At 66.1% G+C, this 113,183-nt stretch carries 107 protein-coding genes and 1 pseudogene (1 of these 108 running past the window's edge); 38 read left to right on the top strand and 70 right to left on the bottom strand.

Features of this window, described 5'->3' with window-relative positions:
- Together IE100_RS14475 and IE100_RS14470 are read left to right on the top strand one after the other, a co-directional pair.
- A protein-coding gene (locus tag IE100_RS14475) for an RNA methyltransferase (protein WP_189375063.1) crosses the window boundary here: on the top strand, positions 1–487 show its final stretch. 578 nt of this gene lie to the left of the window's left edge; only the last 487 of its 1,065 coding nucleotides appear in the window; the start codon falls outside the window, past its left edge; it ends in the stop codon at positions 485–487.
- A 68-nt stretch (positions 488–555) separates the two neighbouring features.
- The gene (locus IE100_RS14470; RefSeq protein WP_189375062.1) at positions 556–1,446 is read left to right on the top strand and encodes a transporter substrate-binding domain-containing protein; all 891 of its coding nucleotides are present in this window, start codon (positions 556–558) and stop codon (positions 1,444–1,446) included.
- A 74-nt stretch (positions 1,447–1,520) separates the two neighbouring features.
- On the opposite strand, the gene IE100_RS14465 is transcribed toward IE100_RS14470, so the two are convergent.
- The 3 genes from IE100_RS14465 to IE100_RS14455 form a co-directional block, all read right to left on the bottom strand.
- Positions 1,521–4,943, bottom strand: a complete 3,423-nt coding sequence (locus tag IE100_RS14465) for an AAA family ATPase (protein WP_189375061.1) — start codon at positions 4,941–4,943, stop codon at positions 1,521–1,523.
- Complete coding sequence (gene sbcD / locus IE100_RS14460; RefSeq protein ID WP_189375060.1) at positions 4,940–6,160, bottom strand: exonuclease subunit SbcD; 1,221 nt, start codon at positions 6,158–6,160, stop codon at positions 4,940–4,942. The genes IE100_RS14465 and sbcD overlap by 4 nt, the downstream gene beginning before the upstream one ends.
- 115 nt (positions 6,161–6,275) lie before the next feature.
- The gene (locus tag IE100_RS14455; protein WP_189375059.1) at positions 6,276–7,172 is read right to left on the bottom strand and encodes a DMT family transporter; all 897 of its coding nucleotides are present in this window, start codon (positions 7,170–7,172) and stop codon (positions 6,276–6,278) included.
- A gap of 128 nt (positions 7,173–7,300) precedes the next feature.
- Here IE100_RS14455 and IE100_RS14450 point away from each other — a divergent pair, with 128 nt between their 5' ends.
- Positions 7,301–7,741: an Lrp/AsnC family transcriptional regulator gene (locus tag IE100_RS14450; protein ID WP_189375058.1), complete on the top strand. Its 441-nt coding sequence runs from the start codon at positions 7,301–7,303 to the stop codon at positions 7,739–7,741.
- A 42-nt stretch (positions 7,742–7,783) separates the two neighbouring features.
- On the opposite strand, the gene IE100_RS14445 is transcribed toward IE100_RS14450, so the two are convergent.
- Complete coding sequence (locus IE100_RS14445) at positions 7,784–8,236, bottom strand: RrF2 family transcriptional regulator (RefSeq protein WP_189375057.1); 453 nt, start codon at positions 8,234–8,236, stop codon at positions 7,784–7,786.
- 263 nt (positions 8,237–8,499) lie between these two features.
- On the opposite strand from IE100_RS14445, the gene norV reads away from it, so the two are divergent.
- The 3 genes from norV (at position 8,500) to IE100_RS14430 (ending at position 11,998) form a co-directional block, all read left to right on the top strand.
- Positions 8,500–9,891 (top strand): anaerobic nitric oxide reductase flavorubredoxin, encoded by a 1,392-nt coding sequence (norV, locus tag IE100_RS14440; protein WP_189375056.1) that lies wholly within the window; start codon positions 8,500–8,502, stop codon positions 9,889–9,891.
- 23 nt (positions 9,892–9,914) lie between these two features.
- Entirely contained in the window at positions 9,915–11,030 is a 1,116-nt protein-coding gene (locus IE100_RS14435) for an FAD-dependent oxidoreductase (RefSeq protein ID WP_189375055.1), read from the top strand.
- A gap of 191 nt (positions 11,031–11,221) precedes the next feature.
- Positions 11,222–11,998 carry a DUF5602 domain-containing protein gene (locus IE100_RS14430; RefSeq protein ID WP_189375054.1) on the top strand — a complete coding sequence of 259 codons (777 nt, stop codon included), beginning with the start codon at positions 11,222–11,224 and terminating at the stop codon, positions 11,996–11,998.
- 105 nt (positions 11,999–12,103) lie between these two features.
- Here IE100_RS14430 and IE100_RS14425 read toward each other — a convergent pair whose 3' ends face one another.
- Entirely contained in the window at positions 12,104–12,664 is a 561-nt protein-coding gene (locus tag IE100_RS14425; RefSeq protein WP_229800398.1) for a hypothetical protein, read from the bottom strand.
- Between the two features lie 304 nt (positions 12,665–12,968).
- Here IE100_RS14425 and IE100_RS14420 point away from each other — a divergent pair, with 304 nt between their 5' ends.
- Positions 12,969–13,313 (top strand): TFIIB-type zinc ribbon-containing protein, encoded by a 345-nt coding sequence (locus tag IE100_RS14420; protein ID WP_189375053.1) that lies wholly within the window; start codon positions 12,969–12,971, stop codon positions 13,311–13,313.
- Between the two features lie 67 nt (positions 13,314–13,380).
- Here IE100_RS14420 and IE100_RS14415 read toward each other — a convergent pair whose 3' ends face one another.
- The 6 genes from IE100_RS14415 to kdpA all read right to left on the bottom strand — a co-directional run bounded on the left by IE100_RS14415 (position 13,381) and on the right by kdpA (position 22,474).
- A complete protein-coding gene (locus IE100_RS14415) occupies positions 13,381–14,493 on the bottom strand; it encodes a PQQ-dependent sugar dehydrogenase (protein WP_189375052.1) in 1,113 nt (370 codons plus the stop codon).
- A gap of 39 nt (positions 14,494–14,532) precedes the next feature.
- Positions 14,533–15,216 (bottom strand): two-component system response regulator KdpE, encoded by a 684-nt coding sequence (gene kdpE, locus IE100_RS14410; protein ID WP_189375051.1) that lies wholly within the window; start codon positions 15,214–15,216, stop codon positions 14,533–14,535.
- Positions 15,216–17,861: a DUF4118 domain-containing protein gene (locus IE100_RS14405; RefSeq protein ID WP_189375050.1), complete on the bottom strand. Its 2,646-nt coding sequence runs from the start codon at positions 17,859–17,861 to the stop codon at positions 15,216–15,218. The genes kdpE and IE100_RS14405 overlap by 1 nt, the downstream gene beginning before the upstream one ends.
- A 94-nt stretch (positions 17,862–17,955) precedes the next feature.
- Positions 17,956–18,582 carry a potassium-transporting ATPase subunit KdpC gene (kdpC, locus tag IE100_RS14400; RefSeq protein ID WP_229800397.1) on the bottom strand — a complete coding sequence of 209 codons (627 nt, stop codon included), beginning with the start codon at positions 18,580–18,582 and terminating at the stop codon, positions 17,956–17,958.
- 61 nt (positions 18,583–18,643) lie between these two features.
- Positions 18,644–20,773: a potassium-transporting ATPase subunit KdpB gene (kdpB, locus tag IE100_RS14395; protein ID WP_229800396.1), complete on the bottom strand. Its 2,130-nt coding sequence runs from the start codon at positions 20,771–20,773 to the stop codon at positions 18,644–18,646.
- A gap of 9 nt (positions 20,774–20,782) precedes the next feature.
- Positions 20,783–22,474: a potassium-transporting ATPase subunit KdpA gene (kdpA, locus tag IE100_RS14390; RefSeq protein WP_229800395.1), complete on the bottom strand. Its 1,692-nt coding sequence runs from the start codon at positions 22,472–22,474 to the stop codon at positions 20,783–20,785.
- Between the two features lie 462 nt (positions 22,475–22,936).
- On the opposite strand from kdpA, the gene IE100_RS14385 reads away from it, so the two are divergent.
- Positions 22,937–23,257: a cupin domain-containing protein gene (locus tag IE100_RS14385; RefSeq protein WP_189375049.1), complete on the top strand. Its 321-nt coding sequence runs from the start codon at positions 22,937–22,939 to the stop codon at positions 23,255–23,257.
- A gap of 116 nt (positions 23,258–23,373) precedes the next feature.
- On the opposite strand, the gene IE100_RS14380 is transcribed toward IE100_RS14385, so the two are convergent.
- The 4 genes from IE100_RS14380 to IE100_RS14365 all read right to left on the bottom strand — a co-directional run bounded on the left by IE100_RS14380 (position 23,374) and on the right by IE100_RS14365 (position 27,806).
- Positions 23,374–23,745 (bottom strand): group III truncated hemoglobin, encoded by a 372-nt coding sequence (locus tag IE100_RS14380; protein ID WP_189375048.1) that lies wholly within the window; start codon positions 23,743–23,745, stop codon positions 23,374–23,376.
- Positions 23,742–24,500, bottom strand: coding sequence for a ferredoxin--NADP reductase (locus tag IE100_RS14375; RefSeq protein WP_189375047.1), 759 nt, complete (start codon positions 24,498–24,500; stop codon positions 23,742–23,744). The genes IE100_RS14380 and IE100_RS14375 overlap by 4 nt, the downstream gene beginning before the upstream one ends.
- 144 nt (positions 24,501–24,644) lie before the next feature.
- On the bottom strand, positions 24,645–26,651 hold the full coding sequence (locus IE100_RS14370) for a site-specific recombinase (RefSeq protein WP_189375046.1): 2,007 nt from the start codon (positions 26,649–26,651) through the stop codon (positions 24,645–24,647).
- 237 nt (positions 26,652–26,888) lie between these two features.
- Positions 26,889–27,806 carry a LysR family transcriptional regulator gene (locus tag IE100_RS14365; RefSeq protein ID WP_189375045.1) on the bottom strand — a complete coding sequence of 306 codons (918 nt, stop codon included), beginning with the start codon at positions 27,804–27,806 and terminating at the stop codon, positions 26,889–26,891.
- A 288-nt stretch (positions 27,807–28,094) separates the two neighbouring features.
- Here IE100_RS14365 and lysA point away from each other — a divergent pair, with 288 nt between their 5' ends.
- Positions 28,095–29,333 (top strand): diaminopimelate decarboxylase, encoded by a 1,239-nt coding sequence (gene lysA, locus IE100_RS14360; RefSeq protein WP_189375044.1) that lies wholly within the window; start codon positions 28,095–28,097, stop codon positions 29,331–29,333.
- Between the two features lie 217 nt (positions 29,334–29,550).
- Here the strand turns inward: lysA and selD are convergent, their stop codons facing one another.
- The gene (gene selD, locus IE100_RS14355; protein ID WP_189375043.1) at positions 29,551–30,591 is read right to left on the bottom strand and encodes a selenide, water dikinase SelD; all 1,041 of its coding nucleotides are present in this window, start codon (positions 30,589–30,591) and stop codon (positions 29,551–29,553) included.
- A 19-nt stretch (positions 30,592–30,610) separates the two neighbouring features.
- Between selD and mnmH the strand changes: the two genes are divergently transcribed.
- The gene (gene mnmH / locus IE100_RS14350) at positions 30,611–31,648 is read left to right on the top strand and encodes a tRNA 2-selenouridine(34) synthase MnmH (protein ID WP_189375042.1); all 1,038 of its coding nucleotides are present in this window, start codon (positions 30,611–30,613) and stop codon (positions 31,646–31,648) included.
- 51 nt (positions 31,649–31,699) lie between these two features.
- On the opposite strand, the gene IE100_RS14345 is transcribed toward mnmH, so the two are convergent.
- Together IE100_RS14345 and IE100_RS14340 are read right to left on the bottom strand one after the other, a co-directional pair.
- A complete protein-coding gene (locus tag IE100_RS14345) occupies positions 31,700–34,261 on the bottom strand; it encodes a PEP/pyruvate-binding domain-containing protein (protein WP_189375041.1) in 2,562 nt (853 codons plus the stop codon).
- On the bottom strand, positions 34,251–34,850 hold the full coding sequence (locus tag IE100_RS14340; protein ID WP_189375040.1) for a TetR/AcrR family transcriptional regulator: 600 nt from the start codon (positions 34,848–34,850) through the stop codon (positions 34,251–34,253). The genes IE100_RS14345 and IE100_RS14340 overlap by 11 nt, the downstream gene beginning before the upstream one ends.
- Between IE100_RS14340 and IE100_RS14335 the strand changes: the two genes are divergently transcribed.
- A complete protein-coding gene (locus tag IE100_RS14335) occupies positions 34,849–35,037 on the top strand; it encodes a hypothetical protein (RefSeq protein WP_189375039.1) in 189 nt (62 codons plus the stop codon). The two genes, IE100_RS14340 and IE100_RS14335, sit on opposite strands and share 2 nt — an antisense overlap.
- 45 nt (positions 35,038–35,082) lie before the next feature.
- On the opposite strand, the gene IE100_RS14330 is transcribed toward IE100_RS14335, so the two are convergent.
- The 6 genes from IE100_RS14330 to IE100_RS14305 form a co-directional block, all read right to left on the bottom strand.
- The gene (locus IE100_RS14330) at positions 35,083–35,568 is read right to left on the bottom strand and encodes a YajQ family cyclic di-GMP-binding protein (RefSeq protein ID WP_189375038.1); all 486 of its coding nucleotides are present in this window, start codon (positions 35,566–35,568) and stop codon (positions 35,083–35,085) included.
- 53 nt (positions 35,569–35,621) lie between these two features.
- The gene (locus IE100_RS14325) at positions 35,622–36,242 is read right to left on the bottom strand and encodes a DUF1294 domain-containing protein (protein ID WP_189375037.1); all 621 of its coding nucleotides are present in this window, start codon (positions 36,240–36,242) and stop codon (positions 35,622–35,624) included.
- Positions 36,239–36,442 carry a DUF2788 domain-containing protein gene (locus tag IE100_RS14320; RefSeq protein WP_120810039.1) on the bottom strand — a complete coding sequence of 68 codons (204 nt, stop codon included), beginning with the start codon at positions 36,440–36,442 and terminating at the stop codon, positions 36,239–36,241. Before IE100_RS14320 ends, IE100_RS14325 begins: the two co-directional genes overlap by 4 nt.
- Before the next feature lie 105 nt (positions 36,443–36,547).
- On the bottom strand, positions 36,548–37,768 hold the full coding sequence (locus tag IE100_RS14315) for an argininosuccinate synthase (protein ID WP_189375036.1): 1,221 nt from the start codon (positions 37,766–37,768) through the stop codon (positions 36,548–36,550).
- Between the two features lie 37 nt (positions 37,769–37,805).
- A complete protein-coding gene (gene argF / locus IE100_RS14310) occupies positions 37,806–38,729 on the bottom strand; it encodes an ornithine carbamoyltransferase (RefSeq protein WP_189375035.1) in 924 nt (307 codons plus the stop codon).
- Positions 38,730–39,032: 303 nt separating this feature from the next.
- Complete coding sequence (locus IE100_RS14305) at positions 39,033–41,000, bottom strand: aminotransferase class I/II-fold pyridoxal phosphate-dependent enzyme (protein WP_189375034.1); 1,968 nt, start codon at positions 40,998–41,000, stop codon at positions 39,033–39,035.
- Between the two features lie 133 nt (positions 41,001–41,133).
- On the opposite strand from IE100_RS14305, the gene dinG reads away from it, so the two are divergent.
- From dinG to IE100_RS14280, 5 genes and pseudogenes are all read left to right on the top strand, one after another.
- Positions 41,134–43,266 (top strand): ATP-dependent DNA helicase DinG, encoded by a 2,133-nt coding sequence (gene dinG / locus IE100_RS14300; protein WP_189375033.1) that lies wholly within the window; start codon positions 41,134–41,136, stop codon positions 43,264–43,266.
- A 178-nt stretch (positions 43,267–43,444) separates the two neighbouring features.
- Positions 43,445–43,732: pseudogene (locus tag IE100_RS14295) on the top strand (DUF3579 domain-containing protein); the annotation flags it as partial.
- Between the two features lie 118 nt (positions 43,733–43,850).
- Positions 43,851–44,648, top strand: coding sequence for a type I methionyl aminopeptidase (gene map / locus IE100_RS14290; RefSeq protein ID WP_189375032.1), 798 nt, complete (start codon positions 43,851–43,853; stop codon positions 44,646–44,648).
- Positions 44,649–44,826: 178 nt separating this feature from the next.
- On the top strand, positions 44,827–46,290 hold the full coding sequence (locus IE100_RS14285) for a cyclic-di-GMP receptor FimW-related protein (protein WP_189375031.1): 1,464 nt from the start codon (positions 44,827–44,829) through the stop codon (positions 46,288–46,290).
- A 113-nt stretch (positions 46,291–46,403) separates the two neighbouring features.
- Positions 46,404–48,071 carry a SulP family inorganic anion transporter gene (locus IE100_RS14280; RefSeq protein ID WP_189375030.1) on the top strand — a complete coding sequence of 556 codons (1,668 nt, stop codon included), beginning with the start codon at positions 46,404–46,406 and terminating at the stop codon, positions 48,069–48,071.
- A 119-nt stretch (positions 48,072–48,190) separates the two neighbouring features.
- Here IE100_RS14280 and nagZ read toward each other — a convergent pair whose 3' ends face one another.
- From nagZ to rpoE, 16 genes are all read right to left on the bottom strand, one after another.
- Entirely contained in the window at positions 48,191–49,279 is a 1,089-nt protein-coding gene (gene nagZ, locus IE100_RS14275; RefSeq protein WP_189375029.1) for a beta-N-acetylhexosaminidase, read from the bottom strand.
- A gap of 13 nt (positions 49,280–49,292) precedes the next feature.
- On the bottom strand, positions 49,293–49,688 hold the full coding sequence (gene acpS / locus IE100_RS14270; RefSeq protein ID WP_189375028.1) for a holo-ACP synthase: 396 nt from the start codon (positions 49,686–49,688) through the stop codon (positions 49,293–49,295).
- Complete coding sequence (pdxJ, locus tag IE100_RS14265) at positions 49,688–50,422, bottom strand: pyridoxine 5'-phosphate synthase (RefSeq protein WP_047966268.1); 735 nt, start codon at positions 50,420–50,422, stop codon at positions 49,688–49,690. The genes acpS and pdxJ overlap by 1 nt, the downstream gene beginning before the upstream one ends.
- A 25-nt stretch (positions 50,423–50,447) precedes the next feature.
- Entirely contained in the window at positions 50,448–51,176 is a 729-nt protein-coding gene (recO, locus tag IE100_RS14260; protein WP_229800394.1) for a DNA repair protein RecO, read from the bottom strand.
- Positions 51,157–51,513: an antibiotic biosynthesis monooxygenase family protein gene (locus IE100_RS16480; RefSeq protein ID WP_229800393.1), complete on the bottom strand. Its 357-nt coding sequence runs from the start codon at positions 51,511–51,513 to the stop codon at positions 51,157–51,159. The genes recO and IE100_RS16480 overlap by 20 nt, the downstream gene beginning before the upstream one ends.
- Positions 51,514–51,535: 22 nt before the next feature.
- Complete coding sequence (gene era / locus IE100_RS14255; protein ID WP_189375026.1) at positions 51,536–52,426, bottom strand: GTPase Era; 891 nt, start codon at positions 52,424–52,426, stop codon at positions 51,536–51,538.
- Positions 52,427–52,429: 3 nt separating this feature from the next.
- The gene (gene rnc, locus IE100_RS14250) at positions 52,430–53,134 is read right to left on the bottom strand and encodes a ribonuclease III (RefSeq protein ID WP_189375025.1); all 705 of its coding nucleotides are present in this window, start codon (positions 53,132–53,134) and stop codon (positions 52,430–52,432) included.
- Positions 53,135–53,139: 5 nt separating this feature from the next.
- Positions 53,140–53,508, bottom strand: coding sequence for a DUF4845 domain-containing protein (locus IE100_RS14245; protein WP_189375024.1), 369 nt, complete (start codon positions 53,506–53,508; stop codon positions 53,140–53,142).
- 20 nt (positions 53,509–53,528) lie between these two features.
- Positions 53,529–54,491, bottom strand: a complete 963-nt coding sequence (gene lepB, locus IE100_RS14240; RefSeq protein ID WP_189375023.1) for a signal peptidase I — start codon at positions 54,489–54,491, stop codon at positions 53,529–53,531.
- Positions 54,492–56,285: a translation elongation factor 4 gene (gene lepA, locus IE100_RS14235; RefSeq protein WP_189375022.1), complete on the bottom strand. Its 1,794-nt coding sequence runs from the start codon at positions 56,283–56,285 to the stop codon at positions 54,492–54,494.
- A gap of 63 nt (positions 56,286–56,348) precedes the next feature.
- A complete protein-coding gene (locus tag IE100_RS14230) occupies positions 56,349–56,603 on the bottom strand; it encodes a glutaredoxin family protein (protein ID WP_047966275.1) in 255 nt (84 codons plus the stop codon).
- Complete coding sequence (locus IE100_RS14225; protein ID WP_189375021.1) at positions 56,600–58,015, bottom strand: DegQ family serine endoprotease; 1,416 nt, start codon at positions 58,013–58,015, stop codon at positions 56,600–56,602. The genes IE100_RS14230 and IE100_RS14225 overlap by 4 nt, the downstream gene beginning before the upstream one ends.
- Positions 57,997–58,470, bottom strand: a complete 474-nt coding sequence (locus IE100_RS14220) for a SoxR reducing system RseC family protein (protein ID WP_189375020.1) — start codon at positions 58,468–58,470, stop codon at positions 57,997–57,999. Before IE100_RS14220 ends, IE100_RS14225 begins: the two co-directional genes overlap by 19 nt.
- A gap of 2 nt (positions 58,471–58,472) precedes the next feature.
- On the bottom strand, positions 58,473–59,420 hold the full coding sequence (locus IE100_RS14215; protein WP_189375019.1) for a MucB/RseB C-terminal domain-containing protein: 948 nt from the start codon (positions 59,418–59,420) through the stop codon (positions 58,473–58,475).
- Positions 59,420–59,917: a sigma-E factor negative regulatory protein gene (locus IE100_RS14210; RefSeq protein ID WP_189375018.1), complete on the bottom strand. Its 498-nt coding sequence runs from the start codon at positions 59,915–59,917 to the stop codon at positions 59,420–59,422. Before IE100_RS14210 ends, IE100_RS14215 begins: the two co-directional genes overlap by 1 nt.
- Positions 59,918–59,924: 7 nt before the next feature.
- A complete protein-coding gene (rpoE, locus tag IE100_RS14205) occupies positions 59,925–60,524 on the bottom strand; it encodes an RNA polymerase sigma factor RpoE (protein ID WP_047966280.1) in 600 nt (199 codons plus the stop codon).
- A 267-nt stretch (positions 60,525–60,791) separates the two neighbouring features.
- On the opposite strand from rpoE, the gene prpB reads away from it, so the two are divergent.
- The 6 genes from prpB to IE100_RS14175 all read left to right on the top strand — a co-directional run bounded on the left by prpB (position 60,792) and on the right by IE100_RS14175 (position 67,898).
- A complete protein-coding gene (prpB, locus tag IE100_RS14200; protein ID WP_189375017.1) occupies positions 60,792–61,664 on the top strand; it encodes a methylisocitrate lyase in 873 nt (290 codons plus the stop codon).
- 32 nt (positions 61,665–61,696) lie between these two features.
- Positions 61,697–62,023, top strand: coding sequence for a cupin domain-containing protein (locus IE100_RS14195; RefSeq protein WP_189375016.1), 327 nt, complete (start codon positions 61,697–61,699; stop codon positions 62,021–62,023).
- A 48-nt stretch (positions 62,024–62,071) separates the two neighbouring features.
- On the top strand, positions 62,072–63,223 hold the full coding sequence (prpC, locus tag IE100_RS14190) for a bifunctional 2-methylcitrate synthase/citrate synthase (RefSeq protein WP_189375015.1): 1,152 nt from the start codon (positions 62,072–62,074) through the stop codon (positions 63,221–63,223).
- Between the two features lie 111 nt (positions 63,224–63,334).
- A complete protein-coding gene (gene acnD / locus IE100_RS14185) occupies positions 63,335–65,935 on the top strand; it encodes a Fe/S-dependent 2-methylisocitrate dehydratase AcnD (RefSeq protein WP_189375014.1) in 2,601 nt (866 codons plus the stop codon).
- A gap of 104 nt (positions 65,936–66,039) precedes the next feature.
- Positions 66,040–67,227, top strand: coding sequence for a 2-methylaconitate cis-trans isomerase PrpF (prpF, locus tag IE100_RS14180; protein WP_189375013.1), 1,188 nt, complete (start codon positions 66,040–66,042; stop codon positions 67,225–67,227).
- Positions 67,228–67,316: 89 nt separating this feature from the next.
- The gene (locus IE100_RS14175) at positions 67,317–67,898 is read left to right on the top strand and encodes an HD domain-containing protein (protein WP_189375012.1); all 582 of its coding nucleotides are present in this window, start codon (positions 67,317–67,319) and stop codon (positions 67,896–67,898) included.
- A gap of 259 nt (positions 67,899–68,157) precedes the next feature.
- On the opposite strand, the gene IE100_RS14170 is transcribed toward IE100_RS14175, so the two are convergent.
- The gene (locus IE100_RS14170; protein WP_189375011.1) at positions 68,158–69,285 is read right to left on the bottom strand and encodes an HD-GYP domain-containing protein; all 1,128 of its coding nucleotides are present in this window, start codon (positions 69,283–69,285) and stop codon (positions 68,158–68,160) included.
- A gap of 219 nt (positions 69,286–69,504) precedes the next feature.
- Positions 69,505–69,855 (bottom strand): hypothetical protein, encoded by a 351-nt coding sequence (locus tag IE100_RS14165; protein ID WP_189375010.1) that lies wholly within the window; start codon positions 69,853–69,855, stop codon positions 69,505–69,507.
- 185 nt (positions 69,856–70,040) lie between these two features.
- Between IE100_RS14165 and IE100_RS14160 the strand changes: the two genes are divergently transcribed.
- From IE100_RS14160 to IE100_RS14145, 4 genes are all read left to right on the top strand, one after another.
- On the top strand, positions 70,041–71,189 hold the full coding sequence (locus IE100_RS14160) for an imelysin family protein (protein ID WP_189375009.1): 1,149 nt from the start codon (positions 70,041–70,043) through the stop codon (positions 71,187–71,189).
- 73 nt (positions 71,190–71,262) lie between these two features.
- Positions 71,263–72,675, top strand: a complete 1,413-nt coding sequence (locus IE100_RS14155; protein ID WP_189375008.1) for a di-heme oxidoreductase family protein — start codon at positions 71,263–71,265, stop codon at positions 72,673–72,675.
- Positions 72,676–72,721: 46 nt separating this feature from the next.
- Entirely contained in the window at positions 72,722–73,753 is a 1,032-nt protein-coding gene (locus tag IE100_RS14150; protein ID WP_189375007.1) for an imelysin family protein, read from the top strand.
- Positions 73,743–74,813, top strand: coding sequence for a DUF1513 domain-containing protein (locus tag IE100_RS14145; protein ID WP_189375006.1), 1,071 nt, complete (start codon positions 73,743–73,745; stop codon positions 74,811–74,813). Before IE100_RS14150 ends, IE100_RS14145 begins: the two co-directional genes overlap by 11 nt.
- Position 74,814: 1 nt before the next feature.
- Here the strand turns inward: IE100_RS14145 and IE100_RS14140 are convergent, their stop codons facing one another.
- Positions 74,815–75,162 (bottom strand): YkgJ family cysteine cluster protein, encoded by a 348-nt coding sequence (locus tag IE100_RS14140; protein WP_189375005.1) that lies wholly within the window; start codon positions 75,160–75,162, stop codon positions 74,815–74,817.
- 67 nt (positions 75,163–75,229) lie between these two features.
- Here IE100_RS14140 and IE100_RS14135 point away from each other — a divergent pair, with 67 nt between their 5' ends.
- Together IE100_RS14135 and IE100_RS14130 are read left to right on the top strand one after the other, a co-directional pair.
- On the top strand, positions 75,230–76,444 hold the full coding sequence (locus IE100_RS14135) for an alkaline phosphatase family protein (RefSeq protein ID WP_189375004.1): 1,215 nt from the start codon (positions 75,230–75,232) through the stop codon (positions 76,442–76,444).
- Positions 76,437–76,901: a GNAT family N-acetyltransferase gene (locus IE100_RS14130; protein WP_189375003.1), complete on the top strand. Its 465-nt coding sequence runs from the start codon at positions 76,437–76,439 to the stop codon at positions 76,899–76,901. The genes IE100_RS14135 and IE100_RS14130 overlap by 8 nt, the downstream gene beginning before the upstream one ends.
- Before the next feature lie 107 nt (positions 76,902–77,008).
- Here IE100_RS14130 and IE100_RS14125 read toward each other — a convergent pair whose 3' ends face one another.
- From IE100_RS14125 to ald, 10 genes are all read right to left on the bottom strand, one after another.
- Complete coding sequence (locus IE100_RS14125; protein ID WP_189375002.1) at positions 77,009–77,998, bottom strand: hypothetical protein; 990 nt, start codon at positions 77,996–77,998, stop codon at positions 77,009–77,011.
- A 70-nt stretch (positions 77,999–78,068) separates the two neighbouring features.
- Positions 78,069–78,800 (bottom strand): pseudouridine synthase, encoded by a 732-nt coding sequence (locus IE100_RS14120; RefSeq protein ID WP_189375001.1) that lies wholly within the window; start codon positions 78,798–78,800, stop codon positions 78,069–78,071.
- Between the two features lie 97 nt (positions 78,801–78,897).
- Entirely contained in the window at positions 78,898–79,701 is an 804-nt protein-coding gene (locus IE100_RS14115; RefSeq protein WP_189375000.1) for a TrmH family RNA methyltransferase, read from the bottom strand.
- 2 nt (positions 79,702–79,703) lie between these two features.
- Positions 79,704–81,032 (bottom strand): histidine kinase, encoded by a 1,329-nt coding sequence (locus IE100_RS14110; RefSeq protein WP_189374999.1) that lies wholly within the window; start codon positions 81,030–81,032, stop codon positions 79,704–79,706.
- Entirely contained in the window at positions 81,019–81,768 is a 750-nt protein-coding gene (locus tag IE100_RS14105) for a class I SAM-dependent methyltransferase (RefSeq protein WP_189374998.1), read from the bottom strand. Before IE100_RS14105 ends, IE100_RS14110 begins: the two co-directional genes overlap by 14 nt.
- Positions 81,765–82,661, bottom strand: coding sequence for a flagellar motor protein MotB (gene motB / locus IE100_RS14100; protein ID WP_189374997.1), 897 nt, complete (start codon positions 82,659–82,661; stop codon positions 81,765–81,767). The genes IE100_RS14105 and motB overlap by 4 nt, the downstream gene beginning before the upstream one ends.
- Positions 82,662–82,876: 215 nt before the next feature.
- Positions 82,877–84,256: an aspartate aminotransferase family protein gene (locus tag IE100_RS14095; protein ID WP_189374996.1), complete on the bottom strand. Its 1,380-nt coding sequence runs from the start codon at positions 84,254–84,256 to the stop codon at positions 82,877–82,879.
- A 55-nt stretch (positions 84,257–84,311) separates the two neighbouring features.
- Entirely contained in the window at positions 84,312–85,646 is a 1,335-nt protein-coding gene (locus IE100_RS14090) for a glutamine synthetase family protein (RefSeq protein WP_189374995.1), read from the bottom strand.
- Positions 85,647–85,697: 51 nt separating this feature from the next.
- Positions 85,698–86,450 (bottom strand): gamma-glutamyl-gamma-aminobutyrate hydrolase family protein, encoded by a 753-nt coding sequence (locus IE100_RS14085; RefSeq protein WP_189374994.1) that lies wholly within the window; start codon positions 86,448–86,450, stop codon positions 85,698–85,700.
- Positions 86,451–86,467: 17 nt separating this feature from the next.
- Positions 86,468–87,592, bottom strand: coding sequence for an alanine dehydrogenase (gene ald / locus IE100_RS14080; RefSeq protein WP_189374993.1), 1,125 nt, complete (start codon positions 87,590–87,592; stop codon positions 86,468–86,470).
- 211 nt (positions 87,593–87,803) lie between these two features.
- On the opposite strand from ald, the gene IE100_RS14075 reads away from it, so the two are divergent.
- Together IE100_RS14075 and IE100_RS14070 are read left to right on the top strand one after the other, a co-directional pair.
- Positions 87,804–88,349, top strand: a complete 546-nt coding sequence (locus tag IE100_RS14075) for a cupin domain-containing protein (RefSeq protein WP_189352294.1) — start codon at positions 87,804–87,806, stop codon at positions 88,347–88,349.
- A gap of 48 nt (positions 88,350–88,397) precedes the next feature.
- Positions 88,398–89,885, top strand: a complete 1,488-nt coding sequence (locus IE100_RS14070) for an aldehyde dehydrogenase (protein WP_189374992.1) — start codon at positions 88,398–88,400, stop codon at positions 89,883–89,885.
- 155 nt (positions 89,886–90,040) lie between these two features.
- Here the strand turns inward: IE100_RS14070 and IE100_RS14065 are convergent, their stop codons facing one another.
- The 3 genes from IE100_RS14065 to IE100_RS14055 are packed head-to-tail and all read right to left on the bottom strand — an operon-like array spanning position 90,041 to position 91,991.
- Positions 90,041–90,853: a crotonase/enoyl-CoA hydratase family protein gene (locus IE100_RS14065; RefSeq protein ID WP_189374991.1), complete on the bottom strand. Its 813-nt coding sequence runs from the start codon at positions 90,851–90,853 to the stop codon at positions 90,041–90,043.
- A gap of 10 nt (positions 90,854–90,863) precedes the next feature.
- Positions 90,864–91,361, bottom strand: a complete 498-nt coding sequence (locus tag IE100_RS14060; protein WP_189374990.1) for a DUF4442 domain-containing protein — start codon at positions 91,359–91,361, stop codon at positions 90,864–90,866.
- Between the two features lie 51 nt (positions 91,362–91,412).
- On the bottom strand, positions 91,413–91,991 hold the full coding sequence (locus tag IE100_RS14055; RefSeq protein ID WP_189374989.1) for a TetR/AcrR family transcriptional regulator: 579 nt from the start codon (positions 91,989–91,991) through the stop codon (positions 91,413–91,415).
- 122 nt (positions 91,992–92,113) lie between these two features.
- Between IE100_RS14055 and dapF the strand changes: the two genes are divergently transcribed.
- The 3 genes from dapF to IE100_RS14040 are packed head-to-tail and all read left to right on the top strand — an operon-like array spanning position 92,114 to position 94,164.
- A complete protein-coding gene (gene dapF / locus IE100_RS14050) occupies positions 92,114–92,944 on the top strand; it encodes a diaminopimelate epimerase (RefSeq protein WP_189374988.1) in 831 nt (276 codons plus the stop codon).
- Between the two features lie 21 nt (positions 92,945–92,965).
- Entirely contained in the window at positions 92,966–93,604 is a 639-nt protein-coding gene (locus IE100_RS14045; RefSeq protein WP_189374987.1) for a DUF484 family protein, read from the top strand.
- Positions 93,601–94,164 (top strand): hypothetical protein, encoded by a 564-nt coding sequence (locus IE100_RS14040; RefSeq protein ID WP_189374986.1) that lies wholly within the window; start codon positions 93,601–93,603, stop codon positions 94,162–94,164. The genes IE100_RS14045 and IE100_RS14040 overlap by 4 nt, the downstream gene beginning before the upstream one ends.
- Positions 94,165–94,223: 59 nt before the next feature.
- On the opposite strand, the gene IE100_RS14035 is transcribed toward IE100_RS14040, so the two are convergent.
- The 12 genes from IE100_RS14035 to IE100_RS13980 form a co-directional block, all read right to left on the bottom strand.
- Positions 94,224–94,685 (bottom strand): OsmC family protein, encoded by a 462-nt coding sequence (locus IE100_RS14035; RefSeq protein WP_189374985.1) that lies wholly within the window; start codon positions 94,683–94,685, stop codon positions 94,224–94,226.
- A gap of 10 nt (positions 94,686–94,695) precedes the next feature.
- The gene (gene aroF, locus IE100_RS14030; protein WP_189374984.1) at positions 94,696–95,715 is read right to left on the bottom strand and encodes a 3-deoxy-7-phosphoheptulonate synthase; all 1,020 of its coding nucleotides are present in this window, start codon (positions 95,713–95,715) and stop codon (positions 94,696–94,698) included.
- A 49-nt stretch (positions 95,716–95,764) separates the two neighbouring features.
- Entirely contained in the window at positions 95,765–96,352 is a 588-nt protein-coding gene (locus IE100_RS14025; RefSeq protein WP_189374983.1) for an LOG family protein, read from the bottom strand.
- 45 nt (positions 96,353–96,397) lie between these two features.
- The gene (pheA, locus tag IE100_RS14020; RefSeq protein ID WP_189374982.1) at positions 96,398–97,471 is read right to left on the bottom strand and encodes a prephenate dehydratase; all 1,074 of its coding nucleotides are present in this window, start codon (positions 97,469–97,471) and stop codon (positions 96,398–96,400) included.
- A 3-nt stretch (positions 97,472–97,474) separates the two neighbouring features.
- The gene (locus tag IE100_RS14015; protein ID WP_189374981.1) at positions 97,475–98,065 is read right to left on the bottom strand and encodes an O-methyltransferase; all 591 of its coding nucleotides are present in this window, start codon (positions 98,063–98,065) and stop codon (positions 97,475–97,477) included.
- A 120-nt stretch (positions 98,066–98,185) separates the two neighbouring features.
- Positions 98,186–99,403, bottom strand: a complete 1,218-nt coding sequence (locus IE100_RS14010) for an MFS transporter (protein ID WP_229800392.1) — start codon at positions 99,401–99,403, stop codon at positions 98,186–98,188.
- Between the two features lie 141 nt (positions 99,404–99,544).
- Complete coding sequence (serC, locus tag IE100_RS14005; RefSeq protein ID WP_189374980.1) at positions 99,545–100,630, bottom strand: 3-phosphoserine/phosphohydroxythreonine transaminase; 1,086 nt, start codon at positions 100,628–100,630, stop codon at positions 99,545–99,547.
- Between the two features lie 25 nt (positions 100,631–100,655).
- On the bottom strand, positions 100,656–101,102 hold the full coding sequence (locus IE100_RS14000; protein WP_189374979.1) for a PaaI family thioesterase: 447 nt from the start codon (positions 101,100–101,102) through the stop codon (positions 100,656–100,658).
- A complete protein-coding gene (locus IE100_RS13995) occupies positions 101,099–101,569 on the bottom strand; it encodes a PaaI family thioesterase (protein ID WP_189374978.1) in 471 nt (156 codons plus the stop codon). Before IE100_RS13995 ends, IE100_RS14000 begins: the two co-directional genes overlap by 4 nt.
- The gene (gene gyrA / locus IE100_RS13990; protein WP_189374977.1) at positions 101,566–104,223 is read right to left on the bottom strand and encodes a DNA gyrase subunit A; all 2,658 of its coding nucleotides are present in this window, start codon (positions 104,221–104,223) and stop codon (positions 101,566–101,568) included. Before gyrA ends, IE100_RS13995 begins: the two co-directional genes overlap by 4 nt.
- A gap of 117 nt (positions 104,224–104,340) precedes the next feature.
- Positions 104,341–105,084 (bottom strand): amino acid ABC transporter permease, encoded by a 744-nt coding sequence (locus IE100_RS13985; protein ID WP_189374976.1) that lies wholly within the window; start codon positions 105,082–105,084, stop codon positions 104,341–104,343.
- 67 nt (positions 105,085–105,151) lie between these two features.
- On the bottom strand, positions 105,152–105,967 hold the full coding sequence (locus tag IE100_RS13980) for a basic amino acid ABC transporter substrate-binding protein (protein WP_189374975.1): 816 nt from the start codon (positions 105,965–105,967) through the stop codon (positions 105,152–105,154).
- Positions 105,968–106,046: 79 nt separating this feature from the next.
- Between IE100_RS13980 and IE100_RS13975 the strand changes: the two genes are divergently transcribed.
- Positions 106,047–106,871, top strand: a complete 825-nt coding sequence (locus IE100_RS13975; RefSeq protein WP_189374974.1) for a hypothetical protein — start codon at positions 106,047–106,049, stop codon at positions 106,869–106,871.
- A gap of 95 nt (positions 106,872–106,966) precedes the next feature.
- Here the strand turns inward: IE100_RS13975 and IE100_RS13970 are convergent, their stop codons facing one another.
- Entirely contained in the window at positions 106,967–108,325 is a 1,359-nt protein-coding gene (locus IE100_RS13970; RefSeq protein WP_189374973.1) for an aspartate aminotransferase family protein, read from the bottom strand.
- Between the two features lie 56 nt (positions 108,326–108,381).
- Positions 108,382–109,719 carry a glutamine synthetase family protein gene (locus IE100_RS13965; RefSeq protein WP_189374972.1) on the bottom strand — a complete coding sequence of 446 codons (1,338 nt, stop codon included), beginning with the start codon at positions 109,717–109,719 and terminating at the stop codon, positions 108,382–108,384.
- A 289-nt stretch (positions 109,720–110,008) separates the two neighbouring features.
- Between IE100_RS13965 and IE100_RS13960 the strand changes: the two genes are divergently transcribed.
- The 4 genes from IE100_RS13960 (at position 110,009) to IE100_RS13945 (ending at position 113,052) form a co-directional block, all read left to right on the top strand.
- On the top strand, positions 110,009–110,662 hold the full coding sequence (locus tag IE100_RS13960) for a GntR family transcriptional regulator (RefSeq protein ID WP_189374971.1): 654 nt from the start codon (positions 110,009–110,011) through the stop codon (positions 110,660–110,662).
- 148 nt (positions 110,663–110,810) lie between these two features.
- Positions 110,811–111,239 (top strand): Hsp20/alpha crystallin family protein, encoded by a 429-nt coding sequence (locus tag IE100_RS13955; protein ID WP_189374970.1) that lies wholly within the window; start codon positions 110,811–110,813, stop codon positions 111,237–111,239.
- 142 nt (positions 111,240–111,381) lie between these two features.
- Positions 111,382–111,816 (top strand): Imm50 family immunity protein, encoded by a 435-nt coding sequence (locus tag IE100_RS13950; RefSeq protein ID WP_189374969.1) that lies wholly within the window; start codon positions 111,382–111,384, stop codon positions 111,814–111,816.
- Between the two features lie 327 nt (positions 111,817–112,143).
- On the top strand, positions 112,144–113,052 hold the full coding sequence (locus IE100_RS13945; protein ID WP_189374968.1) for an ankyrin repeat domain-containing protein: 909 nt from the start codon (positions 112,144–112,146) through the stop codon (positions 113,050–113,052).
- Positions 113,053–113,183: the final 131 nt, after the last annotated feature.

Here is a 113,183-nt window from a genome sequence, read left to right as displayed (position 1 = left end):
CCTGCCGCAGCAGCAGGTGAAGCCGGCGCTGGCGCTATCGCTGCACAGCACCGACGCCGCGCTGCGCGCGCAACTGCTGCCGCGTGCGCCGCGCTTTGATCCGGTCGAGCTGGTGGCACTGGGCGAGGACTACGCGCGCCGCACCGGCTACCCGATCCAGTACCAGTGGACGCTGCTGGCCGGCATCAACGACACGCAGCAGGAAATGGACGCCGCGGTGCAGCTGCTGCGCGGCAAGTACGGCGTGCTGAATATCATCCCGTACAACAGCGTGGACGGCGACCACTACCAGCGCCCGTCCGCCGCGCGCATCGAGCAATTCAAGCGCTATCTGCACGATAACGGTGTGCTGACCAAGGTGCGCGATTCCGCCGGCCAGGACATCGACGGCGGCTGCGGCCAACTGCGCGCCCGTGCCGCCGGCGTCATCGACCACAGCCGCCTGCTGCGCCGCCAGCGCAGCGGGCCGGAGCAGCAGGCCGGCTGAGCAACCCGCTTGGCGGCATGGTTGCTGTCGCCATATGATGAAGCAGACTCGCAGCGGGATACTTCGTCATGCACAAGCTTGCCCACTGGGCGCTACTGATACTGGCCGCTTGTTGGGCCGCCACCATCCCGGCAGCGGAAACGGTGCGCTTCCCCGACTATCCGGACGTCAACAAGGCCTTCTTCCGCGCCGCGCTGCAACTGGCGCTGGACAAAAGCGGTCACGATTATGTGCTGGCACCCGTGTTGCCGCAGATGCTGCAAGGGCGCTCGATCGCGCGGGCGATGGGGTCTGGCGGCGACATCGACGTGCTGTGGACCATGACCACGCGCCAGCGCGAGACCATGCTGCTGCCGGTGCGTTTCCCCGTGGACAAGGGTTTGCTGGGCTGGCGCATTGCCATCGTGCGGCAGGACAAGGCCGAACAGTTTGCCAGGGTGCAGACGCTGCAGGACTTGCGCTATTTTACCGCCGGCCAGGAGCACGACTGGCCGGACACCCGCATCCTGCGGGAAAGCGGCCTGCCGGTAATGGGTACCGACCACTACGAATCGCTGTTCCGGATGCTGGCGGCCAGGCGTTTCGACTACTTCCCGCGCGGCGTCACCGAGGCCTGGGCCGAGGTGGACGCCCGCCCCGGACTGGGCCTGACCGTCGAGCGTTTTGTCGTGCTGCGCTACCCGGCCGCCGAGTACTTTTTCGTCACGCCGCGCAAACCCTACCTCGCCAGGCACATCTGGCACGGCCTGCTGCGCGCCCAGGCCGACGGCAGTTTCGACCGCCTGTTCCACGCCCACTTCGACCCGATCCTGCAGCGGGCCCGGCTGCAGGATCGGCGCGTGATCGAGCTGCCCAACCCGCTGATCGACGCGACCAAGCTGCTGCCGGCCGATTCGCCGTGGTGGTATCGGCCGCTGCCCGCGCCCGGCCCCGCGCCCGGCAAGCTGCCGCTTAACTAGCCGCACTCGCGGCGGACACTCCCGACAAAAAACCGCCCGCCCTCACCGGCAGGCGGTTTCCCATGCGCGGCGGCTCAGCCGCAAATCTCGATGCGCGACGCGCCCAGCCCGCTGGCCTTGCGGATGGCGATCTGCACCGCGATGCGCTGCTGCATGCCGGCCACGTGGCTGATCACGCCGATGGACTTGCCGCTGGCGTTGATGCTGTCCAGCGCGTCCAGCGCCACTTCCAGCGTGTCACCGTCCAGCGTGCCGAAGCCTTCGTCGAGGAACAGCGAGTCGATGGAGGTCTTGTGGCTCACCAGGTCGGACAGCGCCAGGGCCAGCGCCAGGCTGACCAGGAAGCTCTCGCCGCCGGACAGGGTGCGGGTATCGCGCGCCACGTCGCCCTGCCAGGTGTCGACGATCGCCAGCTCCAGCTCGCCGCCGGCCTTGCGCTGCAGCAGGTAGCGGCCATGCAGCCGCGCCAGGTGGCGGTTGGCCAGGTGCATCAGGTGGTCCAGCGTCAGCCCCTGCGCGAACTTGCGGTACTTGTCGCCCTCTTTCGAGCCGATCAGGCTGTTGAGCCGCTGCCAGATGTCGGCATCGGCGCCCTGCTGTTCGATCTGCAAGAACAGCGCCTGCTGCTTGTCGCGGCGCTGCGCGTCGTCGTGCAGCAGTGCCTGCAAGGCGCCCTGCTGGCCGGACAGCGCCTGGCGCTGCGCGTCCAGCGCCGCCAGCGCCGCGTCCAGCTCGGCCAGCGACAGCGGGCTGAGGGCTTGCTGCTGCAGCGCCTGCCGTGCCGCCGCCGCGGTCTGCCGCACCGCCTGGTTGCGTTGCAGCGCCTGCTCCAGCTGTTGCTGCTGCGCCTGCAGCTGCTGGCGTTCCTCCGTCGGCAACAGCGCCTGCTGGAAGGCGGCCAGATCGGCAAACGGGCTGGTGGCCAGTGCGGCCAACCATGCCTGCTCCGCAGCCGCATGCTGCTGCTGTTGTGCCTGCAGATCGGCCGCCAGCTGCACCTGCTGCCCTTGCAGGCTGGCAAGCTGCTGCGCCAGCGCTTCCACCTGCGCGGCGCAATGCGCCAGCGCTTGCGCATTGATCGCCACGTCTTCGTCCGCCGGCTCGTGCGCAACCGCCAGCGCCTGCCAGCGCGCTTGCCACAGCTGCGCGGTACTGGCGGCCTGTTCGCTGCGCGCCTGCTGTTGCAGCAGCCGGGTCTGTTGCTGCTGCAGTGCCTGCTGTTGCGCCTGCCAGTGCTGCCAGTCTTGCTGACGGGCAGCCAGCCAGTGCGCCATTTCACCGGCAACAGCGAAGCTGGCACTGGCGATAGCGGCCGCCAGCGCCTGTTCGGCCTGGGTGACAGCTTGTCCGCTGGCGGTCAGTTGGCGTTGCAGCTCGGCGCCAGCCTGTTGCAGATGCGCCTGTTCCTGCTGCAACAGCGCGCCCTGCTGACTGACCTGCTGCAGCTGTGCCGCCTGCGCGGCTTCCTGCTTCTGCGCAGCGGCCAACGTTTGCTCGGCGGCTTCGGCCTGCTGCAGGGTCTGTTTCAGGCTGGCTTCCTGATCCTCGGCCGCGGCCAGCTGCTGTTGCAGCACAGCCGGCTGCTGCCAGTCGTTGCCGTCCAGCGGCAGGCCGTGCGCCAGCTGCTGCCAGTCGGCCACGGCTTGCTGGCATGCCTCGCGCAGCGTGTGCAGCGTCTGCTGCTGTTGTTCGCGCGTGGCCGTCAGCGCCGCCAGCCGGTTCTTGGCCAGATTGCCGTTGTCCTCCAGCTGTTGCAGCGCGGCTTCCTTCTGCTGCAAGGCCAGCGCGGTGGCAGAGACATCCAGCGCCTGATACGCCTGTATCGCCGGGTGCTGCAGCGAGCCGCACAGCGGGCAGGCTTCGCCCGGCTGCAGCGCGGCGCGGTGCGCGTCCAGGCTCTGGATACGCTGCTCCTGTGCCAGCAGCATGCGCTTGTCGGCCACCTGCTCTTTCAGCTGCTTGTAGTCGTGGCGTAGCGTAGCCAAGGCGGCGTGTTGTGCGGCCAACTGGGTGTCGCTGTCGGCCAGCGCCTGTTCCAGCTGCGTTTGCTGTGCCGATTGCTGCCGCAGCTGCGCGGCGTGCTGCTGCAGCTGTCGCCAGCGCTGCAGCGCTTCCTGGCATTGCAGCCATGCCGTCCGCAGTGCCGGCAGCGATTGGCCTTGCAACAGCGCCGTCAGCGCGGCGGCGGCTTCTGTGCTGGCGGCCACGGCCTGTTGCTGCCCGTCCTGAGCCTGCTGCAGCTGCTGCTGTTGCTGCGCCAGCCGGCTGGCAAGCACGGCCAACGCCTCGGTGTGGCTGGCGACCTGCGCCTGCTGCTGCCGCTGCGTAGCCTGCAGCTGGCAGATCTGCTGGTAGCCGGCGTGCCAGCCGCTGAGCTGCTCGCCCAGCCCGGCAAAGTGCTGGTGCTGCGCCAGCCAGAGTTGCAACTGCTGCTGCGCCGTCTGCAGCTGCTGCCACTGCTGTTGCTCGCCGGCGGCCAGGCCGGTGGCAATGCGCTGGGCCTGCCAGTGCGCGGCGATGGATTGCTGGTGAGCAAGCTGCCACTGCTGCTCGACCTGCGCGGTGGTATGGCGGGTGTGCTGCAACCGCTCAGCCGCCTGCTGCCACGCCTGCTGCAGCGGGCGCAGCGCCTCGGCCGGCGCGCTGTGCTGCAGGCGCTGCAAGTCTGGCTGCGCCTGCTCGATAGCCTGCTGCGCTGCCTGCTCGCTGGCCGCGGCGGTCTGTTCCGCCTGCTCGGCCTGGGTCAGCTCATGGCGCCACTGCCGCAGCTGCTGGCTGTGCGCCCGCTCGGCCTGCAGCGCCGCCAGCTGGTGCTCGAAGTCCGCCAGCTGCGCTTGCATCGTCTGCCGCTGCTCTTCCGGCAGCAGCTCCACACCGTCGGCACGGGCCTTGAGTTGGTCCAGCGCCTGTTTGGCGTCGCGTGCGCGCTCGAACACGCGCTGCGAAATCTGGCCATAGATATCGCTACCGGTCAGTTCTTCCAGCAGTTCGGCGCGCTCGTTGGCGCTGGCATTGAGGAAGGCGGCAAAACCGCCCTGTGCCAGCAGCATCGACTTGGTAAAGCGCGCGAAATCCAGCCCGGTAATGGCTTCGATGCGTTTGAGCTTGTCGTTGATGTGAGTGGTGAGGATGGTGCCGGTCGCATCGGCCAGTTCCACCTTGGGCGCCTGCAACTGGCCGTCGGCCTTGTCGCGCGCGCGGCGCTGGCTCCAGAACGCACGGTACAGCTGCCCTTTCACCTCGAACTCCACCTCGGCCAGACAATCGGCAGTGTGGCGGCTCATGATCTCGTTGCTGCTGGCGGAGATGGTCTTCAGCCGCGGCGTTTCGTGGTACAGCGCCAGACAGATGGCGTCCAGCAACGTGGATTTGCCGGCGCCGGTGGGGCCGGTGATGGCAAACAGGCCATTGTCGCGAAACGGCGGCTGGGTGAAGTCGATCTTCCACTCGCCTTGCAGCGAGTTGAGGTTCTTCAGGCGCAGGGTCAGGATCTTCATGCCTCGTCCTCCTGCAGGCTGGCGACGATGTCGCGGTAGCGCGCCTGCAGCTGTGCGGCCAACGTTTCGTCCAGCGTTTCCTGCTGCAGTCGCTTGTTGAACACGTCGAACGGCGTCAGCTCGTCCAGCGTCTCGCGCGCCGCAGCCTGCAGCGTGGCGGCGGCATTGCCGCGCTCGCGGCGGATGCGCAGCACCTCTACCGGCAGCTCGGCGGTGATGCCCTGGATACGCGCCTGCAGATCGGACAGGTAGTCGTCGCCCTGCACCAGCACCTCCAGCCACACCGGCTGCTCGGCCGTGCCCAGCGTGGCGGCCTCGCTAATGGCTGCGGCCAACGTAGCCAGATCCCCCTTCACCGACACCAGCTGCTGGAAGCGCGGCACCGGCAGCGGCGTCACCCCCAGCAGGCCGATGGCGTCGACGTCAACCTGCAGCACCTGCTTCTGCTGGCCGGCCTCGTCGAAGCTGAGCGGAATCGGCGAGCCGCTGTAACGGATGTGTTCCAGCCCGCCCACCTGCTGCGGGCGGTGGATGTGACCCAGCGCGATGTAGTCGGCCGGCGGAAAGGCGCTGGTCGGAAACGCCTCCAGCGCGCCGACGTAGATTTCGCGCACCGACTCGCTGGCGCTGGCGCCGACGGTGGTGAGGTGGCCGGTAGCGATGATGGGCAGCGGCAGGTGCAGCGCGTCGCGTTTGGCGCAGGCCAGCCGGTACAGCGCCTGGTAGTGCCGGTGGATGGCCTCCTGCAACGTCAGCTGCTTTTCCTCGGCGCTCTGCCCGGCCTGGCTTTGCATCACGTCGCGCGGGCGGATGAACGGGATCGCGCAGACGATGGCGCCGGGCGTGCCGTCGCGCTGCGGCAACACCAGCACCTGCTGTTCGAGATCGGCCTCCACCGCAGGGATGACGGTGGTACCCAGGCAGGACAGCAGCGGCCGGCTCTCGCCCAGCGTGGCCACCGAGTCGTGGTTGCCCCCCAGCAGCACGAGCGCGGTGCCGCTGCCGTGCAGGTCCACCACCAGCCGGTTGTACAGCTCGCGCGCGTAACTGGGCGGCGCGCCGGTATCGAACAGGTCGCCGGCGACGATGACGGCGTCGACGGCGTGCTCGCGCACTTGCTGCAGCAGCCAGTCGATGAAGGCCTGGTGCTCTGCCTGGCGGGTCTTGCCCATGAAGTGCTGGCCGAGATGCCAGTCGGAGGTATGAAGAATGCGCATGGGGGATACGGGGGCGTTGGCAATGGGGCCGATTGTAGCAAGCCCGCCGTGCCGGCAGCATGGCGGCGGACGGATTGCCCGCCTGCCGCCACACTGTGACGTGATTAGCCCGCGCTCAGGCACCGGCCTTTGCCGCTTGCGGGGCGGCCACCGCCGGCACCCGCTGCAGCCCCCAAACGTTGGCCGCAACAATCAGCAGCACGCCCACTAGCTGCCAGCCATCCAGCAGCCGGCCGTAGGCCAGGTAATCCACCAGCAGCGCCACCACCGGGTAGCTGAAACCCAGCAGCCCGATCCAGTGGGTGGGCAGCTGGCGGAAGGCGGCGTACATGATGATGTACATCAGCGTGGTGTGCACCAGCCCCAGCGTGGCCAGATACCCCCAGTGGCTGCCCGCCACCCACAGGCTGGCGTGGTCCAGCAGCGGCCACAGCAGCAGCACGCCGGTCAGCGTCTGCACGCTGGCGATGTGGCTGGGCGCCAGCGTCTTGGGCAGCTGCTTGCTGATCAGCGTCACCACCGCGTACAGCATGGCGGCGCCCAGCGCCAGCAGGATGCCCAGCAACTCGTCGCCGGCGCCCTGCCCCGGCTGCACGATCAGCAGCATGCCGGCAAATGCCACCGCCACCGCGGCCAACTTGCGCGCGGTCAGCGCCTCGCCCAGCAGCAGCCGGCCCAGCAACAGCAGCCAGAACGGCTGGGTGTGGTACACCACGGTGGCGACGCCGATCGAGCTGTAGTGATAGGCGTTGAACAGCAGCAGCCAGTTGCCCACCAGCGCCACGCCGCCGGCGATGCACCACAGCAGGCTGGCACGGGTAAACGGCCACGTCTGCCACAGCCCGCGCCACCAGGCGTACAGGCCCAGCCCCAGCGCGCCCAGCACGCAGCGCACGAAGACCACGTTCCATACCGGCTGCCCCGATTGCAGCACGAACCAGCCGATGGTGCCGGACAGCGCCATCGCGGCCAGCATCTGCAGCACGCCGGTGCGTAAATTCTGTTGTGTCATGATCAAGCTCTCCTTGCAGGCTAGTGTGCAACAGCATACGCAGCTCGCGCAGCCGGTTGAATGGACTTTGCAAGGCAGAATCGGCTTGCTACCTTGTAAATATCGCCAAATCGACAGGATTGCCTGCAATGAAAGACTGGATCGACGTGCAGCTGGTGGGGCTGCTGCAACAGGACGCGCGGCAGAGCATCGCCGAGCTGGCGCGGCAGCTGAAGATGTCCGGCCCCAGCGTGTCGGAGCGGCTGAAGCGGCTGGAGGAGCAAGGGGCCATTCGCGGCTACACCCCGGAGCTGGACTGGCAACAGTGGGGCTACACCCTGCAGGCCATCGTGCGGCTGCGCCCGCTGCCGGGGCAGCTCAAGGCGCTGGAGGCGCGCATCGTTGCCACGCCGCAGTTCACCGAGTGTGACAAGGTCACCGGCGAAGACTGCTACATCGCGCGCCTGCTGCTGCGCGACATCGGCCAGCTGGACGAGATCCTGGACGGCTTTGCCGAGCTGGCCACCACCGCCACCAGCATCGTCAAGGCCAGCCCGGTACTGCGCCGGCTGCCGCCGCTATTGCCGTAACAGGAAAAGCGGCCGGGCTAGGTTGGCCGCAGGCCGTGCCGCTCAGCCGGAGACGGGATGGATCTCGATGCCGAGCGCGCGCCCAAGGCCCGCCGGCTGGACCAGCAGGTCGGCCAGGGTGTGCTGTGACAGCTCGCCGTAGAAGGCCTCCTGCGCCGCATGCAGCACGCGGTACAGGCGGCAGCACGCGGCGATGCGGCAGTGCGAGTGCTGCGCGTCGAAACACTCGACCAGCACGTTGTCGGCCTCCGCCGCCCGCACCAGCTGGCCGAGGTTGACCTGCTGCGGCGCGTGCGTCAGCCGCATACCACCACCCTTGCCGCGCACCGTCGTGAGATAGCCCTGCTGTCCCAGAAAGTGCACCACCTTGGTCAGGTGGCTGGCGGAGATGTCGTAGGCGTGGGCGATCTCGCCGATGGTCACCAGGCGCTCGCCCGCTAGCGCGCTGTACATCATTACCCGCAGGCAGTAGTCGGTAAAGGCGGTCAATCGCACGGTCGGGACCATTCCATAATGTTGTTCAATCCGGCGGCTTATGCACCCGGACTCGGGCCGCCATTCTACCCTGCCGGCCGGTGCCCGGTTGCGGCGGTTTGCGTCGCGCCGGGCTGCCGTTGCGGCAAAAGCCGGCCGGAAACGCGCATTCTTGATGCGCCTCAAGCGAATGCGCTTTGCTCGATAACATTCATTTTCCATGAATGTTATCGGGTATAAGATTCATCTCAGACGAATCTTATACCCCCGCAAGGAGCACCACCATGGCTTTCACCGTCAAGAACAATATCCACTGGGTCGGCAAACAGGACTGGGAGCTGCGCGAGTTTCACGGCAGCGAGTACAGCACCCACCGCGGCTCCAGCTACAACAGCTACCTGATCAAGGAAGAAAAGATCGCGCTGATCGACACCGTCTGGGCGCCGTACGCCGAAGAGTTCGTCGCCAACCTGGCGAAAGAAGTCGACCTCGGTGCCATCGACTACATCATCGCCAACCACGGCGAGATCGACCACAGCGGCGCCCTGCCGGCGCTGATGGCGCGCATCCCGGACACCCCGATCTACTGCACCGCCAACGGCGCCAAGTCGCTGCGCGGCCACTACCACCAGGACTGGAACTTCAAGATCGTCAAGACCGGCGACAGCCTCGACCTCGGCAACGGCAAGCAGCTGGTATTCGTCGAGATGCCGATGCTGCACTGGCCGGACAGCATGGCCACCTACATGACCGGCGACGCCGTGCTGTTCAGCAACGACGCCTTCGGCCAGCACTACGCCAGCGCGCAGATGTTCAACGACCAGTGCGACCCGGTCGAGCTGCACGAGGAGTGCATCAAGTATTACGCCAACATCCTGACCCCGTTCAGCCCGCTGGTAACCCAGAAGATCCACGAAGTGCTGGCGCTGAACCTGCCGATCGACATGATCGCCACCAGCCACGGCATCATCTGGCGCGACAAGCCGACCCAGATCGTCGAGCAGTACCTGAAATGGGCGGACGACTACCAGGAAAACCAGATCACCCTGGTCTACGACACCATGTGGAACGGCACCCGCATGATGGCGGAGGCGATTGCCGAGGGCATCCGCAAGGCAGACCAGGAGGTCGTGATCAAGCTGTTCAACCTGTCCAACAGCGACAAGAACGACGTGCTCACCCACGTGTTCAAGTCCAGGGCCATCCTGGTCGGCAGCCCGACCGTCAACAACGTGATGCTGCCGCACGTCGCCGCCCTGCTCGAGGAGATGACCGGCCTGCGCTTCAGGAACAAGGCGGCGGCGGCGTTCGGCACCCACGGCTGGAGCGGCGGCGCGGTGGAACGCATCGCCAAGCGCCTGGACGACGCCGGCTTCCGCGTACTCAATCAGGGCATCGCCGCGGAATGGCGGCCGACCGACGACGCGCTGTCCCAGGCGGTGCGCTTTGGCGAAGCCTTCATCGAGCAGCTGGGCCGACGCGAGCCGCTGGCGGCGGGCGATACCGGCAGCTGTGGCAGCGGCAAGATGCGCTGCAAGACCTGCTCGTGGGCCTACGACCCGGAACAGGGCGAGGCCTCGCAAGGCGTGGCCGCCGGCACCGCCTGGCCGGATGTCGCGGAAAGCTTCCTGTGCCCGGTGTGCTTCATGGGCAAGAGCGACTTCGTTCCCGCCTAAACGACCGACCCCGGAGATTCCTGATGAAAAAACCCCTCGTCATCATCGGCAGCGGCCACGCCGGCTACACCCTGGCCCGGGCGTTCCGCCAGCTCGACGCCGCCACCCCCGTCATCATCCTGACCCAGGACGGCGGCGAGCAGTATCCCAAGCCGCAGCTGAGCCACGGCTTCGGCCGGCAAATGGCGGCCGAGCAGCTGGTGCAGCAGCACGCCACCGCCGTCGCCGCCGAGCTGAAAATCATGGTGCGGCCCAACACCCTCGTCACCGCGATCGACTTCGACGCCAGGCTGGTCCACGCCGGCGCGGCGCAGATCCCCTACGGCGACCTGGTGCTGGCGGTGGGGGCCGAGCCCTTCGTGCCGGCCATCCGCGGCGACGCGACGCAGGACATCCTGACCCTGAACAACCTGGAGCAGTACCGCCGCTATGTCGCGCAGCTTGCGCGCAGCGAGCGCGTGCTGGTCATCGGCGGCGGCCTGATCGGCACCGAGATCGCCCACGACATCGCCCGCCACAAGCGGGTGACGCTGGTGGACATCGGCAGTCGGCTGCTGGAACGGCTGGTGCCGGAGGTGGTCAGCCAGCGCCTGCACCGTGCCATGAAACAGGTAACGCTGCGTTTCGGCACTGCGGTGGACCGCGTCGACCGCGCGGCGACGGGCTACCACGTGAAGCTCAGCAATGGCGAAACCCTTAACGTGGACGCCGTGGTCTGCGCGGCGGGGCTGAAGCCGCGGCTGGAGCTGGCCGGCGGGCTGACGACCGGACGCGGCATCAGCGTCGACCGCTACCTGCGCACCTCGCAGCCCAATGTCTACGCGCTGGGCGACTGCGCCGAGATCGAAGGCCAGATCCTGCCCTACCTGCAGCCGATCACGCTGTCGGCGCGGGCGCTGGCCAGCACCCTGGCCGGCAAGCCGGAACCGGTGCGCTTCGGCCCGCTGCCGGTGGCGGTGAAAACACCGCACTACCCGATCCAGCTGGCAGGCGTCACCCACGGGCCGGCGCTGGACTGGCAGATCAGCGAGGGTGACGACGGCCTCACCGCGCTCGCCCATCGCGACAGCAAGCTGGTCGGCTACGTGACCACCGGCAGCCGCAACGGCTTCAGTCTGCTGCCCGGCCTGGCCGGCTGAGCCTCCCCGAGCGGCCGGCAAAGCGCCGGCCCCCTCTCCCGCGGCCAGACGGCAGAAGGTTGGCCGCAACGGCCCCGCACGCGGCGGCCAACCGGCACTGGCAAAAGCAGACCCATTCACTAAGATGCAAGCACACCCGCTTCTGGTGCCACGCTCCGCCTTCCACTCCCCACCCGCAAGAGGCACGCAATATGAAGACACTGCAAGCATCCGCCAGGCCGGCACCGCTGGTCTGGCTGGCCGTCGTGGCGCTGGCCGCCAGCCCGCTGCTGGCCAGCGCCGGCGACCTGTCCGCCACCTATCGCGGCAAACCGGTGCCCTTCGGCCAGGGCCGGGCGCACACCGAGGTGCGCACCGACGCCGCCGGCAAGGCGGTCGCCGTCGGCATCGTGTTCAGCGAGCAGGCGCTCGCCGGGCTGCCGGCCGCCACCATGGCGCCGGCCTACCTGCTGCGCATGCCGGCCACAGGGCCACGCACGGTGGTCGACCACGTGGTCATCAACTGGGAGGCGGCCGGCCACCCGCCGCCCAAGGTCTACGACGTGCCGCACTTCGACTTCCACTTCTATCTGGTGAAACGGGCGGAAACGAAACGGGTGCGCTTCGGCAGCGACGCCGAATCGGGCGAGGCGAGCCAGCAGCCGCCGGCCGAGCTGCTGCCCGCCGGTTACGTGGTGCCGCCGGGCACGGCCGTCCCCATGATGGGTGTGCACGCCATCAACACCCAGGCCGCGGAATTCCAGCAGCAGCCGTTCACCGCCACGCTGATCTACGGCTACTACAACAAGGTGCAGACCTTCATCGAGCCGATGGTATCGCTGTCCTTCCTGCTGTCGAAACCGGCGTTTTCCGCGCCGGTGCCCCGCCCGGCCATCTACAGCAAGGCAGGCAGCTACCCGGCCGGCTACAGCGTGAACTACCGTCCCGCCAGCAAGGACTACGAAGTCATGCTGGAGGCGCTGCAGTGAGCCGCTTGCCTGTCCGCCAGCTGACGGCTTGCCCGGCCTGAAGCGCTGATGGCCGCAGCGCCGACAACGCGGCTGCGGCCATCGTTCACGACACCGCCAGGGCGCCTATTTCACCGGAATCATCAGGTGCTGGTAGGGCGTGCCCGGCCACATCACGTACGGCACGGCGGTGTCCGGCATCGCATCCTTGGGATACATGTCGTAGAAGTCCTGCTCCGCACCGACGATCATCACGTGCGGCCCGGTCTTGAGCCAGTGGTTGCCGGCCTCCGGCTTCGCCGCGTACGGGTCGGTATTGCTGGCGTCGGTGCCGCCCGACAGCATGTACATGAAACCGATCTGGCCGACGACCGGTGTGCTGTGGCCTATCCAGGCCATCGCCCACGCCATCGCCGCCTTGTCCATGCACATCGGGTCCGGCCCCGGGGTGGCCGGGTTGTCCGGCATGCAGGTAAAGCCGTTACTGCCCTGGCGCAGGGTGCGCATCTTGCCGTCGGCCTCCATCGCGACGACGGTCGCCTTGGCGCTGACCTTTTTCGGGGCGGCGCTCATCGCGCTCTTGATCATTTGCGCATCGCTGGCGGCGACGGCCACCGGCAGCTGGCCGATGACGGCGAGCGCCACGGCGATGCTCAGACAGCGGTGTGTCAAGGTCGGTATCGACATGATCACTCCTTCTTGCAATGCAACGGGTGCCGACCCGGCTGCCGCAACGTCTGCGGATGACACCTGGCGGGTGGAAACAACATGGCGTGCCGCCGCCATCACCCGCAGACAGCCGGCGCGGGCAAACACGGGCGCGACAGCACGGCCGGTGTGCCCTAAGTGTAGGAGACGGCCGGGCAAGCGCAACCGCCCCCACCCGCGCTGCGGCCAACGTTGGCCGCAGCGGAACCATGGCCGTCCGGCCGCGGTCTGTGACACACCGGCACCACCGTGGTGGCCGGTGCCATCGACAAGGAGAACCGTCATGCAGTGCCCGGTTTGCAAGGATACGACGCTGGTGATGAGCGAGCGCCAGGGGATAGAGATCGACTACTGTCCGCAGTGCCGCGGGGTGTGGCTGGATCGCGGCGAGCTGGACAAGATCATCCAGCACTCGCTGGGTCACATGGCCGCCGCCGATGCCGCGCCGCAGGCAGCGCAGCCCGGCTACCCGCCGCGCCAGCCGCCGCAACAGCAGCCTTACCCACAGCAGCCTTACCCACAGCAGCCTTACCCACAGCAGCAACAGCCTTATTCGCAGCACGACAAGTACGGCGACAACCGCCACTACAAGCGCAAGAAGAGCTTCTGGGAAGACCTGTTCGATTAAACTACGGATGCGGAAAACGATTGCGGCCAACCTTTGCAGGTTGGCCGCCTTGTTTTGAGTGGCTGACTCAGCCCGGCAGCAGCCGCAGCAGCTGGCCGTCGTCCTCGTCGGTCAGCAGGTAGATGAAGCCGTCCGGGCCCTCGCGCACGTCACGCACGCGCTGGCCCAGGCCGGTGAGCAGCTTTTCCTCGCGCACGACGCGCGTGCCGTCCAGCTCCAGGCGCAGCAGGTGGCGGAACTTCAGCGAGCCGAGCAGCAGGCTGCCCTGCCACGCCTTGCCGTAGCGCGTGCCGCGCACGAAGGCCATGCCGGATGGTGCGATCGACGGCGTCCACTGCCACAGCGGCTGCTCCATCCCCGCCTTGCGGGTGAGGCCGGCGCCGACCGGGCCGCCGCCATAGTTCTCGCCGTAGGTGATCACCGGCCAGCCGTAGTTCCTGCCGGCCTCGGGGCGGTTCAGCTCGTCGCCGCCCTGCGGTCCGTGCTCGTGCGTCCACAGCCGGCCGTCCGGCCCCAGCGCGGCGCCCTGCACATTGCGGTGACCGAGACTCCAGATTTCCGGACGCGCGCCGGCGCGGCCGACGAAGGGGTTGTCCGGCGGGATGCCGCCATCCTTGCGCACGCGCACCACCTTGCCGTGGTGGTTGTCCAGCGTCTGCGCGTCGGCCATGCGCTGGAAGCGGTCGCCCAGCGTCAGGAACAGCGTGCCGTCGGCGGCCTCGACGATGCGGCAGCCGAAGTGGGCGCGGCTGCTGAATTTCGGCTGCTGGCTGAACAGCACCTTCACCTGCTCCAGGCGGCTGGCGTCGTCCGCCAGCCGGGCGCGGGCCAGCGCGGTGGAGTTGCCGTAGCCGCTGGCGGCCGGCTCGGCGTAGCAGAAGTACAGTGTGCGGTTGCGCGCGAAGTCGCGGTCGGTGACCAGGTCCAGCAGGCCGCCCTGCCCGCCGGCGTCGATGCGCGGCAGCCCGGCCAGCGGCTTGCCCAACTGGCCGTTGGCGCTCACCAGCCGCAGGCGGCCGGCGCGCTCGGTGACCAGCATGCGCCCGCCATCGATGAAGGCCACCGCCCACGGGTGTTCCAGTCCGCTCGCGACCACCTCCACCCGCGGCGCGGCCTGCGCCGGGCTGGCGAGCGCCAGCAGCAGAAGCGGCCACGCCGGCCATCGCAGTTGCTTGCCCATGTCTGTCTCCCTTCGTTGAGGCCGCGCCGCGGCGGCCGGTTAGAGCAGGCGGTAGCCGACGCCGGTTTCAGTGCGCAAAAAACGCGGCTGCGCCGGATCGGCCTCCAGCTTTTGCCGCAGGTGGGCCATATAGATCCGCAGATAGTGGCTGTGTTCCACGTAGCCCGGGCCCCACACCTCCTGCAGCAGCTGGCGGTGGGTCAGCACCTTGCCGCGATGCGCGAGCAGCGTGGCCAGCAGCCGGTATTCCAGCTGCGTCAGGTGCACCGGCTCGCCGCCGCGGCTGACGCTGCGGTTGGCCAGGTCCACCGTCACCGCCTCGCCCAGGCGCACCAGGCTGCCGTTGCCCTCGCCGCCGCTGCGCCGCCGCTGCAGCGCGCGCACCCGCGCCAGCAGCTCGCCAACGCCGAACGGCTTGGTCAGGTAGTCGTCGGCGCCGGCGTCCAGCGCCGCGATCTTGTCGACCTCGTCCACGCGCGCCGACAGTACGATCACCGGCACCTTGCTCCAGCTGCGCAGGTCCAGCAGCAGGCTGACGCCGTCGCCATCGGGCAGGCCGAGGTCCAGCACCAGCACATCCGGCTTGCGGGTGCCGGCCTCGATCAGGCCGCGCGCCACGGTGTCGGCCTCGAACACGCGGTAGCCCTCGTCTTCCAGCGCGCTTCTGACGAAGCGGCGGATGGCGGCTTCGTCCTCGATGATCAGTGCCGTCAGGGCGTGCATCAGGGCAGGTTCTCCGGGTCAAAATCCAGTGCCGGCGGCGGTAGCTGCGGCAGGGACAGGGTGAAACAGGCACCGCCGTCGTGGCGGTTGGCCGCGCTCAGGCGCGCGCCGTGGACATCGGCAATGGTACGGCAAATCGCCAGCCCCAGCCCGACGCCGCTGATCGCCGACTCGCGCTCGCCGCGGCTGAAGGCGTCGAACAGCCGTGCAGGATCGCCCGGCGGCAGGCCGGGGCCGCGATCGGCGACGCGCAGCAGGATGCGCCCGTCCTCGGCGGCGGCGCTGACGCAGATGGGGCTGCCGGGCGGGCTGTACTTGGCCGCGTTCTCCAGCAGGTTGACCAGCAGCCGCTCCAGCAGGATGGCGTCGCCGTACAGCATCGGGCAGGCCGGATCGATGTCCAGCTGCAGCGGGTGCGTGTCCAGCACGCCGCCCAGTGCCGCGATGGCACTGCCGATCACCTCGTCCGCCGGCAGCCAGTCCTGGTGCAGGGTGACGCCGCCGGCCTGCAGCCGCGCCATTTCCAGCAGATTGGTCACCAGCCGCGTGATGCGCTGCGACTGCGCGAGCAGCAGCGCCGCCTGCTCCTGCTCGGCGCGCCCCTCGCGCTGCAGGGCCAGGAGCAGGGTCTCGGCGTTGCCGGACAGCGCGGTCAGCGGCGTGCGCAGGTCGTGCGACAGTGCCGCCAACAGCGAGTGGCGCAGCCGTTCCGATTCCATCGACAGCAGCGTCTGCTGCGCCACTTCAATATAGTGCAGCCGCTCCAGCGTCTGCGCCGCCAGCGCCGCCACCGCCTCGCACAGGCGGCGGTTGTCCGGGTCGGCCAGCGCCAGCGCATCCGGCACTGCCACCACCAGCACGCCGCGGGTGCGCATCGGCGCCTGCAGCGGCAGGTACAGCTGTGCCGCATCCGGCAGCGTGTGCGTGCCCTGCCCGGCCGCCTGCTGGTGGTCGAAGCTCCAGCGCACCAGCGCCGCGTCCACCGCCAGCGGCGTGTCCGGCAGCGCCTCCAGCTGTTCCTCGGCGTCCGGCAGCCACAGGCTGATCTGCGCGTTGAGGCTGGCCTGCAGGAAGCGGCCGGTGATCTCGCCGACCTGCTCCGGCATCAGCGCGCTGCCCAGCTCGCGCGCCATCTCGTACAGGTAGCGGGTGTGCGCCTCGCGCCGGCCGGCCTGCGCCGCCGACTGCCGCTGGCTGGCCACCAGCTGGCCGGCGACCAGCCCCACGGTCAGCATCACGGCGAAGGTGATCAGGTACTGGATGTCCGACACCGCGAACGACAGGTGCGGCTCGATAAAGAAGAAATCGAACAGCGCCACCGACAGCACCGCCGCCCACGCTGCCGGCGTGCGCCCGTAGCGCACCGCCGCCAGCAGCACCAGCAGCAGGTAGAGCATCACCAGGTTGGCCGCATCCAGCACGCCGCGCAGCGGCAGCATGGCGGCGGTGAGCGCGAGGCAGGCCAGCGTGCTCTGCCACCAGCCGCCGGCGTCTGGCCAGCGCCAGCCGGCAGCGGCCGCCTTGGCGCGCTCGCCGGCGGCCAGGATCAGGCAGTTCAGCTCCGGCGCGCGTTGCGCCAGCTGCTGCTGCAGGCTGGCGCGCCAGAACCCGCGCGCGCGGTTGCCTCGCTGGCTGAGCGCCAGCAGCGACAGGTTGTGCCGCCGCGCGTAGTCGGCGATCAGGCTGGCCGGCACCGGCCCCGCCAGCACCAGCGTGTGCGCGCCCTGTTCCTCCGCCTGCGCCAGCGCCGCCAGCGCGCGACTGCGCGCCGCCGCGCTGGCGTGGCCGCGATCGACCCACACCGCGTGCCACGGCGCCGACAGCGCGCGCGCCAGCCGCGCCGCCTGGCGCACCGCGCTGTCCTCGTCGCCCTGGCCCAGCACCAGCAGCACGCCCAGCGAGGTCGCCCACACCGGCGCGCGGCTTTGCACCTCGCGCTGCGCGCGCATCTGGCCGTCCACGCGGTCGGCCAGCCGGCGCAGCGCCAGCTCGCGCAGCGCGATCAGGTTGCCCTTGCGGAAAAAATGGCCGGCGGCACGTTCCGCCACCTCCGGCAGGTAGACCTTGCCGGCGGCCAGGCGCAGCAGCAGGTCGTCCGGCGGCAGGTCCACCAGCCGCACTTCGCTGGCGCGGTCGAACACGTGGTCCGGCACCGTCTCGGCCACCGCCACGCCGGTCACGCCGCTGACCACGTCGTTGAGGCTGTCCAGGTGCTGCACGTTCATCGCGCTGTACACGTCGATGCCGGCGGCCAGCAGCTCGTCGACATCCTGCCAGCGCTTGGGGTGGCGGCTGCCCGGCGCGTTGCTGTGCGGCAGCTCGTCCACCACCACCAGCGCCGGCCGCCGCGCCAGCACCGCGTCGAGGTCGAACTCCGGCACCTGCTTGCCGCGCCAGGCGATCTGCTTGCGCGGCAGCACCTCCAGCCCGGCCAGCAGCGCCTCGGTTTCGGCACGGCCGTGGGTATCGACCCAGCCCACCACCACGTCCAGCCCGGCGGCGCGCTTCTCCTGCGCCTCGGCCAGCATCGCGTAGGTCTTGCCCACGCCCGGCGCCGCGCCGAAGAACAGCTTCAGCTTGCCGCGCGGCGCCGGCAGTGCCGCCAGCAGCGCGTCCGGATCGGGCCGCAAATCGTCATCCATCATTCGTTGTCCACCGTGGCACAAGGTTGGCCGCAACGATTGCGGCCAACCTTGTGCCTGTCAATAGGGTGATGGCCGCCGGCTGGCGACCGTGGCATCAGCCCGCCGCCAGCCGGCGCAGCGCCAGATTCAGCTGCAGCACGTTGACGCGCGCCTGCTCTGCGCTGCCGAACCAGCCCTGCTCGCGCTGCGCGGCGATCAGCGCCTCGACCTGCACCAGCGGCCGGCCCAGCTCGCGCGCCACGCGCGGCGCCTGGTACCGCGCGGCGGCCAGGCTGATGTGCGGGTCCAGCCCGCTGGCCGAGGCGGTGACGAGGTCCAGCGGCACCGGGCCGTGCTGGCCGGGGTGGGCGGCGCGCAGCGCGGCGATGCGCGCGGCGACCGCCTGTTGCAGCGCCGGGTTGCTCGGCCCCAGGTTGCTGCCGCCGGAGGCGGCGCCGTTGTAGGCGCTGCCGGCGGTGGCCGACGGCCGGCTCCAGAATTCGCCGCGGCCGTGGAAGGCCTGGCCGATCAGCGCCGAGCCGATCACCTTGCCCTTGCTGTCGCGCAGCAGCGAGCCGTTGGCCTGCGCCGGCAGCAACAGCTGCGCGAGGCCGGTGACCGCCAGCGGGTAGAGCAGCCCCAGCAAGAGGGTGAGAAACAGCAGCAGCGTCAGCGCTGGGCGCAGCACCGCCGCGAGCGGCAGGCTGAGCGCGCTTGCCGGATGATAGGTAGTCATGGCCATGATGGCACTCCTTGTTTGGTGCGCCGGGCGCAGCAGGCACAGCTGGCGCCCGGCGGCGGGGTCAGACCAGTCCCAGCAGGGACAGCAGCAGGTCGATCAGCTTGATGCCGGCAAACGGCAGCAACAGGCCGCCGACGCCGTACAGCAGCAGGTTGCGGCGCAGCAGCTCGGCCGCGCCCAGCGCGCGGTAGCGCACGCCCTTCAGCGCCAGCGGGATCAGCGCGATGATGATCAGCGCGTTGAAGATCACCGCCGACAGCAGCGCCGAGGCCGGGCTGGCCAGTTGCATCACGTTGAGCAGGCCCAGCTGCGGATAGGTGACGGTGAACGCGGCCGGGATGATGGCGAAGTACTTGGCCACGTCGTTGGCCAGGCTGAAGGTGGTCAGCGCGCCGCGCGTCATCAGCATCTGCTTGCCGATCTCCACCACCTCGATCAGCTTGGTGGGGCTGGAGTCGAGGTCCACCATATTGGCCGCCTCGCGCGCCGCCTGGGTGCCGCTGTTCATCGCCACCGCCACGTCGGCCTGCGCCAGCGCCGGCGCGTCGTTGGTGCCGTCGCCGGTCATGGCCACCAGTTGGCCGCGCGCCTGGTAGTCGCGGATCATCGCCAGCTTGTTTTCCGGCGTCGCCTCGGCCAGGAAGTCGTCGACTCCGGCCTCGGCGGCGATGGCGGCGGCGGTCAGGCGGTTGTCGCCGGTGATCATCACCGTCTTGATGCCCATCTGCCGCAGCTGGGCGAAGCGCTCGCGGATGCCGGGCTTGACCACGTCCTTCAGCTCGACCACGCCCAGCACCTGCGCGCCCTCGGCCACCACCAGCGGCGTGCTGCCGCGGCTGGCGATGGTGTCGACCTGCTGCAGCAGGCTGCGCGGCAGGCTGCCGCCCAGCGTTTCGACATGGCGGCGGATGGCGTCGGCGGCGCCCTTGCGGATCTGCCGGCCGTCGAGGTTGATGCCGGACATGCGCGTTTGCGCGGTGAACGGCACGAAGCTGGCGCCGGCCGGGGGCAGCCCGGCGTGCAGGTCGGCCAGCGGCGTGCGGCCAACCTTGGCGTCGTCCGGATGCCCGCCGGCGCCCTCGGTCAGGCGCTGCGCCAGCACCACGATGCTCTTGCCTTCCGGCGTGTCGTCGGCCAGCGAGGCCAGCCACGCCGCCTCGGCAAGCTGCGCCTGGCTCACGCCGCCGACGGGCAGCAGGCTGCTGGCCTGGCGGTTGCCGAAGGTGATGGTGCCGGTCTTGTCCAAGAGCAGCACGTCCACGTCGCCGGCGGCCTCCACCGCGCGGCCGGAGGTGGCGATCACGTTGGCCGCCATCAGCCGGCTCATGCCGGCGACGCCGATGGCCGACAGCAGGCCGCCGATGGTGGTCGGGATCAGACACACCAGGAGCGCGATCAGCACCGGCAGCGACACCACCTCGCCGCTGCCGGCCGCGTTCACGCTGTAGGCGGAAAACGGCAGCAGGGTGACGGTCACCAGCAAAAAGATCAGCGTCAGCGCCAGCAGCAGGATGGTCAGCGCGATCTCGTTCGGCGTCTTGCGGCGCTTGGCGCCCTCCACCATCGCGATCATGCGGTCGATGAAGGTCTCGCCGGGGTTGACGCTGATGCGCACCACGATCCAGTCCGACAGCACGCGGGTGCCGCCGGTGACGGAGCTGAAATCGCCGCCGGATTCGCGGATCACCGGCGCTGATTCGCCGGTGATCGCCGACTCGTCCACGCTGGCGATGCCCTCGATCACCTCGCCGTCGCAGGGGATCACGTCGCCGTGCTGCACCAGCACCACGTCGTCACGGCGCAGGTCGAACGACTCCACCAGCGCGAATTCGGCACCGTAACGCTGCGGCGCGGCCAGTTTCTTCGCCCACGTCGACTTCTGCAGCCCTTTGAGGCTGGCGGCCTGCGCCTTGCTGCGGCCCTCGGCCAGCGCCTCGGCAAAGTTGGCGAACAGCACGGTGAACCACAGCCACACCGCGATGCTGCCGGTCAGCCACGCCGGCGCCTGGCCATGCCCCAGCAGCGCCTGCACCCACAGCACGCTGCACAGCATGCTGCCGAGGTAGACCACGAACATCACCGGGTTTTTCAGCTGCGCGCGCAGCCCGAGCTTGAGAAAGGTGTCGCGCAGCGCCGGGCGCAGCAGCGCGGCGTCCAGCAGCGGCAGGACCATTTTTTTATGATGGGACATATTGTTCTCCTAGTGGGTCGCCCAGATCGCCAGATGCTCGACCACCGGCCCCAGCGCCAGCGCCGGCAGGTAGGTCAGCGCGCCGACCAGCAGCACGCTGCCGATCAACAGGCCGATGAACAGCCCGTCGTGGGTCGGCATCGAGCCCAGCGTCGGCGCCAGCCGTTTTTTCGCCGCCAGCGAGCCGGCCAGCGCCAGCACCGGCACGATCACCGCGAAGCGGCCCAGCCACATCGCGATGCCCAGCATCGCGTTATAGAACGGGGTGTTGGCCGACAGCCCGGCGAAGGCGCTGCCATTGTTGTTGCCCGCCGAGCTGAAGGCGTACAGCACCTCGGAAAAACCGTGTGCGCCCGGATTGGCCATGCCGGCCAGCCCCGGTGCCACCACCACGGCGACGGCGGTACCGCCCAGCACCAGCAGCGGGGTGACCAGGATGGTCAGCGCCACCATCTTCATGTCGAACGGTTCGATCTTCTTGCCCAGGTACTCCGGCGTGCGGCCAACCATCAGCCCGGCGACGAACACCGCCAGCACCGCAAACACCAGCATGCCGTACAGGCCGGAGCCGACCCCGCCGAACACCACCTCGCCCAGCTGCATCAGCAGCATCGGCACCATGCCACCCAGCGCGGTGAACGAGTCGTGCATGGCGTTGACCGCGCCGCAGCTGGCGGCGGTGGTGACGGCGGCAAACAGGCTGCTGCCGGCGATGCCGAAGCGGATCTCCTTGCCTTCCAGATTGCCGCTGCCGCCGTCGGCGCCCAGCGCACTCAGCAGCGGGTTGCCCTGCGCCTCGAACCAGGCGATGGCGCTGGCGGCGACGACGAACAGCACGCTCATCGCGATGTAGATCGCCCAGCCCTGACGGCGGTCACCGACCACGCGGCCGAAGGCGTGGCACAGCCCGGCCGGGATCAAAAAGATGGCCAGCATCTGCAGCAGGTTGGACAGCTCGCTCGGGTTCTCGAACGGGTGCGCGGAGTTGGCGTTGAAGAAGCCGCCCCCGTTGGTGCCCAGCAGCTTGATCGCCTCCTGCGACGCCACCGGCCCCATCGCCAGCGTCTGCCCGTGGCCGGCCAGCGCATCGAAGCTCAGATAGCCGGACAGGTTCTGCAGCACGCCCTGGCTGACCAGCAGCAGCGCCAGCACGACGGACAGCGGCAGCAGCAGGTACAGCGCGATGCGCAGCACGTCGGCCCAGAAGTTGCCGATGTCGCCGCTCTCGCGCCGCGCAAAGCCGCGCATCAGCGCGAACGCCACCGCGATGCCGGTGGCGGCGGATAGGAAGTTCTGCACCGCGAGGCCGGCCATCTGCGTCAGGTAACTCATGGTCGTTTCGCCGGCATAGCCCTGCCAGTTGGTATTGGCGACGAAGCTCACCGCGGTGTTGAACGCCGAGCCGGCCTCCACCGCGCCCAGCGCCGCCGGGTTCAGCGGCAAGTCACCCTGCAGCCGCTGCAACGCGTACAGCAGCACCGCGCCCAGCACGTTGAACGCCAGCAGCGCCAGCGTGTAGTCGCGCCAGCCCATGCCGGCATCGTTCAGTCCCAGCCGGCGCAGCAAGGCGGCGTCGAACGCGCGCCAGCGGCCGGGCAGCGTGCCGCTGGCCAGCGGCGCCAGCCAGGCACCCATCGGCCGCACGCTCAGCGTCAGCAGCAGCATGAACAGCGCCAGCAACCAGAAAAAAGCGGTCATCATCACATCTCCTCCGCGTGCAGCAGCGCGTACAGCAGCCATATCGCCAGCAGCAGCGCCGCCAGCCCACACAAACCGGACAGCACGCTCATCGCGCCACCCCCTGCGACTGGGTCGCATACACGCGCAGCAGGCCGCGCACTGCCAGATACAGTGCGGCCAACCCCGCCAGCCAGATCAGGTCTTGCATCACATTCCCCTTGTCGGTAACAGACACTGTCACTGTAGGTTTTGCGGTGCAAAAAAGCGGTTAAAAGGCCGGGCGGCGGTATAAACGGGATATAAAAATGTGATGCTTCTGGCGTAGAAGGCGTCGTGACGGGGGACGCGGCGGCCAGCGCGAGGCGCGGCCAGAGGCAATTCATCTCGGCCGGATCGGTCCGCATCCTGGCGCAGCCAGCCAGTGGCAAGCGCCATGGCTGCGCAGACAATGGCGGCATTCGTCAGCCAGCACAGGAGAGCACCATGAACACGCAGCACATCCGCCCGACCAGCTTCAAGGCCGAGCGCGCCTGGGGCGCGCGCACCATCGCCAGCATGAACGGCATCAGCACCCGCCTGCACTGGACCGACCAGCCCTACCGCTGGCACGTCAACGACGGCGAGGAAGTGTTCGTGCTGCTGGACGGCACGGTGGACATGCACGTGCGCGACACGGACGGCAGCGTGCGGGTGATCGCGCTGCAGTGCGGCGACATCTTCTACGCCGGCGCCGGCTGCGAGCACGTCGCCCATCCGCACGGCGAGGCGCGCATCCTGGTGATCGAACAGGAAGGCAGTATCTAGACGTGGCGGTGTGGCGGGCGCAGGGTTTGACAGCCTGCCGCCACGCTCACACGGCGAACGGGCTTGCGGCCAAGGTTGGCCGCAAGCCCGTTCAGTCACCGGTTTCAGTCGCCGCTTCAGTCCAAGGGCGTGTTCATCAGCGCGATCGACTGCCCGATCATGCGCGCCTTGCGCAGCCACTCGTCGGCGTCGGGCGAGGCCACATGCTGGCGCACGACGGGTTCGAACAGCGCCAGCCACTCGTCGACCAGCGCCGGGGTGACGCCGATGTCGAGGTGCTTGCGCGCCACGTTGTACTGGTTGTCGAGGTAGGCGTCGCCGCCGAGCACCGTCCACCAGAAGTGGCTGATGTGCGCCTCGTGCCGCGGCCAGTCGTGCACCACGGCGAAGATCGGCGCCAGCCGCGGGTGGACGCGGATCTGCGCGTAAAACTGGCGGCTGACGGTGTCGATCGTCTCGCGGCCCAGGCGCTGGGCGATGCTGCTCATGGCGTCGCCTTTTGCCAGTAATTTTCGAACAGCATGTTGCCGCTCAGGCCGCACCGGCACGGGGTGAAGCCGCGCTCATTGAGCAGCGCGCGCATGTCGGCGGTGAAGTCGGGGTTGCCGCACACCATCACCCGGTCGCGCTGCGGATCGAGCGGCGTCATCGCCAGGTGCTGCTCCAGCGCGCCGCTCTTCAACAGCGTCGGGATGCGCTCGTGCAGGCCGCCGGCCACCTCGCCACGCGTCACCACCGGCACGTAGTGGCAGTGCGCGTGCTGTGCCGCCCAGGCGCGGCACTCGGCGTCGTAGGCCAGATCCGCCGCCTCGCGCACGCTGCACACCAGGTTGATGCGGGCAAAGCGCTGCAGCACGCCCTGCTGACGCAGCATCGACAGATAGGGGCCGATGCCGGTACCGGTGGCCAGCAGCCACAACACCTCGCCGTCGGCCAGGCTGTCGGGCAGGAAGAAGCCCATCGCCGCCTTGGCCATCAGCACCGTGTCGCCCGGCTGCAGCGCGCCCAGATGCGGCGACAGCGCCCCGCCGGGGATGACGGTAAAGAAGTATTCCAGCCACGGCTCGTGCGGCGCCGACACGATGGAATAGGCGCGCCACACCGGCTCGGCCAGTGCCGGCACCGACAGCCGCGCGTAGTGCCCGGCCTGGAAAGTAAAGCCATCCGGCTTGCTGGTCAGCAGGGTGACGCCGCGCGCGGAGCAGTGCTGCACGCGGATCACTTCCGTTTCTACGATGTTCATCTTGTTTTCCCGTCACGGCCGGCTAATTGAAGATGTTTAAAATATACACCTTAGCCATCACAATAAAAACGCTGACACGAGCAGGGGCAAGCCGCCGGCAGCAAAACGCCCCGCGCGGGGCGGGGCGTGACGGTCAGTGGAGGATCAGGCCGGTGGCGTGGCCTCCTCCGGTACTTCCACCCGCTCCCGCGGCGGAATGAAGAACGCCTTCGGCCCGCGCAGGAAGCGCTTGAACACCGCCGGCAGCAGCGGCAAGGCGTCGCTGCCGCGCAGCTTGCGCGAGCGCAGCGCCACCCACAGCGCCAGGCTGAAGCTGACCAGCAGGTTGGTCATGCCGATCAGCGCCACCCCGGCCACCGACCACAGCACCGTCGAGAGCGGCAGCGCGTAGTCGTAGGTGACCGCGGCGTAGGACAGATAGGCCGACGAGAAGGTGATGTGGCGGATGTCCAGCGGCAGGCCCAGCAGAAAGCCGATGGTGCCGGTGACGCCGAGGAATAGACCGAAGTAGAAGTTGCCGGCCAGGCCGCCGAGGTTGTGCTCGACGTAGTGGGCAAAGCGGCGGGTGCGCGCCTCGCCCAGCAGCCGGTTCAGCCACGGCACCGCAGCCAGCCGCTGCGGGATCTGGCGGTAGATCGCCTTGTTGTCGTAGTAGCCAGCGATCAGGCCGGACAGGAACAGGTACACACCGGCGATGGCGGCGTGGAACAGCGCCAGGCTGGTGAGCGGATGCAGGTCGTGCAGCAGGTGCGCCGCCTTGGCCTGGTCGATCACCGGCGTGCCGGCCAGCCACAGCCAGGCCTCGGCAATGGCCCACGCCACCGGGATCGCCAGCAGCACGTTGCCGAGAATGGCCACGAACTGGGTGCGCATCACCTTCACCACCAGCTCGGCCAGCTGCGCCATGTCGGCCTTGCCGCCGGCCTCGTGGATGGCGGCGGCGATGCGCGCCGCCGTCATCGCCGGCTGCTTGGTGGCGATGGTGAAGTGCAGCACGTGCACCAGCATGAAACCCAGCGAGTAGTTGAGGCCGAAGGCCAGCGCCTCCCAGATCAGCGGCAGGTGCAGCGTGGCGATCAGCAGCTTGAACAGCGCCATGAAGCCGACGATGACGCCGGCGCCCATCGCCGCCTTGCCCATCGCCAGCCACTGGCTGCGGTTCTCCGCGATGTAGTGCTCGCCGTGGCGGCCGGCGTGTTCGGTGACCTGCCGCGCCAGCAGCTCGGTATTGCTGGCGAACACGTCGCGCAGGCTGTACTTGCGGTTTTCCGCGCGCACCAGCTCGGCCAGCAGGCGAAACAGCGTGGCGTCGCGCGCCGGGCTGCGCTCCGGGTCCAGCAATGCCAGCAGCGTGCGCAGGCGCTGGATGTGCTGGCGCAGGCGGGTGACGTGGTAGGTCAGGCTTACCGACACGCCACGGTTGGCCGCCGCCTTGCGCAGGCGGGCGATCACGTCCTCGCACTGCTCCAGCAGCACCAGCACCTGGCGGTCGTCCTCGTCGGGGCAGGTCTCGTCCACCATCGCCGCGCGCGCCGATTCGACGTAGCGCTGCGCTTCGGCGGACAGGTGCAGGAACGGCGACTCGAAGCGCTCGATGTCGGGATAGGTCTTCACCAGCTCCGGCTCCAGCCCGATGGCGGTGATGCGCGCGGTCAGCACCTGCACCGCCTCCAAGAGCTGCAGCCGCGTCGGGTTGGCGACCATCTGCCGCTCCTCGTCCCACGCCAGCGACTGCCACAGCTCCTGCCACACTTCCTGCGACAGCGCGGCCACCCAGCGGTAGTCCTCGCGCTGGCAGAAGATCACGCCGAACTGGTCGGACAGATGGCTGGCCGAACGTGCCGGCGGCAGCAGGCGTTCGCCGATGCGACGGCGCAGCGCCTGGGAAAAGGTCTCGTTGGACAGCGTGCCGGTGTCGGTATACAGCTGCACCTGGCGGGTGGCGCCGAGCAGGTCGATCAGCGCCTGGCGCAGGCCGGCGCGGTAACTCGCGTGGCGCGACAGCAGATAGGTCAGCGCGCGCAGATTGCTGGTGGCCTGCACGAAGTCGCCGGCATCGTCGGGGCGCACCTGATCGACCAGACGCGCCAGATACGGCACCGGCGGCGCGTCACTGTGGCGGTTGGCCAGTTGGGAAAGTATTTGATCCATAAGTCATCCGTTGGACAGTTTGCGTCACGTTTGACACGTTGCGATGGGAGCGCGCCGCGGCGGGCAATGGCGGCACGAACAGCAGATATAACAGGGTCTGACCGCGCGTCGCGACAAAAAATTCCGGCAGGATAGCGGACCGGCAAGCAATGGCGCCGAAAGAAAGCCGGGATTTTACTTTTTAATCAAGCACATGGCGCGACGCAATATTTTTTGCGATGCAGCAATGTCGCCGCATCAAGCCAGCGCCTGCGCCAGCGCGGTGGTGGCGTGCGCCAGCTCCGCGACCACCGCGTCGGCAAAGGCGCCGGTCAGCGGCGTAGCCGGGCGGAACTCCGGCAGCACCAGGCTGACGCGGAACGGCACCGACACCGCGAAGCGGCGCAGCTGCACCCCCTGCCCGGCCAGCGACAGGGCGGTCAGCGGATTGACGATGGCCACCCCCAAGCCCGCAGCCACCATCGCGCACACCGCCACCGCGCTGTGCGTCTCCAGCAGCATCTGCCGCACCACGCCGGCATCAGCAAACACGCGATCCAGCTGCACGCGGTAAGGGTCGTCCGGCGACAGGCTGACGAAGGCCTGGCCGGCAAAATCCTGCGGCGCCAGCACCGTGCGCGCCAGCAGCGGGTGCCCGTCCGGCAGCACGCACACCTCGTCGGCCAGCCATTGCGCCTGCAGCCGGGTGCCCGGCGGCGCGGCCTCGTGCTCGGTCAGGCCCAGATCGTAGCGCTGCGCCGACAGCCACTCCTCCAGCAGCGGCGACTCCTGCGGCGTGATGGCGATGCCGACGCCGTGGTGGCCGGCGGCAAAGCGGCGGCATACCGCCGGCAGCAAGGCATGCGCGAACGCCGGCAGGCACAGCAGCGACAGCTGCCCGCGGTCCTGGCGGCCAAGGTTGGCCGCCACGCCGGCGATGCGCTCCAGCCCGATATAGGAACGCTGCACCTCGTCGAACAGCGCCAGCGCCGGCGCCGTCGGCTGCAGCCGGCCACGCTGGCGCTCGAATAGCGCAAAGCCCAGCAGCTGCTCCAGCCGCGCCAGCTCGCGGCTGACCGTCGGCTGCGAGGTATGCAGCAGGCTGGCGGCGCCGGTGACGCTGCCGCTGGTCATCACCGCGCGGAACACTTCGATGTGACGGTGGCTGATGCTCACGGCGCACTCCATATCAAAAATGAATTACCAGACAAAATATTAGCATTTTACTGAATCACCCACCAAGGGCATGATGCCGGCTACGGCGGAGCGCGCAGCGCGGCACAGACCGCAATCGCGCTCCCTTGCGGCCAACCCTGGCGCAAGCGCAACAGGCCGCAAAACGCCGACGAGACAGAAGGCACCCTCAGCCTGGCGGGACGCACCCGCAGTTTGCCACCGCCAGGCACCCGATACCGCCGCCCCGCACCGCACGGGCCGGCTCCCAATTGCCAAGGATCAACAGAGATGCAGACCCCCGACACCGCCCGCCTCGCCGCCCTCGCCCAGCACTACGGCACCCCGCTGTGGGTGTACGACGCCGACACCATCCGCCAGCGCATCGCCGCGCTGCGCCAGTTCGACACCATCCGTTTTGCGCAGAAGGCGTGCAGCAACACCCACATCCTGCGCCTGATGCGCGAACAGGGGGTGAAGGTGGACGCGGTGTCGCGCGGCGAGATCCTGCGCGCGCTGGCCGCCGGCTATGACGCCGCCGGCGAGCCGTCCGGCATCGTGTTCACCGCCGACCTGATCGACCGCGACACGCTGGCGACGGTGACCGAGCACCGCATCCCGGTGAACGCCGGCTCCATCGACATGCTGCACCAGCTGGGCGAGGCCTCGCCCGGCCACCGCGTGTGGCTGCGCATCAACCCCGGCTTCGGCCACGGCCACAGCAACAAGACCAATACCGGCGGCGAGCACAGCAAGCACGGCATCTGGCACAGCGACCTGCCGGCGGCGCTGGACGTGATCCGCCAGCACGGCCTGCAGCTGGTCGGCCTGCACATGCACATCGGCTCCGGCGTCGACTACAGCCACCTGCAGCAGGTGTGCGGCACCATGGTCGAGCTGGTGCAACAGGTGAAAGCCCACGGCCACGACCTGCACGCCATCTCCGCCGGTGGCGGCCTGTCCATCCCCTACCGCGACGGCGACGCCAGCATCGACACCGAGCACTACTTCACGCTGTGGGACCAGGCCCGTCAGGACGCCGCCGCCGTGATCGGCCATCCGCTGGCGCTGGAGATCGAGCCGGGCCGCTACCTGGTGGCCGAATCCGGCAACCTGCTGGCCGAGGTACGCGCCGCCAAGGACGCCGGCAGCAACCACTTCGTGCTGGTCGACGCCGGCTTCAACGAGCTGATGCGCCCGTCGATGTACGGCAGCTACCACCACATCACCGTGGTGCCGCAGGACGGCGTGCAGAAGCCGGAAAAGGACACCGTGGTCGGCGGCCCGCTGTGCGAATCCGGCGACGTGTTCACCCAGGGTGACGGCGGCGTGGTGCTGCCGCGCCGGCTGCCGGCAGCCAGCGTCGGCGACCTGCTGGTGTTCCACGACACCGGCGCCTACGGCGCGTCGATGTCCAGCAACTACAACACCCGCCCGCTGATCGCCGAGGTGCTGGTCGACGGCGAGTCCGACCGCCTGATCCGCCGCCGCCAGACGGTGGAGGAGCTGCTGGCGCTGGAACAGCTGTAAGAACCTGTTCAATGCCTGCTGCGCTTCGGCGATACCGCGTTGAAAACGGCTTCGGAATGCTCATTGACCCCATGTCAACTCCGCTTCCTCAGCCGTTTTCGCCTTGTCTCGCTCTAGCTCGCTAGACCTTGAACAGGTTCTAAATCCCGTATCAGTCAAATGAAAAAGGTTGGCCGCATCGCTGCGGCCAACCTTTTTTCGTTTCGGGAGCGCTCGCTCAGCGCACGTGGATCTTCGCCTCGCCCTGCCGCAGCGTGCCGATGATGCTGGCGTAGCCGAAGCCGGCGGTGTGGAACTGCGCCAGCACGCTGTCGGCCGCCTCCGGCGCCACCGCCACCAGCAGGCCGCCGCTGGTCTGCGCATCGGCCAGCACCCGCAGCTGCCAGTCGGCCACGCTGTCGGTGCAGTGCACGTCCTCGCCGAAGCTGGCCAGATTGCGCTCGATGGCGCCGGGGCCGTAGCCCTTCTCCGCCCACGCCTGCGCCTCGCGGATCACCGGCACCTGCGCCATGTCCAGATGCGCGGCCAGCTGCGAGCCGCGGCAGATTTCCAGCAGGTGGCCGAGCAGGCCGAAGCCGGTGACGTCGGTCAGCGCGTGCACCTGATCCATGGCCGCCAGCTGGCTGCCGACCTTGTTCAGCTGCGTGGTGGAGGCGATCAGCGCCTGATAGCCGGCGTCGTCCAGCTCGCCCTTCTTCATCGCCTGCGCCAGGATGCCGACGCCCAGGCCCTTGCCGAGGATCAGCACGTCGCCGTCGCGTGCGTCGCAGTTGCGCTTGATCTCATCCGGGTGCATCAGCCCCATCACCACCAGGCCGTAGATCGGCTCCGGCGCGTCGATGGAGTGGCCGCCTGCGATGGGGATGCCGGCCTCGCGGCACACCGATTCGCCGCCCTGCAGGATGTCGCGGATGGTTTCCACCGGCAGCGTGTTCACCGGCATGCCGACGATGGCCAGCGCCATGATGGGCGTGGCGCCCATCGCGTAGATGTCGGAGATGGCGTTGGTGGCGGCGATGCGGCCGAAGTCGCGCGCGTCATCGACAATCGGCAGGAAGAAGTCGGTGGTCGCCACCAGCGCCTGGCTGTCGTTGAGGCGGTACACCGCCGCGTCGTCGCTGGTTTCGGCGCCGACCAGCAAGTCCGGGTACGGCAGCTTGTCGCGGGCGCCGGACAGGATCGCCTGCAATACCGACGGTGCAATTTTGCAGCCACATCCGCCACCGTGCGACAATTGCGTCAATCTGATTCCTGTCATGGCCCACGCCTTCCTATCTATGTTTTTCAAGCTCGCGACCGTAGCACAGCGCCACCAATTTGACGAGATCATCGACGTGCGCACCCCGGCGGAATTTGCCGAAGACCACATCCCCGGCGCCATCAACTGCCCGGTGATGAGCGACGAGGAGCGCGTGCGCGTCGGCACCCTGTACAAGCAGGTGTCGCCGTTCGAGGCGCGCAAGGTCGGCGCCGCCATCGTCGCGCGCAATATCGCGCGCCACCTCGACGAGCAGTTCGCGCGCCACCCCAAGTCGTGGCGCCCGCTGGTGTACTGCTGGCGCGGCGGGCAGCGCTCCGGCTCGATGGCGATCATCCTGGCGCAGATCGGCTGGGCGGCGCACCAGCTGGAAGGCGGCTACAAGGCCTATCGCCACCAGGTGCTGGAAGACCTCGCCACCCTGCCGCAGCAGTTCCGCTTCCGCGTGATCAGCGGCCCCACCGGCAGCGGCAAGAGCCGGCTGCTGGCGGCGCTGGCGGCACAGGGTGCGCAGGTGCTGGATCTGGAAGGTCTCGCCGCGCACCGCGGCTCGGTGCTGGGGCGGCTGCCGGACGTGGCGCAGCCGTCGCAAAAGCGCTTCGACAGCCTGCTGGACAGCGCGCTGCAGGGCTTCGACCCGACGCGGCCGGTGTTCGTGGAGGCGGAAAGCAAGAAGATCGGCTTCGTGTCGCTGCCGGACGCGCTGTACAGCCGCATGCACGACAGCGCCTGCCTGCAACTGGAAGTACCGCTGGCGGCGCGGGTGGATTTCCTCAAGCGCGACTACGATTTTTACCTGCGCGAGCCGGAACGGCTGGTAACCCAGCTCGGCTTCCTGCGCAATGTACACGGCAAGGCGCAGCTGGACGCGTGGGCAACGATGGCGCGCGGCGGCGATTTCGATACCCTGGTCGGCGAGCTGCTGACCGGCCACTACGACCCGCTCTACCTGCGCTCGCAGGGCAAGCACTACACGCAGGCGGTGCAGCCGCTGGCGGTGCCGGCCCTGGACGACGCCACGCTGACGACGGTCGCGCGGCAGCTGCTGCAAGGCTGAGCGGTCAGGCCAATGCAAAAACAGCAGCCATGACGGCTGCTGTTTTTATTGCTAGCCGTCGGTACGCTCGCGCTCGACGGATGGCGCGGCCGTTGCCAGCCGCCGTACCTGCCCGCTGCTGCCGCACACTTCCACCTCGTCGCCATCCTGCAGCAAGGCCAGCACGCCGGGCAGGTTCACCACCGCCGGCACGCCGAATTCGCGCGCGACGATGGCGCCGTGCGACAGATAGCCGCCGCTTTCCATGATCAGCCCGCCGGCACGCAAGAACAGCGGGGTCCAGGCCGGGTCGGTGGACGGCGCCAGCAGGATCTCGCCGCGCTGCAGACGAATGCCGTCATCCGGTGTCAACACGCGCCGCACCCGACCCCGTGCCGTGCCGCTGGCGACCGGCAGTCCCTGCAGCACATCCCCGCTGACGGCGGTGGGTATCGGGCTCTCGGTGCGGCTGGCGCCGTAATGCACCACATCCGGCAGCGGACTGGCTTCCCAGGCCGCGCGTTGCCGGCGGCGGTCGGCCACCATGGCGGCGAGGCCTGGTCTGCGCTCGCCGCGCAGCACCTGCATCACTTCGCGCAAGGTCAGATAGAACACGTCGTCAGCGGTGCACAGCATGCCCTCTGCCTGCCAGCGCTGCCCGATGTGCAGCAGTGCCAGACGGCATGGCTCGAGATAGGAAAAGATGCCGCTGCGCGCCAGCTCGCGCTGGCCCAGATCGCGGGCACATTTTTGTACCAGCGAACGCAGCATCGGCCTCCAGTACCATGGCAACAGGCGGCTTGCCGTGGCAAAGGCAGTGGCGGATTGTGCCTGGCGACGGCTGGCAAGCAATGCTTCGTCCACCGCCAGCAGGCCGACGATGGCGTCGAACAGATAGCCGGGCGCTTCGCGCCAGCGTGGCTGGCGGGTGTCGGATTCGTACACGGCGCGGTGGCCGTAGTCTGCCAGGTAGGCGGCAAAGGCCGCACCGAACGGCGTGTGTTGCGGCCAACGTTGCACCCAGTCTTGCGTGTCTCGCGCCGGGTCGGTCAGCCACTGCACGATGCGGCTGTCGCTGCCGGCCAGTCTGGCCAGTGACAGCAGGCGCATGTTCTGGGTGGCGGTGAAGCTGAGCGGATTGTCGGCGAGCAGACCATTGATCAGGCCGTACTCCTGCCCCGGGGCGTAGCGGGCCAGCAGCTGGAGCAGGAAGGACAGGTTGCCGCCCGCCCCCGCTTGCAGGGCTTGCAGCCCTTCTTCACCGTGCAGCAGAGTGGTTTGCCACTGCTGCAACAGGTCCGCCAGGCCGGCCGCGCCCAAGCTTGTCAGATCCAGCTGCCGCCACGCCCCGGCACGCGCCAGTGCTTGCCGGTACAGGGTGTCGGCATTGCGCCGCAGGCTGGCGGTGCGGAGCAACAGCCTGGTGACGCGGCCGATGTGTCGCCACTTTTGCCGCCACCCCGGGGCTGAAACGCGGATTTCCGGCTGAACGCCCCCTGCCAGCTGGTTGAAGATCGCGGTATCCACGCCCAGACTGTCGTGGCACTCCCACTGCATCAGGCTCAAGTGCAGATACAGGCGACCATGGAGCAGCCGGGCGCGCTCGGCGCCGGCTAGCCGCGGGCTGCCGCTGAGATCCAGGTAGCGGGTGAGCATGCTGTCGATCAGCCCGCGGCACAGGCTCCAGTCCATGGGCGACATCACATACGGTGCCACGTCGCGGCTATTGCCGTTCGACCAGAAACCGCCCTGACTGGCCAGGGCGGCGGAAATGACTTCGCCCAGCCGGGTAACCGGCCGCGCCTGCACGATCCAGAATTGCCCGTCCTGCTGCAGCCATTCGATGTCAAAACACGGACGGGTGTCATCCAGCGCCTCGGCCACGTCACGGCACAGGCCGGCCAGCTGCACGAGAGCGGCATCGTTCAGTACCCGCTCAAGGTTGGCCGCATGGCTTTGCTTCAGGCCTCCGCTGGCATTCATCCGGCTGCTGCGCTGTTTATCGCCGATGCGGTAGCCGGCAACACGCATCGCCTGCCACTGCGGCATGTCGAGCAGGGCTTCGTCCGGGTCACACTGGCCGGACACCAGCGTCTCGCCCAAGCCGAAGGTGGCCTGAATCAGCATCTGGTCGCGACGGCCGGTGGCCGGATTGCAGCTAAAGGCCACCCCCGCGCAATCGGCATCCAGCAACGGCATGATGAGCACCGCCATGGCAACGGCGTCGTCTGGAATGTCGAACCTGCCGCGGTAGGCCCGTGCCTGCGGGCTCTCCACGCTGTGATAGACCTGCTCGATGGCCGCCAGCAGCGCCGGTTCACCCACCACCCCCAGCACGCTGCGGTGGATCCCGGCAAACGAGGCCTGCTCGCCGTCTTCGGCCAGTGCCGAGGAGCGCACCGCCAGCGGCCGCGTCAGCCAGTCATCCGGCAGGCTGGCGGCCAACGTTTGCAAGGCAGGCCAGGTGGCCAGCGCGGGTTTGCCTGCATTCAGCCAGGCGCGGTAATGGCAGGCGGGCAGCACGCGCCCGTCCGGCACGGCAAAGCCATACGCCGCCAGCCGCGCCAGGTTGAAGGCCTTGCCGCCGGTGTCGGTCACGCCGCTGTCGCGGGTCTGGGTCCAGTCAAGCAGCATCGCGCACCTCCGCACCATCCAGGAACAGGGTCAGCATCGTGTCGAGCAGCGCGGCCAGATCCAGGCCGTCCAGCGATAGCCAAGCCATCAACACCCCCACGTAGTGCATTTCCAGTGCCAGCACCTGCTGCGGCAGGGGGATGTCGCGGCGGATCTCGCCATCGGCCATGCCCTCGCCCAGCAGCGCGGTCAGGATCTGGCCCATATTGCTGCGCTGGCGGTCGGCCTGAAACACCTGGCCAAAGCGGTATTGCAGATAGGGGCGCAGATAGTCGCGGTATTGCTGGGCAAAGTGCGCCCCGTGACGGAAATACCTCTGCAGGCGGGTGCGGCAATCAGGCAATGTTTGCAGCTGCGCCATCAGCGCGGGCGCAGCGTCGCGCATTTCCGCCAGGATGAAGTGGCTGAGGATGGCCTCCTTGACCGGAAAGCGGCTGTACAGCGTGCCCTTGGCGACGTCGGCCGCGCGGGCGATTTCTTCCATGGTGATGTTGACGTAGCCGCGCTCGGCAAACAATGCCATGGCGATACGGCTGATGTGATCGGCGCTCTCTTGCTGCTTGCGCTCGCGGCGGCTGGGCTCTTGCATGAGACACCCCAAAAAATTTGAACGTCGTTTATTTTTGAACGTCGTTCAATTTTTTGCAATGCTTTGTCATGGCGAATGCCTTTTTCATGACTGGCCGTCGCAAAATGGCCACAGCCGCCAACCGCAGGATGCCACGCTGCCCGCCCGTCCAAGCATTGCGGCCAAGCATGAAGGTTGGCCGCAATGAAAAAGGCTGCCCGCCGGGCAGCCTTTTTGTGACAACGCGAGACAATCAGTCGCGGAAGTTGTTGAATTGCAGTGGGAAATCGGTCACTTCCTTGCGCAGCAGCGCCATCACCGCCTGCAGGTCGTCGCGCTTGGCGCCGGTCACGCGCACCGCCTCGCCCTGGATGCTGGCCTGCACCTTGAGCTTGGCGTCCTTGATCAACTTGACGATCTTCTTCGCCAGCTCGGTCTCGATGCCTTCCTTGACGGTCACGGTCTGGGTGGCCTTGTTGCCGCCGACCTGCTTCACGTCGCCGTACTCCAGGCAGCGCACGTCGATGCCACGCTTGGCCAGCTTGCCCAGCAGGATGTCCAGGATTTGCTGGATCTGGAATTCGGCGTCACCGTGCAGGGTAATCACTTTTTCCTTCAGCTCCAGGCTGGCGCTGGTGCCCTTGAAATCGTAGCGGGTCGCCACTTCCTTGCTGGTCTGGTCGACCGCGTTGCGAACTTCGACGGTATCCACTTCGGAAACGGTATCAAATGACGGCATCACATCTTCCTTATCAAAATTGGCGCATATTCTAGCGCTGCGCCCGGTAATTGTCAGCGTAGCAGCGCCAGCCAGCGCTCGCCCTGATGCAGGCCATAAGCCAGCAGCGTGGCATTGCCCAGCACCGTCGCCCAGAACCAGCGGCGAAAAGCCGGCTTGGTCGATTTGTGGCGGAACCAGTATTGCGCCAGCATCGCGCCCGGCCAGCCGCCCAGCAGCGCCAGCCAGTGCAGCGTGCGCTCCGGCGTGCGCCAACGGTTACGCAGCGCCGCCGTCTTGTCGCGCTGGTAGACCAGTACCGTCAGCACGCTGATCACCGCGTACAGCATCAGCACGTCGCGCGGCAACAAGCCGCGCACGTATAGCGCACACAGCGCGATCACGAACAGCACCGCCAGCCACGGCCGCGGCGTGTTGTCCGGCAGCGCCCGTGCCGTCACCGCCTGCTGCGGCACGGTGGCGAATGCGGCCCAGCTGGCGCGCGGCTTGCCCTTGTCGTCCCGCGCGCGCAGGAAGTACACCGCATCGCCCACCGCCGGTCGGCGCGGCGTGGCGGCAAAGGCACTGACGTGCACAAACAGCGCCGCGCCCTGCTCCGGCTGGATGAAGCCGAAGCCGCGTTCGTCCTGCCAGCGGCTGATGACGCCCTTTTCCTGACGCGCGCCGCCGCTCATTTCATCACCAGGAACTCGACCAGGATGTTCTTGAACACGAAGCCCATCACGCCGAAGCCCAGCACCACGAACAGCGCGATCATGCCGGTCTTGCCGGCGCCGGATTTCTTGCCCAGGTCCCAGATGATGAAGCCCATGAAAATGATCAGGCCGGTGAGCAGGATGCCCATCGACCAGTTGGTGAATTCTTCTTCGCTCATGCTGTCCCCTGCATACGGATCGGTAAGGTTGGCCGCAGATTATAAAAGCGGCAATAAAAAACCGCACCCGATGAGGTGCGGTTTCATGAGCCAGATCAGTCCGGCTTACTTGTTCATGCGGCCGGCAATGCGCATGCGCAGTGCGTTCAGCTTGATGAAGCCGCCGGCGTCGGCCTGGTTGTAGGCACCACCGTCGTCGTCGAAGGTCGCGATGTTCATGTCGAACAGCGAGTTGGTCTTCGAGTCGCGGCTGACCACGATCACGTTGCCCTTGTACAGCTTCAGGCGCACCCAGCCGTTGACACTCTGCTGGGTGTAGTCGATCAGGGTCTGCAGCGCCTTGCGCTCCGGTGCCCACCAGTAGCCGTTGTAGATCATGCTGGCGTAGCGCGGCATCAGGTCGTCCTTCAGGTGCGCCACTTCGCGGTCCAGGGTGATGGACTCGATCGCGCGGTGCGCCTTCAGGATGATGGTACCGCCCGGGGTTTCGTAGCAGCCGCGCGACTTCATGCCGACGTAGCGGTTTTCCACCAGGTCGAGACGGCCGATGCCGTGCTTGCCGCCCAGCTCGTTCAGCTTGGCCAGCACTTCGTGGGCCTTCAGGCGCACGCCGTTCAGTGCCACGATGTCGCCTTTTTCGAACTCGACGTCCAGGTATTCCGGCGCATCCGGTGCCGCTTCCGGCGACACGCTCCAGCGCCACATGGCTTCCTCGGCCTCGGCGGACGGGTTCTCCAGGTGGCGGCCTTCGAAGGAGATGTGCAGCAGGTTGGCGTCCATCGAGTACGGCGCGCCGCCGCCCTTGTGCTTGGCTTCTACCGGGATGCCATTCTTCTCGGCGTAGGCCAAGAGCTTCTCGCGGGACAGCAGGTCCCACTCGCGCCACGGGGCGATCACTTTCACGTCCGGCTTCAGGCCGTAGTAGCCCAGCTCGAAACGCACTTGGTCGTTACCCTTGCCGGTCGCGCCGTGCGATACCGCGTCGGCGCCGGTCAGGTTGGCGATCTCGATCTGGCGCTTGGCGATCAGCGGACGGGCGATGGAGGTACCCAGCAGGTACTCGCCTTCGTACACGGTGTTGGCACGGAACATCGGGAACACGAAGTCGCGCACGAATTCTTCGCGCAGGTCGTCGATAAAGATGTTTTCCGGCTTGATGCCGAACTGCAGCGCCTTCTGGCGTGCCGGTTCCAGTTCTTCGCCCTGGCCCAGGTCGGCGGTGAAGGTCACCACTTCGCACTGGTAGGTGTCTTGCAGCCACTTCAGGATCACCGAAGTATCGAGGCCGCCGGAATAGGCAAGTACGACTTTGTTGATATCAGACATCGTTTTCTCTTTCAGATACGCTTGGGTTGCCGCCGGATCAGTCGTCAATACGACCCAGCATCAAGTATTCAATCAGGGCTTTCTGGGCGTGCATGCGATTCTCAGCCTCGTCCCATACTACGCTTTGCGGGCCGTCAATGACAGCGGCAGCCACTTCTTCGCCGCGGTGCGCCGGCAGGCAGTGCATGAACAACGCGTCAGGGTTGGCCGCAGCCATCAGCTCGCTGGTGACCATGAAACCGTCGAAGGCCTGGCGGCGCGCCTCGGCCTCGCCCTCGTAGCCCATGCTGGTGAACACGTCGGTGGTCACCAGGTCGGCGCCGCGCGCGGCGGTCATCGGGTCGTTCGACGCGGCGAAGCAGTCCGCGCCGTAGTCCTGGCCGTCCAGCACCGTCAGCTCGTAACCGACCGGGGTCGCGATCTGCAACTTGAAGCCCAGCAGCTTGGCCGCCTGCAGCCAGGTGCGGCTCATGTTGTTGCCATCGCCGATCCAGGCCACCGTCTTGCCACGGATGTCACCGCGGTGTTCGATATAGGTCAGGATGTCGGCCAGAATCTGGCACGGATGGTATTCGTTGGTCAGGCCGTTGATCACCGGCACGCGCGAGTTGGCGGCCAGCGTTTCCACCATGTTCTGCTCGAAGGTGCGGATCATGATGATGTCGCTCATGCGCGACAGCACGCGCGCGGTGTCTTCCACCGGCTCGCCGCGGCCGATCTGCGAGCTCTTGCCATCGAGGAACATGGCGTGACCGCCCAGCTGCGACATGCCGGCCTCGAACGACACGCGGGTGCGCGTGGAATTCTTCTCGAAAATCATGGTCATGACCTTGCCCAGCAGCGGACGGTACAGCTCGCCAGAGACATGTCGTCGCTTCAGAACCTGCGCTCGGTGGAAGATGTGCTGGCACTCTTCGGCTGTCAGGTCGCTGAATTGTAAAAAATGTCTGGTTTTGGTCATGTTGAATTCCGGAAAAAATGAATGCCACGGCAGCGTGAAAACGTGGCGTTTTCATGCGCAGTGGCACATTACTACACGCAAACTGGCGTTGCCTGGCTCGGATTGTCGCAACATCCGCTCATGTCTATTTCATGTTTTACAGAATTGCGACATGGTTATATGTATCCGAAATCCAATCCGGTGACAAGTCTGTGTGGCATTTGCGCGCCAGCACCCGCACGCTATTTTTCAAAAAAACCGATATGAATCAGCCGGCTAGCCAATTACCAGTGTTTAGCATAATCAACAGCAGCGCACCGGCGCTCATTCCCGCGCCGCCGCGCCGGCCTGTCCCGGCAAGGCCGCCAGTTCCGCCGCCCTCAGCACCCGCACCCGGTACTCGCCGCCCTCCTCGTCCAGGCCGTGCATCTCGATGCGCTTCTGCGTTTTCAGCAGCCGTGCCAGGTAGGCGATGATGCCGTCGTCGATCACCTGCCCCGGCACCAGTACCGGGATGCCCGGCGGATAGGGCACGATCTGGTCGCAACAGACGCGGCCGCTCAGCTCCGGGTTGGCTCGTCCCTCGTCGTCGAACAGCGGCAGGCGCTCGCCCGTCTCGTAGAAGGCATCGCGCGGCAGGCAGGCCAGGCGGGTGAAGCCGGGGATTTCCGGCATCCGCCCCAGTCGCCGTGGCGGGCGCTGCTCCTTGGCCAGCCGCAGCAGCGCGTCGAACAGCCGCGACACCTTGCTGCGCGTGGTGCCCACCGTCAGCAGCAGGGTGATGGTATTGAAGGTGGATTTCTCGAACTGGATGTTGAAGCGCTCGAACAGCGCGCGCTGCAACTCGTCGGCGCTGTAGCCAGCCTGCGAGATGTCCACCGTCAGCTTGGTCGGATCGAGACGGACGCCGTCGTCGCGCACGCTGTCCGGCAGCAGGTCATCCAGTTCCAGCACGCGAAAGGCGCCAGTGGCGTTGATCTTCTGCCGCAATTCCTGCGCCAGCTTCAGCGCTCGGTCGAGCAGGCGGAAGCCCTCGGTCACCGCCTGCTTGCGCGCCACGTCGAGGCTGGCGATCAGGTTGTACTGCGGGCTGGTCGAGGCGTGCATGTTGAAGTTTTCGCGGAACAGGTGCTCATCGAAGGCCGGGTCGTTCACGTGGATCATGCTCGCCTGCGAGAACGCCGACAGCACCTTGTGCGTGCTTTGCGTGACATAGTCGGCGCCGGACTCCAGCGCCGTTGGCCGCAGCGCGTGGTGAAAGCGGGCGTGACCGTACCAGGCTTCGTCGACCACCACCTTGATGCCGGCAGCGTGGGCGGCGGCGACGATGGGCGGCAGGTCGTAGCGCAGGCCGTCGTAGGTGCAGGAGGTCAGGATCAGCGCCCGTGCATCGGGGTTGGCCGCAATGGCGTCGAAGATCACCGCTTTGGGCACCGGCCCGAAGATGCCGTAGTGGCGGTTGACCGAGGAATCCAGGTACACCGGCAGCGCGCCGGACAGGATCACGCCGTGGTGCACCGACTTGTGGCAGTTGCGGTCCAGCAGCAGCTTGTCGCCCGGCGCCAGCAGCGTCTGGAAGATCACCTTGTTGGAGGTGGAGGTGCCGTTGGTGGCGAAATAGGTCTTGCGCGCGCCGAAGGCCTTTGCGGCCAACGTTTGCGCGTCCGCGATCACCCCGGTCGGGTGCAGCAGCGAGTCCAGCATCGGCACCGACACCGACAGGTCGGCGCGCAGCATTTCCTCGCCGACGAAATCGTAGAAATCGCCCACCCACGGGCTGTTCTTGAACGAGTCGCCGCCGGAGTGGCCGGGGGTATGCCACGAGTCCTTGGCCATGCTGACGTACAGCTTGAGACGGTCGTAGAACGGCGTCGCCGATTTCTCGGCCAGCTCGGCGGCAAGGATGCGGAACCAGCCGTGAAAATCCTGCTCGTCGCGATAGAAATAGCCGTCCACCGCGTGGCTGGCCAGCGTCTCCATCAGCACCTTCTCGTCGTCGTCCTGCAGCAGGATGTACAGCGACAGCTCCGGCCGCAGCGCGGAGAGCTGGTTGGCCAGCTCCACCACCGGCTGCGTCTGCCCCTGCTCCTTCAGACCCTTGTCCAGCAGCACGAACTGCAGCTCGCCGTCGTGCGCCACCTGCGCCAGCGCGTCGCGGCTGCAGGCGACGCTGGCAAAGCACAGACCCAGCGGATTGTGCAGTTTCGCGGCGGCCGCGTTCAGCCCCGCCAGCACGCTGGCCTGCCAGCGTGCGTCGTTGCTGACGATCAAGACCCGGCTTACTGGTGTCATGGTTTCCTCCTGCGGCGCCAGCCGTGCTCCCAGTCTAGCCGCCCCGATGACAGACTGCTAAACGGCGTTGCGAGGCCGCCTTGGCCGGCGACGCGGCAAAGCAGGCGGGCGGCCAATCCGCTACAATGCGCGGATGCTGACCGACGCCGAAAAAGATTCCCTGCGCGAGTACTATCGCGCCATTGCCGACAACCTGCCGGGCTTCCGCCCCCGTGCCGCCCAGCGCCAGATGCTGGCCACCGTCGCCAACGCCTTCGGCAACACCCTGAGCAAAGCCGAGGACAGCGACGACGCGCCGGAGCGCAACGGCGAGAGCATCGCCGTGATCGAAGGCCCGACCGGCGTCGGCAAGAGCCTGGCCTACCTGCTGGCCGGCGGCGTGATGGCCAAATCGCGCGGCAAGAAGCTGGTGGTCACCAGCGCCACCATCGCGCTGCAGGAACAGCTGGTCAACCGCGACCTGCCGTTCGCCATCGAGAAAAGCGGCCTGCCGGCCACCTTCGCACTGGCCAAGGGCCGCGGCCGCTACCTGTGCCCGTACCGCCTGTACCAGCTCACCGCCGACACCGCGCAGGGCGAGCTGATCGCGCAGGACCCGGCGCTGGCGCTGTGGGAGCGCAAGCCGGAACAGGGCGAGATCGAGGCGCTGCGCCAGCTGGCCGACGCCTTCTACTACCGCAAGTGGAACGGCGATCGCGACAGCTGGCCGGAGATGATCAACGACGAGCTGTGGCGCCGCGTCACCAACGACCGCCACGGCTGCCTGAAAGCCGGCTGCCCCAACCGCCCGGAGTGCCCGTTCTACCTGGCGCGCGAAACGCTGGAAACCGTCGACATCGTGGTAGCCAACCACGACCTGATGCTGGCCGACGTGGCGATGGGCGGCGGCGTGATCCTGCCGGCGCCGGAAAACAGCTTCTACTGCATCGACGAGGCGCACCATCTGGCCAAGAAGGCGGTCAACCAGTTCGCCGCCGAACACAGCCTGGCGCAGGCGATGGCGTGGCTGGACAAGATCACGCCGCTGGCCACCCGCGTCGAAAGCCTGATCGACAAGCCGGAGCTGGCCAGCAACGCCTGCGAGGCGGCGGCGGCCTGCATGGAGAGTCTCACCGAATGGCTGTGGCTGCTGCAGACCGAGCCGTCGCTGGAAGCCAGCAGCGACAATCTGGAGCCGTCGTGGCTGATCGAGGACGGCGTGCTGCCGGAGTCGATGAAGATCCCGGCGGCCAACATGGCGCTGTCGGCGCGCATGCTCTACAAGAACCTGACCGGCATGAGCGACGGCCTGGCCCAGTTGCGCAAGGACAAGCAGCAGGAGACGCTGCTGATCGACAAGACCAGCTCCGACGTCGGCTTCATGGTTGGCAAGTGCGAACAGCTGATGGCACTGTGGGACCTGTTCGAGAAGGAGCCGGAAGAAAACGCACCGCCGATCGCCAAGTGGGTGACCCGTCGCGCCGACGGCAAGGGTGACTACCTGTTCTCCGCCTCGCCGGTGAGCGCCGCCGGCAGCCTCGCGGCCACGCTGTGGCGCCGTGCCGCCGGCGCGGTGCTGACCTCGGCCACGCTGCGCTCGCTGGGCACTTTCGACCTGCTACTGTCGCAGACCGGCCTCAAGTGGCTGGAGCAGGTGCAGTCCGTGGCGCTGGATTCGCCGTTCAACTTCAGCGTGCAGGGCGAACTGTACGTGCCACCACTACTCAGCACCCCGAAAGACCCGGCCGGCCACACCCGCGAAATCATCGACTGGCTGCCCAAGCTGATCGACCTCAACGAGGCGGTCGGCACGCTGGTGCTGTTCACCTCGCGCAAGCAGATGCAGGAAGTGGCGGAAGGGCTTGCGGCCAACCTGCGCGAACGGGTGCAGATGCAGGGCGAGCTGCCCAAGGCGGTGCTGCTGCAGAACCACCGCGACGCGCTGCAGGCCGGTCATGCCAGCGTGCTGTTCGGGCTGGACTCGTTCTCCGAGGGGCTGGACCTGCCGGGCGAAGCCTGCGTGCACGTGATCATCGCCAAGCTGCCGTTCGCGATGCCGGACGACCCGGTCGGCCGCACCCTGTCGCGCTGGATCGAGAAACGCGGCGGCAACCCGTTCGTGGAGCTGACGGTGCCGGAGGCGTCGATCAAGTTGATCCAGGCCGTCGGCCGCCTGATCCGCACCGAGCAGGACTATGGCCGCGTCACCATTCTGGACACCCGCATCGTGCGCCAGAACTATGGCAAACGCCTGCTGGCCGCCCTGCCACCATTCCGCCGGATTTGATATTGGGGAAAGCCGCCGTTCGGCGGCCTCCGCGCAGGATGATGCCCACCCGGTTTTACGGTAGAATAGCGGGTAAACCCGAACCGTGACTGACATCGCAGAACAGTTTGCTCTGCCAAATAACAATTCAGCACAGGGCAAGAGACCACACCCACTCAAGAACGCGCCCGGTTAAGCCATGATCTGTAATCCATACGAAATCGTTATCCAAGGCCTGACATCCGAAGGCCGCACGTTCCGCCCCAGCGACTGGGCCGAGCGCCTCGCCGGCATCCTCTCTTCGTTTGGCGACGACCAGAAACTCGCCTATCACCAGTTTGTACGCCCGATGATGCTGGACAACGTCCGCTGCGTCGCGGTGGACAAGAAGCTGGAAAAAAACCAGCCGCAGGTATTCCGCTTCCTGATGGATTTCGCCAAGGACAACGATCTGCGCATCGTGGACTGCCGTACCCTGATCGACGAAATCTACCCGAACCAGTTCCTGGCCTGACATGTTGGCCGCACGCAGGCAGACGGCGCGGGTCGTCCGCTAACGTGATGTTTGCTATCATGACGGCTTGAACCCATCAAGCGATGAACGCATGTCCACACTGATCAAAAGCCAGCAAGATATCGAAAAAATGCGCGTTGCCGGACGGCTCGCCGCGGAAGTGCTCGACTACATCACGCCCTTCGTCAAACCCGGCGTCACCACCAACGAACTGAACCAGCTCTGCCACGACTACATGGTCAACGTGCAGGGCACCATCCCGGCGCCGCTGAACTACGCGCCGGATGGCGGCATTCCGTATCCGAAATCGATCTGCACCTCGATCAACCACGTGATCTGCCACGGCATTCCCGACGACAAGCCGCTGAAAAACGGCGACATCCTGAACATGGACATCACCGTGATCAAGGATGGCTACCACGGCGACAACAGCCGCATGTACTACGTCGGCCAGGTCAGCGACTTCGCGCGCCGCCTGTGCAAGGTCACCTACGAGTGCATGTGGAAGGGCATCGAGAAGGTCAAGCCGGGCGCCCGCCTCGGTGACATCGGCAACGCCATCCAGCGCCACGCCGAGGCTGCCGGCTACAGCGTGGTGCAGGAATTCTGCGGCCACGGCATCGGCACCAAGTTCCACGAAGAGCCGCAAGTGTTGCACTACGGCCAGCCGGGCACCGGCATGGAACTGAAGGCCGGCATGATCTTCACCATCGAGCCGATGATCAACCAGGGCAAGCGCCACCTGCGCCTGCTGGCCGATGGCTGGACCGTGGTCACCAAGGACCGCAGCCTGTCGGCGCAGTGGGAACACACCGTGCTGGTCACCGAAACCGGCTACGAGATCATGACCACCTCCGACGGCACCCCGCCAAAACCGGTGTGGAAATAAGCCGCAGCAACTTCAGCAAGGCCGGACCATGTGTCCGGCCTGTTGCGTGAATATGCACACTCCCGCCAAAAAACGATCACCCCCCCCTTTTCTTCCGCCACTAAGCAGGCACAATGCCCTGTTACCGGCGCGCGCAGAGCACGCCACCCTCCCCACTTTCCGAGCTGGTGCCTTGAATGTGCTGACCCTCGTCATGGCCATCGATCTGGCCGAAGCAGTCGAATTTGCCGACCTGATGCGCGCCAGCGGCGAACACGCCCGCGAACAAGGCGCGCGGCAGACCCTTGCCGCCGCCGAGACCCTGCTGCGCGAGCTGCATGCCGCATTGACCGGCAACCGCACGCCCCTGCAACCGGACCAACGCGCACAGGCCGATAGCCTGCTACCGACCCTGCTGGAGCTGGCCCGACGCCTGGATGCCTCGCAGCCGCAGCAGGCACTATTCGCCATGGTGCTGGCTCAGGCGCTTGCCGCCAGCCTGCTGCACCAGGCAAAGCAGGTGCTGCAGCAGGAAGCCGCCCGCAGCGGTTTTTTCAGCAGCAACAAGAGCAAGATCGACGCCTGTGCCGACTGCCTCGCCTGCGCCATCGAGGTGCTGCGCAGCCATGCACTCGGCTACAGCAACCTGCCGCATGGCTTCTGGCAGGATTGTCACCGCCTGTACCGCTACCTGCTGGATGGCGGCTGGGAAAACAAGATCGCTGCCGGCAAGCATGACACCCTCGGCGCGCTGTACCGCCAGCTGCTGCTGCTCGGCGTCGCCGCCAGTAACCGGCTGGACCCGGTACGCATCGAGTGCCTGGTACAACTGGTGCGCGAAGGCGGCAAGCACGCGCTGCTGCTGCCACTGGCATCGGCCGTGGACGCCAACGGCTTTATCGTCGATCTGGAGCGCGACGCCGCACCGCGCCACAGCAGCATCCGCGGCAAGCCGGGGCCGGAACACGCCCAGCTACTGCTGGGTGTGCACCGCGTGCTGCAGTCCTGGGAAGAGAAAAGCCAGACCACCCCGCAGCTGGATGCCGCGGCGCAGCTGGAACAGCAGCTGATCCTGAAACTGCGCCAGGAGCTGGTCTATCCGCCGCAACGGCGCTACCTGCGCCTGCACAGCAAGAACGAGGAGTTCGTGCAGCTGCACGCCACCCTCGACCATTGCTGGCAGGCACTGCAAGCCGCCAGCGACAACACGCCCCCCGTGGCGCACATGCAGGTGTGCAATATGAGCGCCAGTGGCTACCTGCTGCGCGGCCAACTGCCGACCATGCCGCTGCGCAGCGGCGAGCTGGTGCTGATCCGCCGCCCAGGCCGCGACCCTTTCCTCGGCGTGGTGCGCTGGATCAACCGCCAAAGCCCGTGCGGAGACACCGAGTGCGGCATCGAGATCGTCGGCAAGAACCCGGAGGCAATCCAGGTGAAACCGGTCGTCACCCACGCTACCGAGCCGGCGCAAAACGCGATCCGCCTGGCCGCCAATGCCCGTCTCAACCCGCAGGACGTGCTGGTGATGTACGGCAAACCGTACCAGGCGCTGCGCCAGTTCGAGATCCACCAGCCGCAGGGCGTGCTGCCAGTCAAGGCCACCCGCCTGCTGTTGCAGACCGCCTACTACCAGCTGATCAACGTCCGCGCCGAGCGCCACTGAGCCATTCCGGCGGCAAGGCTTTAGCGCTTTCGGCGCCGCACCTGCATAAAACCCTTGAGCGGCAATGGGGATTTTACTAGTCTGTAGCTCTCCAATTGCCGCCAGAGCGCCCCATGGCCACCGTCCGCTTCCGCCCCGCCCTGCTGCACACCCTGCGCCGCTACGACAAGGCCACCTTGCGCCAGGACCTGATGGCCGGCGTCACCGTCGGCATCGTCGCGCTGCCGCTGGCGATGGCGTTCGCCATTGCCAGCGGCGTGCCGCCACAGGCCGGCATCTTTACCGCCGTCATCGCCGGCTTCCTGACCTCGCTGCTGGGCGGCAGCAAGACCTCGGTCAGCGGCCCGACCGGCGCCTTCATCGTCATCATCTACGGCATCGTGGTCAAATACGGCCTCGCCAACCTGATCATCTGCACCTTCATGGCCGGGGCGATGCTGGTGCTGATGGGGCTGCTGCGCCTGGGGCAGGTGATCAAGTTCTTCCCGATGCCTCTGATTACCGGCTTCACCAACGGCATCGCGGTACTGATCCTGCTCACCCAGCTGAAGGACTTCTTCGGCCTGCCGATCGGCAGCATGCCCAGCGGTTTCTTCGCCGTCGTCGACATCCTGCGCCACACCATCAATCAATTCGACCCGCCGACAGTGGCCGTCTCCGTCGCCTCGCTGCTGCTGATCCTGCTGTGGCCGAAAGCCCTGAACCAGAAGCTGCCGGGGCCGTTCGTGGCGCTGGTGCTGGCCACGCTGACCGTCAGCCTGTTCTCGCTGCCGCTGGCCACCATCGGCAGCAAGTTCGGCGGCATTCCGCAAGGGCTGCCCGAGCTGCACGGCCTGGCCTTCGATCCGGAACACCTGTCCGATCTGCTGGCCCCGGCCTTCACCATCGCGCTGCTCGGCGCCATCGAATCGCTGCTCTGCGCCGTGGTCGCCGACAACCTGACCGGCGACAAGCACGACGCCAACCAGGAGCTGATCGCGCAGGGCATCGCCAACATGGTGGTGCCGTTCTTCGGCGGCATTCCCGCCACCGGCGCCATCGCCCGCACCGCCACCAACATCAACAACGGCGGCAAGACGCCGGTTTCCGGTATCATGCACGCGCTGTTCCTGCTACTGGTAATCCTTATCGCGGCGCCGCTGGCAGCCTACATCCCGTTGGCGGTGCTGGCCGCCATCCTGATCGCGGTCGCCATCAAGATGGGCGACTGGGACATCCGCAAGGCGGCGCAATTCCCGAAGCGCGACACGCTGGTGCTGGTGGTGACCTTCGCGCTAACGGTCATCTTCGACCTCACCATCGCGGTGCAGATCGGGCTGATGATGGCGGCGGTGTTCTTCATCCAGCGCATGGCCGGCAGCACCAGCGTGCAGGAGCTGAAAGCCGAACATCAGCAGCTGTACGAACGCCACTCCATCGCCGGCAAGCACATTCCCGACGGCTGCATCGCCTACCGCATCGAGGGCGCGCTGTTCTTCGGCGCCACAGACCGCATCGAGGCCATCGCCAACGCCCGTCCGGAGGCGCGGGTGATCATCCTGCAACTTCACCGGCTGGTGATGCTGGACACCACCGGCCTGCTGGCGCTGTCGGCGCTGAACCGGCACCTGAAGGCGCAGGGCCGCACCCTGATCCTGTGCGGCGCCGGCACCGAGGTGATGCAGATGCTGAAACAGGCGCGCCTCGCCCGTGAGATGGGCAACCGCAACATCCAGCCCGATCTGACCACCGCGCTGCAGCACGCGGAAGAGATTCTCACCGCCGGCGTGGTGTGGGCATGAGTCTGCAATGTCTCGATGTACCGCGCAGCAATCGGTGTAGCCGCGGAAAATAGACGTGAAAAAGGGCAGCCGTTGGCTGCCCTTTTCGCTTACTGCTGACGGGTTAACCCCGCCCGGACTCAGCAGGCCTCGCCCACCGCCGGCCCGGCCAGCGCATCCTTGGGCATGCTCAGCTGCTGCACCGCCGCGCGCACCTGCGCGAAGCTGTCGGTGGCCAGCAGCGCCTGCCAGTCCGCCTGCGCGCCCCGCCCGGCCATCTTCTGCAGCCGTGCGGCCAACCCTGTAATCTGCGGATCGGTCAGCTCGGCCAGCAACTGGTCGGCCAGGTCCGGACGATTGCACACCAGCGCCATGTCGCAGCCGGCGTCGAAGGCGGCACGGGCACGCTCGACGATATTGCCGACCCCGGCGGCGCCTTCCATGGTCAGGTCGTCGGAGAAGATCACACCGTCGAAGCCCAGCTCGCCGCGCAGGATGTCCTGCAGCCAGCGCCGCGAGAAGCCGGCCGGTTGCGCGTCCACCGCCGGGTACACCACGTGCGCCGGCATCACCGAGGCCATGCCGGCCGCCGCCAGCTGCGCAAACGGCTGCAGATCGTCGGCCTGCAGTTGCGCCAGCGTACGCTCGTCGACCGGGATCACGTGATGGCTATCACCCTCGACGAAACCGTGACCGGGGAAATGCTTGCCGCAGGTGGCCATGCCGCCGGCGGCCAGCCCCTGCTGCAGCGCCAGCGCCAGTGCAGACACTACGGCTGGGGCGCGATGGAAACTGCGGTTGCCGATCACCGCGCACTGCCCCCAGTCCAGATCCAGCACCGGCGTGAAGCTGAGGTCGATGCCGCAGGCGCGCAGCTCGGCGGCCAGCACGTAGCCGACCTGGCGCGTCAGTTCCGCCGCCTTGTCGGCGTCGACATCCCACGCCTCGCCCAGCACCCGCATCGGCGGCAGGCGGGTGAAACCGTCGATGAAGCGCTGCACGCGGCCGCCCTCGTGATCGACGGCGATCAGCAGCTGCGGCTCGCGCAGTGCGCGGATCTCCGCGGTCAGCGCCTGTAGCTGTTCGATGTTCTGGAAATTGCGGCGGAACAGGATCACGCCGCCGACCAGCGGGTGGGACAGGCGCTCGCGCTCGGCAGCGGTCAGGGTAAAGGCCGCGACGTCGATCATCACCGGGCCACGGGGCAGTTGCAGGGGAAGCTTGTTCATGGAGTGGACGCCATCAAGGGTTGGCCGCAAGCGCGCTTTCGCAGACCACGAAAGCGAACGCGTGTTGTTGTTCATCGCTGATCGACAGGTGCACCGCGCAGATGCCGCGCTGGTGCAGGAAGTCCTGCAGCGGATCGGAAAAGGCAAACATCGGCTTGCCCAGCGCATCGTGCACCACGGCAATCGCGGTCAGCAGCACCGGCGCGCGCACGCCGGTACCCAGCGCCTTGCCCAGCGCCTCCTTGGCGGCGAAGCGCTTGGCGAGAAAGCGCGCCGGCTGTTTCGCCTGCGCCAGTTCGGCCAGCTCGGACTCGGCCAGCAAACGTTGGCCGCAACGCAAACCGTGACGAGCCAGCAGCGCGTCGAAGCGCTCGATGCGCGCCATGTCGGTGCCGATGCCGTAAATCATTACAGCCCCTGACGACCTTCGATCATCAGCGCCTTCATCTGGCGCACCGCCTCGGCAAAGCCGACAAACAGCGCGTGGCTGACCAGCGCGTGGCCGATGTTCAGCTCGGCGATCTCCTCGATCGCGGCGATCGGCTTCACGTTGTGGTAGTTGAGGCCGTGGCCGGCGTTGACCACCATGCCGAGATGGCTGCCGAACACCGCAGCCTCGCGGATGCGCGCCAGCTCGGCCTGCTGCTCGTCATGCTTGAAGTCGGCGTGGGCGTAGGCGCCGGTGTGCAGCTCGATCACGCGGGCGCCAGCGTCGAACGCGGCCTGGATCTGCTCGCGATCCGGGTCGATGAAGATCGACACCCGGCTGCCGGCGGCCGTCAGCTGGCGGGTGAAGTCGCGTACCTGGTCAAAATAGCGAATCACGTCGAGGCCGCCTTCGGTAGTGACTTCCTCGCGCTTCTCCGGCACCAGGCACACGTCTTCCGGCTGCACGCGCAGCGCGTTGGCCAGCATCTCGTCGGTCAGCGCCATTTCCAGGTTCATGCGCGTCTTGATCACGCGGCGCATGGTGTCGACATCGTGGTCCTGGATATGGCGGCGATCCTCACGCAGATGCAGCGTGATCAGGTCGGCGCCGCTGGATTCGGCCACCAGCGCCGCTTCGATCGGGCTGGGGAAACGGGTACCGCGCGCCTGGCGCAGGGTCGCCACATGATCGATGTTCACACCTAGCAGTATCATTCTGTATCTCCGGCAAGGCGCGCCGTCAGTCGGACAGCGCGTAGAGGGTAGTCAGGAGTTCGCGCGAAGCCAGCGGCTCCGGGCCCAGCAATTCGTCCAGCAACAGCCGCAACAGCAGGCGCGCTTCGCGCCGGGTCTGCGGCTGCTCGAAATCGGCGGCGGCCAGCGCCAGCAAGGTGGCGCCGCTGACGTTGGCCGCACCGCGCGGCGCCTGTTCGCCGTCGGCCGGCTCCGGCGCGGCACCGAAGCGGCACAGATAGCGCGCCTGCGGCACGATGGCCTGCGCCAGGTGATCCTGCGTCAGCGCCGGCGCGTAGCCCAGCTCTTCAAGCAGCGCCAGCTCGAAGCGGCGCAGCACGATGGCGGTTTGCGCATGGTCGACCAGGCTGCGCACCGCACGATCGTACAGTTTGAACAGCGCCGGCGACGGGTCGTCGCGGGCCGCCAGTCGCAGCACCAGCTCGTTGAGATAGAAACCGGTCACCAACCGCGCACCGGCAAACTGCGGCACGCCGCCGCGCCAGTCGGCGTTGTGCAGGGTACGCAATTCGCCCTTGCCGAACCAGGCCAGTTGCAAGGGCTGGAACGGCAGCAACAGCCCGCGCAAGTCGGAGCGCGGCCGCCGCGCCCCGCGCGCCACCAGCGTGAAACGGCCGTAATCGCGGGTCAGCACCTCCACCAGCAGGCTGGTCTCGCGGTAGGGTTGGGTGTGCAGCACGTAGGCCGGCTGGCGGTCAACCTTGCCCTGCTGCATCCGTGCCCGCCTGCGGCTTGCGCCAGCTGTGCACGCGGCCAACCTGCGCCACGCGCAGCTCGAAGCCGGCGTACCACTGCGCAAAGCCCTCTCGCTGCGCCAGCCGGTGCTCGCTGTTGGCCTTCCACGCCGCGATGGCCGCCTCGCTGTCCCAGTACGACACGGTGATGCCGAAGCCGTCGGCATCGCGCACGCTCTCCACACCGAGAAAACCGGGCTGCTGCGCCGCCAGTTCGACCATGCGCTCGCCCATGTCGGCGTAGCCGTCCTCGACGGCGCTGCGCTGGCTACTGAAAATCACCGCCCAGTACGGCGGCTCGGGAGTGTTTGCAAACATGCGGCCAACCTTTAGCCCAGTCTCAGTTGAGGCCGAAATCGCGCAGGAAGCGCACGTCGTCGGCCCAGCCTGATTTCACCTTCACCCACACCTCGAGGAACACTTTGCAGTCGAACAGCTGCTCCATGTCGAGGCGGGCCTCGGTGGAAATCTTCTTCAGTTTCTCGCCACCACGGCCGATCACGATCGGCTTCTGGCCTTCCTTGTCCACCAGAATGGCGACGTGGATGCGGAACATGTGACCGTCGACCTCGAAGGCCTCGACCTCCACGTTCATCTCGTACGGCAGCTCTTCACCCAGGTAGCGGAACAGCTTCTCGCGCACGATCTCGGCGGCGAGGAAGCGCTGGCTCTTGTCGGTGATCATGTCTTCCGGGTAGAGCGGCATCGAGACCGGCAGATGCGGGCGCACCTTGTCCAGCAGCTCGGCCAGACGCTGGCCGTGCTTGGCGCTGACCACTTCGGCGTCGGCGAATTCGAACTCGCTGCGGACCTGATCGATGAACATGCTCAGCATCAGGCTGTCCTTGGCCTTGTCGACCTTGTTCAACACCAGGATCACCGGCGTATTCTTCGGCAACAGCGCCATCACCTCACGGTCGGCGTTGGACAGCCGCATCGCCTCCAGCACGAACAGCACGCAATCGACGCTGCCCAGGGTGTCCTTCACCGACTGGTTCAGCGTGGCGTTCAGCGCCCCCTTGTGAAAGGTCTGGAAGCCCGGGGTATCGACAAACACGAACTGCGCGTTCGGCTCGGTATGGATGCCGTTGACGCGATGGCGCGTGGTCTGCGCCTTCTTCGAGGTGATGCTGATCTTCTGGCCGATGAGATGGTTCATCAGCGTAGATTTGCCCACATTGGGGCGGCCGACGATGGCGACAAAGCCACAGCGGAAATCGGTATCGGTCATGGCTTATTTCTTGCCTGCGGCAAAGTGTTGTTCAAGCAGCAGCAGCGCAGCATCGGCCGCCTGCTGCTCTGCCCCGCGACGACTGATGCCGTCGCCGGTGGTGATGATGCCCAGCTCGGCCAGATCGCACTGCACGCGGAAGCTCTGCTCGTGCGCTTCGCCGCTCTGCGACAGGATGCTGTAACGCGGCAGCGACAGCCGGCGCGCCTGCAGCGCCTCCTGCAGCCGGGTCTTGGCATCCTTGGCGTGCTTGCTGGGGTCGATGGCGACCACGCGCTCCTGGTACAGGCGGCGCACCACACGCTCCGCCGCCATGAAGTCGGCATCGAAGCTGATGGCGGCAAAGATGGCCTCCACCGCATCTGCCAGGATCGACGGCCGGTTGAAACCGCCGCTCTTCAGCTCGCCTTCGCCCAGATACAGGTAATCGCCCAGCTTCAGCTGCTGCGCGATCTCGGCCAGCGTACTCTGGTTCACCAGGTTGGCGCGCAGACGGGACAGTTCGCCTTCCGACAGCTTCGGAAAGTGATCGAACAGCATCCTGGCGACGGTGTAGTTGAGAATGCTGTCGCCAACAAACTCGAAGCGTTCGTTGTTCGGCGCGCCAAAGCTGCGATGGGTTACCGCCTGACGCAGCAATTCGAAGCGGCTAAAAGAATAATCCAGCGCCGTACACAGGCGCCGGAAACGTTGATCAGACTGATTCACTATGTTTAGGGATTCGATTCCAGGACAGGGGTACCTGCCTCATGTTCAAAAGAAAGGATCAGGCCGAGGTGGTCGACCAAGGGCACTTCGCGACGATAGCGCACGCCGATGCCGATCGCGGTCGGTGTCGTCAGGATCTGCAGGTCCTCCGGCTTGATCGAGACGATGCCGTGCACCGTGGTGCGGTCCCTGAATTCGCGGCGCAACTCGCCATCGGTTTTCCCCGGGGTCACCACCATCTCGTCGATCGTTTTCTTGATCGCGAAATATTCGGTGTACACCGGCAGCAGCTTGAAGAAGCCCAGCAGCACCACCGACAACACGATGGCCAGCGCCAGTACCACCAACAGGGAAAAACCACGTTGCTGCTTCATAGTCTGCTCCTGCACCCGGATTAATGGATGGATTTGCCAATACGCGAGAAGTCACCCAGGTTCAGCCAGATCAGGAACGCCTTGCCCACCAGCAGGCGGTCCTCGACAAAGCCCCAGTAACGGCTGTCTTCGCTGTTGTCGCGGTTGTCACCCATCATGAAATAGCGTCCCTGCGGCACCTTGCAGCTGAAACCGTCGTCACGGTATTCGCAGTTTTCGCGCAGCGCGAAGGAACGCACGCCGGCCGGGTTGTAAACCGGCGCTTCCGGAATGACCAGCGTATCGTAGCTGACCTTGCCCAGGGTTTCGGTATAGCGCTGGTTCTGTACCAACATCAAGCCCTGTTCCAGGTAGCTGTGCTCGCCGGCACTCAGGCGCGGCAGCGGCTTGCCGTTCACCGACAGCTGCTTGTTGCGGTATTCCACCGTGTCACCCGGCAAGCCGATGGCGCGCTTGATGAAGCTGACCTTCTCGTTTTCGGGATAGGTAAACACCACCACGTCGCCATGTTCGACCGTCCCGACTGGCACGAACACCTTGTTCAGCACCGGCACGCGCAGGCCGTAGCCGAACTTGTTGACCAGGATGAAGTCACCCACCACCAGTCCCGGGCGCATCGAGCTGGAAGGAATCTGGAACGGCTCCGCCACGAAGGCGCGCAGCAGGAACACCACCGCGATCACCGGGAAGAAGCCGCGCGGGAAGTCGATATAGTGCGGCACCACCACGCCCGGCTGCCGGCGCTTGGCCAGCACCAGCTTGTCGAACAGCCACACGCCACCGGTCACCACCACCACCAGCAGCATCACTGCGGTGAAGCTCATGTGGTCGGACAGCAGGCCGAAAGCCCCACCCAGAATCGCCAGATATCCCCACTCGATGGATGAAGCGTGAGTACCGTCTTCCCGCTTGCCGCCAAACGCGATCAGCATCACGCCGACCACCAGCAGCACCATCCACACCCAGAACAGGTTTGCCCCCATTTACTTGTCCCCAACTTGCAAGATCGCGAGGAAGGCTTCCTGTGGAATCTCCACGTTGCCAACCTGCTTCATCCGCTTCTTACCGGCCTTCTGCTTTTCCAGCAGCTTTTTCTTGCGGGTGATATCGCCACCGTAGCACTTGGCCAGCACGTTCTTGCGCAGCGCTTTCACCGTCTCGCGGGCGATGATGTGACCGCCGATCGCCGCCTGCACCGCGATGTCGAACATCTGGCGTGGAATCAGCTCACGCATCTTCGACACCAGCTCGCGACCGCGGTACACGCTGGTGGCGCGGTGCACGATCAGGCTCAGCGCATCGACCTTCTCGCTATTGACCAGCACGTCCAGCTTCACGAGGTCCGAAGCCTGGAATTCCTTGAACTCGTAGTCCAGCGACGCATAGCCGCGGCTGGTGGACTTGAGCCGGTCGAAGAAGTCCATCACCACTTCGTTCATCGGCAGGTCGTAGGTCAGCATCACCTGGCGGCCCATATACTGCATATTGCGCTGCACGCCGCGCTTGTTGTTGCACAGCGTCATCACCGAGCCGACGTAGTCCTGCGGCACAAGGATGGTGGCGGTGATGATGGGTTCGCGCAGCTCTTCGTACTTGCCAGCTTCCGGCATCTTCGACGGGTTGGACACCACTTCCACCGTGCCATCCTTCATCACCACTTCGTAGTTCACCGTTGGCGCGGTGGTGATCAGGTCCATGTCGAACTCGCGTTCGAGACGTTCCTGCACGATTTCCAGGTGCAAGAGGCCGAGGAAGCCGCAGCGGAAGCCGAAGCCCAGCGCCTGCGACACTTCCGGCTCGTACTTCAGCGAGGCGTCGTTCAACTGCAGTTTTTCCAGCGCATCGCGCAGCGCCTCGTAGTCGTGGCTTTCCACCGGATACAGGCCGGCGAACACCTGTGACTGCACTTCCTTGAAGCCCGGCAATGGCTCGGCCGCCGGCTTGCTCACCAGGGTGATGGTGTCGCCGACCTTGGCCGATTTCAGCTCCTTGATGCCGGCGATGACAAAGCCCACTTCGCCGGCGTTCAGGCTCTGGCGCTGTACCGACTTCGGCGTGAACACGCCGACCTGTTCGCACAGGTGCTCGGCCTGGGTGGCCATGAACTTGATCTTGTCCTTCGGCTTCAGCTGGCCGTCGATCACGCGCACCAGCATCACCACGCCAACGTAGTTGTCGAACCACGAGTCGATAATCAGCGCCTTCAGCGGGCCGTCCGGGTTGCCTTCCGGCGGCGGGATCTTGCTGACCACGGTTTCCAGGATGTCCTCAATGCCGATGCCAGACTTGGCCGAGGCACGCACCGCGTCCACCGCCTCGATGCCGATGATGTCCTCGATTTCCTGCGCGATGCGGTCAGGATCGGCCGCCGGCAAGTCGATCTTGTTCAGCACCGGCACCACTTCCACGCCCAGCTCGATGGCGGTGTAGCAGTTGGCCACGGTCTGCGCCTCGACGCCCTGCGAGGCATCGACCACCAGCAACGCGCCCTCGCAGGCGGACAGCGAGCGGGACACTTCGTAGGAAAAGTCGACGTGACCCGGGGTGTCGATCAGGTTCAGGTTGTAGACCTGACCGTCGCGGGCCTTGTAGGTCAGCGCGGCGGTCTGCGCCTTGATGGTGATGCCGCGCTCTTTTTCGATGTCCATCGAATCGAGCACCTGCGCGCTCATTTCACGCATTTCCAGGCCACCGCAATACTGGATAAAGCGGTCGGCCAGGGTCGATTTGCCATGGTCAATATGGGCAATGATCGAGAAATTTCGGATATTTTTCATCAGAATCCAGCAAAAATTAAGGGCACTGGTTTGTGCCCTTGATAACTCACACTGGCGCGGATTTTAGCCGATTTCGCCTGGCTGTGCAGCCAATCGTGCAAGCAGCCGTGGCAGGTCGAGATGCCAGTGGCAGATTTCGGTCGCCCCTTCCATCAATACCGGCACCAGCTCGTTGTATTTTTCTTCCAGCAACGGATCCGCGTCGACGTCGACGACGTCCAGCGCAAAGCCGTATTGCTGCTGCAGCGGCTGCAGCTGCGCCAGCATGTCGTGGCACAGGCTGCAGTATTCGCGGAAATAGAGTGTCAGCTGCCTCATTTCGCCTTGCTCTCCGGCACCAGCGCCACGAACAGCGGATTGCCCTGCCGCAACAGCCGCATCGGCAGCGCCTGTCCCGCCGGCGTCGCCGCGATGGCGTCCTGCAGCTGCTTGACACTGCCCAGCTCGGCACCGGCGACGCCGATGATCACGTCGCCGACCACGATGCCGGCCCGCTGTGCCGGCCCCTCGACCTTGCGCACCTGCAGGCCGAACCTGACGCCCAGCTGCTGCGCCAGCTGCGGCGCCAGCAACTGCACCGACAGACCGGTGCGGTTCATCGCGTCACCGTCCTGCTGCTGGTGACCGTGATAGGCACGCTCGGCGGTGCGCGGGTCCTCTTCCTGCAGCGCAACGGTCAACACCGTCACCCGCGACAACGCACGGTTGCGCCACACGCCCAGCTCCACGCGCGAGCCCGGCTTGATCGCGCCAAGCAAGCGTGGCAGGTCGGCCGAGGCCTGCACATTCTCGCGGTTGACGCTCAGCACCACGTCACCGGCACGCAGGCCGGCCAGTTCCGCCGGGCCGCCCTTCTCCACCGAGTTGATCAGCGCGCCCTGTGGCTCTTTCAGGCCGAACGACGCGGCCAGTTCGCGCGTCAGCTCCTGGATGCTAACCCCAAGGCGGCTGCGGTTGACCTTGCCGTCCTTTTTCAGCTGCTCGGCGATATTCAGCGCGACATCGATCGGGATGGCGAAGGAAATCCCCATGAAACCGCCGGAGCGGCTGTAGATCTGCGAATTGATGCCGACCACCTCGCCGTCCAGATTGAACAGCGGGCCGCCGGAGTTGCCCGGATTGATCGCGGCGTCGGTCTGGATGAAGGGCACATAGCTCTCGTCCGGCAGCTGGCGCCCCTTGGCCGAGACGATGCCGGAGGTCACCGTGCTCTCGAAGCCGAATGGCGAGCCGATCGCCAGCACCCACTCGCCGACCTTCAGCCTGTCCGACTTGCCGAGTTTAACCGTCGGCAGGTTGGCCGCATCGACCTTCAGCAGCGCGACATCGGTACGCGCGTCGGAGCCGATCAGGCGCGCCTTCAGCTCGCGCTTGTCACTGAGAGTGACGATCATCTCGTCCGCCTCGGCCACTACGTGGGCATTGGTCAGGATGTAGCCGTCGGCCGACAGGATGAAACCGGAGCCGAGGCCGCCGGTGCGGTACTCACGCAGCTGCGGCGGGGCAAAACGGCGGAAGAACTCGGCAAACGGGTCGTTCTGCATTCCTTCCGGAATCTGGCGCACCATTTCGCGCACCGTCTGCACGGTACGGATGTTCACCACCGCGCGGCCGTGCTGCTCGACCAGCTGGGTGAAGTCGGGCAATACCTGCGGCGCCGCCAGTGCGGGCACCGAGGCGCCCAGTGCGGCCAACATGGCAGAACACAGGATCAGTTTCTTGAACGGCATGTTTCTCTTTTCTCCTGGATGATCAGAGACGGATCGACCCGGCGCACGATGCTGGGCATGAACAAGTGCCGGGAGGCCACGACTGCGGCATAACGTTTGACCCACCACAAGGTCAGGGCAAACAGGGAAAAAGCCAAGAGCACCGACTGCAACTCGCCCAGCGCCCGCCCCAGCACCGCCCCCGCCAGCAGCCCCAGCAGGGGCAGGCCGTACAGCAGGCCGGTCGACACCAGCAGCGCGCGCTCGTGCACGGCGACGATCACCTTGTCGCCGATGCCGGCTGCGGCCGGATTGCGTACTCGGAACAGCGGCTCGCGCAGCACGAACATCCGCGCCAGCGACAGCGAACGGCAGCCGTGCTGCGGATCGCACTGCCCGCACGGCGAGTGCGGCGTTGGCCGCACCATGGCTTCGCCGCCATGGAGGGAGACCACCTGGGCTTCGGTTTCCAGCATGCTTATTTCTTGATCACGCGCACGGTGTTGATCACGTTTTCCAGCCCCTGCTCCGGCAGGTCACCGACCACGGTCAGCACCTGGTTGCCGAGCCGACGCGACGCCAGCCCCAACCCGCCGGGACCGATCACCGCCGGGTGCGAATCCACCTCGCCCTTGCCGGCCTCGACAAACAGCGACAGCTTGGCCAGGCCATCGGTATAGACGAAGTGCGACACCGGGGAGTCATGCCCCGGCAACTGGCGGGTCGCGTAGCGCAACAGGCGGAAGCCGGCCGGCATGCCGCGGATCTCGAACTCGGCCGGCACCACTTCCTGCGGCGCGCTGACCGCAGCGCCCAGCGCCAGGCTGTACTTGAAGCGCGGCCGCAACAGGGCGCGCTCTTTCGGATTGCCCAGCGTCAGGTCGCTGAAGGCAAACTGCTCGATCACTGCGCCCTTGGCGTCGTGGGTCACCGTCTTCAGCGGCAAGGCGCTGGCCGGGTCCACGCACACCTTCAGCCCGTAGCGCAGGTTGGCTTCCTTCGGCGTCAGCAACAGCCACTGGCAGTCGCGGCGCGCGACACGGTCCAGCTTGCCGCGGCTCAGCACGTAGGCCGATTTCAGGTCTTGCGAACGCTCCGGCAGGATCGCCGGAAACAGCTTGATGGCATTGATCTTGGCCGCACTCAGCGCCTTGGTGTCCGGCGCGTAGCAGGTCAGCTCGTTGTCGTCGCGCACCAGTTCGCGCGGCATGCCGTCCATCGACTCGCGCCGCTCGCGCACCACGCCGCCTTCCTGCGCGCGATACAGGCGGAAGGTTTCCAGCTCGTCATCGACGTGATGGGTATAGCTGCCGCTCAGCGCCTGGTGACGGCCCGCCTGCGCGGCTTTTTGCAACAGATCCCAATCCGACTCCGCGGCCGCCAATAATGGAATGCCCAGCAACAGATAACCGGCAAACTTGACCATCAGCGCGCCACCCCCGACACCGGTTCCGCCAGATTGACACGTTCCAGCCCTTCGGCGGCCATCATGTCGCGATGGGCCTGCAAATAGGAATTGCGCGAGGAGTTCTGCTCGGCCGACACCTGCACCGCGCCGCCCTGCGGCGTCGACACCGCCTGCGCCATCAGGCCCGGCACCGGTTCCGGCTGGCTCTGCCACACCGCCCAGCCGACCACCCCTGCCAGCGCGAAGGACGCCGCCATCGCGTAACGCATCAGTCCCGATGCCGAGCCGCGCTTGGGCTTGGGGGCCAGCACCGTCGGCTCCTGCTGCAGCGCCTGCCCGACCTCGGCGCGCACATCGACCGTCAACAACGCAGAGCCGCGAATTGCATCACCAATCAGATGGTATTCATTCCATGCCGCTTTCAACTCCGGATCAGCATCCAGCGCACGAATACACTGAGTGGAAGCCGCATCGTCCAGCTCCCCATCCATCAAGGAAGAAAGGTTTTGTTTCATAATCGGTTCACCATCTTTTGTTTTTTGCCGTATCCAGCAAGGGACGCAACTCTGCCGCGATCGCTTCGCGGGCGCGGAAGATCCGCGACCGCACGGTACCGATTGGACAGTTCATGGCACTGGCAATTTCGTCGTAGCTGAGACCTTCCATCTCACGCAACGAAATGGCTGTGCGCAATTCTTCCGGCAGCCGCTCCACCGCGGCATTGACCGCGGCGAGGATCTGCTGGTTCATCATCTCGGCTTCCGGCGTGTGGTAATCCGGCACCTGCGAGGCCATGTCCAGGCTCTCGCCGTCCTCGTCCTCGAACTCGGCGCTGATTACCGGCCGGCGGCCGGCGGAAGTCAAAAAATTCTTGGCCGTATTGATGCCAATACGATATAGCCAGGTATAAAACGCACTTTCACCGCGAAACGAAGGCAGTGCACGATAGGCCTTTACAAACGCTTCTTGCGTCACGTCCTCGATATCCGCCGAATCGCGGATAAAGCGTGACAACAGGCGGGAAAGCCGTCGCTGGTACTTTGCCACCAACAGATCGAACGCGCGTTTTTCACCACGCTGCGCGCGCTCGACCAATTGCTGATCGATATCACGATCACTCATCGTTACCGTTATCTCCCTGATTCGTCCTGCTTGTTTTTGTTGTGGCCAACGCTGGGCCAACACAGGACAAAAACTGTGACCTGCCTTGCTCTGGATAAGTTCACCGCACAAGCCGTTGCACTTATAACAAAGCCGTCCGCATCCGGCAAAGAAAGCGCGCAGAAATTCGTTTACCAATTTACCAAGCACTTGCTAGAATATGGATAACCACTCCAGAACACAAAACACCAGAACCCAACACCCGAATCCGAAAACAGGAGAAACCCGATGACGACACCCGGCCAACGTTTCCGCGATGCAGTTGCCCAAGAAAAACCCTTGCAGGTCGTCGGCGCGGTCAATGCCTACGCTGCCCGCCTGGCCGAGCATAGCGGCTTCAAGGCGCTATACCTGTCCGGTGGCGGTGTCGCCGCCTGCTCCTGCGGCATTCCCGACCTCGGCATCACCACGCTGGAAGACGTGCTGATCGACGTGCGCCGCATCACCGACGTCACCGAGCTGCCGCTGCTGGTGGACATCGACACCGGCTGGGGTGGTGCCTTCAACATCGCCCGCGCCGTGCGCAGCCTGGAAAAGGCCGGCGCCGCCGCGGTACACATCGAAGACCAGGTGCAGCAGAAGCGCTGCGGCCACCGTCCGAACAAGGCCATCGTCAGCCAGGAAGAAATGGTCGATCGGGTGAAGGCGGCGGTAGACGCCCGCAAGCACGGCATGGTGATCATGGCGCGCACCGACGCGCTGGCGGTCGAGGGCCTGGAAGCGGCGATCGAGCGCGCGGTGGCCTGCGTCGAAGCCGGCGCCGACATGATCTTCCCGGAAGCGATCACCGATCTGGCGATGTACAAGCAGTTCGCCGAGGCGGTGAAGGTGCCGGTGCTGGCCAACATCACCGAGTTCGGTGCCACCCCGCTGTACACCACCGAACAGCTGGGCGCCAACGGAGTCGGCCTGGTGCTTTATCCGCTGTCGGCGTTCCGCGCCATGAGCCAGGCGGCGCTCAACGTCTACGGCGCCATCCGCCGCGACGGCACGCAGCAGAACGTGGTCGACACCATGCAGACGCGCATGGAACTGTACGAACACCTCGATTACCACGCCTACGAGCAGAAGCTGGACGCGCTGTTCAGCCAAGGCAAGTAAGCGGCCAAGCAAGCGGCGCGACGGTGTACACCATGCCCAATCTGTTCGCGGACATCCCGGCCGACCTGCCGCAAGAGCTGTTCCAGACGCTGTTTTCCGGTAGCGCCGGTTTTCGCGTGGAGCGCATCGTGTCGCGCGGGCACGCCTCACCCGAGGACTTCTGGTACGACCAGGACGAACACGAGTGGGTACTGCTACTGAGCGGCGCCGCAGAACTGGCGTACGCCGACCCGCCCCGCCGCCAGCGGCTGGCGCCCGGCGATACGGTGATGATTCCGGCCCATTGCCGGCACCGCGTGGCCTGGACCACGCCGGCACAGGATAGCGTCTGGCTCGCCGTCTTTTTCAGCGAAGAATGATCCGATAACGCACAACCCAGTCCATACCAGCAGCAGGAGAAGGAAGAAATGACCGAATCACTCCAAGTGCTTCCCAAAGCCAAGAAATCCGTAGCCCTGTCCGGCGTCGCCGCCGGCAATACCGAGCTGTGCACCGTTGGCCGCAGCGGCAACGACCTGCACTACCGCGGCTACGACATCCTGGACCTGGCCGCCGAGACCGAATTCGAGGAAGTGGCCTACCTGCTGGTGCACGGCAAGCTGCCGAACCAGGCCGAGCTGACCGGCTACAAGAAGAAGCTGAAATCGCTGCGCGGCCTGCCGGCGTCGGTGAAAGCGGTGCTGGAAGCGCTGCCGGCCGCCTCGCACCCGATGGACGTGATGCGCAGCGGCGTGTCCGCGCTGGGCTGCGCGCTGCCGGAAAAGGACGACCATAACACCCCGGGCGCCCGCGACATCGCCGACCGCCTGATGGCATCGCTGGGCTCCATGCTGCTGTACTGGTACCACTTCAGCCACAACGGCAAGCGCATCGACGTGGAAACCGACGACGACTCCATCGGCGGCCACTTCCTGCACCTGCTGCACGGCCAGAAGCCGTCCGAACAGTGGGTCCGTGCGATGCACACCTCGCTGAACCTGTACGCCGAACACGAGTTCAACGCCTCCACCTTCACCGCCCGCGTCATCGCCGGCACCGGCTCCGACATGTACAGCGCCATCACCGGCGCCATCGGCGCGCTGCGCGGCCCGAAACACGGTGGCGCCAACGAGGTGGCCTTCGAGGTGCAGAAGCGCTACGAGACCCCGGACGAGGCAGAAGCCGACATCAAGGCCCGCGTCGAGCGCAAGGAAGTGGTAATCGGCTTCGGCCACCCGGTGTACACCATCAGCGACCCGCGCAACAAGGTGATCAAGGAAGTGGCGCGCGAGCTGTCGCAGACCGCCGGCGACACCAAGATGTTCGATATCGCCGAGCGTCTGGAAAGCGTGATGTGGGACATCAAGAAGATGTTCCCCAACCTGGACTGGTTCAGCGCGGTGAGTTATCACATGATGGGCGTGCCGACCGCGATGTTCACCCCGCTGTTCGTGATCGCCCGTACCAGCGGCTGGAGCGCGCACGTGATCGAGCAGCGCATCGACGGCAAGATCATCCGCCCGAGCGCCAACTACATCGGCCCGGAAGACCAGCCCTTCGTGCCACTGGCACAGCGCTGATGCGTCACGCCCTGCCGGCCACGCCGGCAGGGTCACAATAAAACAGGAACGGCGCCCTGCGGCCAACGTTGGCCGCAGGATGATCTCCAACCTCACCCTCGTGCCCACGCCATGAATAGCCAATACCGCAAGCCGCTGCCCGGCACCCGCCTTGACTACTTTGATACCCGTGCCGCGGTGGACGCCATCACGCCCGGCGCCTACGCCACCCTGCCCTACGTTTCCCGCGTACTGGCCGAACAGCTGGTGCGCCGCTGCGAGCCGGCGCTGCTCACCGACGCGCTGACACAACTGATCGCACGCCGCCAGGACCTGGATTTCCCGTGGTATCCGGCGCGGGTGGTGTGTCACGACATCCTCGGCCAGACCGCGCTGGTGGATCTGGCAGGCCTGCGCGACGCCATCGCCGACAAGGGCGGCGACCCGTCGCAGGTCAACCCGGTGGTGCCGACGCAGCTGATCGTCGACCACTCGCTGGCGGTGGAATGCGGCGGTTACGACCCCGATGCCTTCGAGAAGAACCGCGCCATCGAAGACCGCCGCAACGAGGATCGCTTCCACTTCATCAACTGGACGCGCACCGCGTTCAAGAACGTGGACGTAATCCCGGCCGGCAACGGCATCATGCACCAGATCAACCTGGAAAAAATGTCGCCGGTGATCCAGGCGCGCGACGGCGTCGCCTTCCCCGACACCTGTGTCGGTACCGACAGCCACACCCCGCACGTGGACGCGCTGGGCGTGATCGCCATCGGCGTCGGTGGTCTGGAAGCCGAAACCGTGATGCTGGGCCACCCGTCGATGATGCGCCTGCCGGACATCGTCGGCGTGAAGCTGACCGGCCAGCGCCAGAGCGGCATCACCGCCACCGACATCGTGCTGGCGCTGACCGAGTTCCTGCGCAAGGAGCGCGTGGTCGGCGCCTGGGTGGAGTTCTTCGGCGAGGGCGCCGACAGCCTGTCGATCGGCGACCGCGCCACCATCTCCAATATGTGCCCGGAGTACGGCGCCACCGCCGCCATGTTCTACATCGACGGCCAGACCATCGACTACCTGAAGCTCACCGGCCGCGAGCCGGAACAGGTGGCGCTGGTGGAAAACTACGCCAGGCTTACCGGCCTGTGGGCCGACGATCTGGCCACCGCCGAGTACCCGCGCGTGCTGGAATTCGACCTGTCCGGCGTGACCCGCAACATGGCCGGCCCGTCCAACCCGCACAAGCGCCTGCCGACCTCGGCGCTGGCCGAGCGCGGCATTGCGGCCAACCTTGACGCCGCCCGCGCCCAGGAAGCGCAAGGCCTGCTGCCGGACGGCGCGGTGATCATCGCCGCCATCACCAGCTGCACCAACACCAGCAACCCGCGCAACGTGGTCGCCGCCGCGCTGCTGGCCAAGAAGGCCAACGCACTGGGGCTGACGCGCAAGCCGTGGGTGAAGACCTCGTTCGCGCCCGGCTCCAAGGTGGCCAAGCTGTACCTGGAAGACGCCGGCCTGCTGCCGGAACTGGAAAAACTGGGCTTCGGCATCGTCGCCTACGCCTGCACCACCTGTAACGGCATGTCCGGCGCACTGGACCCGAAAATCCAGCAGGAAATCATCGACCGCGACCTGTACGCCACCGCCGTGCTATCCGGCAACCGCAACTTCGACGGCCGCATCCATCCCTATGCCAAGCAGGCCTTCCTCGCCTCGCCGCCGCTGGTGGTCGCCTACGCCATTGCCGGCACCATGCGCTTCGACATCGAGCGCGACGTGCTGGGCGTGGTCGACGGCCGCGAAATCCGCCTGAAGGATCTGTGGCCGAGCGACGAGGAGATCGACGCCATCGTCGCCGCCAGCGTGAAGCCAGAGCAGTTCAAGCAGATCTACATCCCGATGTTCGATCTGGGCACCGCCGAGCAGGCCAAGAGTCCGCTGTACGACTGGCGCCCGCAGTCCACCTACATCCGCCGTCCGCCGTACTGGGAAGGCGCGCTGGCCGGCGTGCGCACCTTGCGCGGCATGCGCCCGCTGGCGCTCTTGCCGGACAACATCACCACCGACCACCTGTCGCCGTCCAACGCCATCCTGGCCAACAGCGCCGCCGGCGAATACCTGGCGAAAATGGGCCTGCCGGAGGAGGACTTCAACAGCTACGCCACCCACCGCGGCGACCACCTCACCGCGCAGCGCGCCACCTTCGCCAATCCGCAGCTGGTCAACGAGATGGCGGTGGTGAACGGTGAAGTGAAGAAGGGCTCGCTGGCCCGCGTCGAACCGGACGGCCAGGTGATGCGCATGTGGGAGGCGATCGAGACCTATATGCAGCGCAAGCAGCCGCTGATCATCGTCGCCGGCGCCGACTACGGCCAGGGCAGCTCGCGCGACTGGGCGGCCAAGGGCGTGCGACTGGCCGGGGTCGAGGCGATCGCCGCCGAGGGCTTCGAGCGCATCCACCGCACCAACCTGGTGGGCATGGGCGTGCTGCCGCTGGAGTTCAAGCCCGGCGTCAACCGCAAGACGCTGAACCTCGACGGCAGCGAGACCTACGACGTAGAGGGCGACATCGCGCCGCGCGGCGACCTGACGCTGGTGATCCACCGCAAGAACGGCGAGCGCGTGGCGGTGCCGATGACCTGCCGCCTGGACACCGCCGCCGAGGTGCGCGTCTACCAGGCCGGCGGCGTGCTGCAGCGCTTCGCCCAGGACTTCCTGGAAAGCGCGACCGCCTAAGCCCTGCGGCCAACCTTGTCCCAAGGTTGGCCGCAACTCTTCTTCAAGCGATGGGCGGCGTTACCCGGCGCCCATCCGCTGCAAGCCTTGATCAGGACAAGTTTATGGCCCACCTTCCCCAAATCCGCATTCCGGCCACCTACATCCGCGGCGGCACCAGCAAGGGCGTGTTCTTCCGCCTGCAGGATCTGCCCGCCAGCTGCCAGCAGCCCGGCGCGGCGCGCGATGCGCTGTTCATGCGCGTGATCGGCAGCCCGGACCCCTACTCCGCCCACATCGACGGCATGGGCGGCGCCACCTCCAGCACCAGCAAGTGCGTGATCCTGTCCAAGAGCACGCAACCCGGTCACGACGTGGACTACCTGTACGGCCAGGTCGCCATCGACAAGGCCTTCGTCGACTGGAGCGGCAACTGCGGCAACCTGTCCACCGCCGCCGGCGCCTTCGCCCTCCACGCCGGCCTGGTGGACCCGGCGCGCATTCCGGACAACGGCGTGTGCGTGGTCCGCATCTGGCAGGCCAACATCCAGAAAACCATCATCGCCCACGTGCCGGTGACAAACGGCCAGGTGCAGGAAACCGGGGATTTCGAGCTGGATGGCGTGACCTTCCCGGCGGCCGAGATCGTGCTGGAATTCATGGATCCGTCCGACGATGGCGATGAAGGCGGCAGCATGTTCCCCACCGGCAATCTGGTGGACGAGCTGGACGTTCCCGGCATCGGCACCTTCAAAGCCACCATGATCAGCGCCGGCATCCCCACCGTGTTCGTCAACGCGGCCGACATCGGCTACACCGGCACCGAGCTGCGCGAGGCCATCAACAGCGACCCGGCCGCGCTGGCCCGCTTCGAGGCCATCCGCGTCGCCGGCGCGCTGAAGATGGGCCTGATCAAGAGCGCAGAAGAAGCCGCCACCCGTCAGCACACACCCAAGATCGCCTTCGTGGCGCCACCGGCCGACTACACCGCGTCCAGCAGCAAGCAAATCAAGGCGACCGACATCGACCTCTTGGTACGCGCGCTGTCGATGGGCAAGCTGCATCACGCGATGATGGGCACCTGCGCGGTGGCCATCGGCACCGCCGCCGCCATCCCCGGCACGCTGGTGAACCTGGCAGCCGGTGGCGGTGAGCGCTGCGCCGTGCGCTTCGGCCACCCGTCCGGCACCCTGCGCGTGGGCGCCGAGGCGGTGCAGGAAAACGGTCAGTGGAAGGTCACCAAGGCGATCATGAGCCGCAGCGCGCGCATCCTGATGGAAGGCTGGGTACGCGTGCCCGGCGACATCCTGTAACAGACCGCCTTGCCGTCGACGCACGCCCCGGGGTTCGACCGCAGCGACGCGTGGCGCTAGAATCGCTGGCTGTTCACGAGGAAAGCACCATGCAGCAGATCATCGATTTCATTCTGGAACTGGACAAACTGAAGGGCGTCACCCGCAAGACGCGGCCGCTGGGGCTTGAGCGGCAGGAAAACTCCGCCGAGCACAGCTGGCAGATCGCGATGCTGGCGGCGTCGCTGGCGCCGTACGCGGCGGAGGCGGTCGACATCAGCCACGTGGTGGCGATGCTGCTGGTGCACGACATCGGCGAGATCGACACCGGCGACACCATCGTCTACGCCGAGGACGGCTGGGAAGAGCGCAAGGCGGCGGAGCTGGCGGCGGTGACGCGGATTTTCGGCCTGCTGCCGGCGGCGCAGGCACAGCGTTTCATGGCGCTGTGGCAGGAATTCGAGGACGGCGAGACTGCCGAGGCGCGCTTTGCCCACGCCGCCGACCGCACGATGCCGGTACTGCTGAACCTGGCCAACAACGGCCAGAGCTGGCGCGAGAACGGCATCAGCCACGCACGCGTGGTGCAGCGCATCGGCCCGCCGATCCAGAGCGGGTGCCCGGCGCTGTGGGACTATCTGGTCGAGCAACTGGCGCACGCGCAGCGACAGGGCTGGTTCGGCGCGGACTGAAAACCTGCTCAATGTCTGCCGCGCGCAGGCGTACGGCGTTAAGAACGACTTCGGAATGCTTGTTTAAATCTGGATAAACGCCGCTTCCTCAGCCGTTTTTGCCTTGTCTCGCTCTAGTTCGCGAGACTTTGAACAGGTTCCGGGCACAATCCGAAAACAGACAAGCCCAGCGCAGCTGCGCCGGGCTTGTCTGTCTGTGAGCCGCCTGCTGTCGCCGGCTCGGGTTGCGGCCAACGTTGGCCGCAACAAGCGGATCCACTCAGGCCCAGATGCGGCGCATCGCGGCCTCGACATTGCGGCAGTCGTCGTAGTCGACCCGCCCCTGGATGGCGTAGTCCGGCAGCGCGGTATTGCGCGCGTCCGGCGACGCCATCGGCATGCCCTGGCGGTTGTACAGGCAGAACGCCTGCGGCGCGTTATTGGTGCTGCGCTTCTTCACCACCGCGATTTCGCCGTTTTTCAGCTTGACGATGGTGCCGGGCGGGATCAGTCCCAGCGCCTTGATCAGCTTCTGGATCAGCGCATTGTCCAGCTGCTGGCTCTGTCCGACATACAAATCGCGCATCGCCGCCATCGGGAAGTAAGCCTTGGGCCGGTACGGCCGTGGCCGCGTCATCGCGCAGTAGACATCGGCCACCGCCAGCAGGCTGCCGTGCAGCGAGATGGCACCGTCGGACAGGCACAGCGGGTAGCCGCTGCCGTCCTGGCGCTCGTGGTGCTGCAGCACCGCCTCCAGCCACAGCTCGTCGTCGACGCCGATGTCCTTGAGGATGGCGCAGCTGGTGATCGGGTGCTGGTTGATCTCGCGGCGTTTTTCCTCGGTCAGGCCACCGCTGTGGTTGGCCAGACTGTAGATGCCGATGTCGTGGGTGAGCGCGGCGCAGATCAGAGAATGCTGCTGCGCCTTGTCCAGACGACCGTCGGCCTCGGCCAGCAGCGCGCTGACCACCCCCACCGACAGGTGGTGGCGCAGCGCGTACTCGCCTTCGTGAAACAGGTGGATGGCGGCGATGGCGGCTTCCGGGTCCTGCAGGCAGGCGGCCTGCAGGCGACCGGCCAGCGAGCGGATGCGGGCGATGAACTGGTCGCGGTGGACGTCGGCCTGCTGGTCGACCAGCATCGCGTTCAGCGTCACCGCCGCGTGCTGCACCAGCGCGAACACCGGCTCGCGCAGCTGTTCCGCCCGTGGCGCCGCCGGGGCCGGGGCCACCGGCGCCGCACCGGGCACCACTTCCTTGTGGCCCATGGCCAGCAGTTTCTGCTTGGCGCCGGGGTCGCGCAGCACCGAGCCCTTGTTCAGCAGCAGATGGCCATCCGCGTTGTACACCGCCTGCTCCAGCGGTTTGCCCAGCATCACATCGGCGGGCGAGAGCTGTTTGAGTGCCATGGCAGCCACCTCCTATTGAAACAATCGGCCATTATTAATTCCAAATGGCATGACTCGCTTGATCTGCGTCAAGCACGGGAGGGGGCTGTCGCGATATAGCGACGTCATGGATGCGGCGGGGCAGATGTGCGGCAGGCGTCACCGCTGCGGGTTCGATCTGATTTAAAGGGATAGCGGCTTGCGGCCAACCTTGCGCGACAAGCGGACGGCGAAGCCGGCTCAGCGCTGGCGGCGCTTGCTACTACGTTCGGTCAGCAAAAAGGCAGGATCAAGGTCGAACAGCATGCCGGTGCGCCCGGTCTGCGACTGGCAGGCGATCAGCATCGCCCGGTTGATCGCTTCTTTCTTGCTGACACCCCACCACTCGATCATCTTGTCGAGTGCCTTTTGCGCGTCGCGCGACAGCTCCACCGTCACCGACAGTTCCTGCAGGCGGTTGCGACGCAACTCGCGCGAACGACGCTTGCGCTCGGCAGCCGTCATCGCGCGTTCGCCCAGCGGCTTGCGCCCGGGTTTGGCGCGACTGCCGCCGATCAGGTCCATGGTGTAGTGGTCGCAGGGGTCTCGCATGCCAGGGCAGGGTAATTTGAAAGGGGCGCAAGGATACCACGAAGCCCGCCCGCGGCGCGAACGCCCGCGCAATATGACAAAATGGCACAAAATCAAGAACGATTCTCGATTAGATTGACCACGATAACTGCGAGTGATTATCATGATCCCTTCGCTTTTCATCCATCAATCAGCCGGATTCCATCATGCGCAAAACCCTGCTCGCGGCCGCCCTGCTCGGCGCCCTGCTCTCCCCTGCCCACGCCTCGGCCGCCGAGCTCAGCCGCGAGGCGCGCGAGGCTGTAGTCCAGCAATACAGCCAGATCGTGTTCGCCAGCTACGAAGATTCGCTGCTCACCGCCAAGGCACTGCAGAACGCGATCAACGCCTTTGTCGCCGCCCCGAGCGAAGCCGGCCTGAATCAGGCACGCCAGGCCTGGTTGGCCGCACGCGAGCCGTACGGCCAGACCGAAGCCTTCCGCTTCTACGGCGGCCCGATCGACGACGCCCGTGGCCCGGAAGGCCAGATCAACGCCTGGCCGCTGGACGAGGCCTATATCGATGGCGTCAAAGGCAAGGAAAATGCCGGAATCATCAACAACCGCAAGGTGGTGATCAGCAAGAAGCTGCTCGGCTCGCTGAACGAGCGCGGCGGTGAAGAGAACATTTCCACCGGCTATCACGCCATCGAATTCCTGCTGTGGGGCCAGGACTTCGACAGCAACGGCGCCGGCAAGCGCAGCTACACCGACTTTGTCGACGGCCAGGGCAGCAACGCCGACCGCCGCCGCGAGTATCTGAAGACCGCCGCCGAGCTGCTGGTCGACGACCTGGGCTACCTGGTTGCCGCCTGGCAGCCGAACAGCAACAACTTCCGCGCCAAGTTCGAGAAAAAACCGGACGCGCTGCGCCAGATGCTGGTCGGCATCGGCGTGCTGTCGCGGGCGGAGCTGGCCGGCGAGCGCATCGAAGTGGCGCTGGACAGCCGCAACCAGGAAGACGAGCACTCCTGCTTCTCCGACAACACCCATCGCGACATCGCCACCAACGCCCGCGGCATCCAGAACGTGTGGCTGGGCGAGTACACCCGCGTGGACGGCAGCCAGATCAAGGGCGCCAGCCTGCGCGACCTGGTCGCCGCCAGCAATGCCCGCGCCGCCGAGCGCGTGACCGCCGACATGGCCGCCACCCAGGCCCGTGCCGAGGCGATCAAGGCGCCGTTCGACCAGGAAATCGTCAACAAGGACGGCCGCAGCCGGGTGCAGGCCACCGTCGCCGCACTGAAGAAGCAGGCCGCGAGCCTGGTGGAAGCCGCCAAGGCCATCGGCATCAAGAAGCTGAACGTCAACGGCTAAGCCCCCTGCCGTCGGCCATCGACATCACCCCGCCCGGCTCGCCGGGCGGGTTTTTGCCTATTCGGAACACACCATGACAAAACTTTTTCTGCGCCCGGCTTCGTGGCTGGGCGCCGGCTTGATCCTCGGCGGGCTGGTCGGCTTCACCTCGCTGCCGGAGCTGGCGCCCTATCACGACGGCGATGAAAAGCTGGGTGGCGACACCACCGTGTACGAGACCGGCCGCAACGCGTTCTCGCTGTCGGCCGCCAATATGGCGTCGGAACGGCAGACGCGCTTCTTCGTCGGCAACTCCTTCTTCAAGAAGGCCTGGGTCGAGGCGCCGTCGTCGACCACCGCCCGTGACGGGCTGGGTCCGCACTTCATCGCCCGCTCCTGCGGTGCCTGTCACGCGCTGGACGGCCGCGGCGCGCCGCCGACATTCGAAAACCAGCTGCAGGCCGAGCAACCGATGGCGTTGCTGTTCCGCCTGTCCATCCCCGGCCGTAACGGCCCGCAGCCGGAGCCGAACTACGGCGGCCAGTTCAACAACGACGCCATCCCCGGCGTGAAGCCGGAAGGCAAGGTGCAGATCAGCTACCTGCCGCAAACGGGCAGCTTCCCCGACGGCGAGCCGTTCGAGCTGCTGCAGCCGCAGTACCGCTTTACCGAGCTGGGCTACGGCCCGCTGCACCCGCAAGTGCAGGTGTCGCCGCGCATCGCGCCGCAGATGATAGGCCTCGGTCTGCTGGAGGCGATCCGCGAGCAGGACATCCTCGCCAACGCCCGCGCGCAGGCTGCGGCCAACCTTGGCGTGTCCGGCCGCGCCAACTACGTGCCCGACGCCTACGCCGGCAAGACACTGCTCGGCCGCTTCGGCTGGAAGGCCAACGTCGCCACCATCGCCCACCAGACGGCCGGCGCCTTCAACGGCGACATCGGCATCACCTCGCGCCACTTCCCGCAGGAAGAGTGCCTGCCGGCGCAGCGCGACTGCCGCCAGGCCGCGCGCGGCGGCACGCCGGAAATCCCGCAGGACAAGCTGGACGCGGTGATCTTCTACAGCCGCACGCTGGCGGTGCCGGCGCAGCGCGAAGCCGACAGCGCCGAGGTGCGCCGCGGCAAGTGGCTGTTCAGCCAGGCACAGTGCAGCAGCTGCCACGTGGCCGGCTACACCACCGGCCCGCTGCGCGGCCTGCCGGAAGTGTCCGGCCAGAAGATCAGCCCCTACACCGACCTGCTGCTGCACGACATGGGCCCGGGCCTGGCCGACGGCCGCCCCGACGGGCTGGCCAATGGCCAGGAGTGGAAAACGCCGCCGCTGTGGGGCATCGGGCTGTTTGCCGACGTCAACGGCCACACCCGCTACCTGCACGACGGCCGCGCGCGCAACCTCAGCGAAGCCATCCTGTGGCACGGAGGCGAGGCCGAGGCCGCCAAGCAGCGCTTCATGGCCGTCAACAAGACCGACCGCGCCGCCCTGCTGCGCTTCCTCGAATCCCTTTGAACCTGTCACCGGCGCCATACCCGGCGCCGGCAACAGCGGAGCGACCATGCAACTGAAATCCGTCCTGACCCTGTCGGCCCTGCTGCTCGCCGGTGCAGCCCACGCCGACACCGCCGCACAGCGCGATGCGACGTCGCGCTACGTGCAGTACGTACTCAACGACACCCTGCTGCCGCGCTACCGGCAGCTGGCCGACGCCAACCGCGCGCTGGCCAGCCAGCTGCAGCACAGCTGCGCCCGGCCGGACGACGCGGGCCTCGCGGCGGTACGCCAGCAGTGGCAGCAGGCCTACGGCAGCTGGATGCGCGTCGCGGCGCTGAACTGGGGACCGACGGCGCAGCTGCGCAGCCAGCGCACCATCGCCTTCAAGCCGACGCGCACCGCGCTGGTCGACAGCGCGGTCAGCCGCAGCGCCGCGCTGGAGGCCGACGTCTTCGACACCACCGGCACCGCGGCCAAGGGCTACACCGCCATCGAGTACCTGCTGTACCGCCCCGCCGCCAGCCTGGCCACGCCCGGTGTCTGCGCCTGGTTGCAACGCAACGCCGACGACATCGGCGAGCACAGCGCCGAGCTGCAGCGCCAGTGGCAGCGTTTTGCCGCGCGCATCGCTGCCGGCGAAACGGCCGACGACCTGCCCTCCAGCCAGCAGGCGCTGGAGGAGATCATCAACCTGACCCTGGCCGGCAACAACGAGCTGCACAAGGAACTGTCGCGCCTTTCCAGCCAGAAGCCGGAGCTGGTCAGCGGCCAGCGCAGCCACAGCGGCAAGCGGCTGCTGCAGGCGCAGTTCGACCTGCTGCAACAGCTCTTGATCGGCGGCAAGGACAAGGACTTCGCGCTGGCGCAATTGCTGGCACAGGCCCGGCAGCCGGCGCTGGCGCAGCAGCTGCGCCAGCGGGTGGCGGCGGTGGGCAAGGGGCTGGCGCAGCTGCCGGACGATCTGGCACAGGTTGGCCGCAGCGGCAAGGAAAAGACGGCGGTGCAGGCGCTGGCCGCGCTGCTGACCCTGCTGGAAGGCCCGGTCGCCGACAGCCTGGACATCACCCTCAGCTTCAATGAATCCGATGGCGACTGATCCGCAACGCCGCCGCCTGCTGCAGGGCGTGGCCGCCGGCCTGCTGGCGTGGCCGCTGTGCAGCCTGGCCGGCGAGACACCGCTGCAGCTGCTGTCGGCCTACGACGTTGGCCGCAACGAGCACCGCGTCGGCGCCGCCGGCCTCGGCACGGCCGCCACCCTGCCGCAGCGCGGCCACCACATTGCGCTGCTGCCTGGCCGGCCGCACGAGTGCCTGGTGTTCGCGCGCCGCCCCGGCAGCTTCATCGCGCGCCTCGACTGGCATCGCGGCGAGACGCTGGCCTGGTACGACTACCCCGACGACCGCCACGGCTTCGGCCACGGCATCGTGCTGTCCGACGGCGTGCTGGTCACCACCGACAGCAACATCGACAGCGGCGACGGCCTGCTGACCCTGCGCGACGCGCTGACGCTGGCACCGCTGCGCGAGCTGCCGTCCGGCGGCATCGGCCCGCACCAGCTGCTGCCGCTGCCAGGCGGCCGCATCCTGGTCGCCAACGGCGGCATCCTGACGCTGCCGGAGAGCGGCCGCATCAAGCTCAACGTGCGCAGCATGCAGCCCAGCCTGGACATCGTCGACCTCAAGGTTGGCCGCAGCGTGGCCAGCTTCCGCCTGCAGGACAACAAGCTGTCGCTGCGCCATCTGGCGGCAGTGGCCGACGGTCACTACGCGGTGGCGCTGCAGTACGAGGGCGAAGGCAGCGCGCCGCTGGTCAGCCTGTGGCACGAGCGCAGCGGGCTGCGCAACCTGCCGCTGCCGCCGGAACTGGCGGCAAGCTGTAACGGCTACGCCGCCAGCGTGGCGGCGACGCCGACGCACATCGCCTGCACCGCCACCCGCGGCGACCGGGTGGTGTTCTGGTCAGGCGCCGGCGAATTCCTGGGGGCGGTGGCGCTGGGCAAGCCGGCCGGCATCGCCGCGACACCGGACGGGCACCACTTCATCGTCAGCAACGAGCTGGGCGACATCGTGTGGATAGACAGCCGGGCGTTGCAGATCGTCGCCGCGCGCAGCCAGCGCTTCCCGGTGAAGTGGGACAACCATCTGGTGCTGCTGTGACTCAGTCGTCCACCGGCAGCGGCGGCAGGCCGTGGCGCGCGCGGGCGCGGTTGCAGGCGCGCTCGTAGATGCCAACATCGGCCAGCGCGCCGAATTCGCGGCACGGCGACGGCCGGTCGGCGTAGATGCTGCAGCTGACCGACTCGCCGACGGTGCCCTGCAGCGCGACGCAGCGCAGGGTGTGCTCGTCGGTGCCGCACATGCGCATGGTGTTGCCGACCTCGACCACCGCCATCGCCGGCGGCACACCGCGACGCTCGGGGCCGGCCAGTTCGGAGCGGTGAAACGACACCCGGAACGCGGCGCAACAGGCGCCGCAGCGGGTACAGGAAACAGGATAAGCAGCCATCAGCTATCTGGAATGCGGTGAAAATGGTAAAAGTACAGGTATTACCGCAACCTGGCCATCGCCGCAAGTGACGCAACCGACCCGACCACAGCTGAGTGCCGCCGGCCTGGTGTTCCCGCATCCGGAACACGGCATCGCCAATCTCGCCGCCCGCCTGTACGGCAGCCACAGCCCCTGCCCGCTGCTGCAGCATCCGTCGCTGGCACGGCTGGAGCAGGCGCAAACCATCATCCTGCTGGTCATCGACGGCATGGGCTGCCAGCAACTGGCCGAGCTGTCGCCCGGCGGCTGGTTGCAGCGGCAGCAAACGCTGGCGCTGACCTCGGTCTTCCCCAGCACCACCACCAGCGCCATCACCACTTACCTCACCGGCTTGCCGCCCAGCGTGCACACCCTCACCGGCTGGCACCTGGCCGCGCCGGAGGTCGACGCCGTGGTCACGCCCCTGCCGCTGACGGTGCGCCATCGCGGCCAGCACACGCCGGACGACCCGGCCGCGCTGGCACGCGCGGTGTACCGCACGCCCTCGGCGCTCGGCGGGCCGAGGCGCCAGATCATGCTGCAGCCGAACTACATTCTCAATTCCGCCTACAGCCTGCACCACGGCGGCAGCGCCGCGCGCCAGGGCTGGGCGTCGTACGAGGACCTGTTCCGCCAGCTGGACACGCTGCTGCGCGAGGCGAGCGCACCGCAGTTCGTCTACGCCTACATCCCGGACCTGGATTCGATCATGCACCACAAGGGCACCACGCACCCGCGTTGCCGCCAGCTGTTGCAGCGCATCGAGGCGCACTGCGCCGCCTTCGCCGCCGCGCTGGCCGGCCGCGATGCCGTGCTGTGCATCAGCGCCGACCACGGCCAGATGGACATCCCGCCGCCGCGCCTGCTGCAGCTGCGCGACTTCCCGGAGCTGGCCGACTGCCTGCGCCAGCCGCTGTCCGGCGAGCCGCGGGTGGCGTTCTGCCACGTCAAGCCGGAGCGGCTGGCGGACTTCCCGCTGCTGGCCGCACGCCTGCTCGGCCACGCCGCCTGGTGCCTGCCGGCGGCGCAGCTGCTGGACGAGGCCTGGTTCGGCCCCGGCGCCGACGTGAACGACCCAAGGTTGGCCGCACGCGTCGGCGACTACGCGCTGCTGCTGAAAGAGGACTGGGGGCTGCTGGATACGCCGGCCGATGCCCCGCTGCCCAAGCTGCTGGGCAACCACGGCGGGCTGTCTGCTGCCGAGATGATGGTGCCGCTGATCGTGATTGACGGAAAAGAAGGAGTAGCAAGTGATGAGTGACCCGACGATACGCCGCGCCGGACACAACGACCTGACCGCACTGGCGGTGCTGTTTGACGAGTACCGCCAGTTCTACGGCGAAAGCAGCGACCGCGAGCTGGCGCGGCGTTTCCTGCAGGCGCGCATGACCAAGAACGAATCGGTGATCTTCCTGGCGGAACACAGCGACGGCGAGGTGCTCGGCTTCTGCCAGCTGTACCCGTCGTTCTGCTCGCTGGCGGCGGCGCCGATCTACGTGCTGTACGACCTGTTCACCCGGCCGCAGGACCGCCAGCGCGGCATTGCCAGCGGCCTGCTCGGCCACATCGAACGTTACGCCCGCGACAACGGCTTCGTGCGGCTGGAGCTGTCCACCGCCCGCGACAACCAGGCCGCGCAAAAGCTGTACCACAGCAAGGGCTGGGTGCGCGACGAGGTGTTCCTGCACTACGGCAAGGCCACCCTGCCACAGGAATAAGCGCCGCTAACAAAACCCCCGGTCCTGCGTTGCACCGCCTTGGCCCAGGTACGCTGCGCGGTTTTGTCAGCGCCCCTGAACCGGTCTGACGGCCACCGTTGGCCGCCTCATTGCGGCCAACGTTCTCGCCACTGCTGCAGGTCGCGGCGCGTGACGCTGCCGGGAAACACCACCCGCTCGCGCACGTCGTCCTCGGCCTCGCCCAGCTTCATCAGGCCGAAGTCCAGCTGCGCCCCGCCGAGATCCGGCGGCGTCACCACCCCCATGCGATCCAGCCATGTCGACTCCAGCCCGGCCTTGAAGTACTGCTGCGGCTGGCGCAGCACCTGGCGCAGGTAGTCCAGCTTGCCCGGCAGCGACAGCTGCTTGCCCATCACCGCCAACTCCGCATCCAGCTGCTGCAAGCGACGCGGCAGCTCGTCGTCCTTGACGTCGTCGCGGCCGCGCAGCGCGTCGGCGTTGATCAGCGTCTGGCCGCCGGCCGCCAGCCGCAACAGCACCCGCTGACGCTCGGCCTCCAGCTGCTGGCGACGGGCATCGAACAGCGCCACCCGCCGCGCAAGGTCACGGCACAGGGCGTTGAACGCCTCCATGCCGGCCAGTTGCCGCAGGTTTTTCAGGCTGTCGTAGGCCGCCACCACCCGGTGCTGCTCGAAGCTGATCACCTGCTGCGGCACATCGTTCTGCACCTGGCCATCGGGCAGCAGCTGGCTGCCGAGGCGCTGGCGCGCCTGCGGCTGCATCACCAGCAGCAGGTAGGCGGTGTCGGGATTGGCAGGATGGGAGAAGTACTGCTGCAGCGCCTCGCTGCCCTGCAGCACGCGACACAGGCTTTCCGGCGACGCGAACAGCAGGCCGACGCGGCGGTCGGTGGTGTAGCCGGCGGGGCTGAGATCCAGCGGCGCCGGCAGGTGCTCGATCAGCTCGCTAGCGTAGCGCAGGGTGTCGCGCACGCCGCGCTGCAGCTGCTGCTGGCTGCGCGGCAGCAAGCGCACCCTGGGATCGACCTCGTCGATCAGCCGCTCCACCGCCTGTGCCACGTCCTGCCGCCCCCAGGGGCCGCCGCCGCCCAACCACCGCTGCAAAAAGAAGCTCATCGCCCTGCCCGCTTTATCGTGACCGTGTTCCTGAAATGGCGACCGACAAGGTTGGCCGCATGACCGGCAATCAGGAGAACTGCTCGTCCGCCGCCAGGTAGCGCCACTTGCCGGTCGGCAGGTCGCCCAGCATCACCTTGCCGATGCGGATGCGCTTGAGGCCGACCACGTGCAGGCCGACGGCCTCGCACATGCGGCGGATCTGGCGCTTCTTGCCCTCTTTCAGGATGAAGCGCAGCTGGTCCTCGTTCTGCCACCACACCTTGGCCGGGATCAGCGCCTTGCCGTCCAGCGACAGGCCGTGGTTGAGCAGGCGCAGCCCCTCGTCGGACAGCTCGCCCTCGACGCGCACCAGGTACTCCTTTTCTACGTCGGAGTTTTCGCCGATCAGCTCCTTGGCCACGCGGCCGTCCTGGGTCAGCACCAGCAGGCCGACCGAGTCGATGTCGAGGCGGCCGGCCGGCGCCAGCCCCTTCATGTGGTCGCGCGAGAAGCGCAACCCGGACTTGTCTTCTTCCCAGTGGTTATCCGGCGTGATCAGCGCCGCCGCCGGCAGGTAGCCCATCTCGGCCTGGCCGGAGACGTAGCCCATAGGCTTGTTGATCAGGATGGTGACGCGACGTTCCTGCGCCTGGGTCATTTTCTTGTCGAGCTGGATGTCGTCGCCGGGCACCACCTTCTGCCCCAGCACCGCCACGCTGCCGTTGACCCTGACCCAGCCCTGCTCGATATAGCTGTCGGCCTCGCGGCGAGAACAAAGCCCCATTTCAGCCATGCGTTTTGAAAGTCGTACGGGTTCCATTCTTCACTCCGGAGTAGCGTCAGGCCGTGGGCGGCGCCGCGCGTGTAATAACAGGCCGCGTATTGTAGTGAGCGCCGCCCGATTGGCAAAGCGCTGATTACGCGGCGCCGGGGGCCGCGGCCTCGCCCTGGCGCACACGCTCGAACAGGCAGACGGTGGCCGCCATCGCCACGTTCAGCGATTCGGCGTGGCCGGGCATCGGAATGCGCACGCGGCGGTCGCAGGCGGCCAGCACCGGCGCCGACACGCCCTTGCCCTCGTTGCCGAACACGAAGGCCACCGCGCCGCGCAGGTCTTCGCTGTACAGCGACACGCTGCCTTCCAGATGCGTCGCCAGCCGGAGGCCGGGCCAGCGCGCCAGCTCGGCGGCGAGATCGGCCTGCTCGTGGATCTGCAGCACGAAGTGGGCCCCCATGCCGGCGCGCAGCACCTTGGGCGAATAGACGTCGACGCAGCCCTTGGACAGGTACACCTGGCGCACGTTGGCCGCAGCGGCGCAGCGCAGGATGGTGCCCATATTGCCCGGGTCCTGCACGTCGTCCAGCAGCACCGCCGCCTCCTGCCGCGCGGCGCTGCCCTGTGGCCGCGGGCACAGCACCAGCACCTCTGCCGGCGTCGCCAGCGCGGTGACCTTGGCCAGCACCGCGGTGCTGACCAGGCTGCACGGCACGGCACGGTCGATGCGGCGCTGCAGCGCCAGCCACTCCGGGTGCTGCTGCGCCGTCTCGTTGACGTATACCGCGTGCAGCGGCAACCCTGCATCCAGCGCGGCCTGCAGCAGGTGCAAGCCCTCCAGTACCAGCAGTTGTTGCTTGCGCCGCTCGCGGGCGTTGTCCAGCAGCCGCGCCAGCGATTTCATCTCGTCATTGGCGGCCGAGGTAATGATTTTATGGAATGTCATGCCTAGAAAGTGAGTTGCGACACGCGGAACACCGTTTCCTTGAAGCGGTGGTAGCTGTCGTCGTCGATCGCCTTGTTGCTGCGATAGTTGTCAACAAAGAAGACACCGGCCAGCTTGTGACCGGAGAACACCGACATGCAGGCGAAGTGGCCTTCGCCGAGATGGGTGAAGAATTCGTCCTGGTATTTGCGCGCCAGTTGCGCGCGCGTCGCGGCCGGCGCGTGGAAGCTCTGCGGCCGGCTGGTGAGCAGCGCGAAGAACGAGCCCGGCTCCAGCGCCACGATGTGCTTGCGCAGCGGGTGCTTGTCTTCCAGCCCGATCTGGTAGCGCATCTTCAGCGAATGGCTGGGCTGGTCGTAACGCAGGAACATGATGCGCTCGAACTGGATGTCGTTGGCGAGGTGGCGCAGCGACTCCAGCAGCGCCTTTTCCAGCTGCTGCTCGCCGGTCAGGGTGGCGACCTCGTCCTGCTTGTTGTGCTGCGGAAACGGGCCGGGAATGTACAGGTAGGCCCGCGCCGGGTAGGTGTAGCCCAGCGCGCGCGGGTGGTGCGCCACCTGCAGGATCGCCTGCTGCACCACCTGCTGCGCGTCGTCGACCCGGCAGCCGATCAGCTTGGCCGCGGCCTCGATGCCGATATTCCACTGCGGCCGCCACCAGCCCTGGTCCACCGAATTGGCGGTGGCAATCGCCAGCTTCAGAAGTTGCTTGCGGCGGTTGACCGGCCCGGTGCCGAGGGTATCGAGCAGGCCGGACGGCAGCGGCATGCGCTGGATGAACTGCTCGACGATCTTGGGGTAGTCCAGCGCGAACACGTCCGCCACCTCGTGCAGCAGCGGCCCGCCCGGCAGGCGGTTGCGGTAGATCAGGTACAGGCAGGCAGGCAGGTTGTACACCAGCGCGGCGATGAAGCAGTCCTCGACCTTGTACTCGCCGGTGATTGCCAGCCACTCCTTGATGATGAAGGCGGCGACCCGCGAACGCCCCAGCCAGTCGCCGACCGCGTCGACCACTTCCTGGTCCAGCTTGCCGTGCACCGTGGAGAGCGCCGGAATCTGGCGATAGCGCGCGGTGATCACCTCCAGTCCCAGCATCATCAGCATCTGCTCGACGGTGGGATGCGCTTCGCTGCGCTGCAGTGCGCGTGACGCGCCGACCAGCCGCATCAGGTCCAGCAGCAGGAAGGGATCGGACAGGGTCAGGTTGGCCAGCTCGGAGAACACGATGCGGTCACTGGGTCGCGACAGCATCTGCCGCACCTCGACCGCGGTGGCAGGCAGGATGGGCCAGCGGTTTTCCGACAGGGATGACAACCAGTTAGCGATGTCCATGATTGTGTCGCCAGATGAGGAGTTCTTTTTGTAATGGCCCGTTCAGTGGCAGCCGTTGCTGCGGCGGCACCGCCGCGATCCCGAAGCTGTTGCTCACCAGCTGCGCATGGTTGGCCGCATGCTGCCGGAAGTGCGCCCACACCCGCGCCATCGGCGCCGGCGACAGGAAGGCATGGATCACGTCGAAACGTGACCAGTCCAGATCCCAGAAATTGCCGTAATGCAGCCGCACATTGGCCGGCCGTCCGGCACACAGGTAACGCCAGCGCGACCACAGCCACGGCAGCAGCGCGTTCTCCACGCCGCACAATTGCAGGTCGGCACGCTGCCGCGCCAGCTGCAACACTACCCGGCCGTCGCCGCTACCCAGATCCAGCACCGCCGCCCCCGGCGGCAGCCAGTGCGCCAGCGTGTCTATGCTTTCCTGCGACGACAGGTACAAGGGCACCCGCTCGGTCAGCGCGTTGCGGCTGAGCGCAAACAGCAGCACAAAACCGCACAGGTACAGCCACGGCGCCCATTGCTGCCACAGCGCCAGCACCACCAGCGGCATGAACAGCAGGTGCAGCAGGCGCTGCGGCATGGAGCAACGCAGCACGCTGGCCAGCAGCAGCGCCAGCAGGCACTGCGCCGCGAGCCAGGGCAGCGGCGTGGCCAGCGGCGCCCAGAACACCCAGGCCAGCAGCACCGCCAGCAGCTGGATGCCAGCATGACGCAGCAAGGCGCTCAGCCTCATGGCGCTGCCGGCGTCCCTGCAACCACAGGTGCCGCCGGCACCGCTTCCGCGACCGGTCCCTGGCCACGAATCTGGCTCTCGGTTTCCTCGTTCAGGATCACAATGGCGATACGGCGGTTTTCCGAGCTGAACACGTTCTGCTTGTTCAGCGGGTCTGCCGACGCCAGCCCGACCACGCGCAATACTTTTTCATCCAGCATGCCGCCGCCGATCAGCTCGCGACGCGCGGCGTTGGCCCGGTCGGCCGACAGCTCCCAGTTGGTATAGCCGGTGGCCGCCCCGGCAAAACGGGTGGCGTCGGTATGGCCGGAGATGCTGATCTTGTTGGTCACCTCGTTCAGCTCGCGGCCGATTTCCTGCAGCAGCACCCGCGTGTGCTCCATCGGCACCGCGCCGCCGGACTGGAACATCGGCCGGTTCTGCTCGTCGATCAGCTGGATGCGCAGCCCTTCCGGCGTCATCTCCAGCCTGACCTGATCCTTGAACGACTTCAGCACCGCGCTCTGTTCCATCTTCTGCTGCAGCTTTTGCTGGATGCGCTGCTGCAGCTTGCTCAGCTCCGCCCGCTTCTGCCCGCTGCTCGGGTCCGGGTTGCCGCGTTTGACCTGGCCGGACTGCCGGGTCAGGTCGGTGCCGCCGCCGGGCACCACCGCAGTGGCGTCGCCGGCCCCCTCGCCGCCCTGCAGCGCGAGCTTCAGCGGCATCTGGAAGTACTGGGAAATACCGCTGAGCGCGCCGGCCGAGGTCGAGCCCAGCAGCCACATCAGCAGGAAAAACGCCATCATCGCGGTCACGAAGTCGGCGTAGGCGATCTTCCAGGCGCCGCCGTGGTGGCCGCCGTGGCCTTTCTTGATGCGTTTTACGATGATGGGGCGTTGCGATTCGTCAGCCATTGTCAGCCGTGGCCTCGTTTTGAGTCTGGAGTATCAGGAAAGCAGCATGCCGTATCAGCATAACCAAAGCCGCCGGTGCTTGCCAGCCGCGCAGTCACGTCACTGGCATGGCCAGCGGCGGCGCGCTAGCCGTCCGGCAATGAAAAAAGCGGGTCGATTGTATAATCAAACCCGCTTTGCTGCTCGTAAATGCCGCTTCGTCGCGGCGCTCAGGCTCAGGCCAGGCCGCGTTCCTTCAGCTGCTGCTCGAAGATTTCCATGCACTTGACCGCGGTGGCGATCAGCTCGTCGATCTGGTCCTTGCTGATGATCAGCGGCGGTGCCGACACAATGTGGTCGCCGCAGGCACGCATGATCAGGCCGTGCTTGAAGAAGATGTCGCGGCACATTAGGCCGATCTCGCCCCAGTTGTCGAACAGCGTCTGGCTGGCCTTGTCCTTGACCAGGGTGAACGCCTGGATCAGGCCGACACCGCGCACGTCGTCGACATGCTCGAAGCGGGAGAACGCCTCGCGCCAGCGTTTCTGCATGTACGGGCCGGTGTCCTCGTGCACGGCGGCGACGATGCCCTCGTCGCGCAGCGCCTTGACGTTGGCGTGGGCCACCGCCGCCGCCACCGGGTGACCGGAGTAGGTAAAGCCGTGGTTGAAATCGCCGCCTGCGGCCAACGTTGCCGCCACCTCGTTGTTGACGAACACGGCGCCGATCGGCATGTAGCCGGACGACAGGCCCTTGGCGGTGGTGAAGATGTCTGGGGTGAAGCCGAATTGCTGATGCCCGAACCAGTGGCCGGTACGGCCGAAACCGCAGATCACCTCGTCGGCGACCAGCAGGATGTCGTACTTGCGGCAGATGCGCTCCACTTCCGGCCAGTACGTGGCTGGCGGGATGATCACGCCGCCGGCGCCCTGGATCGGCTCGCCGACGAAGGCGGCCACCTTGTCGGCGCCCACTTCCAGAATCTTGTCCTCGACCCAGCTGGCGGCAAGCTTGCCGAACTCGTCGGCGCTCATGCCCTTGCCGTACTTGTAGTGCCACGGCTGCTGCACGTGCACGATGCCCGGAATCGGCAGGTCGCCTTGCTCGTGCATGTAGCTCATGCCGCCCAGGCTCGCGCCGCCGATGGTGGAGCCGTGGTAGCCGTTCCAGCGCCCGATCAGCGTTTTCTTCTCCGGCTTGCCCTTCACATCCCAGTAGCGGCGCACCATGCGGATCATGGTGTCCACCGACTCGGAGCCGGAGTTGGTGTAGAACACGTGGTCGAATCCCTTGGGCGCCACTTCCGCCAGCAGGTGCGACAGCTCGACCACCGCCGGGTGCGAGGTCTTGAAGAAGGTATTGTAATAAGCCAGCTCTTCCATCTGGCGCTTGGCGACTTCCGGCAGGTCCTTGCGGCCGTAGCCGATGTTCACGCACCACAGGCCGGCCATGCCGTCGAGAATCTTGTTGCCTTCGCTATCCCACAGGTAGATGCCGTCCGCATGGGTGATCATGCGCACACCCTGCTCGTTCAGGGAGGCGGTGTCGGTAAACGGGTGCAGGTGGTGTGCGGCGTCCATTTCCCGCCATTGGGCGGTGCTGCGCTGATGCTTCATCAAATCTCTCCTGGTTTGAACGGCGGGAGGTCTGCGCCTCCCGCGTACTACTCTATTACACGTGCAACAGCAGGAACTTGCGTTCCCACGGGCTGATGACGCGGAAGTATTCGGCGAATTCCTTTTCCTTCATGCCGACATACATCTCGACGAAGCGCGGCCCCATCACCTCGGCCACGTCGCTGCAGGCCTTGAGACGCACCAGTGCCTCCTCGGTGCCGTGCGGGAACTGGAACGGCAGCTCGTAGGCGTCGCTGGCCAGCGGGTCGCGCGGCTTGATCTTGTTCATCATGCCGAGGTAGCCGCAGGCCAGGGTGGCGGCCATGGCGATGTACGGGTTCACGTCCACGCCCGGCACCCTGTTTTCCACGCGGCGCGCGGCCGGCGACGAGTGCGGCACGCGCAGGCCGACGGTACGGTTGTCGTAGCCCCACTCCACGTTGGTCGGTGCCGCGGTGTACGGCGACAGGCGACGGAAGGAGTTCACGTACGGCGCGAAGAACGGCATGCACTCCGGCAGGTAGTGCTGCAGACCGCCGATGAAGTGGAAGAAGTGCTCGGTCGGCTTGCCGTCCTCACCGGAGAACAGGTTCTTGCCGGTGTGCTTGTTCAGCACGCTCTGGTGGATGTGCATCGCGCTGCCCGGCTCCGCTTCCATCGGCTTGGCCATGAAGGTGGCGTACATGCCGTGACGGAAGGCGGCCTCGCGCACGGTACGCTTGAACAGGAACACCTGGTCGCACAGGTCCAGCGCATTGCCGTGCATGAAGTTGATTTCCATCTGCGCGGTGCCGATTTCGTGAATCAGCGTGTCGACTTCCAGATTCTGCGCGTGGCAGTAGTCGTAGATGTCCTCGAACAGCGGGTCGAACTCGTTGACCGCGTCGATGGCGTAGGAGCGGCGGCCGAATTCGGCACGGCCGGTACGGCCGATAGGCGGCGCCAGTGGAATATCAGGATCAGGGTTGGGCGACAGCAGGTAGAACTCCATCTCCGGTGCCACCACCGGCTCCCAACCTTGGGCCTCATACAACGCCAGCACGCGCTTGAGCACGTTGCGCGGGGCGACTTCCACCATCGAGCCATCCGGACGCAGCGCATCGTAGATCAGCTGCGCGGTCGGATCGGTGGCCCACGGCACGAAACGCAGGGTGTTCGGGTCCGGCATCAGCACCATGTCCGGGTCGGTCAGGTCCAGCATGCTGTCGTCGGGATAGTCGCCGGTGACGGTCTGGATCAGCACGGCTTCCGGCAGGCGCATTTCCTGGTCGGAAACAAACTTGTCTTTCGGGACGATCTTGCCGCGGGCGACGCCGGTCATGTCCGGAACGATACATTCCATCTCGGTGATGCGGTTGTCGCGCAGCCATTCAAACAATTGGTGATTCATGATGCATTTCCTCTTTTTTACCGGTCTTGCCGGCGGTTTTGCCGAGTACGTCTATTGGTTGCGACGCATACGGCGCTCCCGGCAAGCTGCACCGAAAGCCTCGAAAATTGCCTGGGACACGTCGTTCTCCCAGTACTTCCATTCTGGATGCCACTGCACGGCATAGGCAAAGTTGCTGGCACTGCCGACGCGGTAGGCCTCGATCAGCCCGTCCTCGGCCACCGCCTCGGCGATCAGGCCGTCGGCCAGCCGCTTGATGCCCTGCTGATGGATGGAGTTGACCCGGGCGCCGTCGCGACCTAGCCAGTGCTGCAGCCAGCTGCCGGCGGTGAACTGCACGCTGTGCGCCGGGCCGTACATCAGGTCCAGATCCTCGGTCTGCGGCTCGCGGTGGTCATTCAGTCCCGGCTGCTCCTGCACATGCTGGTGCAGCTCGCCCCCCAGCACCACGTTGATCTCCTGAAAGCCGCGGCAGATGCCCAGAAGCGGGATACCGGCGTCGATCACCCGCCGCACCAGCGGCAGCGTGGTGGCATCGCGCGCCTTGTCGTGCAGGGTGCCGGGGCGGCTGGGCACGCCCTGGTAGTGGTGCGGCTCGATATTGGACGGCGAACCCGGCAACAGGATGCCGTCCACCAGATTGATGATCGTGTCCAGCTGCGCCGCGTCACCCAGCGACGGGATCAGCACGGCCACGCCGCCGGCCGCCCCCACCGCCGCGGTGATGTACTTCTCACCCACCGCGTGGAAGGGAAACAGGCCTATGGTTTTGACATCGCAGGGAATGCCGATAATCGCTTGCATGGTTACCTCGGTTGGTTTTATAGCGCCGCTTTCAGCGCGGTCAGCGGATCGACGTAGTCGTAACCGAGATCGCGCGCCACCGCCGCATGGGTCACTTTGCCACAACAGATGTTCAGGCCGTGACGCAGGTGCGCGTTGTCCTGCAGGGCCTGCGGCCAACCTTTGTCCGCCAGCTCCAGTGCGTACGGCAGCGTGGCATTGGTCAGCGCCATGGTGGCGGTTCTGGCGACACCACCGGGCATGTTGGCAACGCAGTAGTGCACGATGCCGTCAACGATATAGGTCGGGTGCTGGTGCGTGGTCGGCCGGCTGGTTTCAAAGCAGCCGCCCTGGTCGATGGCGACATCCACCAGCACCGCCCCTGCGCGTAGCTGCTTCAGCATCGCGCGGTTGAGCAGTTTCGGCGCCGCCGCGCCCGGCACCAGCACCGCGCCGATGATCAGGTCCGCGTCGCGCACCGCTTCCTCTATATTGCTGCTGTTGGACATCAGCGTCTTGATGCCGCTGCCGAACAGCATGTCGATCTCTTTCAGCCGCGCCAGCGACTTGTCCAGCAGGGTCACGTCGGCGCCCAGTCCCAGCGCCATCCGCGCCGCATTGAGGCCGACCACCCCGCCGCCCAGCACCACCACCCGAGCCGGCGCCACACCGGGCACGCCGCCGAGCAGCACGCCGCGGCCACCCTGCGCCTTTTCCAGCGCGTGGGCGCCGGCCTGTACCGCCATGCGGCCGGCCACTTCCGACATCGGCGCCAAGAGCGGCAGGCCGCCACGCTCGTCGGTCACCGTCTCGTAGGCGATGGCCACGGCACCGGACTCCAGCAACAACTGCGTCTGTTCCGGATCCGGCGCCAGATGCAGATAGGTGAACAGCAGCTGCCCCGGGCGCAACATGCGGCACTCGGCCGGCTGCGGCTCCTTGACCTTGATGATCATCTCGGCTCTGGCAAAGATTTCTTCCGGCCGCGACACGATGGTGGCCCCGGCCTGCAGGTACTGCTCGTCGGCAAAGCCGATGCCGAGCCCGGCCTGACTTTGCACCAGCACCTTGTGGCCATGAGCCACCAGTTCACGTGCACCGGACGGCGTCAGGCCGACACGGTACTCATGATTTTTGATCTCCTTCGGAACGCCGATTAACATAGCACTCTCCTTTGGGTGATGTCGTGAAGCTTCGAGCCACAGTTGTTTAAAAAAATATACAACAAACTTGCATTCACACACTGATTTTGACTATAAAATGCACGGGTTGCAAAGAAATTTCGTTATTGCGGCGCAACAGACGGGCTTAAAGTGGTCAAAATCCTCATCGTTGTACGTCTAAAATTATTAACATACAGATTGGACAGGAAGCATGGATGTTGGAGCACGATTAAGGATGGTTCGCGAACGCATGGGTCTTTCGCAGCGTGAACTGGCCAAAAGAGCGGGCGTTACCAACGGTACGATCTCGCTGATCGAGCAGAACCGCGTCAGCCCGTCGATCAGTTCGCTGCGAAAAGTGCTGGAGGGTCTGCCGATGACCCTGTCCGACTTTTTCACCTTCGACGCAGACCCGCAGGCACCACGCGTGTTCTACGACAAGGACGAACTGCCCAACCTCGGCAACGACCAGATCCAGTTGCTGCTGGTCGGCACCTCGCACGAGCGGCGCGACATCGCCATCCTGCGCGAAGTGTACGAGCCGTTTGCCGACACCGGACCGGACATGCTCACCCATGACGGCCAGGAGGGCGGCGTGATCATTCGCGGCCAGATCGAGATCACCGTCAATAACGAAGCACGCATCCTCGGCCCCGGCGACGCCTATTACTTCGACAGTCGCCAGCCGCACCGTTTCCGCAACGTCAGCGACGAGTGCTGCGAGATCGTCAGCGCCAGCTCTCCGCCGACGTTCTGAACCGCCTCCTGCTACGGGGCGGACCCGACACAACAAAGGAGAAACACCATGGCTCGCACCCATGCAGAATGGCAGGCATTTGCCAGCACGCTCACCATCGAAGGCCGCGCCTTCATCGACGGCCAGTATGTTGCAGCAGCAGACGGGCGCACCTTCGACTGCATCAACCCGGCCAACGGCCAGCACCTGGCCAGCATCAGCTGGGCCGGCGCGCCGGAAGTGGAACAGGCGGTCAAGGCCGCGCGCCGCGCCTTCGACAGCGGCAAGTGGTCGGAGCTGGCGCCGCTGGCCCGCGGCCGCATCCTGAAGCGCTTCGCCGCGCTGATCCGCGAGCATGGTGACGAGCTGGCACTACTGGAAACCCTGGACGCCGGCAAACCGATCGGCGATACCACCAGTGTAGACGTACCCGGTGCCGCCTACTGCGTGGAGTGGTTCGCCGAGGCCATCGACAAGATCGGCGGCGAAGTCGCCCCGGTGGATCCGAAGATCGTCGGCCTAGTCACCCGCGAAGCCATCGGCGTGGTCGCCGCCGTGGTGCCGTGGAACTTCCCCATCCTGATGGCGAGCTGGAAATTCGGCCCGGCACTGGCCGCCGGCAACGCCGTGATCGTCAAGCCGTCGGAAAAATCGCCGCTGACCGCCATCCGCCTCGCGGCTCTGGCCAAGGAGGCCGGCATGCCGGACGGCGTATTCCAGGTGCTGCCGGGCGCCGGCGACGTCGGCAAGGCGCTGGCGGAACACATGGACATCGACTGCATCGCCTTTACCGGTTCCACCGGCGTCGGCAAGCTGATCGCCACCGCTGCCGCGCAATCCAACCTCAAGCGCGCCTGGCTGGAGCTGGGCGGCAAGTCGCCCAACATCGTGCTGCCGGACTGCCCGGACCTGACCCGCGCGGCGCGCGCCGCCGCCGGTGCCATCTTCTACAACATGGGCGAGATGTGCACCGCCGGCTCGCGCCTGCTGGTGCATCAAGACATCAAGGACGCCTTCATCGCCGAATTCAAGAAGGCCGCCGCACACTACCAGCCAGCCGACCCGCTGGACCCGGCCACCAGCATGGGCGCCATCGTCGACCGCGTGCAGTACGACAAGGTGCTGTCCTACATCGACAAGGGCCTGAGCGAGGGCGCGGAACTGGTGTGCGGCGGCAAGGCCGCGCATACCGACACCGGCCTGTTCATCGAGCCGACCGCCTTTGTCTGCACCGGTCCGGACATGACCATCTGCCGCGAGGAGATCTTCGGGCCGGTGCTGTCCATCATCACCTTCAAGGACGTGGACGAGGCGATCCGCATCGCCAACGACAGCGAGTACGGCCTCGCCGCCGCGGTGTGGACCAGCGACCTGAGCACCGCGCACAAGGTGTCGCGCCGCCTGCGCGCCGGCACGGTGTGGGTGAACTGCTACGACGAGGGCGGCGACATGAACTTCCCGTTCGGCGGCTTCAAGCAGTCCGGCAACGGCCGCGACAAGTCGCTGCACGCACTGGAGAAGTACACCGAGCTGAAATCGACGCTGATCAAGCTGTAACACCGGCGCGACGCCGGCAACGACAACGGGCCTTCGCGGCCCGTTTTTCATTGGCCGGCTGCTGGCGGCAGCCGCCATATCACAAAGCATTGCGGCCAACCTTGGTGCAAGGTTGGCCGCAAGCCGTGAACGGCAGCGCGCGGCGCCGCGTGCCGCTAGTCGCGGAACACCGGCCGCTCGCCGCTGACCGCCGCCATCACCGCCACCTGTATGTCTTCCGACATCAGCATCGCCGCGTTCCAGGTCGCCACGTAGTTCAGCCCTTCGGCCACACCGTGGTCGCGGCTGTAGTTGAGGATTTCCTTGGTGCCCTGCACCGCCAGCGGCGACTTGGCCGCGATCTGCAGCGCCATCGCCTCCGCCGCCTGCAACAGCGCCTCGCGATCCGGCAACACGCGATTGACCAGCTGCATCGCCCTCGCCTCGTCCGCCGGCACGTCGCGCGCGGTCAGCGCCAGCTCGCGGGCATTGCCCTCGCCCACCACCCGCGCCAGGCGCTGCAGGGTGCCGACATCGGCGACCATGCCGACATCGACCTCGCGCACGCTGAACACGGCGCCCTCGGCGGCCAGGCGGATGTCGGCGGCCAGCACGATGTCCAGCGCGCCACCGACACAGGCGCCGTGGATGGCGGCGATCACCGGCTTGCGGCACAGCTCCAGGCTGCTGACATTGGCCTGCAGGCCAACGATCAGCCGTCGCAGCTTGTCGCGCTTGCGCGCCTCGCAGCTGTCCTCGATGGCGCGCTGCATGTTCATCAGCATCGTCAGGTCGATGCCGGCGCAGAAATGCCTGCCGTTGCCGGATAGCACCACGGCGCGCACCTGCGGCTCGGCGTCGCACCACTCCATCGCCTGCTGCAGCTCCTGCCACATCGCCTCGTTCAGCGAGTTGGCCTTGTCCGGGCGGTTCAGCGCCACATGGGCAACCTGTTGCCGCACCTCGACGGTGATCGTGTCATAGCTCATCGCATCGCCCTCAGTTGCGTTTCTTGGGCACCCACGCCCACACCATCTCGCAGCGGATCGGGGATTCGCCGGATTCGTCGGTCACCACCACATCCACCAGCACGTCGCCCTTCTCTTCCGTCGCCATGCGGCCAACCTGGGCGCGGTCCAGCGTCGCCACCGCCTTCATGTCGCCCTGTGCCCGCTTCAGGTACTCGACCTTCATCGATTTCAGCAGCATCAGCTTGTCGTCCGGCACGTTCATACCAACCACGAAGCCGGTCGCCGTCTCCGCCAGCAGCGCCATCGCCGCCGCGTGCAGGCCCTTGATGTGGTTCTGCACCTTCTTGCGGTTGCGGATGCTGACCACCATGCGCTCGCGGCTGACCTCGTCGAAACGCAGGCCGGCGGTCCCTAGGAACGGGACGAAATTGCCGAATAGCTTGGTGATCGCCCAAGAGCGCAGCCCGCCCGGCAGGGCCGCGGTCTTGTCCACCATGCGGCACATGCTGTTTTTTTGTTGTTCCATCAAACCCTCTTCTCGTGTTGTCGTGTTGTTATCTAGTTGTTATTTGAATGACTACTGGCAGCCAAGCAGCTGCCGTATCTGCAGCTTGACCGATTGCAGCGCCTGCCGGTCGAAGCGCGCCAGCTGCAGCGCGCCCTGCATCGCGGCAAAGACCACGTCGCCCATGCCCTCGGCGCTGCCGGGATAGTGCATCACCCCGGCGTCACGGCCGCGGCGCACGATGTCCGCCGCCCAGCCGCGCATCAGCGCGACAAAGGCCTGCGTCTGCAGCCGCATATCGTCGGGCAGGGTCTGCAGCTCGGCCGACAGGATGCCGCTCGGGCAGATCTGCTGCTGCCCGAAATAGCGGTCGGCCAGCTCGAAGTACTGTTCCAGCTGCTCGTCCGGCGACAGGTCGGCCTGCGCTTGGGTGAAGCGCTCGAAGCGGCGGCAGTAGCGCTCGATCAGCGCCACGCCCAGATCGCTCTTTTTCGGGAAGTGATAGTGGATGGCGGCATTGCGCACCCCCAGCTCGGCACTGATGTGCTGGTAGCTGAAGGCATTGAACCCGCGCGAGAGCATCAGTGCTTCCGCCAGGTCGAGGATTTTTTTGCGCGTATCAGTAATACGGGCGTCGGTTTCAGGCTTCATTCCGCGACTCTACTTACTGGTCAGTAAGGTGTCAATGCACGCCATGCCGTGCTGCTGTTTGCCGCCAAATTATTCGGTTATGATGGCCTTTTACTTTGCCGTACCTCACACGCGTACCTCCCATGAAACTCAAGTTCAGCAAAATGCACGGCCTCGGCAACGACTTTGTGGTGGTGGATGGCATCCGCCAGACGGTAGGCCTGACGCCGGAACGCCTGCGCCAGCTTGGCGACCGCCACCTGGGCATCGGCTTCGACCAGTTGCTGCTGGTGGAAGCCCCGCACGACGGCACAAACGACTTCCGCTACCGCATCTTCAACAACGACGGCAGCGAAGTGGAACAGTGCGGCAACGGCGCGCGCTGTTTCGTGAAGTTCGTCACCGAGCAGAAGCTGACCAACAAGCGCGCCATCCGCGTCGAGACCGCCAAGGGCGTGATCGTGCCGGAGTACCACAGCAACGGCCTGATCACGGTGGACATGGGCGTGCCGCGTCTGAAGTCGCTGGAGATACCGTTCATCGCCGACGGTGACGCCATCACCCACCCGCTGGCCATCGGCGACGACTCGATCGACGTCACCGTGGTGTCGATGGGGAACCCGCACGCGGTTTGCGTCGTCAATAACGTGGACAGCGCACCGGTGGCCCAGCAGGGCCCGCTGGTGGAGTCGCACCCACGCTTCCCGGAGAAGGTCAACGCCGGCTTCATGCAGATCGTGAACCGCGGCGAAATCCGCCTGCGCGTCTACGAACGCGGCGCCGGCGAAACCCTGGCCTGCGGCACCGGCGCCTGTGCTGCGGTGGTGGCCGGCATCCAGCGTGGCCAGCTCGACAGCCGCGTGCTGGTGCATACCCGTGGCGGCGACCTGAATATCGAATGGGGCGGCCCCGGCCATCCGGTGAAGATGACCGGCCCGGCGGTGACCGTCTTTACCGGTGAAATCGAAATCTGAACCTGACAGCGGAGTCGCAGCGTGCAAAACGACGATGTTCTTGCCTTTCTTGATGCCCATCCTGACTTCCTCAACCAGCACGCGCCGCGCTTCGGCCTGAAAAGCAGCCACGATCGCGTGGTAGTGTCCTTCGCCGAGCGCCAGCTGCTGGAAATGAAAGACCAGAACCGCCAGCTGGAAGCCAGGCTGGTACAGCTGGTCCGGCACGGCGAGCAGAACGACCTGATCCTGTCGCGCTGTCACCAACTGAGCCTGGCGCTGATGCAGGCCGACACGCTGGAACAGGCTGCCGACGCCATCGTGCGCACCTTCGACAAGCAGTTCGGCCTGCAGCGCGTGGCGCTGCGGCTGTGGCACGATGCGGCCAACCCCGGCCCGTTCTACAACGCCCGGCAGGACATCCGCCTGCTGGCCGGCAACCTGTGCGCGCCGTACTGCGGCCCCTACGTCAACGACGAGATCCTGAGCTGGTTCCCGACCCAGCCGGTACTGCAATCCTTCGCCACCATCGCGCTGCGCCAGCAGGGCGAGGCCTTTGGCCTGCTGGTACTGGGCAGTGAGGACAGCCAGCGCTTCTCGCAGGACATGCAGACCCACTACCTGGCACAGATGGGCGAGCTGATCGCCGTGGCGCTGCAACGGGTGCTGGCCTCGGCATGACACCCTCCCTCCCCAGCCTGATCCTGCTGTCGCCACTGCTGCTGTACCTGCTGCACGCGCTGTGGCGGCTGATCGCCAGCGACAGCGTGACCGCCGTACTGGCCGTGCTGTCGGCCTACGTCGTCAGCGCCGTCTTCTTCCGGCTGTACCTGCCGTCGCTGGCCCTGGTGCCGGTGTGGCTACCGCTGTTCTATGCCTACCTGTGGCTGGGGCTGGCCGGCGCACTGGCGCTGCTCGGCTGCGGCGAATTTCGCCGCTCCGGCGTACTGCTGCGCGGGCTGTCGCTGAACATGGGCAGCTACTTTCTCAGCCAGGCCTGCCTGCTGGCCGGCATGCTGCTGCTCAATCCGCTGCTGGCCGGACGCCCGCTGCAGGCACTGGCCACGCTGCCGCCGTTTGTCGCGCTCACCGGCTACGCGCTCTACCGCACCCTGCTCGCCATCAGCCGCCCGCAACAGCGCACGCCATGGTGGGCCATCCTGTTCGCGCTGCTGGTGCCACCGCTGCTGCTGGGCTGGATCGCCGAGATCCTGGTGCCGCTGTTCCTGCGCTACCTGTAGATGCAAAAAAAACCGGATGGTGACCATCCGGTTTTTTGTTGGTGCTGCGCTCAGGTGGCTCAGGCGGCGGGCGACTTCAGCACCGTGCCGTCCGGATCCAGCACCGTCAGCGCGATGGCGATGCTCTGGCCGATACTCTGCGACACGGTGCAGAAATCCTCGAAGCTGCCCAGCAGCCGCTCCAGATTGGGCTGCTCCTGCACCGGCTTGCCACACTGCAGCGTGACATCGATACGCGTCACCCGCAGCCGCTTGCGCTCGTTGCGGCTGATGGTGGCCACCGCCTCGCACGACAGCGGCGCGACATCGAGGTGGTACTTGCGCGACGAGAACAACAGGCTGGCACACAGACAGTTGGCCGCCGCCGCCACCAGCAATTGCGCCGGCGACGGCCCGCTATTGTCGCCCAGCGGCGCCGGCTCGTCGGTCAGCAGCCGGTAGTCCCCTCCCTCGAAGCGATTGTCGAAGCGGTAGCTGTCGACCTGAGTCAGCCTTACGATTTCCTGCTGTTGTTCGCTCATCACACTCCCCTTATGCCAAGCTGCGGCCCAGCACCTGGGCCAACGGGCGCAATTGCGCCATCAGACTGCCAAACGCCGCGCCATCCAGCGCCTGCTCACCGTCACACCACGCCTGCGCCGGATCGGGATGCACCTCCAGCATCAGGCCGTCGGCACCGGCCGCCAGCGCCGCGCACGACAGCGCCGGCACCAGCCACGCCTTGCCGCCGGCATGACTGGGGTCGACGATCACCGGCAGGTGCGTCTCGCGCTTCAGCAGCGGAATCGCGGTCACGTCCAGCGTGTTGCGCGCGGCCGGATCGAAGCTGCGCACGCCGCGCTCGCAAAAGATGATGTTGTGGTTGCCGCCGATGGCAATGTACTCGGCGGCCATCAGCCACTCGCTGACCGTTGCCGACAGGCCGCGCTTGAGGATCACCGGCTTGTTGATGCGGCCAACCTCTTTCAGCAGATCGGTGTTCTGCATACTGCGCGCACCGATCTCGATCACGTCGATGTCGTATTCGAGGAAGGTGTCCAGCAGGCGGATATCCATCAGCTCCGACACCACCGGCAGCCCCTGCTGCCGCGCCGCTTCCTGCAGATAGTCCAGCCCGGCCACGCCCAGCCCCTGGAAGCTGTACGGGCTGGTACGCGGCTTGAAGGCGCCAGCGCGCAGCAGGCGGGCGCCGCCTTCGCGCACCAGCCTGGCGGCCTGCTGCATCTGCGGCGCGGTCTCCACCGCGCACGGCCCGGCGATCACCTGCACCGCCGCACCGCCGATGGCCAGCCCGCGCACGTGTACCACGGTATTGTCCGGCTGCACCTCGCGCGACACGATGCGGTAGTCCTTCAACACCCGCAGCGCGCGCTCCACGCCCGGCATCATCTCGAACATGCTCGGCTGCAGCGAGCGCTCGTCGCCGACGGCGCCGATGATGGTGCGCTCGGTGCCGCGCGAGACGTGCTCGCTCAAGCCCGCCGCACGGATCTTGCCGATCACGTCGTCAATGCTTTGCGCACTGGCAGCTGGCGACATCACGATAATCATGAAAACCGTCCCCGTATAAACAGAAAAGCCGGCGAGGCCGGCGACAAGCTCAGATGCGGTCGTGCGACAACCACTTGTTCACCGGCGCCGGCCGGTAGGCATTCATCCTGGCCAGCAGCTCGTCGATGGTATCCGCCACCACGAACAGCTGCAGATTGCCTTCCGCGACAAAGCCCTCGGCCACGCCGTGGCGGATCATCGCCAGCAGCGGATCGAAGAAACCATCGACATTCAGCAACCCGATCGGTTTGCTGTGCACCGACAGCTGGCCCCAGGTCAGCATCTCGAACAGCTCGTCGTAGGTGCCGAAGCCGCCGGGCAAGGCGACAAAACCGCCGGACAGGTCTTCCATCAGCGCCTTGCGCTCGTGCATGGTTTGCGTGACATGCAGCTCGGACAGGCCCTGGTGCGCCAATTCCTTCTCGCGCAGAAAGCCCGGAATCACGCCGATCACACGGCCGCCGGCGGCCAGCGCCGCATCCGCGGCCGCCCCCATCAGGCCGACGTTGCCGCCGCCATACACCAGCGCGATGCCGCGCTGCGCCAGCGTCCGGCCCAGCTCGACCGCCGCCTGCTCGTAAGCGGCGCGCGTGCCCTTGTTGGAACCACAAAACAGGCAAATAGACTGGATAGTCATACGTTTAATCCATCAACGGCCGGCGCGATGCCGGCCTGGCAATATTCAGAGAACGGCTTGCGGGTAGGCGCCGAGCACCTTGACGAAGGAGGTGCGCTCCATCAGCCCTTGCAGCGCCTTGGCGACATTCGGATCGTCGTGGTGGCCTTCGACGTCGATGAAGAACACGTAGTCCCACAGCCCGGCGCGCGATGGCCGCGATTCGAACTTGGTCATCGACACGCCGTTGTCGGCAATCGGTGCCAGCAGGTAGTGCACTGCGCCCGGCCGGTTCGGCGCCGACACGATCAGCGAGGTCTTGTCCTGGCCGGTCTGGCCGACATCCTGGTGCCCCAGCACCAGGAAGCGGGTGGTGTTGTTCGGCTCGTCCTCGATGTTTTCCGCCAGTTTCAGCAGATTGAAGCGCTCCGCCGCCGCCTGACCGGCGATCGCGGCGCAGCTCGCGTCCTCTGCGGCCAACCTTGCCGCCTCGGCATTGCTGGCCACCGACACCCGCTCGACATCGGCCGGCAGGTTCTTGTTCAGCCACTCGTGACACTGTGCCAGCGCCTGGGCGTGGGCATAGACACGGCGAATGCCGTCGGTGCCGGCGCTATTGCGCAGCAGATGATGGTGAATGCGCAGCACCACCTCGCCACACACCTTCAGCGGCGTGCTGACCATCAGGTCCAGCGTGCGGCCAACCGCGCCCTCGGTGGAGTTTTCCACCGGCGCCACCACATAATCCAGCGCCCGCGCTTCCACCAGCCGGAAGGCTTCGTCGATGGAGGAACAGGCGACGGTGCGTGCGGCATGGCCGAAGTGCTTCAGCGTCGCCAGCTGGCTGAAGGTGCCCTCCGGGCCGAGGTAGGCGATGGACAGCGGCTTTTCCAGCGCCAGGCATTCCGACATGATTTCACGGAACAGGCGCGCCACGGATTCGCCGGGCAACGGCCCCGGGTTCTGCTCTTTGATGCGGCGCAGCACCTGCGCCTCGCGCTCCGGACGGTAGATGATGCCGCCGCCCTTGATCTCGCCGATTTCACGGGCGTGCTGGGCGCGCTGGTTGAGAAGGTGGAGAATCTCGATGTCGATGCGGTCGATGGCATCGCGGTGTTGCTTGAGCTGTTGTTCCGACACGATTTACAAGTCTTTCAGTATGACAAACTGGCCTTTTCCGATGGGGTAAGTTTCCGCGAGATAGCCACGCGTAGCAAGCACTGCTTGTACGAAAGACGCACATTCTTCGACATGGGACAAGGCGTTGTCCATCACCAGCAAGGCGCCGGGCGCCAGGATGCGCGTGATCTCCGGCCAGTAGCCGGGATAACGCTGCCGGTCGGCGTCGAGAAACAGCAGATCGACCGATTCGTCGGCGGTATTGGCCAGCACCGAAAACGCGTCGTCGGTGTGCAGCGTCACCACCGGCTCCAGCGCGAACGCCTGCAGGTTGGCGTGCGCCAGCGCAATCTTGTGCGCGGAATGATCGACCGACACCACCTGCCCCTTGTGCGCCTGCGCCGCCAGCGCCAGCCACAGCGTGGAATAGCCGCTGGAGGTGCCGATTTCGAGCGTGATGCGCGCACGGCGGGTGCGTGACAGCTGGTACAGGAAACGCCCGGTCTGCGGCGTGATGGTCAGCCGCTTCTCGGCGCGCGCGGCCGCATGGCGGTCGTGTGCCTCGTTGTCTTCCCACAATTGCTGCAGCCGTGCCAGCCGCTCCCCAGTCAACATGTCATCCCCTTCAGAAACAGGCGGCAATCAGGTTTGCCGCATCGACCACGAAATCGGGGCGCAGGTACGCCCACAGCCCCGCCGACAGCACCAGCGCACCGCACGCCGCCGCCAGCCAGCTCATGACTGAGTCGCTACCGCCGGCACCGGCTGCTCGCGCACTGGCAGGTTGGCCGCAGCGGCCAGCAGCCCCAGCAGTACCGTCAGCCACCACACCACGTCGTAGCTGCCGGTACGATCATACAGCAGGCCGCCCAGCCACACGCCAAGGAAGCTGCCGACCTGATGCGAGAAGAATACCGCGCCCGACAGCATGCCCAGGTGGCGCACGCCGAACAGGCTGACCAGCACGCCATTGGTCAGCGGCACCGTCGACAGCCACAGGAAGCCCATCGCCGCGGCAAACAGCGCCACCGACCACGGCGTCAGCGGCGCCAGGATGAAGGCGGTGACCACGATGCTGCGCAGGAAGTAGATCCCGGCCAGCAGCATCGGCTTCGGCCGGCTGCTGCCGAGGTGGCCGGCGACGTAGGTGCCGGCGATGTTGAACAGACCGATCAGCGCCAGCGCCAGACTGGCCACCTCGCCGGACAGGCCGTGATCGCGCAGATAGGCCGGCAGGTGCACGCCGACGAACACCACCTGGAAGCCGCAGACAAAATAACCGGCCATCAGCAGGCGGAACGAGCGCTGCTGCCAGGCCATGGCAAAGGTCTCGCCCATGCCGCGCAGCATGCCGCCCTGCACGAGCGGCAGCGCCGGCGCCCGGCGGTAGGCCTTTTCCAGCGGCGCCGCCAGCGGCAGCAGCAAGACGGCGGTGGCCGCCAGCACGAACAAGGCCGGCACCCAGCCCAGGCCGTCGATCAGCCCGCGCTCGACCGGCACCATGATGAACTGGCCGAATGAGCCGGCTGCCGCCGTCAGCCCCATGGCGCGGGAGCGGAACTCCGGCGCCACCGCCCGCACGATCACCGAGAACACCACGCTATAGGTGGTGCACGACAGCGCGAGGCCGATCAGCACGCCGGCGGAACCGGAAAGCAGCACGCCGCTGCTGGACAGCGTCATCAGCGCCAGCCCCGCGGCGTAGAGCACGCCGCCGGCCAGCAGCACGCGGCCGGGGCCGTGACGGTCGGCCAGCGCGCCGGAGAACGGCTGCGCCAGCCCCCACACCAGGTTCTGCAAACCCAGCGCGAAGGCAAAGGTTTCACGCGTCCAGCCGAAGGACTGCGTCATCGGCGGCAGGAAGAAACCGAAGCCGTGGCGGATACCCATACTGAGGGTGACCACGGTGCCGGCGGCAAGCAACAGGAACATCAGGGGACGATTGGCTGTCATGGGAAACTCCGGGGCAAGAACGACATGATGCGTGCTTGATGCGCCGGCGGCCAGTCACCGCGGCAAAAACACTGATCCGGATCGCGAACAATGAAAAAACCCGTCCTCGGACGGGTTTTGCGTTGCGGCCAACCTTGTCGCTCAGCCGTGCTGGCGGGCGAAGTCTTCCATGAAGTGCACCAGCGCCTTCACGCCTTCGATCGGCATCGCGTTGTAGATCGAGGCGCGCATGCCGCCGACCGAGCGATGGCCCTTAAGCTGCATCAGGCCGTTCTTCTTCGCCTCGGACAGGAACACGTCTTCCAGCGCCTCGTCCTTCAGGCGGAACACCACGTTCATCTTCGAGCGGTACGGCGCCTGCACATGGCTGTAGTAGAAGCCGTCGCTGCTGTCGATCATGTGGTAGAGCAGGCCGGCCTTCTCGTCGTTGCGCGCCTGCATGCCCTTGATGCCGCCCTGCGTCTTCAGCCACTTGAACACCAGGCCGGCGATGTAGATCGGATAGGTGGCCGGGGTGTTGTACATCGAGTCGGCGTCGGCGTGCACGCGGTAGTCGAGCATGGTCGGCGTCTGCGCCTGGGCGTGGCCGAGCAGGTCTTCGCGCACGATGACCACGGTCAGGCCGGACGGGCCGATGTTCTTCTGCGCGCCGGCGTAGATCAGGCCGAACTTGGACACGTCCACCTCACGCGACAGGAAATCGGACGACATGTCGCACACCAGCGGGGTATCGCCCACTTCCGGCACAAACGGGCACTGCAGGCCGCCGATGGTCTCGTTGGAGGTGTAGTGGAAGTAGGCGGCATCCGGCGTACGCTGCCAGCTGGCCACGTCCGGCACCACTGCGTAGTTGCTGTCGGCGCTGCTGGCCACCACGTTGACACCGGTGTAGCGGCGCGCTTCCTTGACCGCCAGCTTCGACCAGTGGCCGGTATCCAGCACGTCGATATGACCGTCCACCGGCGCCAGGTTCAGCGGCACCATGGAGAACTGCTGCGAGGCGCCGCCTTGCAGGAACAGCACCTTGTAACCGGCCGGGATCGCCATCAGCGCGCGCAGATCCTGCTCGGCATCGTGGATGATCTCCATGAACTCCTTGCCGCGATGGCTCATTTCCATCACGCACATGCCGGAGCCGTGCCAGTCCAGCATTTCCGCCTGGGCGGTTGCCAGCACTTCGTGGGGCAATACGGCAGGACCGGCTGAGAAGTTGTACACCTTGGCCATGACTATCCTCTATTTCTCGTCAAAATCAGGAAGGAGTGCTGAGCAGGAAGTGCGCACGGGCGACAGCGACCGGCTTGCGGCGGTCTTCCTGCCAGGCCTCGATCAGCACGTGCGCCACGCGCTTGCCCTGCTTGGTGATTTCGCACTGCGCATACAGCGTGGTGGCCTTGCCGGAGCGCAGGTAATCCAGCGAGAAGTCCACGATCTTAGGCGCTTCCAGCGACTCGCGGTTCCACATCAGGTGCAGCAAGGCCGCGTTTTCCAGAAAGCCGCCGATCAGGCCGCCATGCAGCGCCGGCAGCGTGGTGTTGCCGACATTGCGCTCGGCGAACGGCAGCGAGAACAGCAGCTCACCGGTCTCGTCTTCGCCGCACGCCACGCCCATCAGCCGGGCGTACGGCACCGCGGCGATGATGTCGGCGAAGCGTTTCTCGTCGCGCAGCGCGAGAAAGGTTTCCATGAACTGGCTCATGCCGCGCCCTCCGCCAGCATCGGTTTCGGGTTGGAGTCGCGCATGAAGGTGGCGACGCCGTGGGCGATCGGATCGTCCGGGCTGTCGTGGTAGCACACGGCACGGGTGAACGCGATCTGGCTGGCCAGCCGGTAGCACTCGGCGGTGCAGTAGATGGCCTTGCCCGGCGTGGCCGCCTTCAGGTAGTCGATGCGCAGGTCCAGCGTGGCGATGGTTTCCAGCTCGGTCATGTGCGCGGTCACCGCGATGGCGCTGCAGGTGTCGACGATGGAGGTGATCACCCCGCCGTGCAGCACGCCGCTGGCCGGATTGCCGACCAGATCGTCGCGCCACTCCACCTTCAGCGTCGGCTTGCGGCCAACGTTGCCGAGGTATTGCATGCCCAGCGTCACGCAGTGCGGGAAGGACACGAACAACGCGCCCGCCGTCGCCAGCAGTTTTTCGTTGGCCGGTGCCAGGTCCGTCATTCTGCCGCGCCCTCGCCCGCCTCAAGGTTGGCCGCAAGCGCGTCACCCTCTTCCGCGGCGTCGTCTTCGCTCTCGGCCACCTTCACCAGACAGATCAGCTTCTCGCCGTCGTCCAGGTTGATCAGGCGCACGCCCTGCGCCGCACGGCCGGTCTCACGCACCTGGTCGACCTTGGTGCGGATCAGCACGCCACCGGTGGTGATCAGCATCACGTCGTCGCTGTCTTCCACCAGGCTGGCGGTCACCAGCGCAAGGCCGGTCTTGTCGGTCAGGTCCATGGCGATCACGCCCTGGGTGCCGCGACTGGTGTGGCGGAACTCGCCGACACGGGTACGCTTGCCGTAGCCGCCGTCGCTGGCGGTCAGCACCTGCTGCTCGTCGCTGTTGGCCACCAGCAGCGAAATCACCTGCTGGCCTTCGCCCAGCGCCATGCCGCGCACGCCGGTGGCGTTACGGCCCATGGCGCGCACATCACTCTCGTCGAAGCGCACCGCCTTGCCGGCATTGGAGAACAGCATGATCTGGTCGTTGCCGCTGGTCAGCGCCACGCCGACCAGCTTGTCGCCCTCGTCCAGCTTGACGGCGATGATGCCGGCCGCGCGCGGCCGCGAGAACGCTTCCAGCGGCGTCTTCTTCACGGTGCCGTTGGCGGTACACATGAACACGAACGGGCCCTTGACCTTGTCGCTGACTTCGATGTCGTCGTCCAGCTCGGCCTCGTTGCCGGTAAACGCCTTCACCGGCAGCATCGCGTTGATCTTCTCGCCTTCCGCCAGTGGCAGCACGTTGACGATAGGCTTGCCGCGGCTGGTGCGGCCGCCCTGCGGCATGTCGTAGACCTTGATCCAGTAGCAACGGCCGAACGAGGAGTAGCACAGCACGTAGTCGTGGGTATTGGCCACGAACAGCGTGTTGATGAAGTCGTCGTCTTTGGTCGCTGCCGCCTGCTTGCCGCGGCCGCCTCGGCGCTGCGACTGGTAGTCGTCGACCGGCTGCGCCTTCAGGTAGCCGGTGTGCGACAGGGTCACCACCATCTCCTGCGGCGTGATCAGGTCTTCGATATTGATGTCGCCGCCGAACGGTTCGATCTCGGAGCGGCGCTTGTCGCCGTACTGCAGCTTCACCGCGGTCAGTTCGTCGTGGATGATCTGGTTGATGCGTTCCGGGCGGGCCAGGATGTCGATCAGGTCCAGGATGGTGTCCATGATCTCGCGGTATTCGCCGACGATCTTGTCCTGTTCCAGGCCGGTCAGGCGCTGCAGGCGCAGGTCCAGGATCGCCTGGGCCTGCACTTCGGACAGGCGGTAACCGTCGCCGTGCAGGCCGTACTCGGCGGCCAGGCCATCCGGGCGGGCGTAGCTCTGGTCGACGCGCGACAGCATGCCTTCCACCAGCTCCGAGCGCCAGGCGCGACCCATCAACGCGGCCTTGGCCTGCGGCGGGGCTTCGGACGCCTTGATCAGCGCGATGATCTCGTCGACGTTGGACAGTGCCACCGCCAGACCTTCGAGGATGTGGCCGCGTTCGCGGGCCTTGCGCAGTTCGAAAATGGTACGGCGCGTCACCACTTCGCGGCGGTGACGCAGGAATTCGTCGATGATCTGCTTCAGGTTCAGCAGGCGCGGCTGGCCGTCGACCAGCGCCACCATATTGATGCCGAAGCTGTCCTGCAGCTGGGTCAGCTTGTACAGGTGGTTGAGCACCACTTCCGGCATTTCGCCGCGCTTGAGCTCGATCACCACGCGCATGCCGGACTTGTCCGACTCGTCGCGCAGGTCGGAGATGCCCTCGATCTGCTTCTCGCGCACCAGCTCGCTGATGCGTTCCAAGAGGCGCGACTTGTTCACCTGGTACGGGATCTCGTCGACGATGATGGCCTGACGGTCGCCCTTGCCGATGTCCTCGAAGTGCACGCGGGCGCGCATGATGGCGCGGCCGCGACCGGTACGGTACGCCTCCTTGATGCCGGCGGTGCCGTAGATGATGCCGGCGGTCGGGAAGTCCGGTGCCGGGATGATGTCGATCAGCTCGTCGATGGTCAGCTCGCTGTTGGCCAGCAGCGCCAGACAAGCGTCGACCACTTCGGTCAGGTTGTGCGGCGGAATATTGGTGGCCATGCCCACCGCGATGCCGGAGCTGCCGTTGATCAGCAGGTTCGGGATGCGCGTCGGCATGATCAGCGGTTCCTGCTCGGAGCCGTCGTAGTTGGGGCCGAAGTCGACGGTTTCCTTGTCGAGGTCGGCCAGCAGTTCGTGCGCGATGCGCGCCATGCGGATTTCGGTGTAACGCATCGCGGCGGCGTTGTCGCCGTCGATGGAGCCGAAGTTGCCCTGACCGTCCACCAACGGGTAGCGCAGCGAGAAATCCTGCGCCAGACGCACGATGGTGTCGTACACCGCGGTATCGCCGTGCGGGTGATACTTACCGATCACGTCGCCGACGATACGCGCCGATTTCTTGTAGGCACGGTTCCAGTCGTTGGAAAGCTCATGCATGGCGTACAGCACCCGGCGATGCACGGGCTTGAGGCCATCTCGGACATCAGGAAGGGCGCGGCCGACGATCACGCTCATCGCGTAATCGAGATAGGAACGGCGCATCTCCTCTTCCAGGCTAATCGGGAGTGTTTCCTTGGCAAAAAGCTGGTCGGTCATGGAAATCCGTAATCATGGCAAAATATTCGATATTCTAACACGAAATGACACCAGAACGCCCGCCAGACAAGCAAAAAGGCCGCTATCGCGGCCTTTTTACCAAGCGACAGGGAACGCTCAGCGCGCGCCGATCTGCAGCTTTTTCTCCAGACGGGAAATCCCCCACGCCATCAACATCGTCAATGCCAGATAGATGAAGGAAATGGTCAGGTACGGTTCCCAGTAGCGCGAGTACACGCCGGCCACGGTGCGCGCGGCGAAGGCCAGTTCGGCCAGGCCGATCGCCGACACCAGCGAGCTGTCCTTGAGCAGCATGATCGCCTCGTTGCCCAGCGGCGGCAGCATGCGGCGGAAGGCCTGCGGCACGATCACGAACTTCATGGTCTGGCCGTAGGAGAGTCCCAGCGAACGCGCGGCTTCCATCTGCCCCTTGTCGATGGACTGAATACCGGCGCGGAAAATCTCGGTGATGTAGGCACCGGCGTTCAGCGTCAGCGCCAGCAGGCCGGAAATGAAGGCACCGTAATTCTGGCGGATGTCGCGGGCGACATCACCATTGACCACCAGGCCGTCCACCGGGTGGATCAGCAGCGGCATCAGCGCAAAGTGCACCAGCAGGATTTGCACGAACAAGGGCGTGCCGCGGAAAAAGGTCACGTAGGCACCGGCCGGCATGCGCACCAGGTAGCGCACCAGGTAACGGCTCAGGCCGTGCGGCGCATCCGCCAGCCGCGCCATGCCCATGAACAGGCCGATCAGGGTGCCGAACACCACCGCCACCAACGTAATGATGATCGTCATTTGCACACCTTCCACGAACAGTGGTGCGTAGTCGGCGATCATTTCCCAGCGAAAATCCATATTGCTTCCCCCTGCAAAAAAACCGGGCCGGCTCGAGGCGGGCCCGGTTCTTCATGCAGCTAATTGATTACTTGGTGCCAAAATACTTGTTGAAGATCTGGTCGTAGGTGCCGTCGGCCTTGATCGCCTTGATGCCGGCGTTGACCTTGTCCAGCAGCTCCTGATTGCCCTTCTTCACCGCGAAGCCATAATACTCCGGCGCGAAGCTCTGCAGGTCTTCCACCGTGGTCATGCCGTGCTGCGGGTTGTTCTTCACGTAGTTGATCACCACGCCGTTGTCACCCACCGCCGCGTCGACACCGCCGGTTTCCAGCTCTTTCAGCGCCAGCGGCATGCTCTCGAAGCGCTTGATGCTGGAGCTGGTCTTGCCCAGCAGCTTCTGCACCACTTCGTCGCCGGTGGTGCCGGTCTGTACCGCCACCTTCTTGCTCTTCAGATCCTGGAAGGTCTTCACGTCGGTCACACCCTTGCCGACCGCGATCAGCTGGCGCGCTTCAAAGTATGGCTCGGAGAAATCCATGCTCTGCTTGCGCTCGTCGGTGATGGTGATCGCCGACGACAGGATGTCGCGATCGCCCTGTGCCAGGGTGGCGAACATGCCTTCCCACGGCGTATTGACGAACTTGACCTTGAAACCGCCCTTGTCCGCTACCGCGCTCAGCACCTCGATGTCGAAGCCGACGATCTGGTTCTGGTCGTTCTGGAACTCGAATGGTGCATAGCTGGCGTCGGTGCCCACCACGTACTCGGCCACCTGCGCCACCGCCGGTGCCGCTTCGCTGGCTGCCGATGCGGCAGGCTCTTCCGCCTTCTTGCCGCAACCGACGACCGCAAAAGCCGACAACAGCATCCCCGCAAGCAGCGTTCTTCTCGTGTTCTTCATACTTGCAATCTCCCTCGATTCACGTATTGACCGTTCGTCCTCGAAACGGCGCGCGTGCTAATATAACAAGCCCGTTACGGTGCCACAACGCACCGCAGCCGGATATTTGTATCTACATTATTTAGCCAACGACATACCCACCATGCCATTGTCCCGTTTTTGCGCTGCAGCACTTGGCGCCCTCATTCTGAGCTGCGCCGGCAACAGCTTTGCCACCGGTGAAGACGCCCCGCTGCCGGGCGACTTCCAGCCGCCACGCCAAAGCAAAGCCGCCAGCAAGGTCGCCCCCGCCAACGGCGGCAGTAATAAAGCAAACGACGTACCCGCGCGCAATATTCAGCCCGCGACAGCGACCGTCACTCAAGATAAAACCAGTAGCCCGCGGGAACAGCCGCGCCGCGAGCGGGCCGAAACACGCCGCAGCAAGCGCGGTGACAGCCAGCCGGCCGCCCGGAAATCGTCACGCCAGCTGAAGCAGGCGGCCAAGACGCAACGTGCCGCCAAGGCGCGCAACAAGCTGCGCAACGGCAAGCAGAGCGTGCGCGGCAACAAGACGGCGCGTGTCGGCAAAAAAGCCGCAGTGCGCCAGCGTGCGGCGAGCAAGCACACCAAGGCCGGCAAGGTGCTCAGCAGCCGCAAGGCCGGCGCCGGCCAGCGCAGCCTTGCCGCCCGCAAGCGCCAGAAAGCGACCGCGAACGCCGCCAAACGCAGCGTCACCGCCAAACGCGGCCCCCACGCAAAGACCAAGGCCAGCCGCACAGCCACCAAGAGCAGCCTCAGGCAGCGCAAGGCGCGCAAAACGCTGAACGCCGGCAACAAGCGCGGCAGCGTCGCCAAAGCCAAGCGCAACAAGACCAGCGCCAAGGCGCGTCGTCACAAGCAGCCGGCCCGCCAGGCGCACTGAGCCATCCGGCAATAGCAGACAAACGGCCCGCCAACAGGCGGGCCGTTTTCATTTCGCGCCATCCGCGCCAACCTGCCCCGGTGCCTGCCGCGCGCTCAACGCACCTGCCGCACGAAGTCGCCGAATGCCGCCACTAGCCGATCCACATCCGCCGCGGTGGTATCCGGGCACACCAGAATCATATTGTGGAACGGAGTGATCAGCAGGCCGCGATTGAGCAGGAACAGGTGCACGATGTGCTCCAGCTCGCTGTCCAGAATCTTGTCCGCCTCGCTGCCGTTGACTGGCGGCACTGCGGTGAACTGGAACTCGGTGCGGGCGCCAATCTGGGTGACGCACCACGGCAACTGATGCTGCGCGATAACGCCGCGCAGCCCTGCGGCCAACCTTTCCGCCAGGCCGAACATGTACTGGTAGGCGCTGTCGGTCATCACCTCGGCGAGATTCGCCCGCATCGCCGCCATGGCCAGCAGATTAGCGGTGAGCGTGGTGCCGATGCCGCTGTGGCCGGGAGGCGCCGTGCGCTTGGCCTCTTCTGCGCGGCGCGCGGTCTGCTCGCTGAAACCGTACACCGCACACGGCACGCCGCCGGCCACCGGCTTGCCGACCACGAACAGGTCCGGCTGCAGACCGTGGGCGCGGGTGTAGCCGCCGGGGCCGCTGCTGATGGTGTGGGTCTCGTCGATCAGCAGCAGCGTGCCATAACGCTGGCACAGCGCCTGCGCCGCCTGCCAGAAGCCCGGCTGCGGCAGCACCATGCCGATATTTGTCATCGCCGGCTCGGCCAGCAGGCAGGCCACCTCGCCATCCTGCAGCACGGCTTCCAGCGCCGCCAGGTCGTTGAACTCCACGCTGCGGGTGTGCTGGGTGATGTCGTACACCTGCCCCAGCAGGCTGTCGCGGGTCTGCGGCTGGCCGTCAACCAGATCAACGAATACATCGTCCACCGTGCCGTGGTAGCAGCCGTTGAAGATCAGCACCTTGCTGCGCCCGGTGATCGCCCGCGCCCAGCGGATGGCAAAGCGGTTGGCATCGGAGGCGGACAGCGCGAACTGCCAGTACGGCAGGCCAAAGCGGCGCGCCAGCTCCTGCGCCACCCACACGCCGTCCTCGCTGGGCAGCATGGCGGTGTAGCCGCGCTGCGCCTGGCGGGCGATGGCCTCGGCTACCGGCTTGGGGCTGTGGCCGAACATGGCGCCGGTGTCGCCGAGGCAGAAATCCACGTAGTCGTGGCCGTCGGCGTCGGTGAAGCGCGCGCCCTGCGCCGCTGCCACGTACAGCGAGAACGGCGTCGACCAGTCGTTCATCCAGTGCAGCGGCACGCCGAACAGCAGGTGGCCGGCAGCCTGGGCCGACAGCTCGCGCGAACGCGGCATGCGGCTGATGAAGGTGTCGCGCTCGGTCTGGTACAGCGCCTGGGCCTGGTCCCAGTTGATGCCATGGCGGATGGTCATGGGTGTCTCCTTGGTATTTGGTGTCAGCTGCGGCCAACGTTGGCCGCAGACAGGCGTTAAACGTGCAGCTGCAGGTGCTCGCGCTCCCAGGCGGTGATGGCGCGGTTGAAGGTCTCGAATTCCTTCTCCTTCACCGCACAGAACGCCTGCACGAACTCCTCACCCAGGATCGTCGCCAGCTCCGGGCAGTCCTGCATCAGCTCCACCGCGTCTTCCAGGCTGCGCGGCAGCTCGTAGTCCAGGTCGTAGGCACTGTCGTTCATCGGCGCGGAAGGCTCGATCTGGTTCACCATGCCCAGGTAGCCGCAGGCCAGCGTCGCCGCCATCGCCAGGTAGGGGTTCACGTCCACCCCGGGCACGCGGTTTTCCACCCGGCGCGCGGCGGGACCGGAAGGCGGGATGCGGATGCCGCAGGTGCGGTTGTCGTAGCCCCAGCGCACATTGATCGGCGCGGCGGTGTGGCGGCTCAGACGGCGGTAGCTGTTCACGTAGGGCGCGAACATCGGCATCGCCCGCGGCAGGTAGCGCTGCATGCCGCCGATGTGGTGGAAGAACAGCTCGCTGGCGCTCCCGTCCGGCTGCGAGAAGATGTTGTCGCCGCTTTCGCTGTCCACGATGCTCTGGTGGATGTGCATCGCGCTGCCCGGCTCGCCTTCCATCGGCTTGGCCATGAAGGTGGCGAAGATATTGTGGCGGTAGGCGGTTTCACGCACCGCACGCTTGAACAGGAACACCTGGTCGGCCAGTGCCATCGCGTCGCCGTGGCTGAAGTTGATCTCCATCTGGCAGGCGCCCACCTCGTGGATCAGCGTTTCCACGTTCAGCTTGGCCGCCTCGCAGAACGCCGACAGCTCCTGAAAGAACGGGTCGAAATCGTTCACCGCGTCGATGGAGAACGACTGCCGCCCCACCTCGGAGCGGCCGGCGCGGCCGGAGGGCGGGCGCAGCGGCTCGTGCGGGTTGGTGTTCTGGCGGATCAGGTAGAACTCCATCTCCGGCGCCACCACCGGCCGCCAGCCGCGCGCCTCGTACAGCTGCAGCACCTTGCGCAACACCGCGCGCGGCGAGATGGCGACCGGCGTGCCGTCGAAATCCTCGCAGTCGTGGATCACCACCGCCACCGGCTCGATCGCCCACGGCACCAGGCGGATGGTGGACGGGTCCGGGCGGCACACCATGTCCGGGTCGTTGGCGCCGGCAAAGCGCTCGAACTCGGCGAACTCGCCGTTGACGGTGATGGTCAGCACCGCCTTGGACATCTTCATGCTGTCTTCGGCCAGGAACAGCCCCTTGGGCACGATCTTGCCGCGCGCCATGCCGGTCATGTCCGGTATCACGCACTCCACTTCATGAATGTTGTGCTCGCGTATAAACGCGGCCAGTTGCTCGTCCATGCTCTCTCTCCTGCGGGCTGCCCCGATTGTTTGTCGCCTGTCGCCTGCCACCCCTGCCCGGCTCGTCCACTCCCTGCCAGGCAGGAAACCGCAGCAAAACGCAGCTCGTGCCGTGCATCGTAGATTTGATCAAATATCCATGTCAACATTTGATCAAATACTAGCAGTGACCACAAAAAAGGCCGCCCCCTCGCGGCCAACCCTGCGCCAGAACGGCGACATCGGGCCCGCACCCAGACCACGGCCACCTTCTGCTATGCTTGCCGCCAATTTGTCCTGACTACGCACCATGAAAACCAGCACCGCCTCCACCCTGCAAGACGAGACCTACGATACGCTGCGCCACTGGCTGATGCTGGGACGCTGGCTGCCGGGCGAGCGGCTGAAGATCCGCCAGCTGGCCGAGGAGCTGGGCGTCAGCCAGATGCCGGTGCGTGCCGCGCTGCAAAGGTTGGCCGCAGAAAAGGCGCTGCTGAACATCCCCAACTGCGGCGTGCAGGTGCCGCAGCTGAGCGAGGCCCAATTCGACGACATCTTGGAAAACCGCATCCTGCTGGAAGGCGAAGCCGCCTTCCGCGGCGCGCAAGGCCTGGCCGCAGCAGAGCGCGACGAGCTGCTGCGGCTGTGCCGCGCGATGGACAGCGCCATCGTCGCGGACGACATCAAGGGCTATCTCGACGCCAATGAGCTGTTCCACCTGCAGCTGTACCGTGCCAGCGGCTCGCCGCTGCTGCTGTCGCTGATCGAAACCGTCTGGCTGCACGTCGGCCCGATCTCCAACCGGCTGCACCAGGATCTGGCCGTGTGGAAGACCATGAACGACGCCCACCACGCGCTGCTGGACGCGTTGCAGGCCGGCGACGCCGATGCGGTACGCCGCGCCATAGAGCAGGATTTGCGCACCGCCGGCAGCTACCTGCGCCTCAGCTGCCGCCCCGGCTGAGCACCGTATTTGCCACGGCCGGCGGCGCTGTTGTGCCAGATCAAGCCGGCCGGTGACGGCTCCTTGTCGTTTGCGCCGGCAAGCACTATACCGGGGGTGAGCAGCCACCACGGCCGCCCTAAGCATCTGATTATCTAAGGAGAATACGATGAGCCTGCTTCCTTCCCGCAGCACCCTGTTCGACGACCTGTTCCGCGATTTCGGCGGCCACGGCTTCTTCATCAAGCCCCTGCACGGCGATGCACTGCCATCGCAGATCAAGCTTGACGTCAAGGAAACCGACGCAGGTTTCACCGTGCTGGCCGAGCTGCCCGGCGTATCCAAGGACGACATCCACGTCGAGATCGAGGGCGCCCAGCTCACCATCAAGGCCGAAGTGAAACAGTTCGACAAACAGAGCAAGGATGAACAGAACCTGCGCAGCGAACGCTACTACGGCATGGTGTCGCGCAGCCTGCAGCTGCCGTCCGACCTGGACCGCGACGGCGCCAGCGCCAAGTACGAAAACGGCGTGCTGACCCTGTCGCTGCCGAAGAAACACAGCAGCGGCAACGGCAAACGCCTGATCGTGGAATAGGCAGTCGCCGCCCGCAGCAAGCCCGGCTCCGGTGGCCGGGCTTTTTCATGCCGGCAGTTGGCGAACAGCGGCCAAGGTTGGCCGCAGGCTGCCGATTTATGATAAAAGAATTTAATTCCCAAGCAAGAACTGCTAGCCATCAATGAAACCATACGAATTCATCAAGGATTACTCCATCGTTACAAACCGGTACGGTCAATGGCCAAGCTTTCACGACGGGGAGGTGCACCGTGTCGTCCTTGAACGGACATACAGGAATGAATCGGGTTCGTATGTCCCGTCTGTCGACTTACAGATACGAGGGTGGATCATGACCCCAGAGGTCACCGATGAGGGCGTCTTCAAGCTTGAGCTCGACTCGATGGTACATATACGATTTGAAGAGGTTTTCGAGCTAGAACTCGATGGCTTAAATCATCAGAACGTTTTGTATGCCCTGAGCTTGGAGCTCTTCACTGATCCGGAAACCAATTCCGTTGCCTTGCGTGTCAACCTAGAACACTGCTTTGGTTTATCTGGGTCATTTTGCGCACGAAGAGCCAAGGTAATTAGCGTGGAGCCATTCACAGAGGTTTAAATGACAGCTAGTCTTCTGAAGATAGGCAGAACAGCCATCCGGATCGTTTCTTGGCGCGCAAAACAGTATTTCATTTGATCTGTTGGTGTGGCGCTGACGCCGGCTAAATGGTTGGGACAGGCGCTTAGTGGGTAGTTTGATATTCATCCCGGCCATATTCAGGAGGTTAATGGCGACACATAGAAATGATTGGCTGAGCGACCGATCACTTCTTTGGTTTTGTCAATTGCGTAATGCGGCTAGCCTTCACTCAAACCAGACAATATTGAACAGATTTATCGTATGCAGTGCGGTGGTGCAGTAACCATAGGGAACTAAGGATAGATAATGACGTTAAGAAAAATACATTTCGCTTTAGGCGTTTGTCTGATGACTAGCTTAAGCGCTTGTGCTGGTTCCTTGTTTGGTGGCACGCAGTGTGCCGGACGAAGCTTGGACCAGGCGTATCGTGATCTACAGGTGCTGACTTTGGCCAAGGCTGCGGTGAGAGGGGACAGCGATGCAATCAGGTCACAGGTGCAACGAGGTGCGGACGTCAACCATCTGGAAGACGGTGCCGTGCCACCTTTACTGTGGGCCATCTGTGCCGACAATGTAGAAGGGTTTGAAGCCTTACTCAAAGCTGGGGCCGATCCCAACCTAGCAGGAAATGGTCATGGAAAGGGAGATGGTAAAGGTCATGGTGTTAAGGAAAACGGCTCCATCATAAGGCAAGAATGGTCTGCCACAGTGATGGCAGCAGGGACCGGTCGGCCCGATTTCCTACGATTGGCTTTGCGCTATGGAGGGGACTTAAATGCCAAACGGGGAGAAGAGGCTCAGGATCGACCTTTGCTACAAGCGGCCTATCATGGGCTATTCGAAAACGTCAAAATCTTAGTGGCAGCGGGTGCAGATATTAATGTTCATGATGAGTTTATGAAGGATAAAACTGCACCCGATTATGCGCTGGGGGTTACGGGGCGGTTCGATATTGCTGTCTGGTTGCTGGAGCAGGGCTATCGTTATAACTTACAGGCGTTAGCCTCAAGTGCAGAGGTGTGTCATGTCCCATTGGATGGCGAGCAACAGCGCTGGAAAGAAAAGCTGATTGGTATGCTGCGGGCTCGTTGTGCCGTTTTTCCGGCGTCTCCTATCGTCAAGAGGGCCTTGCAGGAGCGAGTGGTTCCTGCTGCTGCGGTAGAAGATTTGATCATGGGTCGGAAAAGTATCCTTGATTTCCCGAAACGACAATAAAAGTAAAGTGAAGCTGTTATTTGAATCGACGTCCCCCGGTATTGAGTAGCACGTGACTTTAGCGTCCAATCCACCATGACAAGGAGTTTGGACATGAAGAAACGATTCACCGAAGAACAGATCATCAGCTT

Origin of the sequence: Vogesella alkaliphila (genome assembly GCF_014652475.1) — a bacterium.
Classification (GTDB): Bacteria; Pseudomonadota; Gammaproteobacteria; order Burkholderiales; family Chromobacteriaceae; genus Vogesella; species Vogesella alkaliphila.
This window is presented reverse-complemented; position numbering and strand designations above follow the sequence as displayed.

Coding starts and splice junctions, on each gene's coding strand:
- IE100_RS14470 (WP_189375062.1), top strand. CDS start 556: ATGCACAAGCTTGCCCACTGGGCGCTACTGATACTGGCCGCTTGTTGG.
- IE100_RS14465 (WP_189375061.1), bottom strand. CDS start 4,943: ATGAAGATCCTGACCCTGCGCCTGAAGAACCTCAACTCGCTGCAAGGC.
- sbcD (WP_189375060.1), bottom strand. CDS start 6,160: ATGCGCATTCTTCATACCTCCGACTGGCATCTCGGCCAGCACTTCATG.
- IE100_RS14455 (WP_189375059.1), bottom strand. CDS start 7,172: ATGACACAACAGAATTTACGCACCGGCGTGCTGCAGATGCTGGCCGCG.
- IE100_RS14450 (WP_189375058.1), top strand. CDS start 7,301: ATGAAAGACTGGATCGACGTGCAGCTGGTGGGGCTGCTGCAACAGGAC.
- norV (WP_189375056.1), top strand. CDS start 8,500: ATGGCTTTCACCGTCAAGAACAATATCCACTGGGTCGGCAAACAGGAC.
- IE100_RS14435 (WP_189375055.1), top strand. CDS start 9,915: ATGAAAAAACCCCTCGTCATCATCGGCAGCGGCCACGCCGGCTACACC.
- IE100_RS14430 (WP_189375054.1), top strand. CDS start 11,222: ATGAAGACACTGCAAGCATCCGCCAGGCCGGCACCGCTGGTCTGGCTG.
- IE100_RS14425 (WP_229800398.1), bottom strand. CDS start 12,664: ATGTCGATACCGACCTTGACACACCGCTGTCTGAGCATCGCCGTGGCG.
- IE100_RS14420 (WP_189375053.1), top strand. CDS start 12,969: ATGCAGTGCCCGGTTTGCAAGGATACGACGCTGGTGATGAGCGAGCGC.
- IE100_RS14415 (WP_189375052.1), bottom strand. CDS start 14,493: ATGGGCAAGCAACTGCGATGGCCGGCGTGGCCGCTTCTGCTGCTGGCG.
- kdpE (WP_189375051.1), bottom strand. CDS start 15,216: ATGCACGCCCTGACGGCACTGATCATCGAGGACGAAGCCGCCATCCGC.
- IE100_RS14405 (WP_189375050.1), bottom strand. CDS start 17,861: ATGATGGATGACGATTTGCGGCCCGATCCGGACGCGCTGCTGGCGGCA.
- kdpC (WP_229800397.1), bottom strand. CDS start 18,582: ATGGCCATGACTACCTATCATCCGGCAAGCGCGCTCAGCCTGCCGCTC.
- kdpB (WP_229800396.1), bottom strand. CDS start 20,773: ATGTCCCATCATAAAAAAATGGTCCTGCCGCTGCTGGACGCCGCGCTG.
- kdpA (WP_229800395.1), bottom strand. CDS start 22,474: ATGATGACCGCTTTTTTCTGGTTGCTGGCGCTGTTCATGCTGCTGCTG.
- IE100_RS14385 (WP_189375049.1), top strand. CDS start 22,937: ATGAACACGCAGCACATCCGCCCGACCAGCTTCAAGGCCGAGCGCGCC.
- IE100_RS14380 (WP_189375048.1), bottom strand. CDS start 23,745: ATGAGCAGCATCGCCCAGCGCCTGGGCCGCGAGACGATCGACACCGTC.
- IE100_RS14375 (WP_189375047.1), bottom strand. CDS start 24,500: ATGAACATCGTAGAAACGGAAGTGATCCGCGTGCAGCACTGCTCCGCG.
- IE100_RS14370 (WP_189375046.1), bottom strand. CDS start 26,651: ATGGATCAAATACTTTCCCAACTGGCCAACCGCCACAGTGACGCGCCG.
- lysA (WP_189375044.1), top strand. CDS start 28,095: ATGCAGACCCCCGACACCGCCCGCCTCGCCGCCCTCGCCCAGCACTAC.
- selD (WP_189375043.1), bottom strand. CDS start 30,591: ATGACAGGAATCAGATTGACGCAATTGTCGCACGGTGGCGGATGTGGC.
- mnmH (WP_189375042.1), top strand. CDS start 30,611: ATGTTTTTCAAGCTCGCGACCGTAGCACAGCGCCACCAATTTGACGAG.
- IE100_RS14345 (WP_189375041.1), bottom strand. CDS start 34,261: ATGCTGCTTGACTGGACCCAGACCCGCGACAGCGGCGTGACCGACACC.
- IE100_RS14335 (WP_189375039.1), top strand. CDS start 34,849: ATGAGACACCCCAAAAAATTTGAACGTCGTTTATTTTTGAACGTCGTT.
- IE100_RS14340 (WP_189375040.1), bottom strand. CDS start 34,850: ATGCAAGAGCCCAGCCGCCGCGAGCGCAAGCAGCAAGAGAGCGCCGAT.
- IE100_RS14330 (WP_189375038.1), bottom strand. CDS start 35,568: ATGCCGTCATTTGATACCGTTTCCGAAGTGGATACCGTCGAAGTTCGC.
- IE100_RS14325 (WP_189375037.1), bottom strand. CDS start 36,242: ATGAGCGGCGGCGCGCGTCAGGAAAAGGGCGTCATCAGCCGCTGGCAG.
- IE100_RS14320 (WP_120810039.1), bottom strand. CDS start 36,442: ATGAGCGAAGAAGAATTCACCAACTGGTCGATGGGCATCCTGCTCACC.
- IE100_RS14315 (WP_189375036.1), bottom strand. CDS start 37,768: ATGTCTGATATCAACAAAGTCGTACTTGCCTATTCCGGCGGCCTCGAT.
- argF (WP_189375035.1), bottom strand. CDS start 38,729: ATGACCAAAACCAGACATTTTTTACAATTCAGCGACCTGACAGCCGAA.
- IE100_RS14305 (WP_189375034.1), bottom strand. CDS start 41,000: ATGACACCAGTAAGCCGGGTCTTGATCGTCAGCAACGACGCACGCTGG.
- dinG (WP_189375033.1), top strand. CDS start 41,134: ATGCTGACCGACGCCGAAAAAGATTCCCTGCGCGAGTACTATCGCGCC.
- map (WP_189375032.1), top strand. CDS start 43,851: ATGTCCACACTGATCAAAAGCCAGCAAGATATCGAAAAAATGCGCGTT.
- IE100_RS14280 (WP_189375030.1), top strand. CDS start 46,404: ATGGCCACCGTCCGCTTCCGCCCCGCCCTGCTGCACACCCTGCGCCGC.
- nagZ (WP_189375029.1), bottom strand. CDS start 49,279: ATGAACAAGCTTCCCCTGCAACTGCCCCGTGGCCCGGTGATGATCGAC.
- acpS (WP_189375028.1), bottom strand. CDS start 49,688: ATGATTTACGGCATCGGCACCGACATGGCGCGCATCGAGCGCTTCGAC.
- pdxJ (WP_047966268.1), bottom strand. CDS start 50,422: ATGATACTGCTAGGTGTGAACATCGATCATGTGGCGACCCTGCGCCAG.
- recO (WP_229800394.1), bottom strand. CDS start 51,176: ATGCAGCAGGGCAAGGTTGACCGCCAGCCGGCCTACGTGCTGCACACC.
- IE100_RS16480 (WP_229800393.1), bottom strand. CDS start 51,513: ATGTTTGCAAACACTCCCGAGCCGCCGTACTGGGCGGTGATTTTCAGT.
- era (WP_189375026.1), bottom strand. CDS start 52,426: ATGACCGATACCGATTTCCGCTGTGGCTTTGTCGCCATCGTCGGCCGC.
- IE100_RS14245 (WP_189375024.1), bottom strand. CDS start 53,508: ATGAAGCAGCAACGTGGTTTTTCCCTGTTGGTGGTACTGGCGCTGGCC.
- lepB (WP_189375023.1), bottom strand. CDS start 54,491: ATGGGGGCAAACCTGTTCTGGGTGTGGATGGTGCTGCTGGTGGTCGGC.
- lepA (WP_189375022.1), bottom strand. CDS start 56,285: ATGAAAAATATCCGAAATTTCTCGATCATTGCCCATATTGACCATGGC.
- IE100_RS14230 (WP_047966275.1), bottom strand. CDS start 56,603: ATGAGGCAGCTGACACTCTATTTCCGCGAATACTGCAGCCTGTGCCAC.
- IE100_RS14225 (WP_189375021.1), bottom strand. CDS start 58,015: ATGCCGTTCAAGAAACTGATCCTGTGTTCTGCCATGTTGGCCGCACTG.
- IE100_RS14220 (WP_189375020.1), bottom strand. CDS start 58,470: ATGCTGGAAACCGAAGCCCAGGTGGTCTCCCTCCATGGCGGCGAAGCC.
- IE100_RS14215 (WP_189375019.1), bottom strand. CDS start 59,420: ATGGTCAAGTTTGCCGGTTATCTGTTGCTGGGCATTCCATTATTGGCG.
- IE100_RS14210 (WP_189375018.1), bottom strand. CDS start 59,917: ATGAAACAAAACCTTTCTTCCTTGATGGATGGGGAGCTGGACGATGCG.
- rpoE (WP_047966280.1), bottom strand. CDS start 60,524: ATGAGTGATCGTGATATCGATCAGCAATTGGTCGAGCGCGCGCAGCGT.
- prpB (WP_189375017.1), top strand. CDS start 60,792: ATGACGACACCCGGCCAACGTTTCCGCGATGCAGTTGCCCAAGAAAAA.
- IE100_RS14195 (WP_189375016.1), top strand. CDS start 61,697: ATGCCCAATCTGTTCGCGGACATCCCGGCCGACCTGCCGCAAGAGCTG.
- prpC (WP_189375015.1), top strand. CDS start 62,072: ATGACCGAATCACTCCAAGTGCTTCCCAAAGCCAAGAAATCCGTAGCC.
- acnD (WP_189375014.1), top strand. CDS start 63,335: ATGAATAGCCAATACCGCAAGCCGCTGCCCGGCACCCGCCTTGACTAC.
- prpF (WP_189375013.1), top strand. CDS start 66,040: ATGGCCCACCTTCCCCAAATCCGCATTCCGGCCACCTACATCCGCGGC.
- IE100_RS14175 (WP_189375012.1), top strand. CDS start 67,317: ATGCAGCAGATCATCGATTTCATTCTGGAACTGGACAAACTGAAGGGC.
- IE100_RS14170 (WP_189375011.1), bottom strand. CDS start 69,285: ATGGCACTCAAACAGCTCTCGCCCGCCGATGTGATGCTGGGCAAACCG.
- IE100_RS14165 (WP_189375010.1), bottom strand. CDS start 69,855: ATGCGAGACCCCTGCGACCACTACACCATGGACCTGATCGGCGGCAGT.
- IE100_RS14160 (WP_189375009.1), top strand. CDS start 70,041: ATGCGCAAAACCCTGCTCGCGGCCGCCCTGCTCGGCGCCCTGCTCTCC.
- IE100_RS14155 (WP_189375008.1), top strand. CDS start 71,263: ATGACAAAACTTTTTCTGCGCCCGGCTTCGTGGCTGGGCGCCGGCTTG.
- IE100_RS14150 (WP_189375007.1), top strand. CDS start 72,722: ATGCAACTGAAATCCGTCCTGACCCTGTCGGCCCTGCTGCTCGCCGGT.
- IE100_RS14145 (WP_189375006.1), top strand. CDS start 73,743: ATGGCGACTGATCCGCAACGCCGCCGCCTGCTGCAGGGCGTGGCCGCC.
- IE100_RS14140 (WP_189375005.1), bottom strand. CDS start 75,162: ATGGCTGCTTATCCTGTTTCCTGTACCCGCTGCGGCGCCTGTTGCGCC.
- IE100_RS14130 (WP_189375003.1), top strand. CDS start 76,437: ATGAGTGACCCGACGATACGCCGCGCCGGACACAACGACCTGACCGCA.
- IE100_RS14125 (WP_189375002.1), bottom strand. CDS start 77,998: ATGAGCTTCTTTTTGCAGCGGTGGTTGGGCGGCGGCGGCCCCTGGGGG.
- IE100_RS14120 (WP_189375001.1), bottom strand. CDS start 78,800: ATGGAACCCGTACGACTTTCAAAACGCATGGCTGAAATGGGGCTTTGT.
- IE100_RS14115 (WP_189375000.1), bottom strand. CDS start 79,701: ATGACATTCCATAAAATCATTACCTCGGCCGCCAATGACGAGATGAAA.
- IE100_RS14110 (WP_189374999.1), bottom strand. CDS start 81,032: ATGGACATCGCTAACTGGTTGTCATCCCTGTCGGAAAACCGCTGGCCC.
- IE100_RS14105 (WP_189374998.1), bottom strand. CDS start 81,768: ATGAGGCTGAGCGCCTTGCTGCGTCATGCTGGCATCCAGCTGCTGGCG.
- motB (WP_189374997.1), bottom strand. CDS start 82,661: ATGGCTGACGAATCGCAACGCCCCATCATCGTAAAACGCATCAAGAAA.
- IE100_RS14095 (WP_189374996.1), bottom strand. CDS start 84,256: ATGAAGCATCAGCGCAGCACCGCCCAATGGCGGGAAATGGACGCCGCA.
- IE100_RS14090 (WP_189374995.1), bottom strand. CDS start 85,646: ATGAATCACCAATTGTTTGAATGGCTGCGCGACAACCGCATCACCGAG.
- IE100_RS14085 (WP_189374994.1), bottom strand. CDS start 86,450: ATGCAAGCGATTATCGGCATTCCCTGCGATGTCAAAACCATAGGCCTG.
- ald (WP_189374993.1), bottom strand. CDS start 87,592: ATGTTAATCGGCGTTCCGAAGGAGATCAAAAATCATGAGTACCGTGTC.
- IE100_RS14075 (WP_189352294.1), top strand. CDS start 87,804: ATGGATGTTGGAGCACGATTAAGGATGGTTCGCGAACGCATGGGTCTT.
- IE100_RS14070 (WP_189374992.1), top strand. CDS start 88,398: ATGGCTCGCACCCATGCAGAATGGCAGGCATTTGCCAGCACGCTCACC.
- IE100_RS14065 (WP_189374991.1), bottom strand. CDS start 90,853: ATGAGCTATGACACGATCACCGTCGAGGTGCGGCAACAGGTTGCCCAT.
- IE100_RS14060 (WP_189374990.1), bottom strand. CDS start 91,361: ATGGAACAACAAAAAAACAGCATGTGCCGCATGGTGGACAAGACCGCG.
- IE100_RS14055 (WP_189374989.1), bottom strand. CDS start 91,991: ATGAAGCCTGAAACCGACGCCCGTATTACTGATACGCGCAAAAAAATC.
- dapF (WP_189374988.1), top strand. CDS start 92,114: ATGAAACTCAAGTTCAGCAAAATGCACGGCCTCGGCAACGACTTTGTG.
- IE100_RS14040 (WP_189374986.1), top strand. CDS start 93,601: ATGACACCCTCCCTCCCCAGCCTGATCCTGCTGTCGCCACTGCTGCTG.
- IE100_RS14035 (WP_189374985.1), bottom strand. CDS start 94,685: ATGAGCGAACAACAGCAGGAAATCGTAAGGCTGACTCAGGTCGACAGC.
- aroF (WP_189374984.1), bottom strand. CDS start 95,715: ATGATTATCGTGATGTCGCCAGCTGCCAGTGCGCAAAGCATTGACGAC.
- IE100_RS14025 (WP_189374983.1), bottom strand. CDS start 96,352: ATGACTATCCAGTCTATTTGCCTGTTTTGTGGTTCCAACAAGGGCACG.
- IE100_RS14015 (WP_189374981.1), bottom strand. CDS start 98,065: ATGTTGACTGGGGAGCGGCTGGCACGGCTGCAGCAATTGTGGGAAGAC.
- IE100_RS14010 (WP_229800392.1), bottom strand. CDS start 99,403: ATGACAGCCAATCGTCCCCTGATGTTCCTGTTGCTTGCCGCCGGCACC.
- serC (WP_189374980.1), bottom strand. CDS start 100,630: ATGGCCAAGGTGTACAACTTCTCAGCCGGTCCTGCCGTATTGCCCCAC.
- IE100_RS14000 (WP_189374979.1), bottom strand. CDS start 101,102: ATGAGCCAGTTCATGGAAACCTTTCTCGCGCTGCGCGACGAGAAACGC.
- IE100_RS13995 (WP_189374978.1), bottom strand. CDS start 101,569: ATGACGGACCTGGCACCGGCCAACGAAAAACTGCTGGCGACGGCGGGC.
- gyrA (WP_189374977.1), bottom strand. CDS start 104,223: ATGACCGACCAGCTTTTTGCCAAGGAAACACTCCCGATTAGCCTGGAA.
- IE100_RS13985 (WP_189374976.1), bottom strand. CDS start 105,084: ATGGATTTTCGCTGGGAAATGATCGCCGACTACGCACCACTGTTCGTG.
- IE100_RS13980 (WP_189374975.1), bottom strand. CDS start 105,967: ATGAAGAACACGAGAAGAACGCTGCTTGCGGGGATGCTGTTGTCGGCT.
- IE100_RS13970 (WP_189374973.1), bottom strand. CDS start 108,325: ATGACCATCCGCCATGGCATCAACTGGGACCAGGCCCAGGCGCTGTAC.
- IE100_RS13965 (WP_189374972.1), bottom strand. CDS start 109,719: ATGGACGAGCAACTGGCCGCGTTTATACGCGAGCACAACATTCATGAA.
- IE100_RS13960 (WP_189374971.1), top strand. CDS start 110,009: ATGAAAACCAGCACCGCCTCCACCCTGCAAGACGAGACCTACGATACG.
- IE100_RS13955 (WP_189374970.1), top strand. CDS start 110,811: ATGAGCCTGCTTCCTTCCCGCAGCACCCTGTTCGACGACCTGTTCCGC.
- IE100_RS13950 (WP_189374969.1), top strand. CDS start 111,382: ATGAAACCATACGAATTCATCAAGGATTACTCCATCGTTACAAACCGG.
- IE100_RS13945 (WP_189374968.1), top strand. CDS start 112,144: ATGACGTTAAGAAAAATACATTTCGCTTTAGGCGTTTGTCTGATGACT.